Here is a 111,701-nt window from a genome sequence, read left to right on the forward strand (position 1 = left end):
AGCATCTCCGCCAACTCCTCCCAGACATGCTCCCCCCCCCCCCCCCCCAACCCCCCCCCCCCCCCCCCCCCCCCCAACCACCCCCCCCCCCCCCCCCCCCACCCCCCCCCCCCCCCCCGTCGCCGGGTTGTCTCAGTGGCCGAGCGCCTTGGCGAGCTCGTCCTTGTTCATGGTGGACCGGCCCTCGACGCCCTTCTTCTTGGCCTCCTCGTACAGCTGGTCCCGCGTCGGTCCCGAGCCCGAGGACTTTCCGCCGCCGCCGGAGCTCCGGGACTTCTCGCCGCCGCGCTGCGAGGAGGACTTTCCCTTGCTGGAACCGCTGTTGGAGGACTTGGTCTCGCCCGACTGGGCGCGCTGCTTGTTGACCGTCCGGGCCGCCATCTCCTTGGCGCGGCCGGTCGAAGCTCCGCGTTCCTCAGCGCTCTCCTTGATGTGCTCGTACTGCCGCTCCCGCTTGGAGCCGGACCCTGCAGGCATGATCGATCTCCTTTGATTCGCTGTCTTTTCCGGCAGATTGTCACCATTCGGGTTACCTGGGAGCGGGTGGCAAAACGTCCGGACCACGCGGTCGTGTGCGCGATGACGATCACATTGGTAGGGACGAGCACGTTCCGTTTAGGCTGAGCCGGTCTCGCGCCGTCTTCGTCGGCCTGGGGCCCGACGGAGGTGGAGACTGGTGACCCAACAGGCTTCGGTACCGGAGCAGAAGTCCAGGCCCCGTCCGCAGTTGGTGGAGGACACGGCTGCGGAGGCCGACCGCATCGCGGCCGTGCGCCGCTATGACGTGCTCGACACCCCGCCCGACGGGGCGTTCGACCGGGTCGCCTCGCTGGCCGCTCGTCTCTTCGACGTCCCTGTGGCGACGGTCACGATCGTGGACAGCGACCGGATCTGGTTCAAGGCCGCTCACGGTCTCGAGGGTGTGGCCGAGATCGGCCGCGATCCGGGCCTGTGCGGCTCGGCCGTCCTCAGGGACGACGCGCTGGTGATCCCCGACACCCTCCTCGACGAGGTGGCGTGCGGGAACCCGCTGGTCACCGGGCCGATGGGGGTGCGCTTCTACGCGGCCGCGCCCATCACCACCCGGGACGGCCACCGCCTGGGCACGGTCAACATCCTCGACACCAAGCCGCGTTCCATCACCGCGGAGGACACGGCCACGCTGTCCGACCTCGCGGCGATCGTGATGGACGAGCTGGAGCTGCGGCTGTCCGCGCTGCGCGCGCTGCGCGACGAGCAGGAGCGGCGCCACGCGGAGAGCCGCTACGCCCTCATCGAACACGAGCGGGCCGAGCTCGAGCGTGCGGCGCGTGAGCAGGCAGAGAAGGACAAGGCCGCCATCGCGTCCTTCGCCTCGACCCTCCAGCGCACCCTGCTGCCGCCCGCGCTGCCGGTGGTACCGGGCCTGGAGCTGGCCTGCCACTACCGCACCGCCTCCGTGCACGACGTGGGCGGTGACTTCTACGACGTCTTCCCCGTCGACCAGGGCCGGTGGGCGTTCTTCCTGGGCGACGTGTGCGGCAAGGGCGCCGAGGCCGCGACCGTCACCGCACTGACCCGTCACACCCTGCGCGCCGCCGCCCAGATCGACCCCGAACCGGTGACCGTGCTGAGCGCGCTCAACACCGTCCTGCTCAACGACGTCATGGCCGGGAGTCGCTTCTGCACCGCCGTCTTCGGCCTGCTCACCCCCAGCGAGGCGGGCGGCTTCACCGTGACGCTGGCCACCGGCGGACACCCACCGGCCTACCACCTGCACCCCGAGCAGGACACCGACGAGCTGTGGGTGAAGGCGGTACGGCCCAAGGGCGGCATGCTCGTCGGCGCCTTCCCCGAGGCGCACTTCACGAGCACCACCTTCCGTCTGGCCCCCGGCGACGGGCTCCTGCTCTACACCGACGGCCTGACGGAGGCCCGTACCTCCCACGGCGCCATGCTCGGAGACGAAGGCCTGGTCGGCTTCCTCCACGAGCGCACCGCCCCCCTGAGCGCCACCTCACTGGTGGACGAGACGGCCGAACTGCTGTCCTCCATGCCCGACGGCGCGAGCGACGACGTGGCCCTGCTGGCCCTGTCCGTACCGACCTCCGCCTCCGCGGCCGACCCCGTCGTCGCCGCCACGGCCCACACCACCGCCGCATCCGAGTCCCCTGCCCAGGAACGATGAGCGACGTGACCGAGCAACTTCATCTCACCGCCCAGCCCACCGACGGTCCGTTCACCCTTGCCACCGTCAGCGGGCAGCTGGATCTGCACACCGCACCGACCCTGCGCGACAAGAGCCTGGAGCTCATCGAGCAACGACGCCCGCACACCCACCTGATCCTCGACATGGCGGGCGTCACATTCTGCGACTCGGCCGGCCTCAGCGCCCTCATCAGCATCTGGCACGCGGCCAAGGGCGCGGGGGGATCGCTGACCCTGGCCGCCATCCCCGAACGGCTCGCCCGGGTCCTCTCCATGACCGGAGTCGACACTTTCCTGCCCGTCCACCCCACCGCGGCCGCCGCGCTGGCAGCGCATCAGGACGCGGCACCGGCGGGCGAGCGCACGCTGCGGCAGAACTGACGCGAGGCAGACGCCAGGGCCCCCGAGCGGCCTCACTCACCCTTCACTCGCCTCCGGAGCCGGCCGGGGCTCGGCGACCTCCGCCTGGGCCGGGCGCAGAAGACGGCCGCCCACCCGGTAGCCGAGGCGGGGGATCCCGACGCACGTCGGGCGGTCCACCTCGTCGCTGTGGCTGTACGCGACGGCCTCGTGCACGGACGGGTCGAACGGATCACCCGCCTCGCCGAATGTTTCCAGGCCCAGCGCCGCCATACGGCTCTCGAGCAGCTCGGCGACCTGCCGGAATCCGGCGGGCAGTTCCTCGAGTTCCCGGGCCCGGGCCACGGCGTCGAGGACGGGGAGCAGACCGCCGAGCACATTGGCGACGGCGATCTCGCGAACCGCCAGGCGGTCGCGCCGAACGCGCTCGCGATAGGCGTGGTACTCCGACGTCACCCGCCGGAGGTCGGCGGTCCGCTCCCGCAGCTCCGCACGCAGCGCGTCCGCCTCGGGCGACGGCGGCGCGGAGGCCGACGGGTGCGGCTCGACGTCGCCCCGGGGCCGGGGAGCCAGGGCCCCCGCGCCGGGCTCGTCCCGTACGACGGCCAGCCGGCGGTCACCGGAACGGCGGGCGCCGCCGGGGCGGTTCATCCCTCCCCCTGCCGCTTGTCGCCCTGCTGGTTGTCCTCGTCGAGGATCTCCGCGTCGACGACCTCGTCGTCGGAGGCCGTACCCGTAGACGCGTCCGTGCCCGTGCCCGTGCCTCCCGCACCACCGCTGCCGCTCCCTGCTTGGGCGTAGAGAGCGGTGCCGGCCTTCTGGGCCGCCGCCGCGAGGGTGTCGATGGCCCGGCGCAGGGCGGCGGTGTGGCCGTCGTCCGCGGACTCGTTCTTGAGCGCTTCCTTCAGCTCGGCCAGAGCCGTCTCCGTCTCACCCCGCACATCGCCGGGAATCCTGCCGGCGTTGTCGGCCAGCAGCCGTTCGGTCTGGTAGACGAGCTGCTCACCCTGGTTGCGGGTCTCCGCGGCCTCGCGGCGGCGGTGGTCCTCCTCCGCGTACTCCTCCGCGTCGCGGACCATGCGGTCGATGTCCTGTCGGGGCAGTGCCGAGCCGCCGGTGACGGTCATCTTCTGCTCCTTGCCCGTGCCCAGGTCCTTCGCGGTCACGTGCATGATGCCGTTGGCGTCGATGTCGAAGGCGACCTCGATCTGCGGGACCCCGCGCGGGGCCGGCGGCAGACCGGTCAGCTCGAACATCCCGAGCTTCTTGTTGTACGCCGCGATCTCGCGCTCGCCCTGGTAGACCTGGATCTGCACGGACGACTGGTTGTCCTCGGCCGTCGTGAAGACCTCCGAGCGTCTGGTCGGGATCGTGGTGTTGCGCTCGATGAGCTTGGTCATGATGCCGCCCTTGGTCTCGATACCGAGCGACAGCGGGGTCACGTCGAGCAGCAGGACGTCCTTGACCTCACCCTTCATGACGCCCGCCTGGAGGGCGGCGCCGACCGCGACGACCTCGTCGGGGTTCACACCCTTGTGCGGCTCCTTGCCGGTCAGCTCCCTGACCAGGGCGGTCACCGCCGGCATCCGCGTCGAGCCGCCCACCAGGATCACCCGGTCGATGGCGGAGAGCTTGGCTCCGGCGTCCTTGATGGCCTGGTGGAACGGGGCTTTGCAGCGCTCCAGCAGGTCCTTGGTGAGCTCCTCGAACTGGGCGCGGGTGAGCTTCTCGTCCAGGTGCAGCGGGCCCTCGGCGGAGGCCGTGATGTAGGGCAGGTTGATCGTCGTCTCGGTCGCGGACGAGAGCTCGATCTTCGCCTTCTCCGCAGCCTCGCGCAGACGCTGCGTCGCCATCCTGTCCTGGGTCAGGTCGATGCCGTGGGCGTTCTTGAACTGCTTGGCCAGGTGGTCCACGATCCGCTGGTCCCAGTCGTCACCACCGAGGTGCGTGTCACCGTTGGTGGCCTTCACCTCGACCACGCCCTCGCCGATCTCCAGGAGCGACACGTCGAAGGTGCCGCCACCCAGGTCGAACACGAGGACGGTCTGGTCGGTCTCCTTGTCCAGACCGTAGGCCAGGGCGGCGGACGTCGGCTCATTGATGATCCGCAGAACGTTCAGCCCCGCGATCTCACCGGCCTCCTTGGTCGCCGTGCGCTGGCTGTCGTTGAAGTACGCGGGGACGGTGATGACGGCGTCCGAGACGTCCTCGCCCAGATACGCCTCGGCGTCACGCTTGAGCTTCTGCAGCACGCGCGCCGAGATCTCCTGGGCGGTGTAGCGCTTGCCGCCGACGTCGGTGGACTCCGGGAAGCGCCACTGCGCCTCGCCCATGTGCCGTTTGACCGACCGTGCGGTGAAATCCACGTTCGTCACGGCCTGGCGCTTGGCGATCTCGCCGACCAGTACCTCGCCGTTCTTGGCGAAGGCGACGACGGACGGCGTGGTCCTGGCGCCCTCCGTGTTGGTGATGACGGTGGGCTCGCCGCCTTCCAGCACGCAGACCACCGAATTCGTCGTCCCGAGGTCGATACCGACTGCGCGCGGCATGATGCTCTCCTCCTCCCGCGCTTCGGCCCTCGTCGCGCACTGTCACTCTGCGCTCATGTCACTCATATAGCTTAAAGCGGACATCTTGACAACAGCCCCGCCGGGTTCTATCCGGGTACCGAGGAGGTGGCCGCGGCATCCGCGGGTCGGACGCCTCCGGCGGAGGAGGTGAGGTCGATGGCGCGATCACACCAGGGGCGTGACCTCTACGCCGTGCTCGGGGTCGAGCCGTCCGCGTCGGCCGGCCAGATCACCGCCGCCTATCGCGGACTGGTCCGCGCCCTGCACCCCGACACCGCTCCCGCTCCTTCTCCCGCCCCGGATCCCGCTTCCGTCGCGAGAGCCCCGGCGGCGGCCGAAGAGCTGGCCGAGGTCCTGATCGCCTACGCCACGCTGCGTGACCCGCGACGGCGCGCGGCGTACGACGCGGACCGCGACGGCTGCGGGGAGCGGGGCCGCCGGGTCCCGACCGGCGTGCCCGTCCCCGTACGTGTCCGGGGCGGCCGGGACCGCCTCGGCGGGGCGCCGCTCCGGGCAGGACCTGTCCGGGTCGAGCCCCTGATCCGACCGTAAGAAGGCGGAAGGGCAAGGCGGAGGGGAAGGAGGCCCGGCCGTTCCAGGAGACGCGGGCCGAGGCCCCCGGGCCCCCGTCACTCCCGGCCTGCTCGAGCAAAGCGCCGGAGACGGCCTCGACGGCCTTCTCGATCGACGGGGGTCACCCTCGGCCGGCGGAGGAGTCCAGGCCGTCCCAGAAGGCGCACTGGTGATCGGCCGTGAACGAGGTCGAGGTCCGGGTCCCGTGGGGCTTCAGGGTCAGGACGGTGTGCTGCCGGTGGCCGGTGGCCGGCCACTGCGTCTCACCGGCGATGTTCGGGTCGCCGGTGCGGGCGAACGCTCCCCAGCGGCGCTTCATCTCCGTGGCGAGCGCGACCTGGTCGGCGGTCAGGGGCCGCTCGCCCATGGTGAAGTCGTGGAGGTAGGCGAGTTCGGCGCTGTGGGCGTTGGACATGTCCACTCCCGGGACCTGAGCCCCGTACAGCGTGGGAGAGTCCGGGTCGTCGAACTCGTAGGCAAAGGTCGGTACTTGGGTGGCGAAGGACTTCGCGGAGCGGAGGGTGTGGCAGGCGAAGGCCGAGTCCGTGAGGACGGCGGACATCGCGTGGTAGGGGGAGGGGTGGCCGGAGACGGGGTAGTGGTCCAGCACCTGTGAGGCCGCCGGTCCGTACGTCGCGGTGATCTGGTCGGCGTACTGCTCCGCCGTGAGATACGGCTGGGTGAACGCGACGAAGAGCCGGCTCTCCGCCCGTGTGCTGCCGATCAGGACCGGCACCTGGTTCCACGCACCGGAGGCGATGGCCTCGGACGGCTGCACGGGCAGCAGGCGGTCGCCGAAGGCGGGACCTTCCGTCGGATGCCTCCGCGCGGCGGCGATCAGGTCGGCGGCCGGCGCCTTGCGAAGGCAGTCGGCGCTCGTGACGGGGTCCGGGCAGCCGGCCGCGGCGGCGAAGGCGCGGCCCTCGGCGGCGGCCCGCTCGGGGCCGGGGGCGCCGAGCAGAGGCGTGCACGGCCCGCTCTGCACGATGGCGCGCGAGAAGAGGCGGGCCGCCCGCGGCGAGGCGAGCATCGCGCAGACCGAGCCGCCGCCGGCGGACTGGCCCCAGACGGTGACCGCGGCCGGGTCGCCGCCGAAGGAGGCGATGTTGTCGTGCGTCCAGCGCAGCGCGGCGATCTGGTCCATCAGACCGTACGAACCGGACACGAGCGCGTTCTCCCGGGTGAGCTCCGGGACGGCGAGGTACCCGAGCTGCCCGACCCGGTAGTTGATGGACACGACCACGCTGTCGGTCAGATCGGCCATCGTACGGCCGCCGAACTGGGTTCCCGTGCCCTGGCTGTAGGCGCCGCCGTGGACCCAGAAGAGTACGGGCAGGCGGTCACCCGGCCGGGCGCCGCGCGGGCGGTGGACGTCCAGGTAGAGGCAGTCCTCGCTCACGTTCCGGGGGTCCCGGAGGCCGAACGGCGAGAACTGCGTGCAGGCGGGCGCCAGTTGCGTGGCGTCCCGCATCCCGCTCCACCGTGCGGGCTGCCTCGGCGGACGGAAGCGGAGGTCGCCCACCGGCGGCTGAGCGTAGGGGATGCCCAGGAACTCCTCGGCGTTGTCATGGATCTGCCCGGCGAGCAGGCCCTGGTCCGTGGCGGCCACCGGACGTGGGGACCGGGGAGCGGCCGGAGCCGGCGGGGCCACCGACAACTGAGCGACCAGGGCAGCGAGGGCCAGCATCAGGAGCGGAGCCCCCCGGAGGCGGGCCATGCGTGATCTCTCCACTTGTCCTCCAGCATGGTCATAGTCATGACATGTATTGACGGGTGAGTGAGCCGGGGGAGGGCCGCGCCGCCCGCCCGGGCCTCCGAGCCCCTCAGGAGAGGCACGGATCGGCCCGAACGAGCGGGCGGGGCAAGGGACATGCCTCAGGGACGCAGGCCGGCGAGCAGCGTCGCCGCCTTGGCGAAGTCGGCCGGGCCGGTGTTCCAGTCCGGGGTGATGGGCGTGACGGACACCTTGTCCGCACTGACCGCCTCCACGTCTCCGCCCTTCACGGCGGGTTCGGAGACCACGGCGACGTTCACCTTCCAGGTGCCGTCGCCCGCGTCGGTGTAGTCCGCCGCGAGCACCGGCTGCGGATCCTGCGTCGTGACGGCGGCGCCGCGGGCGAGCCCCGTACCGTCCGCACCGACCACGGGGTGGTTGACGTTCAGCCCCACGCCCTGTGGCAACAGCCGTCCGTTGTTCGCCCGCGACCGGAGACGGTCGATGAGCTTGACGGTGAAGTCATTGGTCGGCCGCATGGCGTTGAGTACGGGTTCGAGTACCGGGGCCGTGAGCCCGCCGGTGCTCACGGCGATCGCCGGAACGCCGTGCTCCAGGGCTGCCACGGCGCCGCCGACCGTTCCCGAATGGGTGGCCAGAACGGCCACGTTGGGGCCGAAGTTGGTACCCGAGACGACCAGGTCGGGCGCCTTGTCGGCGAAGACCTCGGAGAGGCCGAAGGAGACCGAGTCGCCGGGGGTGCCGTCGACCGTCCACACGCGTGGTTCGGGGTGGCTGACCTTGACGCTGGTCGCGCTCATCATCTTCGTCCCGGCACCGCTCTGGTTGGTGAGCGGGGCGACGATGGTGACCTCATGACCCGCGGCGGTGAGCCGCTGGTACATCAGCCGGATGCCCGGGGCGTTGTAGCCGTCGTCATTGGTCAGCAGGATCCGGAGCGGACCCGCCGGCGCGTCCTGCGGATCTGCCGCCGCGGTGCTCGTATCAGCAAGGGCGGGCGTGCACAGCAGCAGTGCGGCCACGGGTGTGCCGACCAGCGGCAGAACGTGCTTGCGTCTCACGGAGTACTCCTTGGAAGGGGGGAAGCGGGGTGGTCCGGTCGGCCGGTCGGCCGGGGAGGGATGGTCAGCGGACGCCGCGGATCGGGAGGATCGCCAGCGCTCCCAGCAGCGACAGGGCGCCGCCCACGAGGAACAGCGGGGTGTACCCCCCCAGCGCCGTCACGACGGCGGAGGCGACGAACGGCGCGACGATCTGCGGTCCGGCGTTGGCGATGTTCAGTACGCCCATGTCGCGGGCGGCGTCCTCGGCCCGGGGCAGGACGAGAGTGACCACCGCGGTGTCGACGGCCATGAAGCAGCCGAACGCGAGACCGTTGAGGGCGCTGAAGACGAGCATGCCGGTCCAGGTGGGGCTGATCACGGGGACCGCCATCACCAGTCCGGCGAGCGCGGCCGACATGGCGACGAAGATCTTGCGCCGGTTCCAGCGGTCGGACAGCACGCCGCCGGCCACGGTGGACAGGGCCATGGCGGCCATCGACACCGGCGTGAGGATCGCCATGGCCTCGGTCGGGTCGAGACCGGCGGGCAGCGCAATGTGATCGTCGAGGATGTACAGCTGGTAGCCCACGACGGAGAAGTAGCCGAGCACCATCAGGGCCCGTCCGATGAACGCCCACCGGAAGTCGTGGTCCGCGAGGGCGGACACGAAGGCGGCGAGCCGCGCGCGCCGGGCAGGCGGGGAAGAGGGCGCGGGCGTCGTCGGCGACCCGTCCTCGCCCGAAGCCGCTTTGAGGCCGGACGCGTTGTCTCCGGGCAGGTCGTCGGACACCGCATTGCCGGGCGTGTCGCGGCAGAACACGCTGAGCAGAACGGCCGCTCCGGCCACTATGGCTCCGAACACGAGGTAGCCGGTGGTCAGGTGGGCTGCCGTCTTCGACGCGATCATCACCCCGGCCGTACCGCCGATCGGCAGTCCCAGACCGACCACGGCGGACGCGCGGCCGCGGTGGGCCATCGGGATCCGGTCGGGCACGACGGCGGTGACCGCGGCCTGGTACACGTTCATCGTCGCCTGCACGAGGCACCAGCCGATGCCCACGAGCAGCGCGGTCCGCACGCTGCCCAGGAACGCCAGCCCGGCCAGCGAAGCGAACGCGCCGCCGAGGATCCACGGATTGCGGCGGCCGGTACGGTCCGACAGGGCGCCGGCGATCGGGTTGAACGCGGTGGCGAAGACCGAGCTCACACCGCCCACGATGCCGAGGATGGCGACCTTGTTGACGGGGTCGATCGCGGCGATCTGGGTCGGCAGCAGCACCGCGCCCACGCCCATGTACACGGCGAGCATCGCCGAGTTGGCGATCAGGAGCAGAAGCATCAGTCCGTGGCGGCGCGGGGGATCCGCCGCGTCGGGTGCGCTGGGCTGGATCAGTTCATCGGTGGTCATGGCGACTCCTCGGGGACGGGCGGGAGCGGGGGCGAGGCCGGAAAGGGGGGAGGGGAAGGTGAAGGCGAAGGGGGAGCAGGCGGAACGTCGGGTGAGCCGCGTGGGGAGGGGTGACCGCGGACGTTCGGGACCTGACCATCGAGTCACCCACCGCAGTTACACGTGTCATTCGGCGGCAACAGGCACTGTGTAGCACTCGGAGTCCAGCCTTGGGTAGGGGTAGCCCCTAATTTCTCAGCAATCGTGACACCGTGTGGCGACGCACTTGTTACACGTGTTGCTACCGGCCGGTCACCACTTGTGCCGGGGGTGGTGCATGCGCCACGCTCGCTTGCCTCGCGGCTTTGCGCCAAGACGCGCCGCCGCCGTTCCCTTACCGCGCACCTCTCCCGCCCTGTCCCGCACGGCCGCGCGACAGGCGTTGGCGTGGTGTGCCCGGAGCGGGGCGCGTACGACTCCGTGACCTCACCGGAAAGGACCCGACCCCATGCCCAGTTCGTCTTCCGTCACCGACCGGCAATCGCCGCCCGGTCGCCCTCCCCGTCACCCCGTCCCGGCCGCCCCGCCGCGCGGAGCGCTGATCACCGGATCGGTCCTGCTGGCCGCTTTCCTCGCCATCGGCCTGGCCGCCACCGGCGACGGGCGGCCGTTCTTCCAGGGCATCGACGACCGCTGGATGAGCTGGATGAGCGGAGCGCCCTCAGGCGCGGCGACCGGGTTCGCTCGCGCACTCGACACCCTCGGCGGACCGCTGGGGCTGATCCTTCCCCTCGCCCTGACCGGCTGTCTCGGCGTCTACGGGCGCTGGAGATCGGCGCTGTTCGTGTTCACCGCCACGGTCGTCACGAACATCGTCGTCCTCCCCGTGAAGCGGTTCGTCGACCGCCCCCGCCCTCCTCGGCCGTGGGTTCTGGTGAACGACGGATCCTTTCCGTCGGGGCAGGTCTTCATGGTGACGACGCTCGTCCTGGCGGCCGGGGTGGTGCTCTTCCCTCCCGTCGTACGCCGCTGGTGGTGGCTGTTCGCCCTCGGGCTCCAGGTCGCGATGGCGTGGAGCCGCACCTGGCTCCACGCGCAGTGGTTGAGCGACACCGTGGCCGGCGCCGCCGCCGGCGTGGGTGTCGTACTGGTGCTGTGGTGGGCGTTCTCCCGGCTGCTGGAGGACGAGGCGGTGCGCGCTGCGGCGGGCCGCCTGTGGGAATGAGCCGGCGGCCGCCCCGAGGGGCTCTATCTGGCTTTTTGTTGACGATCAAAAAAAATACGCAATACTCTGCTCGTCGTGCGCCGGTGCGCCCGAGCGCCGACCGTTGATCCAGGAGGGCATTCATGGCTGACGCAGAAGGTCGGACACCACCCGTCGTACGGCTGCCGGCCGGCGGGCTGAGCGGTGCCGTCGAAGGCGGAGTCGCCGTGTTCAAGGGCGTGCCCTATGCCGCGCCGCCGGTGGGCGAGCTGCGATGGCGGCCCGCACGGCCCCCCGCCGACTGGAGCGGCACCCGGGACGCGACCGCGTACGGCCCCAGCTCCCCGCAGATGTTCCTGGAGGGCGGTGACCCCGTCCTGGGCGGCCATGGATCCCCGCCCTTCGACGACGACTGCCTGACGCTCAACGTGTGGACGCCGGCCGCCGACGGGGCCGGGCGGCCCGTGCTGGTCTGGATCCACGGCGGCGGATTCGTCTCGGGCTCCGGATCGCTGCCGATCTACTCGGGCGAAACGTTCGCCCGGGACGGCGACATGGTCGTCGTCACCCTCAACTACCGTACGGGCCCGCTCGGTTACCTGTCCTTCGACAAGGGCGCCGACGCGGCGGGAGCTGTGGGAGGTGCGGGGGAAGAGACCGCCAACCTCTGGCTGACCGACCAACTGGCCGCGCTGCGCTGGGTACGGGAGAACATCGCGTACTTCGGGGGTGACCCGGACGCCATCACGGTCGCCGGTCAGTCGGGAGGCGCCATGTCCACGGCCGCCCTGGCAGGTCACCCCGACGCCCAGGGCCTGTTCCGGCGCGCCATCCTGCAGAGCCCACCGCTCGGCCTGCGCGTCCCGACCCGTGACGAGTACCGGCAGAGGGTGGACGCGTACCTGGAGATCGCCGGAGTGCGGAGCGTCGAGGAGCTGCGCGCTCTGCCCTGGACCCGGCTGATCGAAGCCGCGGGAGGGCTGTTCGCCCGGACCGCGCGATGGGGGTACTGGCCCACCCCCTTCCTGCCCGTGCGGGACGATGTCACCGTGTTCCGTCACCCCGCGGAGGCCCTCCTCCAGGGCGCCGCGGCCGACATCGACGTGCTGATCGGCTGGACGCGCGAGGAGGCCAACTTCGGCTTCGCCCTGGACGAGGGGTCCATGGCGGCGACGAAGGAGCAGGTGATCGACAGGCTCACCGACACCTTCGGTGGCGACGCCGACGACGTGTACGCGGCGTACGAACGCGCCCGCCCGGGAGCCCGGCCCGCGGACGTCCTCATGGATCTGATCACGGATGAGCTGTTCCGGGTGCCCGCCGTGAGGCTGGCCGAGGCCAGGGCCGCGCTGGGCCGGCCGGTCTGGGCGTACCAGTTCGACTTCCCGGCCGCCGCGTACGAGGGCAGGCTGGGCGCGGCCCACTGCCTGGAGCTCCCCTTCGTCTTCGACAACTTCGACCAGTGGTCGCACGCCCCTCTCGCTCAGGGGCTCAGCCCGGTCGCGCGGGACGGGCTGGCGAGGACGATGCACCGGGCATGGATCTCCTTCGTCCGGACCGGGGACCCCAACCACTCCGGCATGCTCAGGTGGGAGCGGTACGGCGCGGACACCCGGACCACCATGCGCTTCGACGCGGTCACCGGGCCCGTCGACGACCTCGCGGGGTACGTGCGGCGCCTGCATGCCGGGGCCGCGGCCGGGAAATAGGCCGGCGACGCCTCTCCTCGGCCGTGTTGGCGACGAGGGGATCTCAAGCCGGAGGGCCCGCCGGGCCAGGCCGCGCTGTTCGGCCTCGATGCAGGCCCGCGGGCTGGGAAGGTTACACGTGTAGTCCGGGAGGCGGGCCGTTGTGCGCCCGGAGCCGTCTCCGGCCCCGGGAAGCCAGGGCCGGAGGCGCGGCTTTCTGACGCGTGTAACCTGGAAAGGGCCGGTCGGACGACCGGTACACACCCGGGGAAGGACACCATGGCCAAGGAGCCGACCACGCCCGCAGCCGTCACCAGCGCGGATGTGGCGCGCCTGGCGGGCGTGTCACGAGCCACCGTCTCCTTCGTCCTCAACAACACCCAGGCGCACCGGGTCAGCGACACCACGCGCGCGCGGGTCCTCGCGGCGGCGGACCAGTTGGGTTACGTACCGCACGCCGCCGCCCGTTCTCTGCGTGCCGGCCGGAGCAACCTCGTGCTGATGCCGGCGTCCGTCTCGGCGGTCGGCAGTCTGGTCAGTACGTGGGTCGACGGACTGCACGGCGAGCTCGAACGGCACGGCTACACCACGGTGTTGCACGCCGGACGCTTCCCCGACGCGGTCAGCGCGGCACGCGCCTGGGCGGAACTGCGCCCCGCCGCGGTCGTCGCCCTGGACGGCGACAGCCTGACGCCCCAGGCCGCCGAGGTCCTGCGCCGGGCCGGTGTGCGGGGCGTGCTGGCCTTCGGCTCCAAGCCGGTGGAGGGCGTCCACACCATGCCCTTCAACCAGACGCGCATCGGTGTTCTGGCCGCCGAACACCTCGTCTCGCGCGGGCGCCACACCCTCGGCGTGATCATGCCGAGGGAGCGTGGTCTGGACACCTTCGCGCGTCCCCGCCTGGCGGGAGCCCAGGGCGTCGCGGCGCGGAGCACCGCGACCGTCGCCCCGCTGGACATGGCGTACACCCAGGAATCGGCCGACGAGGTCGCCCGGCGGGTCCGGGAGCTGGGCCTCGACGGGGTGTTCGCGTACAACGACGAGTACGCGGCGCTGCTGCTGCACGCCCTCCAGAACGGGGGCATGGCCGTACCGGAGGACGTGGCGGTCGTCGGATCCGACGACCTCGTGCTTTCGGCCCTGCAGCGACCACCGCTCACGACCGTACGACTGGAACTGCCGACCCCCGCGTTCGTCGCGGACGCCCTGCACGAGCTGGTCGAGCGCGGCACACCTCCCGATGTACCGCGCATCGAGGCGGTCCTGGTGCGGCGTCAGTCTTCGTGAGGTCCGGCCTCCCGGGCCAGTAGTGGGGCGAAGGCCCACCACAGGACGAGCGCGGCACCGGCGCCGACGGTCGCGCTGGCGAGCGCGTCGCTGAGCCAGTGCGCGTGGAGCCAGGTGCGGCTCCACATCATCGCCGCGGTGAACACCGCACCGGTCCACCACCACGTCCGTCTGCGGGCCGCCGGGACCAGCAGCGCGCCCACGACCACGACGAGGAGCGCGGTCCCGGCCGCGTGGCCGGAGGGGAACGAGCCGTGGTCCACCCGGACCAGAGGGTTGTCGGGGCGCGGCCGGTCCACCAGGTACTTGAGTCCCTGGACGACGAGCATGTTGCCCACGAGGTACGCGGTGAGCAGGTAGAGCAGTGACGGCCAGCGCTTGCGTACGGCGAGGTGGGCCAGAAGCCCCACGGGGACGATGACACCGAGGGGCCCGCCGAACCAGTCGAGTACGGCGGCCAAGGCACCGTAGAGGCCGTCGTGCGGTCCCCCCATCCACCGCAGCCACGCGTCGTCCGGACCCTGGACGACGGGTCGCTCGGGCCGGGCGAGCACGACGGCAGCTGCCGATGCGGTGACCAGGAGGAAGACCGCCCCGAGCGGAAGGACGCCGGTGGGCGGGGGAGCGGGGGAGAAGCGGCGGCGCGGGGGCGCCACAGGGAGGTCGAGATCAGCGGCGGGAATGCCGGTCATGGGGCAACAACTACCTCTCGCTCAGGCGGGTGCGGGTGCGGGTGCGGGTGCGGGTGCGGGTACGGGTGGGAGGGGAGGGGGCCGGACGGGCGGGCGGGACGGTCATGGCGCCGGACGTGGGGGTTGGGCTGGGGGCGCGGGGGCGGTGCCCGAGGTCCCGAACCCGGTCCGCGCTCGGGGCCACGCCGGGGCCCGGCGGCCGGGGCGGGAGCTGGGTCCGGGTGCCGGGCTCGGGGCTGAATCCGGAACCGAGAGCCCGGAACCCGGGCCCCGAGCTCAGGGCTTGAGCCCGCACCCGTCGCCTGGTGGCTAGTGCCGGCTCGGAGCTGAACCCGAAGCCCGGCGGCCGGGGCCGGGCTCCGGGCTGAAGCCGGAAGCCGGAAGCCGGCGGCAGGGGTGCCGGGCGCCGGGCCGGAGCCGGAGACGAGAGCCCGGAACCACGAACCTGGGCCCCCAGCCCGGGACTTGAGCCCGCACCCGGGACCCGGGCTCGAGCTTGAACCGCACCCGGGACCCGGCGGGCCCGGGGCCCGGGGCCCGGGTGCGGGGCCGAGACCGGCCCGGCGCCGGCCCCCGCAGCCGTCTCCCCCGCCCCGGAGCCGGTGCTCAGGCCCCCAGGTGGCGGGCCAGGAACGCGACGCTTTCGGCGACGATGGGCGTCACGTCCGGGGCCCCGAGGAAGATGTGGTCGGCGCCGTCCACCGGGCGCAGGGTGACGTCGCCGCCCGCGCGTTCGAGTGCCTCGGTCAGGGTTTCGCTCTGGCTGTACGGCACCAGACCGTCCGCCGTTCCGTGGATCAGGAGGAACGGCGGGGGAGTCGCCGGACCCGCGTACGTGACGGGGCTGGCGGCGCGAGCCAGTTCGGGCAGCTGCTCGTCCGTGCCGCCGAGGAGCGCGGTGAACGGATTGGGGTACTCGGCGCCCGCCGGGGAGGGCGGCAGAGTCTGGGAGAGCAGCGGGCCGAGGTCGGACACCCCGTACCAGTCGACGACCGCCCGGACGGCGGTGTCCTCGTCGCGTACCCCTTCGGCGCCTTCCAGCGCCGTACCGCCGGAGCCGTCACGGACGAGCCCCGCGAGGGCCGCGAGATGGCCGCCGGCGGACTCGCCCCAGACGCCGATCCGGTCCTTGTCGATGCCGAGGGCGTCGGCGAACCGGCGCACGTACCGAAGGGCGGCCTTCACGTCGTGCAGCTGCGCCGGGAAAGGCGCCTCGAGACTGTGCCGGTAGTCGATGCACACCAGCGCGAGACCGGCGCTCAGGACCGAGCCGTGCAGCAACTCCACGGGGACGGTCGGCGGGGGATAGCGCCGGTCGCCCTCCAGCCATCCGCCGCCGTGGATCCATACGACGGCCGGTACCGGGGCGGTCGAGGCCGGTACGTGCACATCGAGGAGACGCGGCCGGAACCCGGGCGTGTTGGCGTAGGTCAACGCGTCGAAGCGGCGGACGCCGTCCTCGCCGATCACGGGCGGGACGGGGGCGCGGAACGCCGGCGGCGGCCACCCGGCGTCGAGTCCGGCCGCGTCCAGCCCGGCGCCGTTGAGCCCGGTGTCCGGCCCCGCCGCCTGGTCGGCCGCGCCCTTGGGGGGTGATTGCGTCATGTCCGCCTCTTTTCTGATCTCTGATCGGCATGGGTGGGTGGATGGAGCGAGGCCGGGAGGCCGGGGTGCCGGCGAGCACGTCAGACCGTCGCAACTTATGTCCGAAATGCCTTGCGCTCGACGGAAAAGCCTGCCTAGGCTGTTACACGTGTAACTCCGAATCTTGCGACACCCTACACGCCACCGCAAGACTCACAGCTCAGCCGGTCTGTAGTCGGTTACACGAGTGATTCCGGCGTCGTCGCCCTTCTCGTCGGGAGCCCGTCATGCTCACCGCCACTTCTTCCTCGCGTCCCCCCGTGGTCGCGCCCGCTCCGCCTCGTGGCTGTTGCTCGGTCCAGTGGGCGGTGAAGCCGACCGTCGCCACGGTTCCCAAGGTGCGCGCGTCCGCCCGCGCCGCCCTCCAGACCTGGCGTATCGCTCCTGATCGGTCGGAGCTGCTGCTCCTCGCCGTGAGTGAACTCGTCTCCAACGCGGTGCGGCACGCCGGAGCCGTCACCGACCGGCTGCGCGCCACGCTCACGCTCGGCGGCGGGTGGCTCCGGCTCGATGTCGCCGACGGCGATCCGTTTCTGCCGAGCCTGGGCCCGCAGTGCGAGCCGCTGATCGACATGGAGGCGGAAGGGGGTCGGGGTCTCATGATCGTCGGCCTTCTGGTGGCCGAGGTCCAGGGTGAGGTCGCGGCGTTCCGTGACGGCGTCGGCAAGGTCGTCCGGGTCCGCATCCCCGCAGCCTGACGTTCTGCCGGGCCCGCTGCGCACCGCGACGCCCGCCCCCGCGACGCCCGCTCGCGCGACGCCCGCCCTCGCGACGCCCGCTCGCGCGACGCCCGCTCGCGCGACGCCCGCCCCCGCGACGCCCGCTCGCGCGACTTGCCGCACTCCCTCTGCCGTCCCGAGATTGGTGCGCCCCATGGACCTCTCCCCGTCCGCCCATGTGGACACGTTCTGCCGTGACCGGCTCCCGCCCGGCCCCTCTGGCCCGAACTGCACTACGACCTCCCCGAGTTGCGGTACCAGGACCGTCTCAACTGCGCCGCGCGCCTGCTCGACGACGCCGTGGGCCGATGGGGCCCCGGCCGCCCCTGCCTGCTGACGCCGACCGAACGTGGTCCTACGGCGAACTGCTGCACCGCGCCAACCAAGTCACTCGCGTGCTCACCGAAGACCTGGGCCTGCGCCCCGGAAATCGCGTGCTGTTGCGCGGACCCAACAGCCCCTGGCTCGTGGCCTCCTGGTTCGGTGTCCTCAAGGCGGATGGCGTCGCCGTCACCACCATGCCGATGCTGCGCGCCGCGGAACTCGCCCGACTGCACGACATCAGCCGCCCCGCCGTCGCCCTGTGCGACCACCGTTACATCGACGAACTCCACGCCGCCGACACCCCCGGCCTGGTCGTCGTGCCGTATGGCGGCCCCTCCGACCTGTACCTCACGCGGCGCTGCGCACTGGAAAGCTCCGCCGCGGGGAGCCGCGCGGGCGGGCGGCCGGCCCGATCGGCCGACACCCCTCGCCCGCCCGTCGCCCCCAGTGCCGGCCGCGCCGCTCTGGAGGCTCCCGCCGCTTTCTTCCGGCCTCCCGGCGATGGCCTCGGTAGCGGGTCACCTGCTGTCCGGCGCCTACGCCGAAGCGCCGCTGCCGATCTGATCGTCCTGATGGCCGCACTCGACGTCGACGGGCCCGCGGTGCGATTGGCGATCTCCCGCCCTGAAGAAGCGGGGGATCCTGGAGCCGGAGGGGCGCCACCGGCTACCGCCTCAGCCCGGCCCTCCACCCCGCCTTCCACGCGGGCGGTCGGCGCATCCCGCCGCGCGGCAGGTGTTCCAGCAGTTGCGCGCCGTCCTGGCACCGCCGAGCCCGCGGTCCGTACGGGACGTGACCTGCCTGGCCGAGCAGACGGGGGAGGGCTGAGCCGCCGCCGCGCGAAGCGCCCCGCATCGGCGTCTCGGCTAGTGTGGATCGGTAGGTAAAGGGCCCCTCGGGGTGAGGTCGGTGCGTTGGACACACACCAGTCGACGAGCCAGGTCCCGGAGCCGCCGCTGGCGGCCGTCGGATACGCGGGTGTGCTCCGTGAGCTGCTGCCGATCGCGCTGTGGCGCGAGGACGCGGAAGGGCGCATCGAGGAGTGGTCGCTGGCCGCCCAGGACCTGCTCGGGCACCAGGCCGAGGACGTCATCGGCCGCCCCGCCGCGCCCCTGCTCGTCCCCGGCGTCAACCGGGAGCTGGCCGACCAGCTGACGCGGCAGGTCCAGGCGGGGGAGACCGTCGTCGGGACGCTGCCCGTGCGGCACCGCGACGGTCATCAGGTGACGATGGAGATGTGGATCGTCCCCGCCACGGACGCGCGGGGACGGCCGGGAGCCCTGCTGATCGCCGTGGAGACCTCGGAGGTCCTGCGGATGCGCGACTCCCTGGCGGCGCTGGAGAGCCTCTTCACCCAGTCACCCATCGGCCTGGGCACGCTCGGCCCCGACCTGCGGTTCCTGCGGGTCAACGACGCCCTGGCCCGGATGAACGGGGTCTCCGCGGCGGAGCACCTGGGCAAGCGGCTGACCGAGGTGGTGCCCGGTGTCAACGCCACGGCGCTGGAATCGATGATGCGGCAGGTCCTGGAGCGGGGCACGCCCGTCGTCGACGCCCGCCGCACCGGCCGGACCCCGGCCGACCCCGACCGTGAGCGGACCTGGTCCTGCTCCTACGCCCCGCTGATCGACAACGCCGGCCGGCGCCTGGGCCTGATCGCCTCCCTCATCGACATCACCGAGGGCCAGCAGGCCCAGATCGACGCCGAGCGCGCCCGGCACCGCTTCGCCATGCTCGCCGAGGCCGGCACACGGATCGGGACCACCCTGGACCTGCGGCAGACGGGCGAGGAAGTGGTGCAGGTCCTCGTACCGCACCTCGCCGACTCGGCCGATGTGCAACTCCTCGAGGAGGTCATCGACCCGGACGAGGCCGCCGCCTCCACCCGGGGCGTGGTCCGCCGCCTGGCGGCCGCCTTCCCCGATCCGACCGCCCCCACCGCCAGACTGAAGCCCGGCATGACCCTCCAGCTGCCCATCGACTCGGTGTACGAACGGGTCATCGCCGGCGGACGGCCGATGAACCTCTACCAGTCCGACATCCCGGCGCTGATCACCGATCCCCGGGCCGCCAAACTGCGCGACTACCTAGCCACCAGCATCGGCTCCGCGCGGATGATCCCGCTGGTCGCCCGCGGCAAGGTGCTCGGCGCGGTCGTGGTGACCCGGCTCCGCGGCCGTGAACCGTTCGACGAACAGGACTGCGTCCTCGTCGACGAACTGGTCGCCCGCGCGGCGCTCAACATCGACAACGCCCGGATGTACACGACCCAGCGGGAAGCGGCGCTGACTCTCCAGCGCAGTCTGACGAACAGTGCGCTGCCCGCCGCCACCGGTCTGGAACTGACCGGGCGTTACCTGCCCGCGAGCGACCACGACGTGGGCGGTGACTGGTTCGACGTCATCGCGCTGCCCGAGGGCAGAACCGGGCTCGTCATCGGGGACGTGATGGGCCACGGCATCCACGCGGCGGCCGTCATGGGGCAACTGCGTACGGCGGTACGCACCTTGGCCCGCCACGACATCTCCCCCGCGCAGATGCTCAGCTCCCTCGATGCCGTCGTGGCCGACCTGGGCGAGGACGAGATGGCGACCTGCGTCTACGCTGTCCACGACCCGGCGTCGGGCACCTGCGTGATCGTCAGGGCCGGGCACCCTCCGCCGCTGGTGGCCACGCCGGGCGGAGTGATCACGTTCCTCCACGGCCCGCCCGGCACGCCGCTGGGCACAGGAGGGCAGGACTTCCGCACCGAAGAGGTGCCGCTGCCCCCCGGCAGCCTGCTGGTCCTGTACACCGACGGCCTCATCGAAGCCCGCGACAGGGACCTCGACCAGGGGATGGACCAGCTCGCCGGGGCGCTGCTCCGTCTCGACCAGCCGCTGGACGAACTCTGCGACGGCATCCTCGGCCGGCTGCTCCCCGGCGCCGCCCAGGACGATGTGGCGGTGCTCCTCGCCCGTACCGTCGGGACGTGACACCCCGGACGCTCCCTAGAAGCCGGGGGCGCCCGTGACGAAGTAGTCGGAGTCCTTCGGCCGGGCGTCGTGGGACACGCGGGGGCGGGGTGCCGGTTCCAGATGGGGGATGTGCTTGGAGCAGTGGACGTAGGCCTCGTCCACCGTGATGTGGACCCAGAATTCGGGCCGCCGGCCCGGGGCGGGGTCGAAGGGGAGATGCGGATACGCCCGGCGCTGGTCGTCATCGCCGTGGAGGCGGGCGGTGCCGTTGACGTGCAGCCCTATGTGGTGACGGCTGAAGTCCATGAACAGCAGACCGAGATGGGGGTTCTCCAGCATGTTGCCCGCGCTGGCCATGACGCCGTTCCCCCGGTACTCCGGGTAGGTCAGGGTCTGTTCGTCCAGGTCGACGACGAATCCCGGCGGACCGGCGCGGAAGGTGGAGTCGCAGGCGCCACCCGCGTCGGCCGTGGCCAGGAAGACCATGGTCTGCTGACGTATGAACCGCCGCATGTCCGGGGTGAGATGCGGCTGAACCTGGCGGTCGTAGAAGCCCGCGGCCCGCTCGGCCGTGCCGAGGCTGTGCTGCAGCATGCGTTCACCGCTGGTCGTGGGGGCGCCCCCGTCGTGGCGATTCACAGCAGATCGGTCTCTTCCTGTTGGGCGCGTGCCGGGTGCAAAGAGGCGTTCAGGAAGGGAAGGGTACGACGGGCGGACGGCAATCGACCCCGGGGGGTTGTGTCAGGTCTGTGAGTCGATACCGGTGACGGCCGCGGGGCCCATCGGCGCCTCGTCCTCGGAGAGGCCCGCCTCGCCCAGGGCGGCGGCGGCCGCGCGCCGCGCCGCGTCCTCGGCGCTGCCGCTGTCGTCCGCCTCGACCTCCAGGCGGACCGTGAACGTTCCGTCGTCGTTGACGGTCAGAATGTCCAGGTCCTCCATCCGGCCGAGGGTGGTGTGGCGCGGATCGGCCGGCCGGAGACGCCGCACGAACGCCGCCCTGGCGTCGTCGTTCGGCTCCCGCAGGAACGTGCCCGGAATCGTGATGACGTACGTGGTCACGTGGCTCTCCTCGGACGAAGGTGGACCGGTTCAGACACTGTGCTCATTGAACACGCGCAGGCGGCTGCGCGAGGACTCCGCTCCGTCGGTGCCCGCCCGAATGGCCTGAGCCCTGTCCATTTCGGCCCAGCCGGCGCCGGCCTCCGCGTGCACCTCCTCGCGGGCGTCCTCCACGCCGAAGTACGCGAACAGCTGCGTCTCGTCCGCCACGGACAAGCTCTGCCGGGTGGCGGGCGGGGCCGCCGCGATCTTGGCCGATGTGAAGGGGACCAGTAGACGGTCCGGAGCGGCGATCGCGTCCCTCAGGGGGACGAACCGTTCTCCGAAACCGGACGAATCGCCGCGTACCAGCGCCCACTCGGGCCGTCCCGTGGTGTCGTCCAGCAAGAGATGGACGATGGTTCCGACGCTGACGCCCTCCGCGGCGTAGACCGGCTGCCCGGTCAGGGTCGTCAACCGTTCCTGGGAAATCATCGCTGCTCCTCGCTCGCTTCTCACTGCACTGTCGCCGCGCCCTGTCTGGAGCGCCTTACCCGTGGCCCTGACCGTAAACGGGGTGTCGCGAGGCGCGGCGGGGGCGCGCGGGGGGCGTGGCGAGGGGGAGCGAAGGTGTGGCGTACCGTCCGAGCCGCCCTCCTGCCTGTGGTCTTCGTCATGGAAAACGGGGGGTGCAAGGTGCCGCATGTGCGGGTAAGGGGGAGTCGAGCGGGCGAGGGGGGAACCGTGGTGTTGCAGGGCGAGCGCGTGACTTTCACACGAGGAACGACGACATGCCGAGCCCTTGAGCGGAAGGCAGGGCATCAGGTGGCGGTGGGGACAACGCCGGCGGACGAAGCGTGTGAGCGGTCGGAGCGCGCGTCAGCGGCTTTCAGCGACTCGCAGGAGGCGATCGCGGCGGCGCGAGACTTCGTCGGAGTCTTTCTTTCCGTGCGGGCGGCCGCCGGGGCGGCGGTGAAGCCGCGGTCCATCGACGACGCACGGCTGGTGATCAGCGAGCTGGTGACGAATGTCGTCCGGCACGCTCCCGGCCCGTGCCGGGTGGACCTGGGGCTGAAGGGCGGAGTCCTGGAGATCGCCGTCTCCGACACCCGGCCCGAGGCTCCTGTCGCCGAGGCACCCGACCCTGGCAGGATCGGACAGCATGGGCTGGAGATCGTCCTGGCCGTCTGCGAGAGCGTGAAGATCGAACCGCTCCCTTCGGGCAAGCGGGTGCGGGCGCGGCTCGCGGTGCAGTGACGTCCCCGGGCGAGTGTCGAGTCGAGGACCTCGGTGCCGGAGCGCGGCGCCGACGCGGTGTGGAGGAGGAGAAGCGGAATGGAGCTCGCGCGGGTGGAGGTGCAGGGTGAGGTGCATCCATCTGGTATCGGGGTGCTCAGAGTCGCCGGCGAGCTCGATTTCGACGGGGTCGACGCCTTCCTGGAGGCGTTCGGCGCCCTCCGGGCGCAGGGGAGCAGCAGCCTGCTGCTCGACCTGTCGGACCTGAGATTCATGGACTCCTCCGGAGTCAACGCCCTCCTGCGGGCCTATCAGGGCACGCAGGCTTCCGGCGGCTGGATGCGACTGGCGTGCCCCCAGCCGCCGGTGCGCAAGGTGATCGAGCTGGTGTGCCTGGACGACGTCATCCCGCTGTACCCCACCGTCGACGACGCCCTCGCCGCCTGAGCCCCCCGCACTCCGTCCCGGAGGGGGCACCCGCGTCCGTAACGCCCCTGCCCCATACTCCTCTGCCCTCGCCCCGGGCTCTGTCTCCGACTCTGACCAATCATCAGATGATGTACTGCTCGAGGTAGTTGAAGTCGCCCAGGCCGGGCAGACGGCACTCATGAGTGATCTTGACGTCGTCGCAGCCGGGGGTGGCCACCGCATATGACGATGCCCGTTCGCCGGCGCGGACCGGCCTTCAGCCTTCGGCAGACCATCCTGTTCTTCGGGCTTCTCGCACTCGTCCTGTGCGGCGTCGGACTGACACTGAAAGTGATCGCGAGACAGGCCGGGCAACATCCCCTCGTGGGCGTGGCCGCCGCCCTCCTCGTCTTCGGCGCCGCGGCGGGGCTGCGGAAGGCGCGCAGGCGCCGGGCCGTCGGCCGGGCCGCCGGAGCGGTGGTGGAAGCCACGCACCAGCTGGCCGAGACGCTCACCGACGACCCCGCCGCCGTGCTGCCGGCCGGGCCGGCGCAGGACGCCGAGCCGGTTCCGCGGACCTTCGAGGCCGCGGACTACGCCGCCATGGATCCTGCGGCCTTCGAGCAGGCGGTCGCGGCCCTGTGCGAGCGGGACGGGTGCCTGGGCGTCGAGGTCGTCGGCGGCGCCGGCGACCTCGGCGCCGACGTCATGGCCACCGCCCCCGACGGACGCCGCGTCGTCATCCAGTGCAAGCGCTACGGCCCTTTGAACAAGGTCGGCTCCCAGGACGTACAACGCTTCGGAGGGACGTGCTTCGCGGTTCACGAGGCCCATGTCGCGGCGGTCGTGACCACGAGCGAGTTCACCCAGCCCGCCACTGAGTACGCCGAGCAGTGCGGGATCCGCTGCGTCGACCTGGACGGCCTCGTCGCCTGGACCGGCGGCGTGGGCCCCGCGCCCTGGGAGGAGACCGCCTGAACACGGCTTTCCCGAAGGACTTCCGGCCGTGTTTGAGGCCGGGCTCCGACGGTCAGCCGAAGAGGACGGTCCCGCCCGTGAGCCCGGGCGGACCCGACCGTACGCGCACCACCCCCGAACCACACCCGCACACCCTGGAGAGGAAGGATCACCAGCCAATGACGGACTGGCGACAGGACTGGCGACACGACGGCGCCTGCCGGGACGAGGACCCCGACCTCTTCTTCCCCATGGGCAACACGGGCCCCGCGGTGCTGCAGGCGGAAGAGGCCAAGGCGGTGTGCCGGCGCTGCCCCGTGCGGGAGCAGTGCCTGGCGTGGGCGCTGGAGGCGAGTCAGGACATAGGAGTCTGGGGCGGCCTCGACGAGAACGAACGCCGCATACTCAAGCGGCGCACCGCCCGTCGCCGGGCCAGGGCCGTCGGGGAGTGAGGCCGGGGGAGCAGGGGAGGGAGTGAAGAGCGACGGCGTGACTGATCGTCGGCCGGGTAAGCGGGCCACGTCAGCGCACGCCGTCCGCGGCTTCGCCACCACGGGAGCGGATCGGCGCCGTCGGACCCGGAGGACCGGAGGACTCGGATGAGCGTCACCGACTTCGTCAGACACGACGACGCCACGCCCCTCGAAGCGGCGCGGTGCGACACCGAGGACCGCAAACAGCGGCTCAGGCGGCGCCTGGAGCGCCTCATCGGCATCGCGGCCACCGAAGGGAACGAGCTGCTGCCCCTGCGCAACGGCGTGGAGATCTTCCCCGCCATGCTCGAGGCCATCCGCGGGGCCGAACACACCATCGACATGATGACCTTCGTGTACTGGCGCGGCGAGATAGCCCGCGAGTTCGCGTCCGCCCTCGCAGGCCGCGCCCGCGTCGGGGTACGCGTACGGCTGCTGCTCGACGGCTTCGGCGCGCGGCAGATAGAGACCGCCCTGCTCGAGGAGATGGACACCGCGGGCGTGCAAGTGGCCTGGTTCCGCAAGCCGCTCTGGCTCTCCCCCCTGAAGCAGAACCACCGCTGTCACCGCAAGGCCCTGATCGTCGACGAACACACCGCGTTCACCGGCGGCGTCGGCATCGCCGAGGAGTGGTGCGGCAACGCGGGCGGTCCCCGCGAGTGGCGCGACACTCATGTCCGGGTCCGCGGGCCCGCCGTCGACGGCATCGCCGCGGCCTTCGCGCAGAACTGGGCCGAGTGTCACGCCGAACTGTTCGACCACCGCGACCGCTTCTCCACCCACGCCCAGCACGGCGACGCCATCGTCCAGGTGGTGCGCGGGTCGGCCAGCATCGGCTGGCAGGACATGCAGACCCTCATCCGCATCATGCTCACCTCCGCGCAGAACCGCTTCCGCCTGGCGACCGCCTACTTCGCGCCCGACGAGTACTTCATCGGACTGCTCTGCGAGACCGCGCGGCGTGGGGTACGGGTCGAGATCCTGCTGCCGGGCCGCCACACCGACCAGCGCGCCAGCCAGTTGGCCGGCCAGCGCCACTACAGCGACCTGCTCGCGGCCGGCGTCGCCATCCGCCAGTACGAGCCCACCATGATGCACGCCAAGATCATCACCGTGGACGGTGTCGCGTCGCTGATCGGCTCCACCAACTTCAACCGCCGCTCCATGGACCACGACGAGGAGGTCATGCTCGCCGTGCTCGACGAGGAGTTCACCGCCACCCTCGACCGGCATTTCGACGAGGACCTCGCCCGCAGCCGGGCCGTCACCCTCGCCGACTGGGAGGGCCGCCCCCTGGCCGAGCGCGTCAAGGAGGCGGCGGTCACCCCGCTTCGGCGCTTCCTCTGAGGCGCGTCCTCAACTTTTTCGCAACTCGCGGACAAGATGTGCGCATAGGAGGTGGAGCCCGGGGTAGACGCGGCTCACTGGACGACACGGTAATACGACAGAGTGCGTGCTGATTATGGGAGGGAACAGGACGATGGCGACTGTGGTGGCGACGGCGGCGACGACGGCGACGGGGACGGTGACGGAGGGCGGCATCGCGGAGCTGCCGGTGGTCGAGAACCCTCAGCAGGTCGCGCCCAAGGACGCACGCGCCCTGTCGAAGCTGTTCTTCGACCAGCTGGTGACTCTCGAGGAAGGCACGCCCGAGTACCAGTACGCCCGTAACACCCTGGTCGAGATGAACATGTCCCTGGTCCGCTACGCCGCCGGCCGATTCCGCAGCCGTGGCGACCAGATGGAGGACATCGTCCAGGTCGGCATGATCGGCCTCATCAAGGCCATCGACCGGTTCGACCTCTCGCGCGAGGTGGAGTTCGCCACCTTCGCCGTTCCGTACATCGTCGGCGAGATCAAGCGCTTCTTCCGCGACACCTCGTGGGCGGTGCACGTGCCGCGGCGCCTCCAGGAAGCCCGCGTCGAACTGGCCAAGGCCACCGAGGAGCTGAGCACCCGCCTCGGCCGCGCCCCCAAGGTCAGTGAGCTGGCCGCCCTGATGAACCTCTCCGAGGACGAGGTCATCGAGGCCCGGCTGGCGTCCAACGGCTACACCTCCAGCTCTCTCGACGCCGCCATCAACGGAGGCGAGGACGACGACGCTTCCCTGGCCCACTTCATCGGCGCCGAGGACCCCGCGATGGAACTCGTCGAGAACTTCCACGCCCTGGCCCCGCTCATCGAGCAGCTCGACGAGCGCGACCGGCGCATCCTGCACCTGCGCTTCGTCGAGGAGCTCTCCCAGTCGCAGATCGGCGAGCAGCTCGGCGTCTCCCAGATGCACGTCTCGCGACTGCTGACGCGGGTGCTGACACGACTGCGCGAAGGCCTGCTCACCACACGCTGAGCGCCACGTACGACGCGGGGCCGCGGTCCGTTCCCCTCCGGACCGCGGCCCCGCTTCACGCCCGCGCGGCGCGCGGCCGCGTCCGTCTCACATCACCTGCACGCCGATCAGACACGTGTCGTCGTCCGTGTCCGACTTGCTGTGCGTGAGCAGCGCGTCGAGGCGCCGCTCCAGCGTGGTGCTCGGTGTGCGGGCCCCCTCCAGCAGATGCGTCAGCGAGTCCTGCATCGACTGGTCCCGCCGCTCGACCAGACCGTCGGTGTACATGAGGAGGGTGTCGCCCGCCTCCATCCGCAGTTCCTCCTCCTCGTATGTGGCCTCCGCGAGGGCGCCGAGGAGTATCCCGCTGAGCGGCCGCAGGGTGGTGGCCCGCCGGCCCCGGATCAGGACCGGAGGAAGGTGACCCGCCCGCGCCCAGCGCAGGATGTGGGTCTCGGGGTCGTAGAGCCCGCACACCGCCGTGGCGGTGACCTGCTCGGTCAGATAGTGGGCCACGATGTTGAGCCATGACAGGAGCTGGGCGGGGCCGGCTCCCGTCACGGCGAGTCCGCGCATGGCGTTGCGGAGCACCACCATCGTCGTGGCGGCCTCGATACCGTGGCCCGCCACGTCTCCCACGCACAGCATGATCTGCTTCGAGGGCAGGACGACGGCGTCGTACCAGTCGCCTCCCACCATGGACTCGGACTCCGCGGGCCGGTAGCGCACCGCGATCTGCAGTCCGGGGCTGTCCAGCGGGGCCTGGGCCGGGGGCATGATGGCGTGCTGCAGCTGCAGCGTCAGCCGGTTGCGCTCGGCGGCCTGCTGTTCGGTGTGGGCGAGTTGGTCGCGGGTCGCCGCCAGCGCCACCTCGGTCCAGTGCTGGGCGGAGATGTCCTGGTAGGCGCCGCGTACCGCCAGCAGTCGCCGGCCGGCGTCCATCACGGGCTCGGCGATCACGCGCAGGTGCCGGGTGATGCCGTCGGGGCGCTGGAGCCGGAACGCGGCCGAGGCCGGGCGCCGCTGGTTGAGCACCGAACGCAGGAAGCGGCCGATGAGGACGCTGTCGTCGGGATGGACATGGGCGGCCAGCTCGTGCAGGGGTACGGGGTCCGAACCCGGGGGCCGGCCGTAGAGGTCGAAGAGCTGACCGTTCCAGGTGATCTCACCCGTGGCGACGTTCTCCTCGAAGCCGCCGATCCGGCCCAGCCGCTGGGCGTGCTGGAGCAGACTCGCCAGTCGCGCCGTCTCGTCCTCGACACGCCAGATGAGGAGCACGCTGCTCCCGTGGCGGCTGACGCTGATGTCGGCGACGGCGGCGAGCGGCACCTGGTCCACCAGGGCGGTGAGCGTCATCCGCTCGGCGCGGTAGGGCTCTCCGGTGGAGTAGACGCGCTCGATCTTCTCGAAGAGGTCGCTGTCGCCGACCGCCTTCGGATAGGCCTCGAGCAGCAGGGCGCCGTTGACGGCGGTACGGGGCCGGCCGGCCGGGTCGACGAAGCGGCCGTTGACGTGGTGGACGCGGAAGTCGGCGAGTTCGCCCTCGGGCCCGAAGAACGGCGTGAGGACCAGGGCCGGGTCGTACAGACCCTCGGACAGGTCCACCAGCTCGGTGAGGTCGGCCGACGGCCTGACGGTGTCCCACACCGTGGCCGACGCCGGCAGGGCCTCCAGCGTGTGGGCGCACAACTCGGCGAGCGCCTCGATCTGACGCTCGATCTGCGGGGGCTGCGGCTCCAGCGGTCCGGGCCAGCAGATCTCCAGGATGCCGTGGATCCGGCCTCCGGTGCCGGCCGGGACCGCCACCCGGCCACCGCCGGCGCTCTGCGCGGAGCCGATGGACGGCAGGGCCACTGACGAGTGGGACCGCACCCACACGGTTCGACGCTCGCTCAGAGCCTGGCGGGCCAGGGTCGCCACACCGGGGGGTACGTAACGCCAGCGGCCGGCCTCGTCGGTGGAGAAACCCGCGTGACCCGCCAGCGTGAGCGAGGCGTCGGAACCCGCCGTCCACACCGCGACGGCGGTGGCCCCGAGCGGGGTCAGCGCGTGTTCCAGCAGAGACTCCGCGACCGCCTGGGTGTCTCCCGCCGCCAGGGCGGCGCTCTCCGCCTTGCGCAGGCGCACGCCGACGGAGACGCCGCTCTCCTCCCCGTCCGCGGGCAGGCCGGCGGTCCGGTGGACGAAGGCGTCGACGACCTCGGCGACCTGGTCGCGGGCGGCCTGATTGATGATGTCGGCCGCCAGTTCCAGCTGCGAGAGGCCCGCCTCGTCGGCGAGCGTCGCGAGCTGCTGGGCCGCCGACGCCGGCCCGCACCGGAGGCGCTCGATCAGGACGCCCTTGGCGAGTTCGATCAGGGCGCGGCCGTCGGCCGCCGCCTGCGCGGCGCGGATCTCGCCCCGCAGGCGCTGCACGGTCGCGGCCAGCCTGCCGACGTTGGTCGCTCTGCTGACCGAGGGGTCCGTCAGGGCGTCGAGCGATGCGGAGAGGGCGGGGGCCGGGTCGTGCGCGGTATCCGGAGGAGACGGATCGTGCGGGACGGCGGGGGCCGACCGCCCGTTGTCCCGCACGGGCTGCCCCGGCTGTTCGGGAGTGCTCACTGGGCTGCTGACTCCTCGGTCGGCGATGGTGGGGGGAGAGGCGTGCGGGGGAGGGGCGGTGGCCCCTCCCCCTCGGTGTGCCTCAGTTGTTCAGCCAGCGCCGTACGCAGGCGATGAGGTCGTCGGCGTCCACGGGCTTGGCGACGTAGTCGCTCGCCCCGGATGCCAGGCTCTTCTCACGGTCACCCGGCATGGCCTTGGCCGTGACCGCGATGATGGGCAGCTTGGCGTGGGCGGGTTCGGCCCGGATGGCGGCGGTGGCCGCGTAGCCGTCCATCTCCGGCATCATCACGTCCATCAGGATCAGGCCGATCTCGGGGTGCTCGCGCAGGGCCTCGATGCCCTTGCGGCCGTTCTCGGCGTGCAGCACCTCGATGCCGTGGAGCTCCAGGATGCCGCTGATGGCGTAGAGGTTGCGGGCGTCGTCGTCCACGACCAGGACGGTGTGGCCCAGCAGGCTCCCGTCGATGGGCTGTGAGGACGGCCTGCGCGTCTCCTCCGGACGTACGAGGGGCAGGACGTCGCCCGGCTCGTCCGCCGACAGGTGCAGGGCGATGCGTTCGCGCAGCTCGTCCAGGCTCGACAGCAGTTCGAGCGGCCGGCTGCCGGCCCGGGACTGGAGGCTCTCCTCCTGCGCCGGGTCCAGCCGACGGCTGTTGTGCGCGAGGACGGGCACGGTCATGACGGCGGCGTCACCGTCCATGGCCTCCAGGAAGCGCATGGCCTCGCCACTGGGCATGTCCAGTTCCAGGACGACGCAGTGGAACGGCGCCGTGGCCAGGCTGGCGGCGGCCTCCTGAGCGCCGACGGCGGTGATGACCTCGATGTCGTCCCGGCGCTCGCCCAGATCCTGGGGCCCGGAGACATCGGCCACCGCGCTCTCGGCGACCAGGGACAGCAGCCCCCGCGCGCGTTCCTCCACGACCAGGAGCCGGCGCTTCTGCCGCGGCAGGGGAACCGGGCGGGCCGTCTGCTGCTCGCCACCGGCCGTGCCGTGCGCCGCGAGTGCCCCCTGCGAAGAACCGGCGGAGTGCGCCCCCCAGTCCGTGCGCGCCACCGGCAGGAAGAGGGTGAACGTGCTGCCCTTGCCCTGGACGCTCTCGGCGACGACCGCGCCACCGAGCAGATGCGCGATCTCCCTGCTGATGGAGAGCCCCAGGCCCGTACCGCCGTACTTGCGGCTCGTGGTGCCGTCGGCCTGCTGGAAGGCGCCGAAGATCGTCTCCAGCTGCTGCTCGGAGATGCCGATGCCGGTGTCCTTCACACGGAAGGCCACGACACCCTCGCCGCGCTGCACGGAGGCGGGGAGCTCCTCCTGCCGCGCCGGCTCGATGCGCAGCTCGACACTGCCCTGCTCGGTGAACTTGACCGCGTTCGACAGCAGGTTGCGCAGGACCTGCCGCAGCCGCGAGTCGTCGGTCAGGACGTCCGTCGGAACACCGGGCGCCGTGCTGATCGTGAACGCGAGGTTCTTCTGCGTGGTCATCGGACGGAACGTGGCCTCGACGTAGTCGAGCAGCTGACGCAGCTGGACCGGCTCCGGGTTGATGTCCATCTTGCCCGCCTCGACCTTCGACAGGTCCAGGATGTCGTTGATCAGCTGGAGCAGGTCCGAGCCGGCGGAGTGGATGATCCCGGCGTACTCGACCTGCTTCGGGGTGAGATTGCGCGTCGGGTTCTGCGCCAGCAGCTGAGCGAGGATGAGCAGGCTGTTGAGCGGCGTGCGCAGCTCGTGGCTCATGTTCGCGAGGAACTCGGACTTGTACTTGGAGGCCAGCGACAGCTGCTGCGCCCTGGTCTCCAGCTCCTGCCGCGCCTGCTCGATCTCGAGGTTCTTGGTCTCGATGTCGCGGTTCTGCGAGGCGAGCAGCGCCGCCTTCTCCTCCAGCTCCGCGTTGGAGCGCTGCAACTCCTCCTGCTGGTCCTGGAGTTCCTCCGAACGGGCACGCAGCTCGCTCGCCAACCGCTGCGACTCGCCCAGCAGTTCATCGGTACGGGCGTTGGCGACGATCGTGTTGACGTTGACGCCGACGGTCTCCATCAGCTGCTCGAGGAAGCGCCGGTGCACCGGAGTGAAGGGGGTGAAGGACCCCAGCTCGATGACGCCCAGCACCTGGTCCTCGACGACGATCGGGAGCACGATGAGGCTGCCCGGGGCCGTCCGGCCGAGACCGGAGGAGATGGTGACGTAGTCGCCGGGCACGCCGTCGGCGGCGATCGTACGTCTGCTCCGCGCCGCCTGCCCCACCAGCGACTCACCCAGCTTGAAGCGGGTGTGCCCGTCGAAGTCGGCCGGGCGTCCGTACGAGCCGACGAGGGTGAGCTCGGTGCCCCCGGATGCCTCCTCCGCCAGGTAGAAGGCGCCGTACTGGGCGGACACCAGCGGGGTCAGCTCGTCCATCACCAGCTCGGCGACCACGGCGAGGTCGCGGTGGCCCTGCATCAGGCTGGAGATGCGTGCCAGGTTGGACTTCAGCCAGTCCTGTTCTTGGTTCGCCCGGGTCGTCTCGCGCAGGGACCCCACCATCGAGTTGATGTTGTCCTTCAGCTCGGCGACCTCGCCGGAGGCGTCCACGGTGATGGAGCGGGTCAGGTCGCCCTCCGCGACGGCGCTCGTGACCTCGGCGATGGCGCGCACCTGGCGGGTCAGGTTCCCGGCCAGTTCGTTGACGTTCTCCGTCAGCCGCTTCCACGTACCCGAGACGCCCTCGACCTCGGCCTGGCCGCCGAGGCGGCCCTCGCTGCCCACTTCGCGGGCGACGCGGGTGACCTCGGCGGCGAAGGAGGACAGCTGGTCGACCATCGTGTTGATGGTCGTCTTGAGTTCCAGGATCTCGCCGCGCGCGTCGACGTCGATCTTCTTCGACAGGTCGCCGTTGGCGACGGCGGTCGTGACCAGAGCGATGTTGCGCACCTGGCCGGTCAGGTTGTTCGCCATCGAGTTGACGTTGTCGGTGAGGTCCTTCCAGGTGCCCGCGACGTTCGGCACCCGGGCCTGGCCGCCGAGGCGGCCCTCGGTGCCCACCTCGCGGGCCACGCGGGTGACCTCGTCGGCGAAGGCGGAGAGCGTGTCCACCATGGTGTTGATCACGCCGGCGAGGGCGGCGACCTCACCCTTGGCCTCGACGGTGATCTTCTGGGAGAGGTCGCCCTTGGCGACGGCGGTGGCGACCTGCGCGATGGAGCGCACCTGGCCGGTGAGGTTGGACGCCATGACGTTGACGTTGTCGGTGAGGTCCTTCCAGGTGCCCGACACACCGCGCACGGTGGCCTGGCCGCCGAGGTTGCCCTCGGTGCCCACCTCGCGGGCGACGCGGGTGACTTCGTCGGCGAAGGAGGAGAGCTGGTCGACCATCGTGTTGATGGTGTCCTTCAGCTCCAGGATCTCGCCGCGCGCGGTGACGGTGATCTTCTGGGAGAGGTCGCCCTTGGCGACGGCGGTGGCGACCTGGGCGATGGAGCGGACCTGCGCGGTGAGGTTGCCGGCCATGGAGTTGACGGAGTCGGTCAGGTCGCGCCAGGTGCCGGAGACGCCCTTCACATCGGCCTGGCCCCCGAGCTGGCCCTCGGTCCCCACCTCCCGCGCCATGCGCGTGACTTCGTCGGCGAAGGAGGAGAGCTGGTCGACCATCGTGTTGATGGTGTTCTTCAGCTGGAGGATCTCGCCGCGCGCGTCGACGTCGATCTTCTGGGAGAGGTCGCCCTTGGCGACGGCGGTCGTGACCTGGGCGATGTTGCGTACCTGGTCGGTGAGGTTGCCGGCCATGAAGTTCACCGAGTCGGTCAGGTCCCGCCAGACGCCCGCGACACCGGTCACCTCGGCCTGACCGCCCAGCTGGCCCTCGCTGCCCACCTCGCGCGCGACGCGGGTGACTTCGTCGGCGAAGGAGGAGAGCTGGTCGACCATCGTGTTGACGGTCTCCTTCAGCTGGAGGATCTCGCCGCGCGCGTCCACGTCGATCTTCTGGGAGAGATCGCCCTTGGCCACGGCGGTGGCGACCTGGGCGATGTCACGCACCTGGGCGGTCAGATTGCCCGCCATCGCGTTGACCGAGTCGGTGAGGTCCGCCCACGTACCGGAGACGCCCGGTACCTCGGCCTGGCCGCCGAGTGTGCCCTCGGTACCCACCTCGCGCGCCACGCGCGTCACCTCGGAGGTGAACAGCGACAGCTGGTCGACCATGCCGTTGAACACGGTGGCGATCTCGCCGAGCAGCCCGTCCGCCTCGTCCGGCAGCCTCGTGCCGAAATCGCCGTCGCGCACGGCCGTGAGCCCTGCCAGTAGTTGCCGCAGCTCCGGTTCGCCCACCTTGCCGCTCTCCCGGGAAGGACGCGAACGATGCACAGGACGTGAGCCTTCGGCCACCGTCTCTGCCATAACAACCTCGTTCCGCTCGGATGCCACGACGAAAGACCCGGCAGGGGCGCGCCACCGAGGTGGCATGTTCACCGCCAAGTCTTTTCGGGACTTAACCATTGCCGTACGACAAAATACGTCGCAGGCTAACGCACGGGTGATGACCTGGGCAATCGAGCATCAGGCCGCTTTCCGGCCGGGCTGACCGGATCCAGGGGCTTCCCGTGGCGGTCCCCGGCGAGGGCGGACCCCGGCGGCGCCGGCTCCCCGCAGGCCACCGCCCCGCCCTCAGGCCCCCTGGCCGGGCCCAACCGCGCTCCTGATGCCCGCACCGGCCCGCCCGGGCCGGGCGGTGGACGGCTCCGCCGGGAAAGTGCGATCCCTGTCACATGCCGCCGGAATGGGGCGAAGCGGTCCGGGGAAATTGCGATTCAACTCGACAGGTGTGGTCCGCATGTTCGGGGGCACCATCGATTCCGGAGGTTGATAAACATGGTTCCCCTGCTTCTGGTACTCCTGCTCATCCTGATCCTCTTCGGTGCGGGCTTCGCGCTGAAGGCCCTTTGGTGGATCGCGGTCGTGCTTCTCGTCCTGTGGCTGATCGGGTTTGTCGCCCGCCCCCGGGGCGGAAGTGGCCGCTGGTATCGCTGGTAGGGCGAAAAGCGGTCGGACGGCAGAACGAATCCGACAGAATCTCCATTCCGCGAGGAAGGTGCTCATGACTGACAACATCTGGGGTTACCGCCAGGCGTCCGGCCGTCTCGACGGCGTGTCGCTGGAGGGCTACAAGGTCGAGGCCACGGACGGCAGCATCGGCAAGGTCGACAAGCACTCCGACGAGGTCGGCTCCTCCTATCTGGTGGTGGACACCGGCCCCTGGATCTTCGGCAAGCACGTGCTCCTGCCCGCCGGCACGGTGACCCGCATCGACGTCGACGAGAAGGCGATCCACGTGGATCGCACCAAGGAGCAGATCAAGGACGCCCCGGAGTTCCACCCGGACAAGCATCTGGAGGACCCGGAATACCACCGGACGATCGGCGGCTATTACGGCGGCCCTCTCCTCTGACGTGCCTGAATCGCATTCGTCGGGGCGGCACCTTTCGAGGTGCCGCCCCAGCGGTGTTTCTTGTGGCCGGGTAAATCGAGAAGGGGAATCAAGAACGGCAATCAACGGCGGCAATCAACGGCGGGAATCAACGGCGGAAACGGCGGAAACGGCGGAAATCAAGGAGAAGGGGAATCATGGACGGGGTGATCAAGAAACCGTCGCGTCGCGCGAGCCCAGACGGATGGCGATGGCGAGCGTGTCATCGGGGTGCAGAACACGCGTGAGAATGTCCTCGGCAATGGCACCCGGAATATCGGCGGTGGGCTCCCCGCGATGCCGCAGGACCGACTTCAGAAGAAGCTCCTCCCCCAGCCGGGGGTCGCGACGGTTCTCCGTGAGGCCGTCCGTATAGAGGAGGACCAGATCTCCGGCCTCCAGGGTGGTGGTGAGCACACGTTCACTGCCCGGCTGCGGATAGCCGATGCCGCGGCCCCGCACCTCGAGGTACGCGCCCGTCCCGTCCGGGCGGACCAGGAGCGCGGGCGGGTGGCTGCCATTGGCCAGTTTCAGCTCGCCCGTGGCGGGGTCGAGGCGCGCCAGGAGCAGGGTTGCCATGACGTTCTCGTCGAACGGCGTCAGGATCTCGTCCGTGCGCGCCACGATCGTCTCCAGCGGGTGGCCCTCCAGCGCAAGCGTCCGTACGGCGTGGGTCACCGTCAGGGCGGTGCGCGTACTGGTGACACCGTGGCCCAGGGCATCGACGACGGTGACGTGGATGGTGCCGTCCGGCAGGGCGAACCAGTCGTACAGGTCCCCGCCGGTGGGGTCGTCGTCGCCGGCGGGCGCGTAGTGGACGGCGATTTCGGCCCCGTCCACCTTCAGGGGGCGGGGGCGCAGCGCGTCCTCGAGGGCTCGCAGTGTGCGGCCGTGCGCCTTGCGCAGGTGCTCGTCCCGCTCTTCCAGCTGGACATAGAGGGCGAGGAACCCGCTGTTGGTCTCGGCGAGCTCGTTCTCCAGACGGCGGTACGCCTCCGAGAGGGCGTCGGCCCGTGCGAGGGCGGCGCGGAGCTCCTCCTCCATCAGTGCCAGATCGGCGTGGCCGTTGTCCGGTGACGCCGTGACGAGCGCCTGGGCGGGGCGTCCCGCCGGCGGAGGGCTCGGCGACGGCAGCACGATGCGCCCGGACCGGTCGGGGTGCTCGAGGTCCGGGGGAAGCGGCAGATGCCAGACGATTGTGCCGTCGGCCGTCGCGCATCCCGGCAGAGGGAGTCGGTCGGGATCCGGGGTGGCACCCACGCCCTGCCGCGGGAAACCCAGCGCGATAGTGAGCCGGCCCGGGCCGTCACCGGTCGACTCATGAGCGGTGGTGAGGGTGACGTGGCGTCCGTGGCCCAGCGGGACGGCGGACACCTCACTGAGCGTCAGTACGAGCCGGGCTCTCTGCTCGGCGGGGAGCCGGTGCGTGAGGGCGATGCTCCGTGCCGTGCGTCGCAGGGCGCTCAGCGTACGGAAAGTGTCTCGGGACATGTGACCCCTTGGAGGGGGCCGAACGCGAGGACGGTGGCGTCGTCGCGACGGCGGCGGTGGGTGTGGAGCAGCGAGGCGGCCAGGAGCGACGGGGGCAGCCCGGAGGGCGGGGAGGGCGCCGCGTGCGTCCAGCGGTGGTCGATGCCGTCGGTGTGCACCACGATGACGGAGGGGCAGGAGTGGAGCCCCAGCGTGCGCACGCGAGGGTCCGGCATGGTGTATCCCACTATTCCCGGCTGCCCGGTGAGCTGCTGGTCGACACCCTCAGGGGTGAGCGTCACAGCGCGCACATTGCCGATGCCGCAGTACTCGGCCCGGTCCGCGTGGACACGTACGGCCGCCGCCGCCGCGCCCCGGGTGTGACGCAGCGCCTTGTGCAGCGCCGTGAGGATTTCCGGCAGCGGCTGATCCGCGCGGGGGACGAACGTGCGCACCGCGAGCCGGCTGGCGCTCGCGGCCTCGGGGCCGTGGCCCACCCCGTCCAGGACGAGCCCGGTCCAGGCGTCCCCCCGGCGGACGACGGCGTATCCGTCTCCGCATTCCTGCTCACCGGCCGCCGGAAGGCACAACGCCCCTACGTCGGCGGGCCGTCGCGCCCCGCCCGGACCGGCGAGCCAGGCGTGCGCGACGGTTCCGAACCCGGGTTCGGAGCGGAAGGTGAAGTCGGTCGCGATGCGCCGTACCGCTCCGAGGCCGGCCCCGAGGGTGTTGGTGGTGGTGTATCCGTCGGTGAAGCTCAGGGCGATGTCGGCGATGCCGGGTCCCCGGTCCACGCCGATGATGTCCAGGCCGGACCCCCGGGCGGCCGGCTGCAGATACACCGCGCCGGCGCGGGCGTGTTTGTCGATGTTGCTGGCGAGTTCGCTGGCGAGGACCGCCGCCTGCTCGGGCAGCGCCCCGGGCATCGCGCAGGCGCGCGCGAGGTCCTGGGCGCGCTGCGCCGCCATCGACACGGCGCTGTGGTGATCGATGGGGACGAGTGACGTCGGCGTGGAGGACGTGTTCACGGCCGGGTGTTCCAGCGCAGGGCGGTGACGGTGGTGCCTTGTCCAGGAGCCGTGCGGACATGGAACTCGTCCATGAGGCGCCGGGCGCCGCCCAGGCCGTACCCCAGGCCCGCGCCGGAGGTGTAGCCGTCCCTGAAGGCCTTGTCCAGGTCCGCGATGCCGGGGCCCTGGTCCGTCACGCACAGCCGCAGGCCACACCGTCCGGCCCGCTGGACGAGCTCGATCGCGAGCGTCCCGCCGCCGCCGTGCACATAGGCGTTGCGGGCCAGTTCACTCGCGGCCGTGACGATGCGGGTCTGGTCCACCAGACCGAATCCGGCGCGCTGTGTGACGGCGCGGACGGCGTGCCGCGCGGTGAGCAGGTCCTCCTCGGCGCGGAGTTGGTGCGTGACGGGTCCGGTGCGGTCCTGTTCCTCGGCTTCCGCGCCGGGAGCCGGAGCCCGGCCGAGGTCACTGGAGGGAAGCACCCGGGGCTCCCTTCGAAGGGGGGGGGGAGTACGGGACCAGCCCAGAGCGGCCATGGCCCGCTCGGCGTTGAGCGCGGTCTCCACGCCGGGGAGTCGCAGCCCCGCCTCGACCAGGGTGATGGCGACGGCCGGCCGCGTACCGGCCACCACGACCCTGGCGCCCAACAGCCTTGCGGTGGTGGTGAGTTCTATGAGAGTCCGGGCGACGAACGAGTCGATGAGTTCCAGCTGCGAGATGTCGATCAGGACGCCCCGCGCCCGGTCGGAGACGACCCGCTGAGTCAGTTCCTCGGTGAACGCCACGGCCGCTTTGTCGTCGAGTTCGTCGAGCAGACCGGTGACGAGGACGTCGCCCAGACGCAGGATCGGTACGCCTCCGTAGGAGGAGCCGGTCACCGGGCGGCCGTGGAACCGGCCAGGTGCGCGGACCGGCCGGTCAGGGAGATGGCGGCGGCGAGCGCGTCGGCGAGGGTCGCGCGCGTGAGGATGGGCGAGAGGTCGATGCCCAACTGGGCGATGATCTGGGCGATCGGCGGGCGGATGCCGCTGATCAGACAGTCCGCGCCCATCAGCCGCACGGCGTTGACCGTCTGCATCAGATGGTGGGCCACCGCCGTGTCCACCGTCGGGACGCCGCTGATGTCGATGATCGCCACCTGGGCCTCTTCCCGCTGGATGGCCTCCAGGAGGTTCTCCATGACCACCTGCGTACGGCTGGTGTCCAGCGCACCGATCAACGGGACGGCCAACACCTTGTCCCACAGGCGTACGACGGGAGTCGACACGTCGAGCAGCTGCCGGCTCTGCCGCCGGATGATCTCCTCGCGCCCCTCCACGTACGTGGTGAAGGACAGCGCACCCGCGGCGTCCACCAGCCGGTTGACGACCAGGACGGCGGAGTACAGCGTGTCGGCGTCGCGCGTGACCTGCTGGACGGTCTCCAGCAGCGCCTCCTTCAGCGCCAGGATCGCCATCGCCGTCGCGGTCGGCGAGGCGCCGCCCCGCGCGCGGCGCAGGGAGAGTTCGGTGACCGCCTGCCGCAGGGCCGGATGAGCGGCGACGACGCGCTCGGTGCGCTGGTCCGACTCCAGGCCGGAGCGCAGCGCTTCGACCACGGCGTCGGCCTCCTCGCGCAGCTCGATCTCGGTGATGCCGGTCCCCAGCACCGCCTGCTCGAGTTGCAACTGGACCCAGCGGTCGGCCACTTTCTCACTCTGCTCGCGCAGCGCGGCGCTGACATGGAGCCGCGCCTCGGTGTCCTGGACGCTCATGCGATCCCACCTTCGCAATAGTTGTCGCAGGGAAAAAGTTAGCGGAGGCCTGGGGATCATCGGAAGTCGCCCACCTGGGGAGGGGGTCGACGGAGCCACCCTGCGGGGGAGGGGTGGCGGGGGGCCCATATGCCCTCAACAGTTGCAGTTTGACAACTGTATGCCTGAGGAAACACTCTTTCCCCGTGCGGATCGCGTGCGCCCTCCGCACGTTCAGAGGAGAGACGAAGGCTGGTGACGGGTGAAGCGGTCGACGTGCCGACCGCGTGGAGCGGTCAGGCGGACTCCGCCGCACCCGGGTGCACCGTGTCCCTCTTCGGAGTGGAGTCCTCCACGGCGGAACAGAAGCCGTTCAGCCCGTCCACGAGGGAAGCGCGCTCGGCCCCCGTCATGGCGGAGACGACTTCGAGCAGGGCGATTTCCCGACGCGAGCGCAGGTCCTTTAGGTAACTTTCTCCACGGTTCGACAAACGCAGCTCGAGTTCGCGGCGGCTGGCGGAGCTGGCGGACCGTTCGATGAAGCCCAATGCATCGAGACGGTCGCACATGCGACTCACCGAAGACGGCGCCGATCCGAGAATGTCACCCAACGTGCGCAGATTGATCGGCTGCTCGCGATCCAGGATGTACAGCACGCGCAGTTGCGAGGACGAGACCGGGCCCGCCGACGCCATGTCCCGGCCCTTGTTCCAGAGCACTTCCAGCAGCTCGATGATCTCCCCAGTGGCGCGCACGGCAGCCTGCCGACCGTCGCCAGAAGAAGTCTCGGGATGCATGCCCCCAACTGTGACACTTCGCAACGGCCCTGTCAGTCGCTGAGACATAAGAGGCCAACCGCTCCTTTTGCTCTATCTTCATGAATAGGTGGTAATCGAACGGTGGACAGATTCAAGGCTGTGGAACGGGCTTTGCGCGGTTCCGCGCCCCACGCTCTCGTGAACGCAGTGCGGGACGCGCTCATCGCCCACTACACAGCCGCCTCCGTTGACCTGCTCATGGCCGACTACGCGATGACCATACTGCAACCGGTCCACGCGCTCCCCTACACCGCGGACCCGGTTCCTGTCCACAACAGCGGGCCGGGGCGGGCCTTCGGGGCCCAGCAACCCTACGTGGAGAAGCAGGACCGGACCAGCCAGGTGACCGCCCACTTTCCCGTGAGCGTGCGGGGCGACCGCATGGGCGTCCTCACCGTCTGCCTCCCCGCCGACGCGTACACGGCGGAAGTGGAATACGAGCTTCAGGAGATCGCCGAGGTCCTCGGCCACGAGATCGTCGTCGCCGAGCGGGACACGGACCTCTACCTCCAGGCCAGCCGGGCGAGCCGGCTCACCCTCGCCGCGGAGATGCAGTGGCAGCTCCTGCCCGGCCGCTCCTGCGCCCGCCCCGAGTACGAGATCGGCGCCCAGCTGGAACCCGCCTACGCCATCTTCGGAGACAACTTCGACTGGTCCACCTCCGAGAACCACCTCACCCTGACCGTCACCAACGGCATGGGGGAGGGCATCGAGGCCGCCCTCCTCACCAATCTCGCGGTCAACGCGCTGCGCAACGCCCGGCGTGCCGGGCTGTCGCTGGTCGATCAGGCGTTCCTCGCGGACCAGGCCGTCTACGGGCACTACCAGGGGAGAGTCCACCTCTCCGTACTGCTGTTGCGCTTCGACCTGGCCACCGGCGAGGTCGAGATCGTGGACGCCGGATCGCCGAAGATGTGGCGCCTGAGGCAGGGGAAGGCCGAGCCGATCGAGCTCGAGGCGCAGCTGCCCCTGGGCATGTTCGAGGACAGCATCTACACGGCCGAGGCCCTCCGTGTCCTGCCCGGGGACCGGCTGTTCTTCCTCAGCGACGGCGTCTACGACGTGACCTCACCGGCGGGCGAGCGCTACAGCGAGAAGGCGCTGGCCCGGGCCATCGCCGCGACCCGGCTGCTCCCGCCCTCCCAGGTGCCCGGGGCGGTGCTCAAGGAACTCGCGGGACATCGCGGGCCGATCGACGCGGAGGACGACGCCATGGTCGTCTGCCTCGACTGGCACGGGCGGCCGTAACCGCCGTACGCCGCGGACGCGGGGAGGGTTCGCGTACGAGCCGGTTGCCGATGGCAACCGGCGCCGTGCTCCTGGGCCCGTCAGGGACCTGTCACGGGGCGTGCCGGCGCGGCCCGCCCGTCAGGGGGCCTCGTCGCGGTGGCCGCAGACCCAGGCCAGGGCGTCGTGGACGCCGCGGCTGTAGTCCCGCAGCCCCGGGCGCCCGGTGGGATCCTCCATCTGCACCACGGCCGCGTCCACCTCGGCCGTCAGTATTTTCAAGTCCGGCACGCCCTCCGCGACGCCCGCCCCCGTGACCGGCCCGCGCTCCACGCGCCCCAGCGACCACTGGTAGGCCGCCGACGCCCCGCTGGAGAACTGCGGCGCCCGGGCGCCCTCGGTCGCGTGGGCCTCCAGCCGCCGCCTGGCCCGCTCGACGTCGGCGTAGGCGCGCGTGCCCACCCGTGGTTCCTCGCTCCGTGCCCTCCGATGAATGGTCATACCGCTACGCCTACCCGGCCGGGTGCCCGTGATGTGCCTCCGGCGGCCCACCGATGAAGGCCGTTCGCACAGAGCAGACATGACGTCGCCGAGGAGTGGTAGACGAACCCTCAACCGTTGAGGGATGGAGCCATGGAGGAACCACCATCGATCGTGCATGACGTCTCCGTCGCCGCCGCCGTGGGGCGGCGCGCCCTGCCGCAGCGACTCTGTACCGCGTTCACGCAGGCGCTCGGCGCTCGCCGCGCGGCCCTTTCGCTGCTGCCGCGTCTGGAGAACTGGCAACTTCTTCACGCCACCGACGAGTCGGCCCTGCAGGGCGAGGCGGCCCAGTTCGCCCTGGCCGACGGCCCCTCGATCAGTGCCGCACTCGAGATGCGGCCCGTTCTCGTGCCGGACCTGCGCGACTACCACAGCCGCACCGGTCCCCGGCTCGCCGAGGATCTCCCCGATGTCCAGCGCGTACTGGCGCTCCCGCTGCACGCCCAGCACACACCGATCGGCGTGATCTGCCTGTACTACACCGAAGCCACCCGGGTGACGGGCAGCCACATCGCCGACGCGCAGTCCGCCGCCGGGTTCGCCCTGGAGGCGCTGCTGCGCTGGCGGCCCGTGCACGCCGGATCCGACTGCCGGCGGCCGGTGTGGACCACCGACACCCGGGCGGCGCGCTGGGAACGCATTCACCGGGCCGCCGACTATGTCGCGGCCAGAGAAGGGTGCCCCGTCGCGGAGGCCCTGGTGTGGCTGCAGGAGGTCAGCGCGCGGGACGGCGTGTCGCTGCTCGATGTGGCGGACCTCGTCCTCCAGCCGTCGCGGATGCACGCGACGCACTCCGGGTTCCCGGAGCGGGCCGATCCTGACCACGGACCGGACCGACCCGACCGCTCCGACCGACCCTGACCAGATCCCGACAAGGGGGCACGAGATGGCACGGACCGTTCCGCACCGCTGGACCGGGAAGGGATCAGGGCGGCAGCCGAGCGCCGAGAGAACCGGACTCTCTCCCGTGGCGCGCGCCGCGGCCATGCTGGTCGCCTTCGGGGCGACGGTCGGATTCGCGGTGGTGCTGGCCCGTCTGACGCTGGAGCCCTCGGCCGCCTCCGAGGCGCTGACGCACACCAACCTGCGACCGGGCGACTCGATCCGGCAGTACCTCGCGCAGCCCGCGTTCCGCGACACCGTCAAGCAGCTCGGCGGCAACATCGCCTTGGGCATCCCCTTCGGGCTGCTCCTGCCGGTACTGGCGCCGCGGACCAGGGGACGCATCCGCATCACGGTGGTCACGGCGCTGGTCATGACACTCGTCGAACTGATCCAGGGCGCCCTCATCACCGGGCGCGCCTTCGACATCGACGACGTCCTGCTCAACACCGCGGGCGCCCTGCTGGGGTACCTCCTGATGGGTCGCAGGCTGGCGCGGGCCGTTCATCCCCGGCGTGCCCGCTGGTGGCACCGCTTCACCCGGCGGTCCCGGGCCCCCGCCGGATGACCCGGCGGACGCCGGTCACTCCCCCGCGGCCCGCTCACACGGTCAGACGGGCGATGTCCTCGGCGGGGAGGCCCGTGAGCTGAGCGATGCGCGGCGCGGGGACGCCGGCGGCCAGGGCCCGGTGCACCAGCGCCTCCCAGTCCTGGGTCGTGTCCCGGAACTCCAGGAGCTCGGCCTCCATGTCGGTGACGGACTGCGGCGCGCCCTGCTGCCGCACCCGTACCGTCTCCTCCTGCGTCAGCGGGACGGGCAGGCGCTCGGCATCGGCGGGGATGAAGAGCTTCGCCTCCGACGGCAGGATCCTGACCCGCTCCGAAGAGGCGGACACCTGGTGCGCGTCCAGCCAGGCCCGTACGGCCGGGGTCTCGGCGCACTCCAGACCGCCGACGGCGCCCAGCGCGGCGCCGAGCCGGGGGTGACGCTCAGGAATCAGGAACAGGTACGCGTCATCGGACATCGGGGAGCATCGCCTTCTCTCTCGGGCCTTCTCGGGCCTGTGCCGGATTCGGTGCCGGGGCTCGCGCGCCGGGCATCGGGGTGTCGAAGATTCCCCCCATCCGTGCGGCTACACCCGCTTTCCCCAGGTTCCCGGAGATGTTGAAAAGTCCGTTTTCGGGGCAAGCGTTTCTGTCCGACCACAGCTACGAGGAGGGACTTTGTGGACGCCCATACGCGATTGGCCACCGGGCCGCCGGGCCACGCGGTCCTCGAAAGGCGACCGGAAGCGATCGCCCACGCGCGGGATGTCGCCCGCGCCTTCCTGCGCGCGCTCACGCCCGCCGTGGACGCCCAGGTCGGTGCGAGCGTCGAACTCGTGGTGTCCGAACTGGTCACCAACGCCGTGCGGCACGCTCGGGGCGCCACGTGCGGGCTGCGCCTGGAGGCGCGGCGCGACGCCGTCACCGTTGCCGTCACCGACGCGGACCCTCGTCCGCCCCGGGAGCGGACCCCGGACCTCACGGGCGGCACCGGCGGATTCGGCTGGCCGATGGTGCGCAATGTGGCCGAGACGGTCACCGTGGTCCCCGGCCCCCGGGGCAAGACCGTTCGCGCGGTACTGCTCCGCCACGGCCCCGGCGGGGCGTGATCCCGCCGGGCGCGGCGCGCGGCGTCGGCGGCTCCGCTCAGGCCGGCGGTCGCAGGGCCGCGCGCAGAGTCAGCCCGTGGTGGCGGCGCAGCCGGTACAGCTCCCAGCAGGAGAGGGCCGACACCGTCACCGGCGCCCCGAGGATGAAGACGAGGCGGGCGAGCGGCGGGACGTTCGGATAGGCGCCGGTCACCAGGTCCAGGAGCGCCATCTCCCACACCAGAACGGTGGCGAGGGCCGGGGGCACGAGCTCGTGGATGTCCGCGGTACGGAAGACGTGGACGAGCGAGAGACCGATGCCGTACACGGCGAATCCGAGTGACCACAGGCACATCAGCCCGAGGACGATCTTCCCGGGCAGTCCGACCAGGTCCCGCACCGGCTGCAGCTCGGGCGCCATCGCGAGGGGGAAGGTGAACATGGAGCCCATCAGGGCGAACACCGCACCCGCGGGCCGCAGCGACCGGCGCAGATAGACGCGCCGCGTGGGCCCCCGGGTGGCCGCGACGAACGAACCGATCACGACGGGAAACGTACACACCAGGACGAGGACGCTGGACCAGCTCTGGTCGAAGCGGTCCGAGGCGACGGCCTCGGCCTGCTGCGCGTTGCTGACGGCGGTGTACGTGAGCGTCAGCGCGAGCCACGCCGCCGCGCCCAGCGCCGTCCGCCACAACTGGAGCTTGCGGACGGTGGGGTCCTCGATGACACCGGGGCGCGAGGGCCGGAAGACCCGCTGGGCCGCGTACAGCGGATTGAAGACGAAGCGGACGGTCCTCTGGCGCCGGGTCGGTGGGAGAGGCTGCGGTGGTCCGGGTGGCCACGGGCCGCCGTACGGGCCCTGGGGGTAAGGCCCTTGAGGATACGGGCGTGGGGGGTGGGGATGCTGCGGCGGAACGGGTGGCCGCGACGGGCCGTAGGGGCCGAGGGCGTTGGGTGGCACCGGCGGATACGGTCCGCGATGGGGGCCGGGTCCCGGCGGAACCGGAAACCCGCCTCCTCCGTGTCCGCTCACGCCACGTGCCCCCGTAGTCCCGTCGGATCAGCCACCGGATCCTACCCAACACGAGCTCCCCGTTCCCCCGCCCTCGCTTCACCGGTCGGGGAGCACGCGGACCACGAACTTGCCGCGCGCTTCGCCGTTCCTGAGGTGGCGGATCGCGTCGGGAGCGTCGGCGAGCGGGTACGTCCTGTCGACGACAGGGGTCACCGAGCCGGCCTCGATGAGTTCACTGAGGAAAAGGAGGTCCTTGTGGCGTTCCACCGCGGCGAGCCCGCGGAGCCGCTGGCCGACGAACGGCGACAGGAGGAGTCCGCGCAGCGCCCGGTCGAAGCCGCCGACCCAGTCGCCGCCGCCCTCGCCGCCGACGATGACGAGGGTTCCGCGCGGGGTGAGGGCGCGGCGCAGCCGGGAGAGGGGCCGGTTGCCGCCGGCGTCGAGGACGAGGTCGAACCGGCGGGTGCCGTCGGTCGGGTCCTCGCGGGTGTAGTCGAGTACCTCGTCGGCGCCGATGGAGCGGACCAGGTCCACCTTGGCGGTACTGCAGACGCCCGTGACATGGGCGCCGAGGGCCTTGGCCAGCTGCACGGCGAACGTGCCGACGCCTCCCGAGGCGCCGAGGACGAGGACGGTCTGCCCCGCCCGCAGCCGTCCCGCGTCGCGCACCGCCTGCAGGGCGGTGCACCCCGACACCGGTACGGCGGCGGCCTGTTCGAAGTCGAGGCCGGCCGGCTTGGGTGCGAGCCGGTCCTCCTTGGCGCACGCGTACTCCGCGAACGAGCCGTCGCAGCCGCCGAACACCTCGTCGCCCGGCCGGAAACGGGTGACGCCGGGGCCGACCGCCTCGACGCGTCCGGCGACGTCCAGGCCCCGGACGCGGGTCTTCGGCGCCCGCAGGCCGAAGCCCATGCCGCGGATCAGGTAGGGCAGGCCGGCCGTGAGGTGCCAGACCCCCGGGTCGACGCCCGCCGCGTGGACCCGCACGAGCACTTCGCCCTTGCCGGGCACCGGCTTCGCGGTCTCTTCGAGACGCAGCACCGAGGGCGGTCCGTACCTGTCGTGGACGATGGCCTTCATGAGGCGTCTCCCTCGGAATCGGGGTACTGGAACACATCGTCGAGCGGGACGGAGAACACCCGGGCGATCTGGAAGGCCATCTCCAACGAGGGGGAGTAGCGGCCCCGTTCGATGGCGATGACGGTCTGCCGGGTCACGCCGATACGGCGGGCGAGCTCTGCCTGGGTCATCTCGCCGTGGGCGAAGCGGAGGGCCCGGATCGCGTTGGTGACCCTGGTCGGCCTCACCACGGGTGGAAGCCCAGCCGGTAGGCGACGATCTTCGCGACGGCCCCGAGGACCGCCGACAGGACGAAAGCCAGGTAGATCACGTTGGCGATCCAGAACTGGTCGGTGTCGGCCATCGCGAGCGCGAGCCCGGCCACGCCGCCGACCACCACGAGCGACTGCCCGATGTGCTCGCCGAAGCGGTGGATCTCCCGGTCGCGCTGGTCCTTGACGGTGGCGTCCCGGGGCGAGAAGGAGGACACCACGATGTGGAGCACGATCGAGGCGATGATCGCGGAGATCACCGACCACAGCAGCGCGGACACGTAGGGGGCCTCGGCGAGGGGCACATCCCCGGGCCGCCCCAGGACGACGGCCAGATAGACCGCGTACGACGCGACGCTGACCAGGACCAGGATCCAGGCACGTTTCTCTTCGACTGCCACGCCGACTCCCCATGTAAAGAAAACTTGACACTCCGAAGTGTCAAGCAGTTCCGACCTCGTGTCAAGCTTTCTTTACATGGGGGTGGGAGGCGTACCGTCCGACGGCGGCCCGTCAGAACGTGTCGACGTCGCTGTCGAGGTCCACGTCGAGGAAGTTCGGCAGGGCCGCCTCCCCGCCGCCCGACCCGCCGGGCAGTGACTGCTCGGCCCAGATGACCTTGCCCTCCGGGGTGTACCGCGTGCCCCACCGCTGGCAGATCTGGGCCACCAGGAAGAGCCCGCGCCCACCCTCGTCCGTCGTGGCGGCGTAGCGCAGGTGCGGTGCGGTGCTGCTCGCGTCGGACACCTCGCACGTCAGGGTGCGGTCGCGCAGGAGGCGTACCCGGACCGGTGCCGAGCCGTGCCGTATGGCGTTGGTGATCAGCTCACTGAGGACCAGCTCCGTGCCGAATTCGAGCTCCGACAGTCCCCACTCGGTGAGCTTCTCGCCGATGACGGCCCGCATGGCGCTCACGGCGCTCGGCTCGAACGGCACCGCCCACTCGGCGACGTTCTCCGGGCCGAGAGCGCGGGTCCGTGCGATGAGCAGGGCCACGTCGTCGCGCGGACGGGCCGGCAGCAGTACCTCGAGAATCGCCCGGCAGCTCTCCTGCGGATCCCGGTCGGGATGGCTCAAGGCCGTGCGGAGCAGCTCCAGGCCCTCGTCGATGTCGCGGGTGCGGCCCTCGATCAGTCCGTCGGTGTAGAAGACCAGCTGGCTGCCCTCGGGCAGGGTCAGCTCCACCGTCTCGAACGGCATGCCGCCCAGGCCCAGCGGCGGACCGGCCGGCACGTCGGGGACGTCCACCGTGCCGTCGGGCCGGACCACCATCGGCGGCGGGTGGCCCGCACGCGCGATGGCGCAGTTCTGCGACACCGGGTCGTAGACCGCGTAGAGGCAGGTGGCGCCCAGCATGCCGCCCTCGTGGTCGTCCGGTTCGCCGTTGTTGTCGATGCGCCGGACCAGGTCGTCGAGACGGGCGAGCAGCTCGTCGGGAGGAAGGTCGAGGGAGGAGAAGTTGTGGACGGCGGTGCGCAGCCGGCCCATGGTCGCCGCGGCGTGCAGCCCGTGGCCGACGACGTCGCCGACGACGAGCGCGACGCGGCTGCCCGACAGTGGGATCACGTCGAACCAGTCGCCGCCCACGCCGGACTGCGCGGGAAGGTAGTAGTGCGCCACCTCCACGGCGCTCTGCTCGGGCAGCCCGCGCGGCAGCAGACTGCGCTGGAGGGTGACCGCCAGGGCGTGCTCGCGCGTGTAGCGCCGGGCGTTGTCGATGCTGACGGCCGCCCGCGCGACCAGCTCCTCGGCCAGGGAGAGGTCGTCGTCGTCGAAGGGCTCCGGTTTCCGGCAGCGCCAGAAGTTGACCAACCCGAGGATGACGCCGCGCGCCTTGAGGGGCGCGGTGATGAGGGAGTGGATGCCGTAGTCGATGATGCTCTGCGCCCGGGGCGGATCCTGGGCGTACCACCCGGGCGCGTCCGACAGGTCGGGTACGAGTTCCGCCCGCCCGGTGCCGAGCCCCCGGGCCTGCGGAGTGGAGGGCAGGAAGTCGATCAGTTTGCCGCGCGGATAGAGCGGCTGGTCGTCGCTGATGCCGCTGACCGCGGTACGCCGCATGTCGGCACTGTTGCCTGTGGGCTCGTCGCCGTGCAGCACCTCGTCCGCCAGGTCGACGGTCACGAAGTCCGAGAAACGGGGGACGGCGACGTCAGCCAGCTCCTCGGCCGTCCGGACCACGTCGAGCGTGGTGCCGATGCCCACACCCGCGTCGTACAGCAGCTTCAGCCGTCGGCGGGCCGCCTCGGCGCGGGTCGTCAGGACACGCATCTCCGTGGAGTCGCGGATGGTGACCGCGGCGCCCTCGGGCTGGCCGCGTGGCTTCGCCGGCCGCTGGTTCACGACCAGGAGCCGGTCCCCGGCCGCGAGGACCTCGTCCGTGGCGATCCTGCCGGACAGCAGGAGGTCGGCCATGCGCGGGTCGAGGCCGGTCAGCTTCCGGACGTACTGTCCGTCGGCGTCGGCGGGCAGGTCCAGCAGCCGTTTCGCCTCGTCGTTCGCGAGCAGCAGCCGGCCCTCCCCGTCGGTGATCAGCACGCCCTCGCGGACGGCGTGCAGAACCGCGTCGTGGTGTTCGTACATCCGGGTCATCTCGAGCGGCCCGAGCCCGTGGGTCTGCCGCCGCAGCCGTCTGGTGATCAGGGCGGTGCCGACGGTGGCCAGGGCCAGTGCGGCGGCGCTGACCCCGAGGATGACCGGGAGCTGCCGGTTGACCACGCCGGTGACGTTCTTGACCGTGAGGCCGGCCGAGACCAGGGCGACGACCCGGCCGTCGGCCGAGGTGACCGGCACGATGGCCTGGATCTCCTGGCCGAGGGGCCCCTTCACGCTCTCCGTGTGCACCCGGCCCGCCAGGGAGGGCTCGATCGTGCCCACGAACCGTTTGCCGATGCGGTCCGGCTGGGGGTGCGTGTAGCGGATGCCCTGGGTGTCCATCACCACGATGAAGTCGACGCCCGCCTGTTTTCGCGTCTCCTCCGTGAGCGGCTGGAGGATCTTCGACGGGTCGGGAGTCCTCAGCGCCGCCTGGAGCCCGAGCGAGTGGGCGAAGGTCTCCGCCACCGCCACCGAGCGGGTGCGGGCCTCACGGTCCACGTCGTGCCGCGACTGGAGCACCAGGGCGAGCACGGCACCGGCGGCGAGCAGCACCACGACCGCCACCTGGAGGATGAACACCTGCCCGGCGACGCTCCGCGGGCGCTTCCCGCTCAGTGACCGCACCAACGTGCCCGGCACGGGTTGCGACGATCGACCACGTGTCCTTTGTAACACTGAACTGATCCTTCGGACACGCCCGAGTCCGCCCGTGGCCGCCCCGGCTACCGCTGCGGGAAGGGCGCCGCCGGGGCCGGGCCCAGGGTCGTCGTGCCCGGAGCGGCCCGGTGGCCCAGGCCCGTGCGGTAGACGTCCAGAGCGGCCTCGGTGCGGCCGGAACGGCGCAGCAGGTCGCCGAGGAGGCGGCACAGGTCGGCCAGGTCACCGCTGGCGCCGCTGCGCTCCAGCAGAGCCAGGGCCAGGACGTAGTGCTCCTCGGCCGTCTCCGGCTCCTCCCGCTCCTCGGCGATCATCCCGAGGAGCCGGTGCGCTCCGGCCGCGTGCACCGCGCCGTGCCGGTCGCCGAGCTCCAGGAGGGCCGAGAGCAGACCGGCCGCCTCGTCGTGCCGCCCGAGCCGCCGCAGGACATCGGCCAGCTCCACCTCCACCTGGGCGGTGTAGAGCAGCGCGCGCTTGGCGGTCAGCATCTCCCGGGCGGTACGCAGTTCCTCCTCGGCGAGCGCGAGGTCGCCGTTCTGCGCGTGTACGTAACCGCGCATCCAGTGGCAGTGGGCGAGGTCGGTGCGCAATCTGAGCTGCCGGTAGATCGCCTGGGCCTTAGCCAGGGAGGCGTCGGCGTCGGCGGTGCGCCCTTCGGCGAGGAAGGTACGGGCCACCTGCCGGTGCATGGCCGCCACCAGCGCCGGGTCGTCCACCCGCGGCGCCAGGGCGAGGGCGAGCTCGGCGGCGTGGGCGGCGCGGGCGTGCGCGCCCATGTCGATGTAGGGGCCGATGACCGCGGCGTACAGCAGGACCAGCGCCTCGGGGTCCGCCAGACCGCTCGCGCCGAGCTCGTCGATGGTGGACTCGAGGAGGTAGCAGGCGTAGCGCAGCTCCCCGGCGAGGAGGTGGGCGACCGCGCGGCCCCGGACCGCGCGGGCGCGGCGGGGCAGCGGTTCGCCCGCGAGGAGCCGCTCGGCCGCCTCGAAATGCCGTCGGGCGTCGGCGAGTTCACCGGTCTCCAGCGCGCAGTCGCCCAGCCCCAGCAGCGCCTCGGCCTGCTCGGGGGCCATCCCCAGGTGCTCCGCGTCGGTGAGCAGACGGCGGTAGTGCACGGCGGCCTCGTCGGCGGCGCCGGTGGCCAGTTCCCGCTGGGCGTCGGTGAGTGCCAGCCGTAGCTCGGTGGCCAGATGGGCGGGGCGTCCGGTGGCCAGTTCCTCGTACGAGGTCCCGAGCCGCTCGGCGAGGAAGCGCAGCGCGGTCTCGGAGGGGCGGACCTTGCCGGACTCCAGGGTCGACACATAGGCGGCGGTGTACGAGGGTTCTGCCAACTGCCGCTGGGTCAGGCCGCGTTGCCCGCGCAGCCGCTGCACCCGGCGGCCGATCTCGACCGGTTCGTCCATGAGAACCCCCTGGTAGCTCGAACTCCCCAGTATTCAGGGGCAGTAGGCATTGCGCACGTCCTGTGCCGCCGCCTAGTTTAAGCAGCTGGTTCACTCCGTTTACTCATTCACTTAACTTCCTTGTCGGGGAGGGGATTCCATGCGCGCAGCTCTGCGCAGAGCCATGGCGGCGGCCGGTGTGACCGCCGCCGTCGCGGCCGTTCTGACCGCCGTACCCGCCACCGCGGCCGGCGACCCGGCGGCGCCCACCAGGGCCGGTGCCGAGGTCGAGATACCCGGGCCGGAACACGGCACGGTCGCCGGATCCGGCCATCGGCACGTACCGCCCCAGGGCCTGGACCGGCCCCAGTCGCGGCTCTCGGCGTCCGAGGCGGCCGCCGACGGCGCGGTCACCAAGCTGCTGGACAACGGCCCCACGGCCGACCGGCTCGACATCGTCGTCATCGGGGACGGCTACACCGCCGCCGAGCTGGACGCGTTCCACACCGACGCCAAGGAGAAGTGGGCCGAGCTGGCGGCGGTCGAGCCGTACAGCACCTACCAGAAGCTCTTCAACGTGTGGACCGTCGACGCCGTGTCGAACCAGTCCGGCGTCTCGGGCGATCCCGACCCGGGCACGGTCCGCGACACGGCCGTCGGTTCCTACTTCTGGTGCGAGGACATCGAGCGGCTGCTCTGCGTCGACCAGGACAAGGTCGACGGGTATGTGGCGAAGGCCCCCGAGGCCGACCTGGTGATCGTCCTCGCCAACAGCGCCAAGTACGGCGGCGCAGGCTACAACGAGCCCAGCGCGACCCTCGGCTACGACGGCATCTCCACCGCCTCGGCCGGCAACGCCAAGTCCGGCCAGGTCGCCATCCACGAGACCGGCCACTCCCTGGGCAAGCTCGCCGACGAGTACTTCTATCCCGGCTACCCGGGCTACGAGCAGTACACGGGACCCGAGCCCGCCGACTCCAACATCTCCACCCTGACCGCCCGGGACATGGCAGCCGGGCGCGCCAAGTGGTACCGCTGGCTCGGCGAGAAGTCGCCCGACGGCGGCACGGTCGGCGCGTACGAAGGCGGCGGCTACTACGTCGCCGGGCTGAACCGGCCCACCGACAACTCGCTGATGCGCGTTCTCGGCAAGCCGTTCAACCTGCCCGGTGTGGAAGCGATGATCGGCGGCTTCTACCGGCACGCGAAAATCGCCACCGCGCTCACCCCCACCGATCGCACCCTGCGGCCGCGGGACTCGGCGCGCGTCGCCGTCCCCACGTTCACAGGGCCGGAACCCCGGCGTCCGTCCGTTCGCTGGTACCTCGACGGCAAGGAACTGAAGCACCTGCGCGGCCACATCAAGGTGCGGGTGTCCGAGCTGGGCGGGAGGCTGCTCGACCGGCGCGCCCACAAGCTCTCGGTCACCGCCCAGGACCGCACCCCCGCCGTACGGGACCCGCGGACCGCCGCGACGATGAAGTCCACCGTGACCTGGAAGGTGCGCCTCTGACCCTGCTGGGGGAGCGCGGCCGGCACCGGCATGCGCCGGTTCCCGGCCGCGCGCATGATGGGTGCCATGCCCGTGCTCGTGGGAACGTCCGGATGGCAGTACCGGGACTGGGCAGGGATCTTCTACCCTCCCGACCGGCCCCAGCGGCTGTGGCTCGAGGAGTACACCCGGCACTTCACCACGGTGGAGAACAACAACGCCTTCTACCGGCTGCCCAGCCCGGAGACGTTCGCGAACTGGCGTGAGCGCACCCCCGCCGGGTTCGTCATGGCGGTGAAGGCCAGCCGGTATCTGACCCACATCAAGCGGCTCCGGGAACCGCGGGAGCCGGTCCACCGGCTCATGACGCACAGCGCCGGGCTCGGCGACCGCCTGGGCCCGGTCCTCCTGCAACTCCCGCCCACCCTGCGCGCGGACGCCTCCGCCCTCGACGCCTGTCTCGCGTGTTTCCCCCGGGGGACACGGGTGGCGGTCGAGCTCCGGCACGACTCGTGGTGGACGGACGAGGTGCGCGCCGTCCTGACCGAGCGCGGAGCCACGCTGTGCTGGGCCGACCGGGGATCGCGCCCGGTGACACCGCTGTGGCGCACCGCCGACTGGGGCTATGTCCGCTTCCACGAGGGCCGCGCACGCCCCTGGCCCCGCTACGGGAGAACCGCGCTGCGGTCATGGGCGGCGCGGATCGCCGACACCTGGCCGAAGGACGCGGACGTCTACGCCTACTTCAACAACGATCCCGGTGGGGCGGCGGTCCTCGACGCCGTGGTGTTCGAGCGGCTCGTCGCGGGATGAGCCCCGCGGGCGGCCGGGTCGGCGACCGGTCCGGCGCGGCGGGCGGGGGACAGGCCCGCCGGGCCGCCCGCGCGGGGACGGGCTGTGGCGGCGCTCAGGCGGCCGGGGCGAGTTCCGCCTGGCCGAACAGCAGGGCGTAGCCGCGCGGGAGTCCGGCGAGGATCCGGTCGGTGAGGTCGTCCCCCGCACATGCGCCGACCGCCGCGAGGACCGTGCCGGTGGCCCACCGTGCGGCGGGCAGGGTGAACGGTTCCAGCAGGGCGGCGACGGCCTCGACGAAGGCGGGCGCGGCCAGCGGCTCGGTGAAGGGGATCTGCGCGGCGAGGAGCCGGCCGGCCCGCAGGGGCAGGGCCGCGGCGAGTTCACAGCGCTCCTCGCCGGTGACGTGACCGCCCAGTACGGTCAGCACGGCGCGCAGGACGCGCTCCGCCTCCGCGTCGGTGTCGTACCGGCCCGAGGTCCGCACCTGCTGGACGAGTTCGTGCCACTGCACAGTTCGTTTCCTTCCTTCTCTGGCGTTGTCTCGCGCGCCGTCACCCCGGCGGCGCGGGTTCAGGTCGGCCGGGGGCGGCCGAAGAGCAGGTCGTAGCCCACGGGAAGTTGGAGCAGTACGCGTTCCATGAGGTCGTCGCCGGCGGCGTCGGCGACCACGCTCAGGACGGCGCTGGTGTCCCAGGTGGCTGTCTCCTCGGTGGCTCCGTCGATCCAGGCCGCGGTGGCGCGGACGAATCGTTCGGGGGCCAGGGGTTCGGCCGCCTGGAGGGGATTGAGCAGGATCAGGGCGAAGGTCTCCGGCAACCGGGCGGCCAGCTCGGTTCTCACCTCGCCCACCAGATGCGCGCCCAGGAGCGCGAGGACCACCCGGGCCGCGCGCTCGGCTTCCTGCTGTGAGTCGTATTCGCCGCGTTCCCGGACCTGGTCCAGGAACGCGTCCCACCTCATGTGCACCACCGCTGCCCCCTGTCGGGTCCGGCGCGGAGGGCGGGTCCGGGAAGGGGAGTCCGGCTTCCCGCCCTCCGTCGCTTGGTGCGTGCTTCTGTCGTCAGCCGCTGATCTGCCTGGGCGACGACTCCCCGCCGATGGCGATCTTGCGGGGCTTGGCACGCTCGGCGATCGGGATACGCAGGGTCAGGACCCCCGCGTCGTAGTCCGCCTTGATGCTCTCCGTGTCGAGGGTGTCGGCCAGCATGATCTGGCGGGAGAACACGCCCAGCGGACGCTCCGAGAGCTCCATCTGAACATTCTCCGCCTTCGGCGACGGTCGCCGCTCGGCCTTGACGGTCAGCATGTTCCGCTCGACGTCGATGTCGATCGCGTCCGTCGACACACCCGGCAGATCGAAGGCGATGACGTACTCGTCGCCCTCGCGATACGCGTCCATCGCCATCGCGGACGGTCGCGACCAGGTGCCGGACGAGCCCAGGAACTGCTGGGTGAGCCGGTCGAGTTCGCGGAAGGGGTCGGTGCGCATCAACATTGCGAAACACCTCCAGTTGGTTCAGGCAGTACCTGCCAATGCGCTTCACCTGCCTCCCGTTGTAACATGTCATCCAAACGATGACAAGTCTGATGTCGTCGAAAGGATGACAAGCAAACGAAGGAGTCGCACCGTGGCCGAAGCAGCCCCGCCCCCCTCGGACGCGGGCACCACCGCCCTTACGAAAAGCGCAGCTCAGGCGGGCCCCCCGCATCCCGTGAGCCCCGCTTCCTTCGTCGCCGCGGCGGCGGCGCTGGACGCCATCGACGAGGCCGTACGGGAAGCCGGCGCCGCCCCGGCCGACGCGGGACACGACGGTGGACCCACCGGGCCCGAGCAGGCCCTGTCGGCTCTCCTTCTGCTGCGCGAAGTGCGCCACCGGCTCGCCGGATGGGAGTCGGGCCTCATCGAAGCGGCCCGCGACGCCGGCGCCAGCTGGGCCGACCTCGCCCAGCCGCTCGGAGTGACCAGCCGCCAGGCGGCCGAACGCCGCTATCTGCGACTGCGGCCCGGGGCCGCCGGCACCACCGGCGAACAGCGGGTCCAGGCCACCCGCGACCGCCGCGCCGCCGACCGTACCGTCAGCGCCTGGGCCCGGGGGAACGCCGCCGAACTGCGCCAGCTCGCCGGCCAGATCACGGCTCTCACCGACCTTCCGCCCCACGCCGACGCCCCCATAGGGCACCTCGCGCGCGCCCTCGCCGAGGACGACGCCGCCAAGCTCGTCCGGCCCCTGGCCGACACGCGTCGGCACCTGGAGGACGCGCACCCCGACCTCGCGGCCCGCGTGGACGGCATCACCAGCCACACGGACCGCATCCGCCAGGACACCAACGAACAGCGGAGCGCCGGAAACGGCGAGTGAGCCGAAGTGGGGGTGCGCCCGGCCGAAGGCCAGGGGGAACACTCACGGCGCCCCGGAGGCGAACCGGGCCGGAGACCGGCACAGCCGAGCGCCCCGCCGCCCTGGCTTCCAGGGCGGCGGGGCGTGGGTCGGGGGATCGGGGGGTCAGTCGGGCCAGGTGCCCGTCAGGCGCCGCGTGGCCACGGCCCCGCCGCGGTCGACCGCCGCCTTGACGACGGCGAAGATGGCGCCCTGCAGCGCCGACGCCAGCAGGACCTCCTGCCAGGTGCGGTGCTCGTCGGTGGAGTCCGGAGCGTCGTCCTCGTGGCCGAGGATCTTCCACGCCTGCTTGAAGGCCGCTCCGGCGATGAGGCCACTCACCATGCCGAGCGTCATCCCGACGGGCTTGTAGGCGAGTGCGGCCGCTTTCACCGGCTCCTCCTCGTACGGCGGACCTTGATCACGGCCAGGACCGTGACGGCGGCCGCGGCGAGGAAGGGCACCGGACGGCGCCGCACGAAGCCGACGGCCTGCCGGGTCCTGTCCCTGACCGGCTCTGGAGTCCGGTGCGCCACGGCGTCCGCCGCGATCGCGGCCCGGCGCGGGATCTCGGTCCTGGCGACGGCGACCTTCTCCCTCACCGGCTCGGGGGCCCGCTCCTTGACCTGGTGGGCCACGTCGGCCGCCTTGTGCTGCGCCTGTGTGGCGGCCGCCCTGGCCGAGGCCGTGAGCGCGGCTGCCTTCTGTTTGGCCTGTTCCTTCACGTCGGCCTTCTCGGCCAGTGCCTCGACGGTCCGGCCGAGCTCCTTACGGGTGGCCTCCACCTGCTCGCGCAGTTCGTCGGGCGTGGGGTTGTCGCCGTCATAGGGGGATGAGGTGCTCATCGGTGGGCCTTCTCCTTGATCTCGGCGACGTCCGCCTTGACGCTGTCGATCGTCCGCGTCGGTGTCGGGGGCGCCGCCTGATGGACCTTCTTCTTGCCGGTCAGGGCGAGAACACCGGCGACGGCGAGCAGTACGCCGAAGACGATCAGGGCCGACCCCCACACCGGCAGAACGAGCGCGAGCCCGGCGATCGCGGCGGCCACCAGCGCCTGCAGGGCCAGGAAGGCCACCACTCCGGCGCCGCCGAACAGGCCTCCGCCCATGCCGAACCGTTTGCCCTTCTCGGTCATCTCGGCCCGTGCCAGCTGGAGTTCCTCGCGTACGAGCTCCGAGAGCTGCCGCGACGCACGGTTCACCAGCTCGCCCATCGTGGCCTCGGTACTGCTCGGCGGAGGGTGGTGGTCGGTGGAGTGCATGACGTTCACCTGCCTTTCCCTTCGGTTGCGTTTCCCGTCGGTGTCCGCGGCTCAGGGAGCGGGTAACCGCCGGCGACCGTACGAAACGAATTCGCCCCCGGCGAAGGACCGCGAAGGACCGCGAAGGACCGCGAAGGCACGCGAAGGACCGTGAAGCCCGGCGGAGCGCGAGGGAGCCGCACGCGCTCATGAGCCCGGGGAGAACGGCTTGACGCGCGCGATCAGCAGAGCCACGTCGTCGTGGTCGTCCGGGTGCCGCAGGGCCTGCAGCAGCCCGTCGCAGGTCTCCTCCAAGGGGCGGCCGGGGGCGTCGAGGAGGGACAGGAAGAGGGCGAGGCGGGTGTCGATGTCGTCCTCCCGGTTCTCCACCAGGCCGTCGGTGTAGAGGACGAGTTCGTCGCCGGGCCGCAGGCGGAACGTGGTGGTGGTGAAGGGGACGTCACCGACGCCGAGCGGTGTGCCCGTCGGCAGGTCGAGCAGTTCGGGGGGACGGCCCGGGCGTACCCGGGCGGGCGGCAGGTGCCCTGCCAGGGAGATGCGGCACTGCCCCTGGTGCGGGTCGTGGACGGCGTACACGCAGGTGGCGATGGACTGCTCCAGGCCGAAGGTGCTGCGGTCGATGTGCCGCAGTACCTGGTCCGGTTCGAGGTCGAGATCGGCGAGGGCGCGCACGGCGGCGCTCAGCCGGCCCATCGTGGCGGCCGCGTCGACGCCACTGCCCATGACGTCTCCGACGACCAGCGCGGTCTTGTCGCCGCTCAGCGGAATGACGTCGAACCAGTCGCCGCCCACCTCGCCCGCGGCCTGCGCCGGCTCGTAGCGGTACGCGATCTCCAGTCCCGCCCGGACCGGCGGGCGCTGCGGCAGCAGATTGCGCTGGAGCGTGAGCGCCGTGTTGCGCTCCCGCTGGTACCAGCGCGCGTTGTCGATGCAGACGGCGGCCCGGGCGGCCAGCTCACCGGCCAGGACCACGTCGTCGTCGTCGAAGGGCAGCTGGTTGCGGAAGCGTTTGAGGTCCAGGGCGCCGAGCACCTCGCCACGGGCGATCAGCGGCACCGCCAGGTAGGAGTGCAGGCCCGCGCGCGCGAGGACGACGGCGGCCTCGGGGCTGCGGGCGATCTGCGGCAGGTGGGCGCTCTGCACCCGGGGGATCAGCACCGGTTCGGCGCGGGTGACGCACTGGGTGACCAGCCGGTCGGTGTCGTACTTGGCGAGCTCACCGGTGCGGTCGGCGGCGCCGATCGCCTCCGTCTCGAACGCCGCCGCCAGTGCCAGCGCCCGGAACACCGTCGGGCCGCGCATCGGGGCCGCGGCCCCCCGGTGCCCGATCAGCACACTGTCGAGGACGTCGACCGCGGCCAGGTCGGCCAGGTCGGGAACGACGACGTCGGCCAGCTCCTGGGCGGTCCGGTCGAGGTCGAGGGTGGTGCCGATGAGGACGGAGGCGTCGGCGATGACGGCGAGGCGCCGGCGCGCCCGGGCGGCCTCGGTGGCGGCCCGGTGCCGGTCGGTGACATCGACGACCGACGTCGCCAGGCCGATCACCTGCCCGCTCGGGCTCTCCAGCCGGAAGTACGAGACCGACCACGCCTGCTCGTCACCGGCGTGTGCCGGGGTACGGCCGACGGCGTGCTGGTCGATCAGGGGGACGCCCGTCGCCAGAACCTGGCGCATCGAGGCCTCGATCGCGTCGGCGTCGAGGAAGGGCAGGGCCTCACGGACGTGCCGGCCGAGGTGCTCGGCGGCCGGAAGGCCATTGATGCGGGCCAGGGCCGGGTTGACGGTGACGTACCGCAGCTCGGTGTCCAGGACCGCGAGGCCGATCGGGGCCTGGGAGATCAGACGGCTGGACAACGCGACGTCCCGCTCGACGGCGCGCAGGGTCTCCTGGTCGATGGCGAGTCCCAGGGCGAAGAAGGCCTGGCGGTCGTCCTGCAGCCGCATGTTGCGGAACTCGACCAGCCGCGTGCTGCCGTCCTTGTGCCGGACGGGGAAGACCCCCGCCCAGCTGCCGGCGCTCTCCATGACGTGGCCGAAGAGACCGATCACCATGTCCAGTTGCTCCTCGTGGACCAGGAGGCGGCCCGCGAAGCGGCCCAGTGCCTCCTCGGCGGTGTACCCGAAGAGGCTCTCCGCCTGCGGACTCCAGAGCGCGACGCGTCCGTTCGCGTCCAGCACGACGGCGGCCACGTTCAGCTGATCGAGCAGACCGCCGGGGGCGGACGAGAGGCCTCCCGCAGGGATGGGGTCGGGCTGAGAAGCATCGGTCGTGCTCATCCCCAGGCACTCCTTCCGCCTGCCGCCCCGGCGTGCTGCCTGGTCCGGAATCCTGCTCGCACCCTTCGCCTCCGCAGTTCCCGGGTTCCGGGTCCCATCGTCTCCCCGGACCGGGGGGCCCTGCACCTCTTGCGCGGCCGGATCCGCGCGTGGCGCCGCCACCTGGCCGAACGCGGCGCGGGCGCGGGTCCCGGATCGCCGGGCATGGTGAGGTCGGTGCCGGACACGCGGGTCACGCCGGCGGTGGGGCCGGGCGAGGCGCTGCGCAGGCCCGGGACGCGGGGGTCCGTGCCGGGCGTGGGGTCGGGGAGCGGGGGTCCGTGCCGGGCGTGGGGCCGGGGAGCGGGGCCCGCACCGGACGCGGGGCCGGCGGCCGTCGAGGCCGGGGCGCCGCGTCAGGACCGGGGGGCCGCCGTGGTGCCGCTGGTGGGCAGCCCGGCCAGCAGCAGGCGCAGGCCGAGCTCGAACCCCCGGTCGTCCAGTCCGCGCAGACCGTCCCGCTCCGCGTCGGCCGCGCTCAGCGAGGTCGCGAGCGCCGGGTAGTCCGGGCGGTAGCCCTCCGGCGCGCGGGTGAAGCCGGCGGTGAACGTCTCCAGCGCCGACCCGAGGACCAGGTTGTCGATCGCGGCGGCCGCCTCCGCCGCCTCGGCGGGCGGGCAGCCGGCGCCGGTCAGGGCGGCCATCAGCGCGTCGTACCCGCGCAGCGCCTTGTCGGAGGCCACCCGGTGCCGGGCCATCAGTGGGATCATGTGCGGATAGCGCAGATAGACGCGGCGGTACCCGCGGGCGTACTGCGCGATGCCCGGTGTACCGCCCGGGTCGGCGAGAGGGCTGAGGTCGATCTCGTCGTTGATCAGGTCCGCCGCCGCGTCGAGCAGGTCGTCCTTGGAGGCGACGTGGTGGTAGAGCGAAGCCCCTCGCACACCCAGCCGGTCCGCGATGGTCCGCATCTTCAAGGCTTCCGCGCCCTGCTCGTCGAGGAGATCCAGAGCCGCCCGGGCGATCGCCGGTCGGCTGAGAAGGGTCTGGCTCGGGCGGGGCATCGCGCGGCTCCTTCGGTTGTCCGACGTGCAGATTACCCGCCGGAAACGCTTCACAAGCGGCTCGGAGTGGGGCTACATTCACGCCACCCCATTTACCTAACGCGGTTAGGTTTAGCTCCGCGCGCCGCAACGGCCGTGCGTTCTCCGTGAGGTGATCATGAACGAACCGTCTGGCCGGATCCCGGCCGGCGAACCGCCCGCCCCCCAGGCAGGGCCCGACGCCGACGCGGCCCGCCTGAAGGACCTCGGATACGCGCAGGAGCTGCGACGCAGCCTGGGCATCCTCGGCAACATCTCGATGGGCTTCGCGGTGGTCTCACCCGTCGTCGCCCTCTACGCCGTCTCGATGGTCGGCACCGCGGTCGCCGGGCCGCTGTGGGTATGGGCCCTGCCGCTGGTGCTGGCGGGCCAGTGCCTGGTGGTGAACGTCTACTCCGAGCTCACCTCGCAGTGGCCGCTCGCCGGAGGCCCGTACCAGTGGGGAAGGCGGCTGCTGGGACCGGCGTTCGGCTGGCTGGGCGGCTGGGTCTGGCAGTTCGCCGTGATGTTCGGCAACACCACGGTGGCCTATCTCGCGGCGCCCTGGGTGTTCGCGCTCATCGGGGCCGCCCCCACGCCCGGCGGGCTCGTCGCGGTGGCGGTGGGCATCCTGCTGCTGTGCATGCTGGTCAACGCGTACGGCATCACCATCCTGCGCTGGTTCGTGTCCCTCGGTATCGCCGCCGAGGCGATCGCCTCCGTACTCGTCGGGATGATCCTGCTGCTCTTCTTCCGTGAACACGGCTTCCCGCTCTTCACCGAGTCGCTCGGTGCGGAGGCGCTGTCCGGAGGCTCCACCGCCATGGGCTTCCTCGCCGCGGTCGCCGTCGCCGGATGGGCCTTCATCGGCTTCGACGCCTGCGTCTCCACCGCCGAGGAGACCAAGGACGCGTCCCGGCAGGTGCCGCGCGCCATGTGGTGGGCGCTGCTGAGCGTCGGCGCGGTCGTGATCCTCAACGCGATGGCCGTGGCCCTGGCGCACCCCGACCCGGCCGCCGTGGTCTCCGGCCAGGACATCGACCCGGTGACCACCGCCGTGGTGCACTCCTTCGGCTCCTGGTCCGACAAGCCGTTCGTGATCGTGGTCCTGGTCGGCTTCCTCGCCTGCGCGATGGCCTCACAGGGCGGCGCGGCCCGTGGCCTGTTCTCCCTGGCCCGCGACGGCGTCTTCCCCTTCTCCCGTCAGGTCAGGAAGGTCAACCGCCGCAAGGCCCCCATCGGCGGTCTCATCGCCTCCACGCTCATCAGCGGCAGCGCGCTGGCGCTCGGCCTGAACGCCACGGCGATCGGCAGCCTGATCTCCTTCGGCACCGCGGCCACCTATCTGCCCTTCTTCCTGGTCTCGCTCGCCGCGCTCATCGCCCGGCTGCGCGGCACCTGGGTCCCGTCGGGGCGCATCCGGCTCGGGCGCAAGGGCACGGTCCTCAACGTCCTGGCCGTGGCCTGGACCGCGTTCGAAGTGATCAACGTCTGCTGGCCGCGCGCCATCCTGGCGCCGCCGGACGCCCCCTGGTACCAGGTCTGGGCCGCCCTCCTGGGCACTGCCGTGGTCCTCGGCTCCGGCCTGATCTACCTCGCGGTCCGACGACCGCAGGACAAGCTGCGCGACGACCGGCCGGGCGGCGACGACACCCCGCACGCGCCGGCGTCCGCCCGGACGGCGGACGCGCTGCCCACGGCGCCGACCGCCGACCACTCCTGACCCCACCCCCCACTGCAGCAGCCGTCACGACAACAGAAGCGCAACGCGACTCGGAGGGACACCGCCCATGGACCTGCCCCGCAGCACCCGACGCATGTTCTGTACCGCCGCACTGACCGCCGCCGCCACGACGTTCCTCGGCGCGAGGACCGCCGGCGCGGCGACAGCCTCGACCTCGGCCGCGACATCCACCGCCACCGCCACCGGGACCGTCCCCGCCGAGTGGGAGGCCCACTCCGGGTGCGTCATGGCCTGGCCCTGGGACAAGAACGTCGGCTGGGGCTCCCTGCTCAAGAACGTCCAGGGCGAGATCGCGGCCATCGCCCGGAGCATCGCCCGGTTCGAAACCGTCACCATGGTCGCCGAGCCGGGCACCGCCCCCGACGCCCGCCAGCAGTGCGGCAGCACCGTCGACGTCATCGAATACCCCATCAACGACTGCTGGACCCGCGACACCGGCCCCATCTTCAGCCTGAACGCCGAGCGCACCCAGCGCACCGGCCTGGACTTCCGCTTCAACGGCTGGGGCAACAAGTACCCGTACGACAAGGACGACCTGCTGCCCGTCGGCGTCTGCGCCCACTTCTCCGTACCCCGCCGGCCCGTGGACCTCGTCCTGGAGGGCGGGGCCGTCATCACCGACGGTCAGGGGACACTCGTCACCACCGAGGAGTGCCTGCTCAATCCCAACCGCAACCCCGGGATGACGCGCGGCCAGATCGAGGCGGCGCTGCTCGCCGCGTACGGCGCCTCGAAGGTGATCTGGCTTCCGTACGGCCTGAACAACGACATCATCACCGACGGCCATGTCGACCTCGTCGCCTCGTACCTCGGCCCGGCCAGGCTGCTGCTGCACACCCAGCCCGACGTGACCCACCCGAACCACGCCCGTATGAACGCGAACAAGGCGGTTCTGCAAGCCTCCACCGATGCCTGCGGACGACGGTTCGACCTGGTCGAGCTCCAGCAGCAGCCGCAGTTCCGGGTCAACGGCGCGCTCGTGGAGACGTTCAGTTACACCAACTACTACGAGACGCGCGGCAGCGTCGTCGTGCCGACGGCCGGTGTGGCCGAGGACGCCGTCGTGCTCGGCCGGTTCGCGACACTCTTCCCGGGCCGCGAGATCGTCGGCATACCGACCCGCACGCTCGCCTGGGGCGGCGGCGGAATCCACTGCGTCACGCAGCACGTGCCCGCCGTGCGGTGACGTTCGTGCCCGCCCCCGGCGTTCCGGCGCCGGGGGCGGGAGCGGGACGGCGGCAGGGGGGTGGGGACGAGCGGCACAGGGCCGACCGATAAAGTTGTACACGGAAAGCGTCTGGCCCCACCCGGGCCGAGCGCAGGATCAGGGACTCTGTACATCCGCAGGGCACGCTCCGCGCAGCTTCGACCGCCCAGCCCCGCCCCTGCCCAGAGATCTTGTCCATGCGTACTGATTCCACCCTCTGCCTCGAACCGGCCACGGCGCCCACCGTCCCCGTCGAGCCTGCCGTCACCGCCCCGGCGAGCGCCCGCGGCGCGGCCGGCCGCGCTCCCGCCGCGCCCTCCCCGGGCGCCGCCTTCCACAGCGTCAGTGCCGTGACGGCCGTCCTGTTGGCGTTGGTGGCGATCGGCACGATGATTCACGAGCCGGTCCTGATACCGCCCCTGGCGGCCAGCGCCGCCCTCGTCCACAGCGCGCCCACCCTGCCCCTGGCCCAGCCGCGCAGCGTCATCGTCGGCCATCTGCTGGGGGCCGCCGCGGGTTACGGCGTCCTCGCGGCCGCCGGCAGTCACGCCTGGGCCGCGGCCGTGGCGGGCGGCATCACGCTGGCCATGACCATGATCGCCAGGACCCCGCACTCGCCGGCCTGCGCCACCGCCGTCGTCATCGTGCTGCAGACCCCGTCCCCGCAGCGCTTCGTTCCGCTCCTCTTCGGCGCGACCCTGCTCCTCGTCCTCACCGGGTACGCCGGCTCCCGCATCCGCCGCGGCGCGGCGAAGTACCCGGCGTACTGGTAGCCGCGTCCTCGCCGGCGACCCGCGCTAGTCGCCGTCCGGCTCCTCGAACGGCAGGGCGGGACCGGGCCCCTCGTCCGGTACGACCACCAGACGCACGGCCATGTGGCGTGCGCCGGGCGGACGTTCGCCGGGTGCGGACACGTACTTGTTGAGCAGGGCCTGGTATTCCTCGGTGAACGCGGCCACCTGTTCCTTGGTCATCCAGGTGCCCGCGCGGTAGATCTGGTTCCAGCCGGCCGCTCTGTCGTATCCGGCGTACGCGCTCACGATCAGGTTGAGGTCGTGGGACATCTTGAGTGCGCCGATCTTCATCGCCGCCTCGCGTTCGTCGTCCGCCATCGGCAGCCCGGGCGGCGTGAAGATGTCCGTCATCAGCGACTTCCACCAGCGTTCCCGGCCCGTGGACCGCTCCTCGATCTCGGCGATCAGGTTGAGGGAGGCGAGCTTGCGCAGGTGGTAGCTGGTGGTGCCGGTGCTCTCGCCGAGCGCCTTGGCGACGCTGGTGGAGTTCGCCTCTCCGTGCTCTCCGAGGTAGCTCAGGATGTCGCGGCGCACCGGGTTGGACAGCGCCTTGTAGAAGACCTTGAGGTCCGGACCGGTGAGAACTCTCTTCTCTGGGCGCTCGACCATGCCGACCAGCCTACTGCAGAGACTCTCTGCAGTCATCACAGAGATTGTTTGCAGAATATCTCTGCAATAGCTACGGTTGGTGAGGACGGCGGCCGGCCCGGAGAGCGGCCGAAGCTGCGAGGGACGGGGTTCGACATGGCGACGCAAGCGGCTGAATGCCTGGACACCCGGATACGGGACGAGATCGACGACCAGGTGGCGGAGGCGTTCGACGCCTACCTCGCCGACCGGCTGGAGGAGCCAGGACCCCTGCGGTCCGCCCTCGCCCGGCGGCGGAGCGCCGCTCTCGTCCTGGGCACGGTGGCGCTCGGCGCGGTGGCCACGGCGCTGGCGCCGGGGGGTGGTGTGGCCGGTGTCGGCTGGATCTGGGGGGCCATCGCGGCGGTCGACCTGGCGTGGTTGCTGAACCCCCGCCGCCCGTAGGGCACTCTGGCCGGGGAGCGGAGAAGGGGTGGCCATGCGCCCCGCGCGCCGTGGCCACCCCTTCGGTCGTACCCCCTCGGTCGTCGGGTCCGCGGCCGGCCTGCGGGCCGGCGGCCATCCCTATGCGGCCGAACGGCCCCCCGCCGCTCCGCCCTTCGCGTCCTGGGACGCCGGGCCGAGGGGGAAGGTGCGTTCTGCCTGTGCCATGCGGAGCTTCTCGAGTGTCTTGGACTGCTCGACCGCCCGCTCCAGTAGACCGTCGAGGCGGCTCGCCTCCAGACGGTTGTCGTGCTCGGCCAGCGCACGCAGAACGCGCCACAGTGCGGCCTTGCCCTCGATGCCCAGGCGCAGCGTCTCCATCTCCACCAGCGCACTCAGCGGCGAACGCCGCACCACGCGCCGGTTCGGCTTCAGCCGGCCCACCCTCTCGCCGAGCAGGCCGAGCACGATGCGGTGCCGGCGAACACGTACGTCGAGCGCGCGCATGAAGTCCAGCAGCGCGTCCCGGTCCCGCTCGATGTCCGCCGCGAGGGGACCGAAGTCATGGCCGAGGGCGTTCTCCGCACCTGCCATCCGGCGCGCCAGTTCCGTACCGGCCGTGGCGCCCGCCAGATGGTCGTTGAGGTAGACCCCCAGCAGCTCCCAGCGGTCTTCCGGCGGCGACTGCGTGTCGTTCATCGGCGTGTCGTTCATGGCGACGAGACCTCCTTGAACGCGTCCCTCGCCCGGTCCAGCAGCGAGACGAAGGGGCCGGTCGCCCACTGGGCCGCGGGGGAGCCGGCCGCCGTCGGGTGCGGGCGTGTCGGGGCCAGCTTCTCGGCCGCCACCAGCCGGTTGCCCATCCGGTTGAGCTGCTCCTGGTCGCAGCCCGAGCGCAGGGCCGGGAACTCCTCGCGCTCCTCGTGCTCCGCGTGGTCGATCACGGACTTCTCGAACCGCGCGAGCAGCCGGTCGAACTCGGGGCTGCCGACGTCCATCCGCTCCAGCTCGGCGAGGACCTGGTTGGCTTCCTCTTCCTCGTCGTTGCGTGCCTCGGCCTCCGCCTTTCCGGCCGTCTTCCTGGCCGCGGGCCGCACGACCATCTCCTCAGCGGTCTCGTGCACCGCCAGCACGGCTCGCAGTTCGTGGAACTTCTCCTCCTTGCGGCTGCCCGTCGCCTCCTTGACCTCGCCGAACAGGTCTCGGATGCGGGCGTGCTGCTGCAGAAGGATCCCCACCACATCACCGTTGGGGAGCCGGGCCGCTTGGTCCCGTTCCGTCTTCGCGGTGCTCACGACTGACCTCCGTCCTCGATCCTGGGATCTGTCCATGGGCGGGTTACCGACCTCGGCGGGGCGAAACTCCGCCCGGGCGACGGATCGCCGTGGTCCGGTCGCCCGGCCGGTCAGTTGAGGGGCAGCGTGCTCGGGTTGGCGCCGGCCGCCGGGACGGCGGACACCATGCGGTTGCCGACGCTCCGATACACCACCGGAAGACTGCTCATCCGCGGCGGGAGCAGGCAGTTCTTGCCGTCGACGATCACCTTCGGCGGCAGCATGCGGTCGGCCAGGAGCGCCCAGTCCGCCTCCGTGACATGCGGCCACTCGGTGAGCACCACCGCGGCGTGGGCGCCGTCGACGGCGGCGGCGAGATCCTCGACCGGCACGGCGCCGGGAAAGAGCCCCGTCTTGGCGGCCGGCGTGAGACCCGGGTCCCAGACCCGCACGCTCGCCCCGCCGGCCAGAAGCGCGGGAACGATCGCGCGACTCGGCGCGGCCCGCAGATCGTCGCTCCAGGGCTCGTAGCGCACACCGAGAACGGCGATCTCGCAGCCCCGGAGATCGCGCCCCATGGCCTGGCGCAGCAGCTCGACGACTCGCGGAGGCTGCTCCAGGTTCACCCGGATCGTCGCGTCGAGGAGGGGGGTGGCGACGCCGTGGCTCCGGGCCCAGTGGGACAGTGCGGCCGTGTCCTTGGGCAGGCACGAATCACCGAAGCCGAGCCCCGGCTGCAGGAACGCGTGGCCGATGCGCGGGTCCAGACCGACCCCCTGGATCACCTGGTCGACGTCGAGATCGGGCAGTACGCAGAGCCGGGCCAGCTCGTTGGCGAAGCTGATCTTGGTGGCGAGGAAGGCATTGCTCGCGTACTTGATCATCTCGGCGCTCGTCGGGGTGGTCACCGTCCACTGGCACGCCGTCCCCGCGTACAGCTCGCGCAGCACCGGCAGGCAGGAGTGCGACAGGACCCCGGCGACGACCCGGGCCGGCGCCTGCCAGTCCTGGAGCGCGCTGCCCTGGTTCAGGAACTCCGGGTTGTAGGCGAAGCCGGGCCGCAGCCCGGGGAAGCGGGCGAGGATCGCCTCGCTGCTGCCCGGAGGGATCGTCGACTTCAGGATCGTCCAGGGCATCGGGTCCAGCCGCGCCACCATCTCCATGGCGGTCTCCACCTGGGAGAGGTCGGCCGTCCCGTCGGCGGCCGGCGGGGTGCCGACGGTGACCAGGACGACGTCGAACGGCGCCTCGTGGTGCCGCGTCGGCAGGTCCGCCGCGAAGCGCAGCCGCCCGGTCGCCATCGCACCGGCGAGCTCGTGCGGAAGGCCCGGTTCGAAGACCGGGGCCTGTCCGGCCTGGAGCATCCCGAGCCGTCGCGAATCCCGCTCGAAACCGGTGACGTGATGTCCCTGCTGCACCAGCGCGACCGCGCCTGTCAGCCCGACGTAGCCCTGCCCGACGATGGCGATACGCATGCGCTCTCCAGGTGATCCGAACGCACCACGGAGTCGCCGACGACTCCACGGGCCAGAGAGCCACGGGTGCTCGAGGAGAGTTCCCGAAGGTGGGTGCCGCCTGACACCCGGCGAGGAATCTTCACCCCCGCGGGCCCCTCGGGACCGCATACACCGCCGGACACCCGGGCACTCGCGCCCACAGACACCGCCGGAGGCGGTGCGAGGGGGCAGGGGAGCCGGTCCGCAGGGCCCGGCCCCGCCCCTCCCGTCCCCAAGGAGCGCCATGAGCGAGCAGACACCGTCCCAGGCCGAGGGCGAACGGGACGACAGGAAGCAGCAGCGGAGCCGCGGCGCGAAGCCCACCCCGCCACCCCGGACGACCCCGTCCCAGGCGGAGGGCGAGCGCGGCAGCGAGCACAGCGGCAAGGGCGAGCACGGAGGCGAGGAGGTACCACCCGCGGCCACCTGACAGCCCGCTCCGACGCACGCGCGTCTCTCCTTCGACGCCCGCGTGCCCCTTCGGCGGCGACGCTCAGCCGACGCCGGAGGCGGCCGTGCGCGCGTACCCGGGCAGGGAACGGGCCAGCGTGCGCAACGCGTAATGGGAACGGGACTTGACCGTGCCCGGCGGAATGCCGAGGGCGCGGGCGGTCTCGTTCACACTCTGCCCTCCGAAGTGGATCCTGGTCAGGACGTCGCGGTGCTCGGGGGTCAACGACCGTACGGCGGCCCGGACATCGAGCGCGGCGATCGCCCGTTCCGTGTCGTCGCCCGGCTGCGGGATGACGGCCAGAACGGCGTCGTCGACCTCGGCCGGCCGGGCCTTGCGGGAGCGGTACGCGTCGATGGCGAGCCGCCGGGCGACGGTGAAGAGCCAGGGCCGCATCGACTCGTACGGCGAGTCGAAGGCCTCGGGGTGCTGCCATGCGCGCAGGAGCGTCTCCTGGAGGAGGTCCTCGGCGCTCTGCCGGTCGCCGTACGTCAGGCCCAGCAGGTACGTCATCAGCGCGGATCCGTGAGCGAGCTGAAGCTCCGCCAGGGACCGCTCGTCGGTCGTCGCCATCGTCAGCACCCTTTCCCGGCTCGGTGGCTGGTCACCTGGCGTATCCGAACGTATCCGCGCACGGGGCGAAAGCGGCCGGGCCGCGCCCCTCGGCGAGCGGTCGCCTGGCGCGCCGAGTGGTGCGGTGAGCGGTCGACCGGGCCGGGAAGGAGGCATTGCCTCGTACGGCACGGAGGGAATGCCGGGGACGGGCGGGCGTGGTGTGCTGGCGAGGGTGAGAGGCCGTCGGCCCGACGGCGGGGAGGGACCACAGCTGTCACACGGAGGAGAACCAATGGCCGTTTTCATCCAGGCCGAGCTGGACGGCGTGACCACCGACCAGTACGACGCGCTGAACGCCAAGCTGCAGGCGCTGCCCGGAAACATCTTCGAGGGGTGTCTGTCGCATGCAGCGGTGCCGACCGAGACGGGCCTGAAGATCTTCGATCTCTGGGAGTCGGAGGAGGCCATGCGCAGGTTCGGCGACGCCATGATGCCGGTGGCGCTCGAGGAGGGGTTCCCGGAGGGCCGGATGCCGCAGATCTCGCCCGTGCACAACTGGTGGGTGCCGGGAGCCTAGGGCGCGCTCCGTTCGGAGCGGGCGGCGGGCAGGGTGACCTCGAACCGGCAGCCGCCGTCGACGTTGCGCACGCCGGCGTGGCCGGCGTGCGCCTCGACGATGCCCCGCACGATCGCGAGGCCCAGCCCTGCCCCCGCCGGGGGCGTCCGGGCCACCGTGCCCCGCCAGCCCGTGTCGAACACGCGCGGCAGATCCCCCTCGGGGATGCCCCCGCACCCGTCGGTGACGGACAGCAGGACGGTGTCGGCGCGGCGCTCCGCGGCGACCGCGACCGTGCCGTCCGCGGGTGTGTGGCGGATGGCGTTGACCAGCAGGTTGGCCAGGACCCGCGTCATCTCCTTGCTGTCCACCTCGACGGGTACGCGGTCCAGCCGGCCGCCGACCAGACGTACGCCGCGCTCGCGGGCGAGGGGTCCCGCGCCCGCGAGGGCGTCGCCGACCAGGTCGTAGACGGAGATGCGGGCCGGTGTCAGGGCGAGCGCTCCGGCGTGGATGCGGGACAGCTCGAAGAGGTCGCCGACCATGCCGTTGAGCCGGTCGACCTCCGTGCGGATCTGGCGGTGGTAGCGGGCGGGGTCGTCGGCGACCCCGTCCTCCAGTGCCTCGGACATGGCGCGTAGACCGGCCAGCGGCGTTCGCAGATCGTGAGAGATCCAGGCGACGAGCTCACGGCGGGACGACTCCAGTGCGCGTTCCCGCTCGCGCGATTCGGCCAGGCGCAGACTCGTGGCCGTCAACTCCTCACTGAGCGCCTCCAGTTCGGCGGGCGCCGCAGTGGAGGGGGGCGTGAAGGTTCCGCCGTCGCCGAAGTTCCGGGCGGCGAGGGCGAGTTCCCGGCAGTTGACGACGACACGGCGGCCCAGGAGCAGGGCCGTGACCAGGGACACCACCGCCGCCATGGCGACGACCGTGGTGACCACGGTGAGGTCGTGCGAGGACAGGAACATCGCCCAGGCGACCGCCAGGGTCCCGGCGAGCATCGCCGAGACGGCGACGCCGGCGACGATCGCCAGGGACACGGCGACAGAGCGACGCCGCAGCAGCCGCAGGACGACGGCGCCCAGAACCCCGGCCGCGGCAGCGCCGAGGAAGGCGTAGAGGGCGATCAGCACAATGTCGCGCACGGCGATCACATCTCCTTCGCGTCCGGATCGAAGCGGTAGCCCGCGCCCCAGACCGTCTGGATCAGCCGCGGCTTGGCCGGGTCGTCCTCGATCTTCCCGCGCAGCCGCCGCACATGGACCGTGACGGTCGACAGGTCGCCGAATTCCCACCCCCACACGTCCCGCATCAACCGGTCGCGCTCGCAGACCTGGCCCGGGTGGCGCAGCAGATAGGCGAGCAGATCGAACTCCCGCAGCGTCAGCGCCAGCGGCCTGCCGTCCTTGGACGCCTGGCGGGCCGCCGCGTCCAGCTCCAGACCGGCCGCCCTCAGAACGGGCCCCGGCGGCGCCGGAAGCGTACTGCGGCGCAGCACCGACTCGACCCGCAGCACCAGCTCACGCGGGCTGAACGGCTTGGTGACGTAGTCGTCCGCGCCGATCTCGAGACCGAGGATGCGGTCCTCCTCGTCGCTGCGCGCGGTCAGCATGATCACTGGTACCGGCCCCTGTTCGCGCAGGCTGCGGCACACCTCGAAGCCGTCGACGCCGGGAAGCATCAGATCGAGGACGACCAGCCCGGGCCACCGCGCCTCGGCCGCCGCGAGCGCGGCGGGCCCGTCGGCCGCCCGGTCCACGCTGAACCCCGCCCGCTCCAGGTATCCCGCGACCACCTCGGAGACGGTCGGGTCGTCGTCCACGACGAGGATGTGCTGCGCTTTCTCCATGAGGCCAGCGTCGCACCGGGCGGGGGAGACGAGGCGCCCCAGGGTGGCCCAAGCGGGCGATGTCCGCGTTTCGTAAGGTTCCCAGCCGGCGTGTGCCGGTCCGGACACGCGCCGCGCGTGCCCGTCGCCCGGCGGGGTAGCCGCCCAGAAGTGCCGTGCGAACGGCTGCCGGAGCGTGGCCACCGCCCGCCCGCCGCCGTCGCACGGCCGGGCACGGCTCCGCACGACGGGCCGAGGCCGGACGCGGCCCCGCACGAGGGGCGAGCCGGACAAAGCCCCGCACGGCCCCGCACGCACACGGAGGCGATCACCATGAAGGCATCGGTCAAGGACATGCTGAAGACCCGTCCCGCCGATCCCAGCATCACCCGCGCGATCCTCTCCCCGTGTGCCGTCGCCCGCAGGGCCCGCGCGGCCGAGTGCGCGGGCCACACCGACATGGAACACTGCCGGATCTGCGCGGAAGCCTGCCGGCGCGGCGAGCAGGGGTGCGACGAACTGCTCGCCTCCCTCGGCTGACCCGCCCGGTCCACGCCGACCTGCCCCGAGAAGCAACGGCCCCGGTCGACCCCCGGGGCCGTACGACGGAGGACACATGCGCAAGGCCAACCGCCCGGTCGACGCGTCACCGACCGCCGACGAGATCGACGCGCTCCACGCCCACTGGCGGGCCGCCAACTACCTGGCCGTCGGGCAGATCTACCTGATGGACAATCCGCTGCTGAGGACGCCGCTGGAACCGGCGCACATCAAGCCGAGGCTGCTGGGGCACTGGGGAACGTCCCCCGGCCTCAACCTCGTGCACACCCACCTGAACCGGGTCGTCAGGCGGCACGGCATCGCCGCGCTGTGCGTCTGGGGACCCGGCCACGGCGGTCCCGCCGTGCTCGCCAACTCCTGGCTCGACGGCAGCTACAGCGAGATCTACCCGGACGTGAGCCGCGACGGGGACGGGATGCGACGGCTCTTCCGCCAGTTCTCCTTCCCCGGCGGCGTACCGAGCCACGTGGCTCCCGAGACGCCCGGCTCGATCCACGAGGGCGGCGAACTCGGCTATGCCCTGTCGCACGCGTACGGAGCCGCCTTCGACAACCCGGAGCTCCTGGTCGCCTGCGTCATCGGGGACGGCGAGGCGGAGACCGGGCCGCTCGCCACCTCCTGGCACTCCAACAAGTTCCTCGATCCGGTCCACGACGGCGCGGTCCTCCCCGTCCTCCACCTCAACGGCTACAAGATCGCCAACCCCACCGTGCTCGCGCGGCTGCCGGAGGCGGAGCTCGACGAGCTGCTGCGCGGCTACGGGCACGACCCGCTGTACGTCACCGGCGACGACCCGCGCGAGGTGCACCGCCTCATGGCGGAGGCGTTCGACACGGCCCTCGACCGCATCAGGCGGATCCAGCGGACGGCCCGTGACGGCGGCTCCGCCATGCGGCCGCGCTGGCCCATGATCGTGCTGCGCACACCGAAGGGCTGGACCGGTCCCGCCGAGGTCGACGGCCTCCCCGTCGAGGGCACCTGGCGCTCCCACCAGGTCCCCCTCCCGGGAGTGCGCGACAACCCGGCCCACCTCGCCCAGCTGGAGACGTGGCTGCGCTCGTACCGGCCCGAAGAGCTCTTCGACGAGGACGGCCGCCCGCGGCCGCAGGTCCTCGCCTGCGTACCGGACGGCCCCCGCAGGCTCGGCGCGACCCCGCACGCCAACGGCGGCCTGCTTCTCCGGGACCTTCCCCTCGCACCGCTCGAACGCTTCGCCGTCCCCGTGGACAAGCCCGGCGCGAGCCGCCACGAACCCACCGCCGTCCTCGGCGCGCTCGTCGAGAGCGTCATGGAAGCCACCGCCGAGCGCCGCGACTTCCGGCTCGTCGGACCTGACGAGACGGCCTCGAACCGCCTCCAGGCGGTGTACGAGGCGAGCGGCAAGGCCTGGCAGGAACGGATCCTCGGCACCGACGAGTACCTCGACCGGCACGGCCGGGTGATGGAGATCCTCTCCGAGCACACCTGTCAGGGCTGGCTGGAGGGCTATCTGCTCACCGGCCGCCACGGACTCTTCTCCTGCTACGAAGCCTTCGTCCACATCGTCGACTCGATGGTCAACCAGCACATCAAGTGGCTGCGGACGTCCCGCGCCCTGTCCTGGCGCGCCCCCATCGCCTCCCTCAACTACCTGCTGACCTCGCACGTCTGGCGCCAGGACCACAACGGCTTCTCCCACCAGGACCCCGGCTTCGTCGACCACGTCCTGAACAAGAGCCCGGAAGCCGTCCGCGTCTATCTGCCGCCGGACGCCAACACCCTGCTGTCCGTCGCCGACCATGTGCTGCGCAGCCGCGACTACGTCAATGTCATCGTCGCGGGCAAACAGCCCTGCTTCGACTGGCTCACCCTCGACGAGGCCAGGGCCCACTGCGCCAGGGGCGCCGGCGTCTGGGAATGGGCGGGCACCGAGGACGGGACCCGCGAGCCGGACGTGGTGCTCGCCTGCGCCGGAGACGTACCCACCCAGGAGACCCTGGCGGCCGCCTCACTGCTGCGCCGGCACCTCCCCGATCTCGCCGTGCGTGTCGTCAACGTCCTCGACATGACCCGGCTCATGCCCCACGGCGAACACCCGCACGGCATGACCGACCCGGAGTACGACGCTCTGTTCACCTCCGACAAGCCGGTGATCTTCGCGTACCACGGCTACCCCTGGCTCGTGCACCGCCTCGCCTACCGCCGCACGGGCCACGCCCACCTCCATGTGCGCGGCTACAAGGAGAGGGGGACCACCACGACACCCTTCGACATGGTGGTGAACAACGACCTCGACCGCTACCGGCTCGTGATGGACGTGATCGACCGCGTCCCCGGCCTCGCGGTGCGCGCCGTCGGCGTACGGCAGGCCATGGAGGACGTACGCACCCGGCACCACGCCTGGATCCGCGCCCACGGCACCGACCTGCCCGAGGTCGCCGACTGGACCTGGACCGGCTGAACCAGCGGCAGGTCACGGCCAGGAAGGCTCCTTGCGGGGCACCACCACCAGCTCGGAGACCGCACTGCCCGCCGGGACCGACAACGCGTACAGCACCGTGTCCGCCACGACGTCCGGGCTCTGCAGCATCGACACATCGGCGTCCGGGAACCGCTCCATGATGAACGGGGTCTCCATGCCGCCGGCGATGATGCCGGTGACGCCGATGCCCGGGCAGTCCCGCTGTGCCTCCTTGAACAAGGTGTGCGTGAACGCCCGCAGACCCGACTTGCTCGCCGAGTAGGGGCCGGCCTCCGTCCAGGTGCGGTTGGCCGCGGTGGAGAGGATGTTGACGATGTGGCCGCCGCCCCGGGCGACCATGCGCCGGTAGGTCTCCAGACACAGGTACATCGGCCCCAGCAGATTGGTGGTGACCACCCGCGTCACTTCGTCGGCCGTCAGTTGCTCGACCGCCTTGGACACGTCCACGGCGGCGTTGTTCACCAGGATGTCCACCGCCTGGCCGTCCTGCTCCAGCTCCTGGAAGACGGCCGCCACCGCTCCGGAGTCGCGGACGTCGAGCTCCACGAAGCGCGCGTCGCCGCCCGCCACCACCAGATCCGCGCACAGCTCCTGCGCCACTTCCTTGCGTACGTCCGCCACCAGGACGGACGCCCCCGCGCCGGCCAGCCGCCGGGAGATCGCGGCCCCCAGCCCCCGGGCGCCGCCGGTGACCAGAGCCCGCCTGCCGTGTAGGTCGACCTGCACTCCGCTGCCCATGCTGCGCTGCCTTCCGCTGGTGCGTCCCGGCGCCCGGCGCGCCGCGCGCCGAGTGACCACTTCCTCTCTCACTGTGACCAGTGGGGGCCGGTACGGCACGCCGGGTTACGCCGCCGAGCCCGCTCCGCGCGTGTGGCCGCGGTCACGCCGAAGGGGCGCCCGGGGGCCCGCGTTCCCCGCCCCGTACTTCCTGTGAGGAAGCACACCAGAAGAGAACCGGCCCAAACGGCGCAAGGGAAACCGCCGCCCGCGCCGCCCCGGAGAAGCGCTTCCCCCTTTCCACCGGCCCTTCTTCTGCCACGATGGACCGCCGGGACCGTCCCACCCCGCTCCAGAGCACCCGTGAAAGCCGGTGCGTTGGCTGCGCAGAGCGACTGTGGTCCCCACCACACCGCCTCAACCAGCCGAGCTCCGCGCTCATTCGGGTACCTCACTGTGTCTTCCACCTCCTCCCGTCCTGCCCCCGCCGCCGTCGACCGCTCGCCGTGGCGCTCCCTGCGCTACCGCAGCATGCGCTGGTGGTCCGTCGCCAACTTCGTCTCCAACGCCGGTACATGGATGCAGCTCACCGTCCAGAACCTGCTGGTGCTCCAGATCACCGGATCGGCCGCGGCGACCGGACTGTCCATGTCCGTCCAGGCGGCGCCCGGACTGCTGATGGGCCTCGCGGGCGGCGCCGCGGTCGACCGCTGGCCCCGCAAGCTGACCGCCGCGGTCAGCCAGGCGCTCCTGGGCGCCGTCGCCTTCCTCACCGCGGTCCTCGTGGCGCTCGGCCAGCTCAACCTCGGAGTCCTGATGGGACTGGCGGCGGTCACCGGACTCATCGCCACCGTCGACGGGCCCGCCTGTTCGCTGCTGGGCAACGACCTCGTCCGCAAGGAGGACGTCCCGTCCGCCATCGGCGTGGGCTCCCTGGTGCACAACGCCGGCCGGCTCGCCGGCGCCGGCCTCGCCGGCGTGACCGTCGCCTTCCTCGGCACGGCCGCCGCCTACGCGGCCAACGGGCTGTCCTTCCTCTTCGTCGCCGCCGTCATCCCGTTCCTGAAGGCGGTCCGGCCGAGCGAGCCCGTCAAGATCCCCGCGCCCCGCAAGGCCGACGCCGCCGCCGACACCGAGGCCGACACCGGCCCCGACGCGGAGGCCGGCGACCTGAGCATGCGTCAGGGCCTGCTCTTCTTCATGCGGCGGCCCCGGCTCGTCGCCCTCGCGGGCATCAGCGCGATCAGTGCCCTCTTCGGCCGGAACTACGGGCTGACCCTCGTGGTCCTCGTCACCGGACCGCTCGCCGGCGACGCCGCGGCCTTCGGCACGGTCTCCACCGTCCTGGCCGCCGGGGGCATCGTGGGCGCGGTCCTCGGGGCCCGGCTGCGCAAGCCCACCGTGCGCGTGGTCGGCATCCTCGCCGCCGGGGGCGCCCTGCTGCAGGTACTGGCCGGGCTGTCCCCCTCGCTCGCCGTCCTGCTGGTCCTCGTCCTGCCCATGGCCGTGGCCGAGTCGGTCTCCGAGACCGCCGGAACGACGGTCCTGCAGACCGACCCGCCGGCCCGTATGCGTGGCCGCGTCCTGGGCGTCTGGGGCAGCGTCCGCACCCTCTGGGGCCTCGCGGCCCCGCCGGCGCTCGGCCTCTTCATGGAACTGGCCGGCGTGCGCGGCGCGCTGGTGGGCGGCGGCCTGATCGTCGCCGGCGCGATCGGAGCGGGCTTCCTCCTCCGCGGCCGCCGCGCCGCCACGAAGGTGGTCCTGATCTCGGAGAAGAGCCTCACGGCACCGCGGCCGGGGCTGGGCACGGCGGCGTGACGCGGGGCGGGTGCGGGTGCGGGGCCGCGGGCGGGGGCTGAGGACGGCGGCCTGCCGCGGGGCACCGGGGTGGTGCCCGGACGCGGTCCGGTTAGGTGCTGCCGGGCGTGGCGGGCCCGTGCCCCCGGGCCGGTGGCTGTCGTCGGCCCGGCCCCCCTCCGGCAGTCCGGAGGCCAGCCGCCGTGGCGGGGGCCGTTTACGTGCCGCCGTGCGTGCCGGGGCCGGCGCCCGAGGTGGGCTGCCGCGAGTCCGGACGCCGTCCGGTGCAGCTGCGGGCGGTTCGCCGGGGGCGACTGCCGGCGTCGGTCCGGACCCTTCCGGCCCGCCGGAGGCCAGGTGGTGGGGCCCAGCCCGGTCATGTGCCGCCGCGCGGGGCGGGCCAGTACGCCCCGCGCCGTTGGCCGTCGGCGGACCGGCCCCCCTCCGGGAGGCCGTGGACCGCCTCGATCACCTCGTCGACGGTGATCCGCAGCAGCCGGGGGTCGGGCGTGTCCCCGTGGGCGTTCCCCGGGCGCAGTGGGTCGTCGTCGGGACCGGGATGCCAGAGCACCCGGTGCAGGGGGGAGGGCGGGGGGCCCCAGAGAAGCGGGGCGACCGGGCCGAACAGGACGACAGACGGGGTCGCGAGCGCGGATGCCATATGGGCGAGGCCCGTGTCGCCGACGACCACGCAGCGCGCGTGCGCGACCAGCGCGGAGAGCCGGCCGAAGGGCACATCGGCCGTTCCGCCCACCACCGCTTGCGGCGGCAGCCCCGCCTCCTCCGCCACGGCCCGGGCCAGCGGCCCCTCGCCGGCGCCCGCCGTCACCACCACCCGGTGCCCCGAGCGGCTCAACGCCCTCGCCACGGCGGCGAAGCGCCCGGCGGGCCAGCGGCGGGCCCCCGCGTCCGCGCCGGGATGGACGATCACCGCCCCCGGGGCCGGTGAGGGCTCCACAGGAGGGGCGATCCGGAGGTCGTCCGGATCCGCCGCGATTCCGTGCCAGCCCAGGAGCCGGCACCAGCGGGCCCGCTCGTGCTCGTCCGGACGCCATACGGGTCCGGGGATGTCCGGAGTCCCGGGGTGCCGGTACGCCATCAGCACCCGAGGCCGCAGGCGCTGAAGCAGCAGATGACTCGGCGGACCGTTGCCGTGCAGATCAACGGCGATGTCGGGCCCCGGCCCCTCCCACTCCAGCTCCCCGGGCACGGCCCGCCCGGCCGCCTCGGCGGGCAGCACCCGGTCCACCAGCCCGGCGCCGACCGCCACCGGCCTCAGCCGCTCGGGCGCTGCGAGCGCGATCTCGTACTCCGGCAGATCCCTGCGCAGCGCCCGAAGACACGGGACGACGGTGAGCAGATCCCCCAGCCCAAGGGCCCGCAACACCAACACGACGGGCCGTCCGGCGGCCGAACTCCGGCCAGGCGGACGGGGGAGAAGGGTGTGGGCCGTCATGGGCGGCTGTTCCTTTCCGGGGCGGCCGAATCAGGCACGGGACGACGGGACGCGAGAAGTGCGGCGCCACGCGGGTGGACCCGCGCAGCGCCTCTTGTGGGCGGCGTCCTGGCGCCGGCCCCGGCACGGGCCAACCAGCGCGGGACGGTCCACGCCCCGACGCCCGCGCGGCGTCTGCCCGGTGCACGTGCCGCTCGGCGCACGAGCGGCGCCCCGCGTGCAGCCGCGCGGGGCCCCCTGGTCCGGGTTCGCCGGTATCCCCACCCCGCCCGGCTCAGGCGCCAGCAAAGCCGCACGAGCGGGCGGCACGCGGGACCGCCGCACAGCACGAGGCCGTTCGGGCCGGACCGCGCCGCCCCGCACGACTTCCCCGCCCCCCTCACGGCCCTGTCGGTGGCACCGGCGCCGCCGCCATTGCCGCGCGGTGCGTCAGGGAAGTCGTGGAGCGGCCGTCGAGGTAGGGGAGCACCACCGCCTGGCCGCCCCATTCGCGCAGGGCCTCCGCCTCCGGGAGGTCCTCGGTCGAGTAGTCGCCGCCCTTTACCCAGACGTCCGGGCGCAGTCTGCTCAGGAGCGCCGTCGGGGTGTCCTCCTCGAAGGCGATCACCGCGTCGACGCTGCCCAGGGCGTCGAGCACCCGGATCCGGTCCGCCAGAGGGTTGAGCGGGCGGCCGGGGCCCTTGCGGCGGGAGAGGGACTCGTCGGAGTTGACGCAGACGATCAGGCAGTCGCCGATGCGCCGCGCGCTCTCCAGGAGGCCGACGTGGCCCGCGTGGAGCAGATCGAAGCAGCCGCCGGTCGCGACGACCGTGCCGCCGCGTGCCTGGACGCTCCGGGCGAGGGCGAAGGCGTCGGACCGGGGGCCCCGCCGGCCGCCCGCGACGGGCACAGGGCCCCACAGCGCCGGGTTCGCCGCCCCGCCGGCCGCCACGAACGCCGCGGCTTCGGCGACGCCCCGTTCCACGGCTTCCTCCGGCAGCGCTCCGTCCGCCAGCGCGGCGGCCACCGCGGCGGCGAAGCAGTCGCCCGCCCCGCACGGGTCGCCGTCGGCCCGGTAGGGCGCGGGGACGAGCATGGGGGTACCCGCGCCGGGTCGCGTCAGCAGCACGCCGCGCTCGCCGAGCGTCACGGCGACCGACGCGGCCTTCCAGCGCTCCGCGAGCTCCGAGCCGCGCTGCGCGTAGGCACGCAGCGACACACCCTCCGCGGCGCTGAGCGCGCATGCCTCGGCCGCGTTGGGAGTCACCAGCCGCGCCCCCGGGACCGGCGGATCGCCCTTGGGATGGGGGTCCCACACCAGCGGCACCCGGGAGGCGACCGCCGCGAGCAGGTCGCGGGCGGCGCGCGCGGTGTGCCGGCCGTAGTCGGCCACGAGGACGGTCCGCGCCGAGGCCAGCGCCTCGCGGACCTCGTCGTCCGGCTCCCCGGGGCTTCCGCCGCCGCGGTCGATCCGTACCAGCGAGCGTCCGCTCGCCAGCACCCGCGTCTTCACCGGCAGCGCTCCGTCCAGCGGGATCTCCACCAGGCGGACGCGGCCGCGCAGGGCCTGGCGTACGGAGTCGCTGGCCGGGTCGTCGCCCAGCGCGGTGACGAGTACGACCTCCCGTCCGCCGCCGGTCGCGAGGGCCGCCGCCAGGCCCGCCCCACCGGGGCGGGACCGCTCACCGGTGACATCCACGACCGGGGCCGGGGCGTCGGGGGAGAGCCGCGTGGTGACGCCCTCGATGTCCTCGTCGAGGAGCACGTCCCCCACGACGACGAGCGGCTCGGACGCGGTCACCGCAGGCTCCGGAAGGCGGCGACGGTGGGTGCGCCCTCGACCAGGATCGACGGTGCCGGAGCGGAGGCGCGGCCTCCCTCGATGGCGGTGATGCCCGCCGCCGCTCCGGCGGCCGCCCTGTCGAAGGACTCGCACAGCAGGTGGACGGCGACCAGATGGGTCTCCTGGACCGTCGCCGAGGAGGGCGCTTCGACGTACACGGCCTCGTCGGCGGCCTCGGCCAGTGGGTTGGGCCCGGGGCCGGTCATCGCCCACACCTCCATCCCGGCGGCGCGCGCGGTGACCGCCGCCGAGATCAGGTTGGCGCTGCGCCCGGAGGTGGACAGGAGCACGAGGACGTCTCCCGGCCGCCCGTGGGCGGACACCTGCCGGGCGTAGACGTGCTCGAATCCGTAGTCGTTGCCGATGGCGGTCACGCTGGAGGTCTCCGCGTGCAGGGAGATGGCCGAATAGGCGGGCCGTTCCCGCTGGTACCGGCCGACCAGTTCCGCCGTCAGATGCTGGGCCTGCGCGGCGCTGCCGCCGTTGCCCGCGGCCAGCAGCCGTCCGCCGGCGGGCAGGACGGCGGCGAGCCGCCCGCCCCAGTGCGTGACCCGTCCGAGGCCGTGCCGGCGGAACTGTTCCAGCGCGTCCTGCAGGGACTGGCAGTGCTGGTGGGCGCCTTCGAGTGCGTGGGAATCGGTCATGGCGGTTGGGCGGGCCGCGTCCCGGGGGACCGGCCTGGCCCGTGCCTCCTTCGGACATCGGTACTGCGCGAGGTGGGGTCGGGGGCCTGGGGTCAGATCGCTCCTGTCACCGCGTAGCGGTCGCTGAGCACCGAGCGGTACACCGCCTCGGTGGCCGCCGCGACACTCGCCCAGCTGTAGCGGGCGAGGACGCGGCGGCGGCCCGCCTCTCCGCACGTCTCCCGCAGCACGGGGTCGGCCAGCAGCGAGGCGACGGCCGCGGCCAGGGCTTCCGGGTCGCCGGGCGGCACCAGCCGGCCGGTTCCGGGATCGGCGACCGTGTCCAGCTGGCCGCCCACGGCGCTGGCGACGACGGGTTTGCCGCAGGCCATCGCCTCCAGCGGCACGATTCCGAACGGTTCGTAGTCCGCCGGGCACAGCACCACATCGGCGCTTCGCAGCAACGGCGGCACGGCGGCACTGGGCACTCCGCCCGTGAAGAGGACACGGTCGGCGACGCCCGCCACCCGGGCGGTCTCGCGCAGCCTGCGTATCTCCGGGTCCCGGTCGATCCGGTCCGCCGTCGGCCCGCCGACCACCACGAGCTCCGCTCCCGGCAGCCGGGTCAGGGCGGCTATGGAGACGGCGGCGCCCTTGCGGGGAACCAGCCGGCCCAGTTGGAGCAGCCGGTACGGATGGGCGCCGCGGGCGGCGACCGGTCCGTGCGGGGCGAACTGGTCGGGGTCCACCCCGCAGGGCACGACGTCGACCTTGTCGGCCGGTATGCCCATGCGGACGAGTTCGGTGACCTCGTCACGGCAGGTCGCGACCACCCGGTCGCAACCGAGACCCACTTCACGCTCGCAGCCCACCCGCGCCGCCGGACTGGTGTCGGCGTGCTTCTGATGGCGCCGCTTGACCGTGCCGAGCGCGTGATAGGTGTGCAGCAGCGGCAGCCGCAGCTCGCGCGCGGCCTGGAGCGCCGCCAGTCCCGACATCCAGAAGTGCGAGTGCACGACATCGGGCGCCCGCGCCTGCCACTCGCGGGTCAGATAGCGGCCGAACGCGAGCATGTGGGGCAGCAGGTCGTCCTTCGGGATGCGTTCGGGAGGGCCGGCGGGCACATGGCGCACCTCCACGCCCGGGCGCAGCCGCCGCCGCTCCGGCAGCTCCCGCGCGTCCCGCCGGGTGTAGACGACGACCCGGTGGCCGCGGTCGGCGAGGGCGGCCGCGAGGCACGCGACATGGACGTTCTGTCCGCCGGCGTCGACGCCGCCGAGCGTGGCGAGGGGGCTCGCGTGCTCCGACACGAGGGCGATCGACAGGGACCTGGTGTCGAGTGGGCTGAGGGATGTCATGAGCGCACCTCCGTCATCACGCGCTCCCAGTCGGTCAGGAAGCGTTTGAGGCCGTACCGTTCGAGGGCCGCCTGCCGGGCCCGCGCGCCGTCCTCGGCCGCGGCCTGCGGGTCTTCGAGGTAGCGCCGGGCGGCGCGGGCCAGCACCTCGGGGCGGGTGGACAGCGTTCCGGTACCGGCCGGGACCGCCTCCACCGCCTCGGTCGTGGCGAGCGCCACGACCGGCATGCCCAGGTGCATGGCCTCCAGAAGTGAGAGACCCAGGGACGTCCAGCGCACCGGATGCAGATACAGCCGGCGCTGGGCCATGGCCGCGTGCAGCTCCCGCTGTGGCAGGTCGGCGGTACGGCACCGGTCCGCGGGCACCCCGAGATGTTCGGCCAGCCCCTCGGTGCGCATCCCGAAGACATCCAGCGGCGCTGCCTCGCACAGCGCGGGCAGCAGGTCCGTTCCGGTGTAACGGCCGCGCCGGGCGGGCTCGTTGACGACCACGGCCGCACGGGCCAGATGTCCCGTGTACTGGTGCCCGGGGTCGACGATGCCGTGCTCGATCACCTCGGTCCGGGTGGAGCCGTTGTCCCAGAACAGCCGGTTGAAGTGGGTGACGTGCACGAGCGTCAGGTCGTCACGGTCGGCGAAGGGGTGCCGGGTGTCGGGCACGTTGCCGTCCGGGGCGTTGTGCTCCAGATAGACGGCGGGCACGTCCCGGCCGGGGCGGCGCCCGCCCAGCCAGCGCTCGGCGAGTTCCTCTTCGTGGGGCCGCTGGAGGACGACCATGTCCACCGGCGCGTCGCGGAGTTCCTCGGGCGTCAGCTCGCGTACGGACTCGGGCCAGGAGAAGGTACGGGCCCGGCCCAGGCCGTCCGGATCCCGGCCGGGCGTCACGGGCACGAGATAGGTGTGGGGGCCCTGGACGAAGGCCGTCGTCCAGGATCCGTGCACGTGCCACAGCAGGATGTTCATAGGGTCGCTCCTCGGTCCGTCGCGGTTGGGGCGTCAGGCCCGGCCGGGGAAGCGCCGAGCGCCGGCCGTTCACCGAGCGCGGCCACCGCCGCCAGTACCTCGGCGTCGCCGACCCCGTCGAGGCAGGGATGGCCCGGCACGGGACAGCGCCGCGCCCGGGTCCCCGCGCAGAGCGCCTCCTGGTCGCCGAGCAGGACATGCGGAACGCCGTACGGGTGCCAGCGCTCGGCCGGCACCACCGGGGCGAACGGGCAGGCGACCGGTGTGCCCACGGCGGCGGCCAGGTGCGCGGGACCCGTGTTGCCGACGACCGCGACGCTCGCCGCCGCCAGAACCCCGGCCAGTTCGCGCAGATCGCCCGTCACCCCGCCGAGGTCGAGCGCGTGCCGGCCGGCCACCTCCGCCGTGAGGTCCTTCTCGGCGCGGCTGCCGGTGACCACGACCCGGTAGCCGGCCGCGCTGAGAGCGGCGGCGGCCCGCGCGGCCCGCTCGGGGCTCCAGGCACGGGCAGGCACCGCAGCGCCCGGATGCAGGACGACATACGGCTCGGGACCGGTCAGATGCGTCGTGTCGGGCGGCTCGCAGACCCGCAGTTCACCGCTGTCGCCGGGCGGCAGCACGAAACCGGCCGCGTTCGCCAGGTCCAGGGCCGCCCGTGCCTCATGGCGGTGCGGCGCCCGCTGGTGGCGCAGATCGAGCAGCGAACCGGGGTAGTCCTCGCTGTCCGCCGCCGTCCAGCCGACACCCGCGAGCTTCAGCAACAGCGCCGCCGGCAGCGGGCTCTGGTGGTACGAGACGAGAACCAGCGCCTGGTCGAAACGTCCGCGCGCCACCGCCTCCAGGAACGTGCGGCACTCCGGGCGCGACACCGGGGCGGGCTCGAGCCCCACCCAGGGGGCGTCGTACACCAGCACCTCGTCCACGCCGGGCAGGAGCTCCGCCGCCGGGGCACCCAGCGGCCCGCAGAGCAGGGCGGTGTGCGACGACCCTGCGGCCACCGCCCGCACGGCGGGCCCGGCCAGCAGGACGTCGCCGGCGCTGTCCAGGCGTACGACGAGGGTGCGCGGCGCGGTCATCGCACACCCTCCGCGGGACATCCGGCGCCCAGCACCAGCCGGACGGCCTCCAGAAGGTCGGCGGCCACCTCGTCGGCCGCTTCGATCTCCTCGGGCAGGGTGACCGGGGTCGGCACGAGCATCCCCCGCGCCCCGGCGGCCCGGGCGGCGGTCATGTCGGAGCCGATGTCGCCGACGAGGACCGTACGGTCCGGCCGCACGCCGAGCCGCGCGCAGGCGGCGAGCACCAGCCCCGGGGCGGGCTTGCGGCAGTCGCAGCCGTCCTCCGGCCCGTGCGGGCACACCGCCCAGAGCGCGAACGGGCCGAGAAGGGCGTCCACCCGCTCCCGTACGGCCTCGACCTGGCGGCGCGTCAGCAGTCCGCGCGCCACGCCCGACTGATTGCTCACCACGGCCACCGGGATCCCCAGCGCCCGTACGGCGGCGAGGGCCTCCTCCGCCGAGGGCATCGGGACGACCCTGCCGGGATCGCCGTTGTAGGGCACGTCCACGACGAGGGTGCCGTCGCGGTCGAAGAGAACCGCCTCGGGGAGCCCGGCGGGCGACGTCCCGCGCGGGCCGATGCCCTGCGGCCCGTCGAACAACCAGGGGCCGTCGGCCGGCGCGGGTTCCACCGGCGGGGGAGGGGGCCTCATGACGGCACCTGTTCCCTGACCGGCTCCCGTGCCGCGCCGGGGTCCGCGGGCTCCACCGGCGGGTTCCAGGGCTCCGCGTGGCGGTGGACGACCATGCCGCGCAGCCAGTGCCAGGCGGCCGCCGGGGGGATGAGCGCACTGGTCACGGCCATCGCCACGACCTCGTCCCGGGTCCGGGGCCCCGGGGCGATCCGGGCGCCCGCGAACTCCGCGGTGCCCGCCAGCCACGCGGCCGCGCACACGCCCGCCGCACGGCGCCTTCCGAGCAGGGCACAGACGAGGCCCGCCGCGCCCGCCGCGCAGACCAGGAGATGACCGGGCAGGCGCCCCCGTGGCGCGTCCGCCCGGTGCCACCAGTCATGGCCGTGCAGACGGTTCATCAGCACGTCGTCGGCGTTGCCCGCCTGCTGCCGTACGGAGATCCAGCGGTCGGCGGGCCGCACCGGGTGCGTGGTCCGGCGGCTGCCCGCCGCGAGCGTCCAGCCGTAGGCCAGCACCCGCAGGGCGAGATCGGCGTCCTCCCGGAAGGCGCGCCGGAACCGCTCGTCGAAACCGGCGACCTCTTCCAGCGCCTCGCGCCGGTAGGCCATGTCGGCCGTGATCCACCGGGCGGTGGCCAGCCCCGCCGTGTTGCGTTCCCAGTCCGTGGGCCGGCGGTCCGCGGGAAGGGGCACCGCGATCCGCGCGGTGACGCCGGCCGTCCGGTGCGACGCGGTCGCGAGGTCACGGGCCAGCTCCTCACCCCAGGCCGGCCCGGGCACCACGTCGTCGTCGAGGAAGACGATCCAGGGCGTGGAACCGGCCGCCCGGCGACCCGAGTTGCGCGCCGCCGCGGGGCCTCGCCCGCCGCCCCGCACCACCGTGGTGACGGGCCGCAGGATCTCCGGTATCTCCACCGGCAGCGGAGAGCCGCCGCTCGCGGGCCGGTCGTCGACCAGCACCACCTTGACGGGCTTCGGCCCCGTGGCGGCGGACAGCGCACCGAGACAGGCGCTCAGACTCGGCCTGCCGAGCGTCGGAATCACCACGGCGTACTCGGGCGGGTCCAGCGAGCGGCGCCCGCTCATCGCGACCACCCGTCCTCGACGGAGCGGAAGACGCCGCCGCGCCGGACGGCGAACGGCCCGATGGCGAGCAGGTCGACGGGGGAGGAGCCGAAGCATTCGAGCACGTCGCGCGGATCGTCGACCATCGGCCGACCCGCGGTGTTCAGGCTGGTGTTGACGACCACCGGCAGACCGGTGAGCCGCTCGAACTCACCGAGCATCCGGGCGACCAGTGGCTCGTACGACGGGTCCACGGTCTGGATGCGGGCGGTGCCGTCGACATGCACGACGGCCGGGATCCGCTCCCGCCAGGACGGCGCCACATCGTGCACGAAGAGCATGTACGGGCTGGGCATCGGTCCGTCGAAGATCTCGGGCGCGCGGTCGGCCAGCACCATCGGCGCCACCGGCCGGAACTGCTCGCGCCCCTTGACGTCGTTGAGCCGCTCCAGATTCCCGGCGTGCCCGGGGTGCGCCAGCAGCGAGCGGTGCCCCAGAGCGCGGGGCCCGTACTCCGAACGCCCCTGGAACCAGGCCACGATGGCGTTGTCCGCCAGCGCGCGGGCCACGGTCGCGGCGATGTCCGGGGGGCGTTCGAACGGGACGGCCGCCGTCTTCAGCCAGGCGCCGAGTTCCGCGTCGGACCAGTCACGGCCCAGGTCGGCGCCCGCCATCGGCTCCGGTGACTCCCCGGCACCCGCGGCGAGCATCAGCGCGCCACCGAGGGCGGTCCCCGCGTCACCGGCGGCGGGCTGCACCCATACCCGGGAGAAGGGGCCCTCGCGGGCGATCCGCGAGTTGGCGACGCAGTTGAGCGCGACGCCTCCGGCGAGGGTGAGCACACTGTCGTGAGTACGTCCGTGCAGCCAGCGCGCCAGGTCGAGCAGGGTCTCCTCCAGCACGGCCTGGGCGCTCGCCGCCAGGTCTGCGTGGTCCTGCGTCCACGGCTCGTCCGGCGCCCGGGACGGACACAGCTCGTGCCAGGGCACCGCGGTGGCGTGGAACCCGCCGTCGCCGGTGGGATGTACATGGTGGCGCAGCTCCTGCAGCATCCGGGGTGTGCCGTGCGAGGCGAGAGCCATCACCTTGAACTCGTCGGAGGAGCGCAGGAATCCGAGATGCTCGGTGAGCTCCTCGTAGACCAGTCCGAGGGAGTGGGGCAGCTCCTGCGCGTGCAGGGGCTCCAGACGGTTGCCGATCCGCCGTGCGGCGAGGTGCGAGGCCCGTTCGCCGCGGCCGTCCATGACCAGTACGGAGGAGTTTTCGGCGCGGTCGGCGGCGAAGGCGCTCGACGCGGCGTGTGCCATGTGGTGCGGTACGAACCGGACGCGGTCCGCGTCCAGACCCGGCAGGGCGGTCGCGATGAACCCCGGCGCCTCCCGCGCGTAGGCCAGCCTGAGGTGGTCCCACGGGTCGTCCAGGCCCATGGCGTCGGCGGGCCGTGCCAGGGACGGGTCGAACGAGTAGGCGACGGCGTCGAGGTCCTGGGGGTGCAGGCCCGCGCGCTCGAGGCACCAGGCGGCTGCCTGTTCGGGCAGTTCCCACGCGGAGAACGGCAGCGGACGCTTGCCGTGCTTGCGCCGGGAGAACCGCTCCTCCTCGGCGGCGGCGACGGTCCGGCCGTCGATCACCAGCGCGGCGGCGGGGTCGTGGAACAGGGCGTTGATTCCGAGAATGCGCATGCTGTGCCAGGCCTTTCGGCGATCGAAGACAGGGCCAGGCCGGACGGACGGGGCGCCTGCGGGTGGGCTCGGCCGAGTCGGCTGAGGTGGTCAGCTGTCCTGCTGGGCGCGGAACCAGGCGATGGTGCGCCGCAGTCCCTCTTCGGCGGTCACGACCGGCTCCCACTGGAGCTTGTCGCGGGCCAGCGTGATGTCCGGGCAGCGCACGGCCGGGTCGTCCGTGGGCCGTTCGATGAAGCGGATCTCCGAGGCGGAGCCGGCGAGGTCGATGATGTACTCGGCCAGGGCCAGCATCGTGATCTCGGTCGGATTGCCGATGTTGACCGGGCCCCGCATCCCGTGCGCCGCGGCCGCGAGGATCCCCCGCACGGTGTCGTCGACGTAACAGAGCGACCGGGTCTGCAGCCCGTCACCGGTGACGGTGAGGGGCTCGTTCGCCAGCGCCTGCCGGACGAAGGTGGGCACGGCCCGGCCGTCGTAGCCGCGCATCCTCGGGCCGTAGGTGTTGAAGAGCCGCACGATGCCGGTGTCGGTGCCGTGGGAGCCGGCCTCCGCGGTGGTCAGTGCCTCGCCGAAACGCTTGGCCTCGTCGTAGACGCTGCGTGGCCCCACCGGGTTCACGTTGCCCCAGTACCGCTCGTTCTGCGGATGCTCCTGCGGGTCGCCGTACACCTCCGAGGTGGAGGCGAGCATGAAGCGGGCACCGGCCCGGTGGGCGAGTTCCAGGGCGTTCCTCGTACCGAGGCTGCCGGCCTCCATCGTGTGCAGGGGAAGCCGCAGATAGTCGGCGGGGGAGGCGGGCGAGGCGAAGTGCAGGACGAGGTCGGGCGTCCCGTCGACGGTGAACGGCCGTGACACGTTGGCCCGTTTGAACATGAAGCCCGGGCGGTCCATCAGCTCGGCCATGTTCTCCGGCCGACCGGTACTGAAGTCGTCCACACAGGTGACCGCCGTACCTGCGTCGAGCAGCGCCGCGCACAGGTGCGAGCCGACGAAACCCGCACCGCCGGTCACGACGGCGTGCTCCCAGCGACGTGGGGAAGCGGTGTCCATTGCATCTCCTCTGGCCTCTGACAGGGCGGGGTGTCGGAGTCCCGCGCGATGCGTCGGTGAGACCCGTTCAGCGTCCTTCGGGCGCGCCCGAAGGGCACCGGGAGCTACTGCATTGCGGTGAACCACCGAGCGTGAGGAACGGGGTCCCAACGCCCCACCGGTCGGCCGTTCCACCGCCTTGACCTGCGCCGACGTGCCGTCCCCGAGGCCTGCGCCGCGTGCCGTCCCGGCCGCCGGGGCCATGCTCATGAGCCGGGGTGTCCCGGGCATACGGGAGGGGACGAAGGATCGATCCGAGCATGAGGTGCGTTCATGAACAGCCCCCTCGACTTCCGCCCGAAGGCCGCCGTGGTGACCGGGTCGGACTCCGGCATCGGACGCGCGGTCGCCGTTCGGCTGGCCTCCGCCGGCATGGACGTCGGCATCACCTGGCACCACGACGAGCAGGGAGCCGAGGCGACCGCCGAGGAGGTCCGCGCCCAGGGGCGGCGCGCCGTGGTCGCCCGGCTCGACCTGGACGCGGGCGGCGACCCCGGCGAAGTGGTCGACCGCCTCGCCGACGACCTCGGCCGCATCGACGTCCTGGTCAACAACGCCGGTACGGGCACCGCCACCCCGTTCCTCGAACTCGACGCCGACACCGTGCGTCACGTCCTGGAGGTGGACCTCGTCGGGCCGCTGCTGTGCGGCCGCCGGGCCGCGCGCCGCATGATCGCCCAGGGCGGCGGCGGACGCATCGTCAACGTCACCTCCGTCCACGAGCACGAACCGAGGGTCGGCGCCGCGCCGTACTGCGCCGCCAAGGGAGGGCTCGGACAGCTGACACAGGTGATGGCCCTGGAGCTCGCGGAGTACGGCATCACCGTCAACGCGGTCGCGCCGGGCGAGATCGCCACCCCGATGACCGGTCAGGAGGACGAGGACGTGCGCACCGAGTCCCGCCCCGGGGTGCCGCTGGGCAGGCCGGGTGACGCGCGGGAGGTCGCCGCGGTGATCGGCTTCCTCGCGGGGCCGGAGTCCTCGTACGTCACCGGAGCGTCGTGGGTCGTCGACGGCGGCATGCTGCGGATGGGTCCCATGGCGGGCTCCCACATGGACCACGACCGCTGGCGGCGGCCGTGACCGCGAGGCGCCCCTCGGAGGGCGAGGCCGACCCCGAACCCGGCCCGGGCGTGACCCGCACGGCGGACCCGGCCCCCGGCGTCACCCGTGCCGCGGCCCCGAGCCCGGACCCAGCACTGTCCGGCACCCGCGGATCACCCAGGAGGCCCATATGCGTCCCATCCCTGCCCAACCCGGCGATGTCGTCCGGTCGGCGCGGGAAGGGGGGTATGTGGGGTGCTTGTTGGCGAGTGCAAGGTCACAGCCGTAGCCACTGCAGCTCATCCGTACCTCTGGCCTAGCATCCGAGCATGACGGTTCTGCCTGATGACGGGCTTTCCCTCGCTGCCGAATTCCCCGATGCCACCCATGAGCAGTGGCAGCGCCTCGTTGAGGGCGTACTGCGCAAATCGGGCAAAGACGTGTCGGGGAAGGCTGCCGAGGACGCGCTCGCGACGGCGCTCGACGACGGGCTCGTCGCCCACCCCCTCTACACCGCGAGCGACACCGCGGCGGACCCGGGATATCCGGGCTTCGCTCCGTACACCCGTGGCGGCCGCCCGGTGGGCGGCTGGGACGTCCGGCAGAAGCACGGACGCCCCGAGCCCGCACGCGCCAACGAGGCGGTGCTCGCCGACCTCGAGAACGGTGTCACCTCGCTGTGGCTGACCGTGGGCGAGGCCGGGCTGCCCGTGTCCGGGCTGGCCAAGGCGCTGGACGGGGTGTATCTGGACCTGGCGCCGGTGGTCCTCGACGCCGGATTCGAAACAGCCGCGGCGGCAAGGGAGTTGATGCGCCTCTACGAGGAGCGCGGCATCGCCCCCGACACGGTGAGCGGCAACCTCGGCGCCGACCCGCTGGGAACCGCCGCCCGCAACGGTGGCGAGGCCTGGGATCTCGCCGGCGCGGTGCTCCTCGCACGCCGCTGTCACGACGACTACCCGGGGCTGCGCGCCCTGACGGTGGACGCGCTGCCGTACCACGAGGCGGGAGCCTCCGCCGCGCAGGAGCTCGGCGCCTCGCTGGCGACCGGTGTGGCGTATCTGCGCGCGCTGACCCGGGCATGTCTGCCGGTCGAAGCCGCCTGCCGGCAGCTGGAGTTCCGCTACGCCGCCACCGCCGACCAGTTCCTGACCGTCGCCAAGCTGCGGGCCGCGCGCCGGCTGTGGGCCAGGGTCGCGGAAGCGTGCGGAGCCGGCGCGGGGAACGCGGGCGCACAGCGGCAGCACGCGGTGACCTCGGCGGTCATGATGACCCGTCGCGACCCGTACGTGAACATGCTCCGCACCACCATCGCCTGCCTGGGCGCGGGCGTGGGCGGCGCCGACGCGGTGACCGTCCTGCCCTTCGACCACGAGCTCGGCCTGCCCGACGCCTTCGCCCTCAGGATCGCTCGCAACACCTCGTCGATCCTGCTGGAGGAGTCGCACCTGGGCCGGGTCACCGACCCCGCCGGAGGCTCCTGGTACGTCGAGCGGCTCACCGACGAACTGGCCCACGCCGCCTGGGAGTTCTTCCAGGAGTTGGAGCGCGCCGGCGGTCAGGAGGCGGCTCTGGCCTCAGGCCTGATCGGCGACCGCCTCGCCGCCACCTGGCAGGAGCGCAAGCGGAAACTGGCGCGCCGCCGCGAACCCGTCACCGGCGTCAGCGAGTTCCCCAACCTGACCGAGAAGCCCGTCGTCCGGGAGCCCGCCCCCGCCGCTCCGCGGCAGGACGGCGGCCTGCCGCAGGTCCGGCGCGACGAGGACTACGAAGCGCTGCGCGCCCGCTCCGACGCCCACCTCGCCGGCACGGGTGACCGGCCCCGCGTCTTCCTCGCCGCGCTCGGCCCGGCCTCCGCGCACACCGCGCGCGTCTCCTTCGCCACGAACCTCTTCCAGGCCGGCGGCGTCGAAGCGGTCCACGACCCGGTCACCGTGGACGCCGCCACCGCCGCCGAGGCGTTCGCCCGCAGCGGGGCGAGCGTCGCCTGCCTCTGCTCCAGCGACCCGCTCTACGAGGAGCAGGCCGAAGAGGTGGCCAAGGCCCTCCTGTCGGCGGGAGCCCGACGGGTGTTCCTCGCGGGCAGGCCGGGCGAGTACGCCGGAGTCGACGAGTACATCTTCGCGGGCTGCGACGCCGTCAGCGTCCTGTCCACCGTCCTGGACCGCATGGGAGTGGCGGCGTGATGCAGATTCCTGATTTCTCGGAAGTCCCCCTGGACTCCGGCGCGCCCTCCGAGGCCACCGAGGAGCAGTGGCGCGCGGCCGTCAAGGAGTCGACCGGCAGCAGTGCCGACGACCTCGTGTGGGACACGCCCGAGGGCATCGCCGTCAAGCCGCTGTACACCGGCCGCGATGTGGAGGGCCTGGACTTCCTCGCGACGTACCCGGGCGTCGCGCCGTACCTGCGCGGGCCCTACCCGACGATGTACGTCAACCAGCCGTGGACGATCCGCCAGTACGCCGGCTTCTCCACCGCCGAGGAGTCCAACGCCTTCTACCGGCGCAACCTCGCCGCCGGGCAGAAGGGCCTGTCGGTCGCCTTCGACCTGCCCACGCACCGTGGCTACGACAGCGACCACCCGCGTGTCACGGGTGACGTCGGCATGGCGGGCGTCGCCATCGACTCCATCTACGACATGCGTCAGCTCTTCGACGGCATCCCGCTGGACCGGATGACCGTGTCGATGACGATGAACGGCGCGGTGCTGCCCGTCCTCGCCCTCTACATCGTGGCGGCCGAGGAGCAGGGCGTACCGCCCGAGAAGCTCGCCGGGACCATCCAGAACGACATTCTCAAAGAGTTCATGGTCCGCAACACCTACATCTATCCGCCGACGCCCTCCATGCGGATCATCTCCGACATCTTCGCCTACACCTCGCAGAAGATGCCGCGCTACAACTCCATCTCCATCTCCGGCTACCACATCCAGGAGGCCGGTGCGACGGCCGATCTGGAACTGGCGTACACCCTCGCCGACGGCGTGGAGTATCTGCGCGCCGGACAGGAAGCGGGCCTGGACGTGGACGCGTTCGCGCCCCGGCTCTCGTTCTTCTGGGCGATCGGCATGAACTTCTTCATGGAGATCGCCAAACTGCGCGCGGCCCGTCTGCTGTGGGCCAGGCTGGTCAAGCAGTTCGACCCGAAGAACGCCAAGTCCCTCTCCCTGCGCACCCATTCGCAGACCTCCGGCTGGTCCCTCACCGCACAGGACGTGTTCAACAACGTCACCCGCACCTGTGTCGAGGCCATGGCCGCGACCCAGGGCCACACCCAGTCGCTGCACACGAACGCCCTCGACGAGGCGCTCGCGCTGCCCACCGACTTCTCGGCCCGTATCGCCCGCAACACCCAGCTCCTGCTCCAGCAGGAGTCCGGCACCTGCCGGGTCATCGACCCCTGGGGCGGCAGTGCCTATGTGGAGAAGCTGACGTACGACCTGGCCCGGCGCGCCTGGCAGCACATCCAGGAGGTCGAGGCGGCGGGAGGCATGGCGAAGGCCATCGACGCGGGCATCCCGAAGCTCCGCGTCGAGGAGGCCGCCGCTCGCACCCAGGCCCGTATCGACTCCGGCCGCCAGCCGGTCATCGGCGTCAACAAGTACCGCGTCGAGAACGACGAGAGCATCGACGTCCTCAAGGTCGACAACTCCTCCGTACGCGCCCAGCAGATCGCCAAGCTGCGGCGGCTGCGCGAGGAGCGCGACGAGGCGGCCTGCCAGGACGCGCTGCGGGCGCTGACCCACGCGGCCGAGCGCGGCTCGGGGACCGGTATGGAGGGCAACCTGCTCGCGCTCGCCGTGAACGCCGCCCGCGCGAAGGCCACCGTCGGCGAGATCTCCGACGCCCTGGAGAAGGTGTACGGACGGCACGCCGGCCAGATCCGTACGATCTCCGGCGTCTACCGCACCGAGGCAGGGGAGTCACCGTCCGTGGAACGCACCCGGTCGCTGGTCGAACGGTTCGAGGAGGCGGAAGGCCGCCGGCCGCGCATCCTCGTCGCGAAGATGGGCCAGGACGGCCATGACCGAGGTCAGAAGGTGATCGCCACCGCCTTCGCCGACCTCGGCTTCGACGTGGACGTCGGCCCGCTGTTCCAGACCCCGGCCGAGGTGGCCCGGCAGGCCGTCGAGGCGGACGTCCACATCGTGGGTGTCTCCTCCCTGGCGGCAGGCCACCTGACCCTCGTCCCCGCGCTGCGCGAGCAGCTCGCGGAGGAGGGCCGCGACGACATCATGATCGTCGTCGGCGGGGTGATCCCCCCGCAGGATGTGCCGACCCTGCTGGAGATGGGCGCGGCGGCCGTGTTCCCGCCGGGAACCGTCATCCCCGACGCGGCCCACGACCTGGTGACGCGGCTCGCCGCGACGCTGGGCCACGACGAGCTGTAGCGGCGCATGGCCATCGACCTCGACACATATGTGAAGGGGGTGCTCGACGGGAAGCGGGCCTACGTCGCCCGGGCCATCACCCTCGTCGAGTCCACCCGCCCCGACCACCGCGCGCTGGCCCAGCGGCTGCTCACCGAGCTGCTGCCGCACACGGGCAACGCGCGACGGATCGGCATCAGCGGGGTGCCGGGCGTCGGCAAGTCGACCTTCATCGACGCCTTCGGCACCATGCTGACCGGCCTCGGCCACCGGGTGGCGGTCCTGGCCGTCGACCCGTCCTCGACCCGCACCGGCGGCTCCATCCTCGGCGACAAGACCCGGATGGAGCGCCTCGCCGTCGACCCGGCGGCCTTCGTCCGGCCCTCGCCCAGCGCGGGAACGCTGGGCGGGGTCGCCAAGGCGACCCGCGAGTCGATGGTCGTCATGGAGGCGGCGGGCTACGACGTCGTCCTGGTGGAGACCGTCGGCGTCGGCCAGTCCGAGACCACCGTCGCGGGCATGGTCGACTCCTTCCTGCTGCTCACCCTCGCCCGCACCGGCGACCAGCTCCAGGGCATCAAGAAGGGCGTCCTGGAACTGGCCGACGTCATCGCCGTCAACAAGGCCGACGGTCCGCACGAGCGGGACGCCCGCGCCGCCGCTCGCGAACTCGCCGGCGCGCTGCGCCTCATGCATCCCGCCGACGCGGCCTGGACCCCGCCCGTGCTGAGCTGCAGCGCGCGCGAGTCCCTCGGGCTGGACACCGTGTGGGAGCGGCTGGAGGCGCACCGCACCGTCCTGGACTCGGGCGGCCGGCTCGCCGCGAAGCGCCGCGACCAGCAGGTCGACTGGGCGTGGGCCATGGTCCACGACGAACTCCTGCGGCGTCTGCGCTCCCATCCGGCGGTCCGTACCCTCGCCCCCGGGCTGGAGCAGCGGGTCCGCGACGGGGAGCTCACCGCGACACTCGCCGCCGAGTCCCTCCTGGAGGCCTTCGGCGAACCGAGGGACTGACCGGCGGCGGTCCGGGCCCGCCCCGCCCGGGAACCGCTGTCGGCCCGCCGGGCAATGGAGGAAACTGTTCGCGTGACCGCCATCGACCCCGTGCCCGCCGACCCCGCACCCGCGAAGAGCGCCGGTCTCTCCCGGCCGCCGACGATCGCCGATGTGGCCAAGGCCGCGTCCGTGTCGCGGACGACCGTCTCGCACGCCCTGAACGGCCTGGGCAAGGTCGACCCGCGCACCCGCGAACGCGTCAAGAAGATCGCGGCCGACATGGGCTACCGGCCCAACCTCCGGGCCCAGCGGCTGCGCCGAGGGCAGGCCAAGGCGATCGCCCTGGCCTCCTCGATGCCCTTCGCGGTGGCCGGCGGGCCGTCCCGTCTCGGCTTCTACATGGAGGTGGCCGCGGCGGCCGCCGAGCGGGCCCTCGTCCACGAGTTCGCCCTCGTACTGGTCCCGCCGGTGAAGTCCGGCGCCGATCTGTACTCGGTCGACATCGACGGCGCGATCGTCGTCGAACCGGACGTGGACGACGCGGCGGTCGCCCAACTGCGCGAGCGCGGCCTGCCGTTCGTCACCCTCGGCCGGCAGGTGCGTCCGGATGCCGGCGCCCCCTACGTCGATCTGCGCAGCGGCCTGGTCGCCGAGCTGCTGCTCGAGCATCTGCGCGAACAGGGGGCCCGCCACCCCGCCCTGATCGTCGGCCGGGGCAGCCGCCACTCCGCAGTCGACGCCCTGGCGGCGTACGAGAACCTCGCCGCGCGACACGGCTGGGAGGTACGGGCCCGGACGGCGCCGGAGGAGGGCGGCGAGGAGGCCGGGTACGAGGTCTGCGCCGAACTGCTCGCCCAGCACCCGGACACCGACGCCGTGTGCGCGCTGGTGGACGCCTTCGCGGTGGGCGCCGTCCGCGCGATCACCGACAGCGGCCGTACGGTCCCCGACGACGTCATGGTGGCCACCCGCTACGACGGCCTGCGCGCCAAGACGTGCCGCCCACCCCTGACCGCGGTCGACCTGGGCCTCGACCGCGCGGCCGCCGACGCGGTGGAACTCCTCCTGGCCCGCCTCACGGGCGCCGAATCCGCCGACATGGTGGTGGCCCCGGAACCACGCGTGGTACCGAGGGCCTCGTCGCAGCGGCGGTGACGGCGGGTCGGCGGGCGAGGTGACGGCAGGTCGGCGGGTGACCGTGACGTGACGGGGGGTCGGTGCGGACGCCCCGCGGCACGACGGACGGCCCGGTGATCCTCCCGGGCCGTACCGCCGGCCGCGTACGCCTCACGCGCCCGCGATGAGCACCACCCCCGACACGATCGCGAACGACAGGACGAACATCCGCATCCGGCGGCCGTCGATCCGGTCGTGGACATGGCGGCTGAGCCAGCCGCCCACCGCCAGGGCCGGGACCATCAGGGCCGCCCAGCCCAGTTGGGTCACGTCCGCCCTGCCCGCCGCGAAGAGGAGTCCCAGGGAGGCGACTTCGCCGACGAGGAAGCACAGGGCGATGGTCGAGCGCATCTCGGCGGCCGGGCGGTGCTGGTAGACCAGGGCCAGGGGCGGCCCGCCGACGCCGGTCGCCGTCTCGGAGAGACCGGTGACGACGCCCGCCGCCAGATAGGCGCCCCGGCCGGGGGTGAACGCGGGGGCGGCCAGGCTGACCAGGGCCGCCAGGAGCGTGGCCAGGCCCACGTACAGACCGAGGCTGGTCTCGGGAATCACCCACAGCAGGGCCAGCCCGCCCGGCGTCGCCGCCAGGCGGGCCACCGTGATCCAGCCGGCTCCGCGCAGATCCAGTGAGCCCCTTTCCCGCCAGGTGATGTGGAGGTTGAGCGGAATCATGACGGCGAGCAGGAACACCGGAAGCAGGGCCGGCGCGAGCAGACCCGCCACGGGCGCGACGATGAGGGCGAAACCGAGGCCGCTCGCGCCCTGGACGAACGCGGCGACGACGACGACGAGGGACAGCACGGTGACGACGGTGACACTCACAGCGCGCCGTCCGCCGTACAGGACCTGCTCCGGCCGGCCGACCAGTGCTCGACGGAGGTGGGATGGACGCGGGTGATGGGGGAGCGGGCCACCACCTGCCGGCCCACCTCCGCGGCCCGCGCGACCAGGGCCGGTCCGTCCCAGCCGACAGGCCGGCCCTGCCACATCCGCAGATGTCCGGCGACGAACACCGCGCTGATCTGGTCGCGGTTGCCGAGGCGGACGAGTTCCCAGGGCAGGTCCCAGGACGGGGCCATCTCCGGTCCCCTCAGGTCGACGAGGAGGAAGTCCGCGGCGGCCCCCTCGACGATCCGGCCGGTGAGCCCGCCGAGGCCGACGGCGTCGGCGCCGCCCGAGGTCGCGTGCTGCAGCCAGGTCCGGCCCGCGCCGCACGACGAGTCGCCGACGGCCAGACCGTAGGCGATCCGCTGGGCGAACTCCGCCGCCTCCACCAGCCGGAACCCGTCGCCGCGGGTGCCGTCGGTGCCGAGGCCGAAGCGGATGCCGCGTTCGGCCATGGTGGTCGCGGGGGCGACGGCGTTGCCCTTCCAGGCGCTGGCGACCGGGTTGTAGCTGATCGCCGTACCCGTGTCCGCGAGCAGCGTCAGCTCGGAGGGGGTGAGCAAGGTGGCGTGCGCGGCGAGGAGCTGGGGACCCAGCGCGCCGAGCCGGTGCAGATGTTCCAGCGGCCGCAGACCGTGGCGCAGCAGGGACCTCTCGACCGAGGCGAGGTGCTCGTTGACATGGATCTGCACGACCGCCCCCGCCTCGGCGGCCAGCCGGGCGGTGTCGCGCAGGGTCCGCTCGGTGGCCGCCTCGGGGAGGGAGACGGCCAGCGAGGGGTGGATGAGCGGGTCACCGGCGTAACGCGAGAGATGCTTCTCGGCGGCCGCCAGGGTCTCTTCGGTACCGGCCGGCGTACCCTCCGCGGCGTCGTTGCAGACGAGGCCGAGGACGCAGCGGACGCCGGCGTCCCGCGCGGCGGCCGCCACGGCCTCCACGTCGACGGGGGCGCGGGTGCCCGCGTCCGTGACCGTGGTGAAACCGCCCCGCAGCGACTCCAGGACCGCCAGCTTCGCCGAGACATAGGCGGTTTCCTCGTCCAGCGCGCCCTCGAGCGGGAGCCAGACCCGGCGGAAGATCTCCGAGGGCTCACCGAAGGCCAGGCTGGAGCCGAAGCTCTGCGTGAGGTGGTGATGGGCGTCGACGAAACCGGGCATCAGCACATGCCCGGGCGCGTGTACCGGTGTGAGGTGCGGGTGCTGCCGGCTCAGCTGCTCGGCGGGGCCGACGGCGACGAAGGCTCCGCCGGCGACCACCACCGCGTGGTCGCCCACCGGGCCGTCCGGCGTCAGGACGACGTCCGGGACGAGTAGCAGAGTGTCGTCGCCGAGGATGTCGGCGGTGAGGCTGTTCATGGAACTTCTCTCGTGAGGGTGCGGGCGGGTCATCGCACGGGCGTCGGGCGCACCGCGTCGCCGCTCGGCGCGGCCGCGCGGAGGGGGTCTCGTCGCAGCCGGGGCCGTACGTGGTGGAACAGGGCGTGCAGGACGGCCGCGGTGACGGCTCCCACCGCCACACCGCTCTCCAGGAGGATGCGGAGGTTGGGCGGGAAGGCCGCGTAGACGCCGGGAACGAGGATCGGAAGCAGTCCGACGGCCAGGGCGGTGGCGCACACGAAGGTGTTGGCGTGGTTCTGGAGGTCGGCGCGGCCGAGCATCTGCACGCCGAGGACGGTGATGACGGCGAAGACCAGCATCGCCGTGCCGCCGACCACCGCGGCCGGGATGACGCTGATCAGCCGGGTGACGGGCGCCAGGAAGCCCATGAGGATCAGAACGACGCCCGCGGCCGCGGTGACGTACCGGCTGCGCACCCCGGTCACCCGGACGATGCCGATGTTCTCGCCGCTGGTGACCATCAGCGGCAGGCCGAGGAAGCCACCGAAGAATGAGGTGAGCGCGTCGCCTCGGATTGTCTTGGAGACGTCCCGACGGGTGTCGATCTCCTTGCCCACGGCCTCGGCGTTGATGACGGTCTGGCCGGTGGCCTCCGCCATCGAGGCGAGGCTGTAGAGCATCAACGGCAGCGCGGCCAGCAGATTGAACTGCGGGGATCCGAACGGCAGCAGTTCCGGGACGGTCAGCAGGCCGCCCTCCGAGGCGCCGCTGAAGTCCGTACGGCCGAGGGTGGCCGCGAGGACCGTGCCGGCGATCAGGCCCAGCATGACGGCCAGCTGCCGCAGCAGTCCGCTGAAGAGCCGGAAGAACGCGACGGTGAAGCCGATGGTGGCCAGACCCAGCAGCAGGTTCGTCGGATCCCCGAAGCCGGGCGTGCCGGGCCGGCCCGCGACGAGGACGGCGCCGACCTTCACCAGGTTCACGCCGACGATGACGATCATGGTGCCGATGACGAGGGCCGGGAAGAACCTCAGCAGCCGCGAGAACACCGGGAGCACCACGAAGTAGAAGGCGGCGGTGATGACGACCGCGCCGCTCGCGGTCCGTACGCCGTGCTGCTCGGCGATGGCCATGAAGAGGATCAGCGGAGCGCCGCCGGGGAGCATGACGAAGGGCAGCTTCGGCCCGAACTTCCAGGGTCCCAGCGACTGGATCAGCGAGCCGACTCCGGAGAGCAGAAAGGCCGCGGAGAGCAGATTGACGGTGAGCGCGGGACCGAGATCCAGCGTGGCGCTCATGAGGAAGATGGCAGAGATGGGCGTCGCGGCCATGACCAGCACGTGCTGGAGGCCGAAGAGCAGAATGCGGCCCAGGGGCCGGCGCTCGTCCACCGGGTGCGTCTCGGGACGGGGTCGGTCGGCGGGTGGCTGCGCCCGGGCCTCGGCTGCGGCCCCGGTTCCGGTTCCGGTTTCGGTTCCGTTCTCGTTCTCGTTCTCGGTCTCGGTCTCGGTCTCGGTCCGGGCTTCGGTTGGTTCGGGTTGCGGCGTGGTGCGGGGAGTGGACACATCGAGCTCCGTTCGCTCGCTCCGGCATCGGGACGGCGGCCGGTGACGGATGGGGAAGGTGCTGCTGAGCGGAGGTGCACCGACATCGGATGCGCGGGGGTGGTGCATCACCCGGGATGTCGGCCAAATCGATTTGGCCGCCAGTATTGAGACCCACGGGGAAGTCGTCAAGGGATCGGGCGACGACAGGTCGCCACCAGAGCGGCGCAGTGTTAGAACTGGGGCATGACTGGACGCCCCCGATGGCGCCGGCCGGGGGTCGTGACGCACACCAGCGCCCGGACACGTGAGCAGGGCGGGCGCCGCGGGCCCGCGCACACAGGGTGGCCGCGGTCTGCACTGAGCGTGAAAAGCCTCGCGGCGCAGGTCTTCCTGCTGCAGGTCGTCGTCGTGCTCCTGCTCCTGATCGGCGCCACGGCCGCCCTCGTCCTGCAGGGACGGTACGACAGCAGCCAGGACGCCGCGCACCGCTCACTGGCGGCCGCGGAGGGCTTCGCACACGCCCCCGGGACGGCCCTCGCCCTGCGCTCGCCCGACCCCGGCGCCCTCCTGCAGTCCGCCGCCGACGAGGCGCAGAAAGGCGCGGGTGTCGACTTCATCACCGTGCTGAGCACGGAAGGGATCCGCTACACGGACCCCGAACGGGCCCTCATCGGCCGGCGCGTCGAGGGCGACATCACCCGCGCGGCCGCCGGTGAGTCGTTCACCGAGACCTTCAAGGGCGAGCCCCACGACGCGGTGCGCGCCCTCGTCCCCGTCACGGACGCCGACGGAAAGGTGGTCGGCCTGGTCAGCGCCGGCATTCAGATCGCCAACGTCGGAGACCTGCTGAACCGTCAGCTGCCCGTCGTCCTCGGATCCGCGGCCGGCGCGCTCGTCCTGGCCACCGGCGGAGTCGCCCTGGTCAGCCGGCGGCTCCAGCGCCAGACCCACGGCCTCGGCCCGGCCGAGATGACCCGGATGTACGAACACCACGACTCGGTGCTCCACGCCGTGCGCGAGGGCGTCGTCATCGTCGGCGACGGGCGGCTGGTGCTCGCCAACGACGAGGCGCGCAGGCTGCTCGACCTCCCCCCGGACGCGGACGGCAGGCCGGTGCCCGAACTGAACCTGAGCCCCGGCATCGCGCACCTCCTGGACTCGGGCGAGACCGTCTCCGACAAGGTCTTCCTCTCCGGGGACCGGCTGCTCGCCGTCAACACCCGTCCCACGGCCCCTCACGGCGGTTTCCGCGGCATGGTCGCGAGCCTCCGTGACACCACCGAGCTGCGCGCCCTGTCGGGGCGGGCGGAGGTGGCACGGGAGCGGCTGACGCTGCTCTACGAAGCGGGCGTGCGCATCGGCACCACGCTGGACGTCCGGCAGACGGCGAGGGAACTGGCCGCCGTGGCCGTGCCCCGGTTCGCCGACTTCGTCACGGTGGAGCTGCTCGATCCCGTCCTGCGCGGTGACGAGCCCACGGGGGCGCTCGGGGAGATGCGGCGCACCGCGCTCAGCGGGATCCGTGACGACCATCCGCTCCAGCCGGTCGGGGACGTGATCCGTTTCGTCATCCCCACCACCCCGATGGCCAGGGCCCTGGAACGCGGCCACGCCGTGCTCGAAGCGGACCTCGCCTCCGCGCACGGCTGGGAGGCCCAGGACCCGGCGGGCGCCCGGGAGGCGCTCGAGTACGGGGTCCGGTCGCTGATCAGCGTGCCCCTGCAGGCCCGGGGCGTGGTCCTCGGCATGGTGAACTACTGGCGGTCCGTGGACGCTCCGCGCTTCGACGACGACGACGCCTCATTCGCCGAGGAGCTGGCGACCAGAGCGGCCGTGGCCATCGACAACGCCCGGCGCTTCACCCGCGAGCACGCCATGGCGGTGACCCTTCAGCGCAGCCTGCTCCCGCGCGACCTGCCCGAACAGGACGCGCTCGAAGTCGCCTGGCGCTATCTGCCCGCGCAGGCGGGCGTGGGCGGCGACTGGTTCGACGTGATCCCCCTGCCCGGCTTCCGCGTCGCCCTCGTCGTCGGCGACGTCGTGGGCCACGGAATGCACGCCGCGGCCACCATGGGCCGGCTGCGGACGGCGGTACTGAACTTCTCCTCGCTCGACCTGCCGCCCGCCGATCTCCTCGCCCATCTCGACGACCTGGTGTCCCGCATCGACGCCGAGCAGACCGTCGAGGGCGACCGGGTGCCGGTCAGCGGCGCCACCTGCCTCTACGCCATCTACGACCTGGTCAGCGGGCGCTGCACGGTGGCCCACGCCGGACATCCCGCCCCGGCACTGGTCGCTCCCGGCCGGGACGTGACCTATCTGGAGCTGCCGGTCTCCCCGCCGCTGGGGATCGGCGCGCCCCCGTTCGAGGAGATCGAACTGGATCTGCCGGAGGGGAGCCGGCTCGTGCTGTTCACCGACGGACTCGTCGAGGAACGCCACCGGGACATCGACGAGGGCCTCGAAGCGCTGCGCGCCGCGATCACCTCGCGCGACCTGACGCCCGAGGAGACCTGCCGGGCCGTGACCGACGCGATGCTGAACCGGCAGCCCAGCGACGACATCGCGCTTCTCGTCGCCCGCACCCGGCTGATCAAACCGGAGAACGTCGCCGTCTGGGACGTGCCGTTCGATGTGTCGGCCGTCTCCCGGGTCCGCGCGGAGGCCCGGGAGAAGCTCGCCGCCTGGGGCCTCGAGGACCTGGCCTTCGCGGTGGAGCTCATCCTCAGCGAACTGCTCACCAACGCCATCCGCTACGGGTCCGCACCCGTCCAGGTGCGCCTGCTGCGCGGGCGCACCCTGGTCTGCGAGGTCTCGGACGGCAGCAACACCTCGCCGCACATGCGCCGCGCGGCCACGACGGACGAGGGCGGCCGGGGCATCTTCCTCGTCTCGCAGTTCTCCCAGCGCTGGGGCACACGGTATGTCGCGCAGGGAAAGATCATCTGGGCGGAACTGTCGCTGAGCGCGGAGATGCCGGACTCACCGATGATGATGTTCGACGCCCTCGACGGTCTCGACGACCTCGACGGGGAAATGGCCTGGTGACGGGCGGACGCCGCGTCGCCCCGCACGTCGACGGCTAATGGGGAACGCGGGCCTGCACCCGGGATGCGGGCTGCTGATGGCCCCCGCTGGCGATCATCCGGACCTCGCCCCGATCGCTGATCTCGGCCTGCACGATGCCCGTGTCATCGGCGTAGATCGGATGCCCGCCCGGGCCCGTGCGGTCGGTGCGATGAACGAGGACGGCGTCCTCGCTGCCCGGCGCCGCATCCGCGGGGCCGGCGAAGACCAGTTCGTATGCGGTGTCCCGGCCCATGACGCCCTCCTCTTCCATGACGCCCACCAGCGCCTGCGGCGCCGAACCACCATTATCGGATGCGGGCGCCCGAAATGGGGAGTCGTGCGACATAGCGCCCTACGCCGGATGGCCCGCCGTCAGACCTTCGACATCGCTCAGGCGCAGCAGAGGCACGGGGCCCCGGCCCTTGGCCGTACCGCCCTCCTCGACGGGCACCAGCAGGAAACCGACATGGTCACCACCGGGCGTACGGCTCTCCACACGGCCGATGAACCAACCGGGTGACTCCGGCAGGACCGGGGCGCCCCCGTGCCCGGCGTGCCACCGGACATGAGCGAACTTGTCGATCCGGTCGCCGGTCCGGCCACCGAACAGCTCCGCCAGCTCCCGCTGCTCGCGCCGCAACACATGGACTGCGAGAAACGAGGCGCGACAGGCCACCTCGTACGTGTGGTTCGCCGTCGACAACCACACCATGAACCGCGGCGGGTCGAGCGAGCACTGCGAGGCGAACCCGACCAGGCACCCCGACTGCTCGCCGTCAGCCGACGCGGTGACGACGTACAGCGGATAGTCGAGCAGATCGGTGAACCCGCTCAGTTCCTCCGCCACTCCCGCTCCTCCCGGTTCCGTGGGGCCCGCTGCCGCGGCCCTCAGCCCGCACCGACCTTGGAGAACTCCTTCACGAAGGCCGAGCAGAACGCCCGCAGATCGTCGGGCTTCCGGCTCGTGATCAGCGTGCTCGGCTGCGCGTGGCAGACGACGACCTCCTCGTCGACCCACGTCGCGCCCGCGTTCCGCAGGTCGGTCCGCAGGCTGGGCCAGGAGGTGACGGTCCGCCCGCGCACCACATCGGCCTCCACCAGCGTCCACGGGGCGTGGCAGATGGCCGCCACGGGCTTGGACGTCTCGAAGAACTGCCGTACGAACGCGAGGGCGAGCTCGTTGGTGCGCAGGGCGTCCGGATTGGCGACGCCGCCGGGCAGCACCAGAGCGTCGAAGTCGTCCGCCGCGGTGGTCTCCACCGTGCCGTCCACCGGGAAGGTGTCCGCCTTGTCCAAGTGGTTGAAGGCCTGGACGTGACCGGGATCGGTCGAGAGCAGTTTCGGTTCACCGCCGGCATCGATGACGGCCTGCCAGGGGGTGGTCAGCTCGACCTGCTCGACCCCTTCGGGGGCCATCAGGAACGCCACTCGCATGCAACTCACGTCCTTTCGCCTTGCCACTTCCGCGACGGTGTCCGCCGCGTCCGGTGAAGATCCAGGCCGGACGGGCGCACGCGTCTGCGGGTTCCCGGGGGGCGAGGACTTACGCATGGCCCGCGCATCCGGCCGCAGGCGCGAATTCGATTTCGCGGGACCGGTTTGACGCGCCGATCCGCGGTTAGGCGCTACATGCCGGGTGGATGCGGCTTTGAGCGGTCCTGCAGCCCCCGGGTTGAGTGGCCGGACGTGGGTTCTCTCCCCCCGAACCGCGTCCGGCCACCCATCAGGATCCATGGCAGCTCGCCGGCAGACCTTCCGAAGGCACCGAGACGCGCCCTTTCCTCCCCGTGGACGGCGGCGGCTCGCAAGCCCCCGGCAGCCGTTCCCACGAGGGTCGGCCCCCGGGCACACGGAAGGCGAGGCGCCGGCGGGCTGCCCCTTCCCGTATCGGCTCCGACCGGCCGGCGCCTGCTCCAGCCAGGTGGGCGGCCAGGAGCGCGGGCGTGCCCCCGAGGCGAGCGGGTAGCGGTGTCGTCATGAAAGCACTGGTGATCAACTGCACGCTCAAGACGTCCCCGGAGCCCTCCAACACCCACGCCCTGGCCGGGGTCGTGGCCGATCAGCTCACCTCGTACGGCGTCGACGTCGACTTCGTACGAGCCGTGGACCTGGACATCAAGCCGGGAGTGACCAGCGACGCGGGGGCGGGCGACCAGTGGCCGGGTGTGCGCCGCAAGCTGCTGGAGTCCGAGATCCTGATCATCGCCTCGCCCACCTGGCTCGGCCGCCCCTCCTCCGTCGCCCAGCGCGTACTGGAGCGCATGGACGCCATGATCTCGGAGACCGACGACGAGGGCCGCCCCGTCGCCTACAACCGAGTCGCCGGCGTCGTGGTGACCGGCAACGAGGACGGCGCCCATCATGTGATCAGCGAGATCAACGGCGCCCTCGGCGACGTCGGCTACACCGTTCCCGGCCAGGCGTGGACGTACTGGCACCTCGGCCCCGGGGCCGGACCGGACTACCTCGACGACGAACGCGGTCACGAATGGGCCCACAAGACCGGGCGCGCCATGGCCGCGAATCTCCACGGCACGGCGCAGGCCCTCGCGGCCAAGCCGCTCGGCGCGCCTCCCGAGTAGCGGGTACGTACACGGGACGTGCGGGACCGGGCGCGAGGGCCGCGCCGGGCGTATGAAGGAACCAGGACGGCGAAGGGAGAGCTCCGGTGGAACACGGTGTCCCTTCGATCGTCTACGCCAACTTCATGTCGGACCTGGCTGTCGACCTGCGCGCGCACGAGGTGCTGCGGCAGTGGTCGTCCCAGGCCCCGCGGAAGCTCTGGCTGACCCGTCCGGGCGACGTGCTGGTCACTCCCGTCCCGCTGAGCCCCGCGTTCCGGCAGTACGCGGCTGAGCTCCTGGACATCTCCGCCGCCTCCGTCACCGTGCTCACCGTGCCCTGGACGCAGGGTGTGCCGATGGCGGAGGCGCTGCGTCGCGCCGGGTTGTTCGAGCCACTGCGGACGCTGGTGGGAGAGCGGGCGGGCGCCCGCCTGGTGCCCACCGCGCTGGACCGTTCCACGGCCGACCTCGCGGCGGCGCTCGGCGTGCCGGTGGACCCCTACGGCGTCGGCGGACCGAGCGCCGCCGCACTCGACGTGGCGTCGCGGCTGAACACCAAGACGGGTTTCCGTGCCGTGGCCGAGCGCCTCGGTATGCGGCTGCCCCCCGGGCGGCGCTGTCCCCGGAGCCGGCTGGCCGAGACCGTCGCCTGCCTGCTCGACCGGTACGACCGTGTCGTGCTGAAGCCCGACCGGTCCGCCGGCGGCCACGGGTTGCGTTTTCTCTCCCGCTCCGAGGAGATCCCGGACGGCGGGACGACCGGGGACGTGGAGAGGGCCGGGGGCGCGTCGGTGGACGGGTGCGAGGAGGGCGAGTGGGTCGTGGAGCAATGCCTCGACGTGGCCCGTTCCGTGAGCATCCAGATGGAGGCCCGGCCCGAGGGCCCGGTCGTGAGGTTCACGGGCGAGATGCGCACGCAGGGCGGCTCCTTCACCGGCTACGCGTCGCCCCTCGGCGGCCTGTCGCAGGACGCCGCACGCGAGCTGGAGGAGTGGGGGACCGCGCTCGGCCGTGAGCTCACGCGCCACGGCTATGCCGGGCCGTACGGGGTCGACGCCATCGTGACTCCGGAGGGCCGCCTGTACGCGACGGAGGCCAATGTGCGCCGCACCGCCACCACGACACCGCAGGCGATGGTCCGCCGGCTCGCGGGCGCCGCCGGGCTGGAAGACCCCGCCTGGCTCCTCGGCAAGGGCGTCGGGCCCCTTCCGCTCGGGTTCGCCGACGCGCTGGAGCGGATCCGCAAGGCCGGCCTCGGCTGGGATCCGGCCCGCCGGGAGGGTGTGGTGCTGTACGCCGACGCCTCGGAGGACGGGACGGCCTGGCGCTACGCGGTGATCGCCCGCGACGCGGCGCGGGCGGCGGAGATCGAGACGGGGCTCGCCACAGCCATGGATTTCCGCCCAGCGGGTACCTGACCGGCGCACCCCACCCTTGATCTGGCGAGGTAGGACATGACGGGCGAACAGCGAGCACTCCTGCGGCAGGGACCGGGCCCGGCCGGATCCGGAAAGGACGGCCCGGCGCCGGACGCGCCCGCCCCGCGCGGCCCCGAGCTGCCCCAGGAACGCGGAGAGCTCTCCTCCGCCGTCATCAGCCGCCTCCGCGGCGGTACGGCGACCCCGCAGGAGCGTGCCGTCCGCACGGCCGACCCCTACGGCGAGGACCTGCAGCTCGCGCTCTACACCTGCTACGAACTGCACTACCGGGGCTTCGCCGGCGTGGACGACGCCCTGGAATGGGATCCCGAGCTGTTGCGGGTGCGCTCCACCCTGGAGAACCGGTACCTCACCGCACTGCGCGCCGACGCCACCCGCCACCGGACCGTGGACGACGCGCTGGCCGAACTGCTAGTGGAGCCCGTGCACGGGACGGGCGTGTCCCACTTCCTCCAGGACGAGGGGCAGCTGTGGCAGCTGCGCGAGTACGCGGCCCAGCGCTCGCTCTACCACCTGAAGGAGGCGGATCCCCACGCCTGGGTGCTGCCGAGGCTCTGGGGACGCGCCAAGGCCGGCATGGCCGCCGTGGAGTTCGACGAGTACGGCGGGGGACGGGCGGAGCGGGTCCACGCCCGGCTCTTCGCCGACCTCATGACCGATCTGGGTCTCAACACCACGTACGGCCGCTATCTGGACGTCGCGTCCGCGCAGATGCTGGCCACGGTGAACCTCATGTCGCTGTTCGGGCTCCACCGCTCCCTGCGCGGGGCGCTCGTCGGTCATTTCGCCGCCGTCGAGGTGACCTCCTCACCCGGATCCCGGCGGCTCGCCAAGGCCATGGCGCGGACCGGCGCGGGACCGGCGGCGGAGTTCTTCTACAGCGAGCACGTGGAGGCGGACGCCGTGCACGAGCAGATCGTGCGGCGCGAGGTCATCGGCGGTCTGCTGGAGACCGAGCCCCACCTGGAGGCCGACATCGCCTTCGGTATCGACGCCACCGGTCATGTCGAGGACCTGTTCGGTGAGCACCTCCTCCGCCACTGGCGACAGGACACATCGGCCCTGCGTGGAGACGCTGAGCTATTTCAACCGGTTCATGCCGAAACATCATGATTCTTTCCCGATATCCGGGTACACGGGACACGTGGCTCTCATATCTCCCCCGGGCGTTTACGCCCCTCAAGACGACACGGCCCTGCTGACCGGTGCGCTGAGCGGTGAGACACTGCCGCCCGGTGCCCAGGTCCTCGATCTGGGCACCGGTACCGGAGCGCTGGCCATCGCCGCCGCGCGACGAGGAGCGCAGGTCACGGCGGTGGACATCTCCCGCCGCGCTGTCTGGACGGCCAGATGCAACGCGCTGCTCGCGCGGATGTCGGTCCATGTACTGCGGGGCAATCTGACCCGTCCCGTGGCCGGACGCACCTTCGATCTGATCCTGAGCAATCCGCCCTACGTTCCGAGCCCGTCCGAGGGCCCGCCCACCCGGGGCCCGGCCCTCGCTTGGGACGCCGGGCACGACGGCCGCCTGATCCTCGACCGCATCTGCGAAGAGGCGCCGCCCCTGCTGCGGCCCGGCGGGACGCTGCTCCTGGTCCACTCGGCGCTGAGCGGCGAGGAGACCACCCTGGAGGCGCTGCGCGCGGCGGGGCTGGACGCGGAGGTCACCGAGCGGCGCCATGTGCCGCTGGGGCCGGTCCTGCGGTCCCGGCAGGGCTGGCTGCGCAGCCGCGGCCTGCTGGGTGAGGGCGACGAGAAGGAAGAGCTGGTGGTCATCCGTGCCCGACGCCGGCGCTGACACCCCGAGGCGCATCCGCGTCCAGGACGAGGGCCCGATGCTCGTGGAGGGCCCTGTCGAAATCGTGCTGCCGGACGGCACCACCGTCACGTCGGACCGTTTCTGCGTGGCGGTGTGCACATGCCGCCGCAGCCGCGCCTACCCCTGGTGCGACACCAGCCACCGGCGCCGCACCCGCGACTGAGGTCACGGTCAGGGCCCCCACCCGCTCAGGTCGCGGGTGGGGGCCCTCCCCGTGCGGAGCGGCGCGCCGCGCACCCACCCAGGCGGAGCCGCGGCCGCGCAACGGGAAACGGCGGCCGGACGGCGAGAAGGTCTCCTCAGCCGTCCGACCGCCGTTCCACTGCCCGCTGCCAAGGGCGCTCAGCGGCGCTCAGCGATCGTGGTGGGCGTGGTCACCGGGTCACCCAGGGGTGATCCGACCGCGCCAGGACCCGGACTCGCCGCCGCGGTGCTCGATGTACTCCTTGAAGCGCCGCATGTCGCCCTTGACCCGCCGGTCGATCATGCCGGTCATGTCGGCGGCCTTCTCCGCAGCTCCGCCGGCCTCGACGTCCATCACGAGCTCCACCCGGGTGTGGGTGGCGTCCACGGGATGGAAGCTGACCATGCCCTTCTGCTTGGTGTCGCCGCTGGTCGTACGCCAGGTGATCCGCTCGTCGGGGAGCTGGTCGACGATCTCGGTGTCGAACTCCCGCCGTACGCCCGCGATCTTCGTGGTCCAGTGGTTGTGGCGGTCGTCGACCTGGGTAACCTCTTCGACGCCTTCCATGAAGTTCGGGAATTCCTCGAACTGTGTCCACTGGTTGTAGGCGGTACGGACGGGGACCTCGACCTCTACCGACTCCTTCACCGTGCTCATTACCGAGCCTCCTTCCGGGTGACGTCCGCAGAGCAGTGGATCTGCCGCGCGGATCTCGGCACGTAGCTGCGGGTACCCGATCACCCCGCACCTATGACAGCCGAATTGCCTTATTCGAATGAGGCCCGTCTACCGGCGGTTTCGGAGCTGTTGGGCTGTCGGGCTGTCGGGCTGTCGGAGCTGTCGGCGTCATCCGGCCGGAGGCATCGGCGCCTCGACCGCGTCGATCGTGAAGAGCGCTCCGTCCGGGTCGCGCAGCGTGACCGCCTGCCCGGAGGTACGGGTCGGGGGAGAGGAGACGACGGCGCCACCCAGCTTGGTGGCGGCCTCGGCCGCGGCCGCGGGATCCGGCACGCGGAAGTGCACGTGCCAGCGGGGGCGGACCTGGGGGTCGGGCGCCGCGTCGACGGCGCCGCCTCCCAGGCGCGCGATCGGCTCGCCGCCGTGGCGCAGCACGACATGGTCGTCCTCGTAGGAGACGCTGCAGCAGTCCGGGCGGTCGCAGGCCCAGTCGAGGACCCCTCCGTAGAAGATCGCGGCGGCGAAGGCGTCGCGGGTGCGCAGCTCGATCCACGGGGGAGCCATGTCAGGGCCCTCGGCCCAGTTCGGGATGGCCCTCCCCTCCCAGATCCCGAAGACCGCGCCGTCGGGGTCCGCCGCGATGGCCGCCCGCCCGGTCCCGAAGGAGAGGGGGCCGACCGCCACCGTCCCGGTGCGTTCGCGGATCCGTGCGGCGGTCGCGTCCGCGTCGTCGACGGCGAAATAGGGCGTCCACGCGACGGGCACGGACATGCCCCGGTCCAGAGCTCCGATTCCGGCGACCGGGACGCCCTGCTGAAAGGCCACGGAGAATTCGTCACCCAGCCGGGAGCGATGGAATTCCCATCCGAGAACCTCGCTGTAGAACCGCTGCGCCGGTTCCAGGGCGCGGGCCATGAGGCTGACCCAGCACGGTGCACCAAACGCTTCGTGACTTGACGTCGACACTGCCGTCAACCCCATCTACCGTTCACGCGTGACTGGAACCGTTTCACGCTAACCCTTTCGGCACGTCACGGCGCGCGCGCCATTCCGCGCGAGGGCGGGCAACCGTATTCCGGCCCTCGAATCGGGGCCCAGCGGCGCGGCCGAGCCGGCCGCCCACCGAGCCGGCATGCGGGTCCCTCGCCTCTCTCGCGGGCACCCGCTCCGGACCCGGCCCATGTCACCCCGAACCGTCCAGCACGAGGCGCGGGCTGCCGTGGGCAGGGCTGCAACGGACGGGTGACGGCGCCGCCCCCGCCTGTCCACGAGGGGCCGCCCCGGAGAACGGTCGGATGGATGTCCTGCCCGAATACGCGGTGGCCTTCGCCGACTGCCTCCTCCTCAGCGACTTCGGCGCCTCCCGGCAGCCGGTCAGGCTCGCGGCGGGCGACGAGTGCGTCCGGCGTGCCTCCTGCGCGCCGTGCTGAGAGAGGTACGGCATCGACATCACCGGAGTCGACCCGAAAAGGCGTCGGCACCACCCAGGCCAAGCAGGCCGTTCAGAACGGCCAGGCCCAGATGGTGCCGACGACAGGCGACCTCGGACGCGACACTCGACGGCTTCGGACTGGTCCTCCTCGCCGACGACAGACGTCTGCAGAACGCGGACTGCATCGTGCCGGTGGTCAACCGCTCCCGGGCGGGGAGCGCGGGGGTGACCAGGGCACTGGGCTCGCTCACACCGTGCTGACGACGGCCGGTCCGGCGGCGATGAACGAGCGGGTGGACGGTTGGCGGCGTCTCCCCGAGGACGTCGCCGGAGCTGTCTGAAATCCCGGCACCTGCTGGGACGACGAGATCCGCCTACCAGCGGTACCAGCGGCCCCGGCCACCGCCGGCGCTCGCGCCGCGGAAGAGGAACCCCAGCAGCCACAGGACGAGCACCGCGAGCGCGATCCACCAGAGAACCTTCACCGCGAAGCCTGCCCCGAAGAGGATCAGGATCAGCAGGAGCACCAACAGAAG

At 72.2% G+C, this 111,701-nt stretch carries 105 protein-coding genes and 2 pseudogenes (1 of these 107 running past the window's edge); 45 read left to right on the forward strand and 62 right to left on the reverse strand.

Going from position 1 to position 111,701, the window contains the following annotated elements; all coding sequences use genetic code 11:
- Positions 1-132 precede the first annotated feature (132 nt).
- Positions 133-477, reverse strand: coding sequence for a plasmid stabilization protein (locus ACZ5VC_RS23515; RefSeq protein WP_469121995.1), 345 nt, complete (start codon positions 475-477; stop codon positions 133-135).
- 199 nt (positions 478-676) lie between these two features.
- Between ACZ5VC_RS23515 and ACZ5VC_RS23520 the strand changes: the two genes are divergently transcribed.
- Positions 677-2,167, forward strand: a complete 1,491-nt coding sequence (locus ACZ5VC_RS23520) for a PP2C family protein-serine/threonine phosphatase (RefSeq protein WP_469121996.1) — start codon at positions 677-679, stop codon at positions 2,165-2,167.
- 5 nt (positions 2,168-2,172) lie between these two features.
- Positions 2,173-2,568 carry an STAS domain-containing protein gene (locus ACZ5VC_RS23525; RefSeq protein WP_469121997.1) on the forward strand — a complete coding sequence of 132 codons (396 nt, stop codon included), beginning with the start codon at positions 2,173-2,175 and terminating at the stop codon, positions 2,566-2,568.
- A gap of 36 nt (positions 2,569-2,604) precedes the next feature.
- Here the strand turns inward: ACZ5VC_RS23525 and grpE are convergent, their stop codons facing one another.
- Together grpE and dnaK are read right to left on the reverse strand one after the other, a co-directional pair.
- Positions 2,605-3,198 (reverse strand): nucleotide exchange factor GrpE, encoded by a 594-nt coding sequence (grpE, locus tag ACZ5VC_RS23530; protein WP_469121998.1) that lies wholly within the window; start codon positions 3,196-3,198, stop codon positions 2,605-2,607.
- On the reverse strand, positions 3,195-5,096 hold the full coding sequence (gene dnaK, locus ACZ5VC_RS23535; protein ID WP_469121999.1) for a molecular chaperone DnaK: 1,902 nt from the start codon (positions 5,094-5,096) through the stop codon (positions 3,195-3,197). Before dnaK ends, grpE begins: the two co-directional genes overlap by 4 nt.
- 177 nt (positions 5,097-5,273) lie before the next feature.
- Between dnaK and ACZ5VC_RS23540 the strand changes: the two genes are divergently transcribed.
- Positions 5,274-5,669: a DnaJ domain-containing protein gene (locus tag ACZ5VC_RS23540; protein WP_469122000.1), complete on the forward strand. Its 396-nt coding sequence runs from the start codon at positions 5,274-5,276 to the stop codon at positions 5,667-5,669.
- A 142-nt stretch (positions 5,670-5,811) separates the two neighbouring features.
- Here the strand turns inward: ACZ5VC_RS23540 and ACZ5VC_RS23545 are convergent, their stop codons facing one another.
- From ACZ5VC_RS23545 to ACZ5VC_RS23555, 3 genes are all read right to left on the reverse strand, one after another.
- On the reverse strand, positions 5,812-7,407 hold the full coding sequence (locus ACZ5VC_RS23545) for a carboxylesterase/lipase family protein (RefSeq protein WP_469122001.1): 1,596 nt from the start codon (positions 7,405-7,407) through the stop codon (positions 5,812-5,814).
- Between the two features lie 158 nt (positions 7,408-7,565).
- Entirely contained in the window at positions 7,566-8,486 is a 921-nt protein-coding gene (gene surE / locus ACZ5VC_RS23550; protein ID WP_469122002.1) for a 5'/3'-nucleotidase SurE, read from the reverse strand.
- 64 nt (positions 8,487-8,550) lie between these two features.
- Positions 8,551-9,876 carry an MFS transporter gene (locus ACZ5VC_RS23555; protein WP_469122003.1) on the reverse strand — a complete coding sequence of 442 codons (1,326 nt, stop codon included), beginning with the start codon at positions 9,874-9,876 and terminating at the stop codon, positions 8,551-8,553.
- A 487-nt stretch (positions 9,877-10,363) separates the two neighbouring features.
- Between ACZ5VC_RS23555 and ACZ5VC_RS23560 the strand changes: the two genes are divergently transcribed.
- The 3 genes from ACZ5VC_RS23560 to ACZ5VC_RS23570 all read left to right on the forward strand — a co-directional run bounded on the left by ACZ5VC_RS23560 (position 10,364) and on the right by ACZ5VC_RS23570 (position 14,034).
- Positions 10,364-11,080, forward strand: a complete 717-nt coding sequence (locus ACZ5VC_RS23560; protein ID WP_469122004.1) for a phosphatase PAP2 family protein — start codon at positions 10,364-10,366, stop codon at positions 11,078-11,080.
- Positions 11,081-11,202: 122 nt separating this feature from the next.
- Entirely contained in the window at positions 11,203-12,768 is a 1,566-nt protein-coding gene (locus ACZ5VC_RS23565) for a carboxylesterase/lipase family protein (RefSeq protein WP_469122005.1), read from the forward strand.
- Positions 12,769-13,026: 258 nt separating this feature from the next.
- Entirely contained in the window at positions 13,027-14,034 is a 1,008-nt protein-coding gene (locus ACZ5VC_RS23570) for a LacI family DNA-binding transcriptional regulator (protein ID WP_469122006.1), read from the forward strand.
- Here the strand turns inward: ACZ5VC_RS23570 and ACZ5VC_RS23575 are convergent.
- Entirely contained in the window at positions 14,022-14,726 is a 705-nt protein-coding gene (locus tag ACZ5VC_RS23575) for a phosphatase PAP2 family protein (protein ID WP_469122007.1), read from the reverse strand. The two genes, ACZ5VC_RS23570 and ACZ5VC_RS23575, sit on opposite strands and share 13 nt — an antisense overlap.
- Positions 14,727-15,332: 606 nt before the next feature.
- Positions 15,333-16,331: an alpha/beta hydrolase fold domain-containing protein gene (locus tag ACZ5VC_RS23580; protein WP_469122008.1), complete on the reverse strand. Its 999-nt coding sequence runs from the start codon at positions 16,329-16,331 to the stop codon at positions 15,333-15,335.
- Positions 16,332-16,597: 266 nt separating this feature from the next.
- Between ACZ5VC_RS23580 and ACZ5VC_RS23585 the strand changes: the two genes are divergently transcribed.
- The 3 genes from ACZ5VC_RS23585 (at position 16,598) to ACZ5VC_RS23595 (ending at position 20,388) form a co-directional block, all read left to right on the forward strand.
- On the forward strand, positions 16,598-17,068 hold the full coding sequence (locus ACZ5VC_RS23585; RefSeq protein ID WP_469122009.1) for an ATP-binding protein: 471 nt from the start codon (positions 16,598-16,600) through the stop codon (positions 17,066-17,068).
- Positions 17,069-17,397: 329 nt separating this feature from the next.
- Positions 17,398-18,300 carry an AMP-binding protein gene (locus ACZ5VC_RS23590; RefSeq protein ID WP_469122010.1) on the forward strand — a complete coding sequence of 301 codons (903 nt, stop codon included), beginning with the start codon at positions 17,398-17,400 and terminating at the stop codon, positions 18,298-18,300.
- 27 nt (positions 18,301-18,327) lie between these two features.
- Positions 18,328-20,388 (forward strand): SpoIIE family protein phosphatase, encoded by a 2,061-nt coding sequence (locus ACZ5VC_RS23595; RefSeq protein ID WP_469122011.1) that lies wholly within the window; start codon positions 18,328-18,330, stop codon positions 20,386-20,388.
- 15 nt (positions 20,389-20,403) lie between these two features.
- Here ACZ5VC_RS23595 and ACZ5VC_RS23600 read toward each other — a convergent pair whose 3' ends face one another.
- From ACZ5VC_RS23600 to ACZ5VC_RS23610, 3 genes are all read right to left on the reverse strand, one after another.
- A complete protein-coding gene (locus ACZ5VC_RS23600; protein ID WP_469122012.1) occupies positions 20,404-20,964 on the reverse strand; it encodes a pyridoxamine 5'-phosphate oxidase family protein in 561 nt (186 codons plus the stop codon).
- Between the two features lie 147 nt (positions 20,965-21,111).
- Positions 21,112-21,429 (reverse strand): hypothetical protein, encoded by a 318-nt coding sequence (locus ACZ5VC_RS23605; RefSeq protein WP_469122013.1) that lies wholly within the window; start codon positions 21,427-21,429, stop codon positions 21,112-21,114.
- Positions 21,430-21,459: 30 nt separating this feature from the next.
- Positions 21,460-21,903, reverse strand: coding sequence for a PRC-barrel domain-containing protein (locus ACZ5VC_RS23610; protein ID WP_469122014.1), 444 nt, complete (start codon positions 21,901-21,903; stop codon positions 21,460-21,462).
- A gap of 336 nt (positions 21,904-22,239) precedes the next feature.
- Here ACZ5VC_RS23610 and ACZ5VC_RS23615 point away from each other — a divergent pair, with 336 nt between their 5' ends.
- From ACZ5VC_RS23615 to ACZ5VC_RS23640, 6 genes are all read left to right on the forward strand, one after another.
- Entirely contained in the window at positions 22,240-22,665 is a 426-nt protein-coding gene (locus tag ACZ5VC_RS23615) for an ATP-binding protein (RefSeq protein ID WP_469122015.1), read from the forward strand.
- 78 nt (positions 22,666-22,743) lie between these two features.
- Positions 22,744-23,091 carry an STAS domain-containing protein gene (locus ACZ5VC_RS23620; RefSeq protein ID WP_469122016.1) on the forward strand — a complete coding sequence of 116 codons (348 nt, stop codon included), beginning with the start codon at positions 22,744-22,746 and terminating at the stop codon, positions 23,089-23,091.
- Between the two features lie 204 nt (positions 23,092-23,295).
- Positions 23,296-24,030: a restriction endonuclease gene (locus ACZ5VC_RS23625; protein ID WP_469122017.1), complete on the forward strand. Its 735-nt coding sequence runs from the start codon at positions 23,296-23,298 to the stop codon at positions 24,028-24,030.
- A gap of 158 nt (positions 24,031-24,188) precedes the next feature.
- A complete protein-coding gene (locus tag ACZ5VC_RS23630) occupies positions 24,189-24,461 on the forward strand; it encodes a WhiB family transcriptional regulator (RefSeq protein ID WP_469122018.1) in 273 nt (90 codons plus the stop codon).
- Between the two features lie 147 nt (positions 24,462-24,608).
- On the forward strand, positions 24,609-25,829 hold the full coding sequence (locus ACZ5VC_RS23635; protein ID WP_469122019.1) for a phospholipase D-like domain-containing protein: 1,221 nt from the start codon (positions 24,609-24,611) through the stop codon (positions 25,827-25,829).
- 133 nt (positions 25,830-25,962) lie between these two features.
- Positions 25,963-26,829 carry an RNA polymerase sigma factor SigF gene (locus tag ACZ5VC_RS23640; protein WP_469122020.1) on the forward strand — a complete coding sequence of 289 codons (867 nt, stop codon included), beginning with the start codon at positions 25,963-25,965 and terminating at the stop codon, positions 26,827-26,829.
- 87 nt (positions 26,830-26,916) lie between these two features.
- On the opposite strand, the gene ACZ5VC_RS23645 is transcribed toward ACZ5VC_RS23640, so the two are convergent.
- Both ACZ5VC_RS23645 and ACZ5VC_RS23650 read right to left on the reverse strand, forming a co-directional pair.
- Positions 26,917-29,409, reverse strand: a complete 2,493-nt coding sequence (locus tag ACZ5VC_RS23645; RefSeq protein ID WP_469122021.1) for a SpoIIE family protein phosphatase — start codon at positions 29,407-29,409, stop codon at positions 26,917-26,919.
- 82 nt (positions 29,410-29,491) lie between these two features.
- Complete coding sequence (locus ACZ5VC_RS23650) at positions 29,492-33,787, reverse strand: HAMP domain-containing protein (protein ID WP_469122022.1); 4,296 nt, start codon at positions 33,785-33,787, stop codon at positions 29,492-29,494.
- Between the two features lie 471 nt (positions 33,788-34,258).
- Here ACZ5VC_RS23650 and ACZ5VC_RS23655 point away from each other — a divergent pair, with 471 nt between their 5' ends.
- Positions 34,259-34,420: a DUF5670 family protein gene (locus tag ACZ5VC_RS23655; protein ID WP_468709922.1), complete on the forward strand. Its 162-nt coding sequence runs from the start codon at positions 34,259-34,261 to the stop codon at positions 34,418-34,420.
- Between the two features lie 64 nt (positions 34,421-34,484).
- Positions 34,485-34,835, forward strand: a complete 351-nt coding sequence (locus ACZ5VC_RS23660; RefSeq protein ID WP_468709920.1) for a PRC-barrel domain-containing protein — start codon at positions 34,485-34,487, stop codon at positions 34,833-34,835.
- Positions 34,836-35,024: 189 nt separating this feature from the next.
- Here ACZ5VC_RS23660 and ACZ5VC_RS23665 read toward each other — a convergent pair whose 3' ends face one another.
- From ACZ5VC_RS23665 to ACZ5VC_RS23690, 6 genes and pseudogenes are all read right to left on the reverse strand, one after another.
- Positions 35,025-36,344 (reverse strand): PP2C family protein-serine/threonine phosphatase, encoded by a 1,320-nt coding sequence (locus tag ACZ5VC_RS23665; protein ID WP_469122023.1) that lies wholly within the window; start codon positions 36,342-36,344, stop codon positions 35,025-35,027.
- Positions 36,317-37,351, reverse strand: coding sequence for a SpoIIE family protein phosphatase (locus tag ACZ5VC_RS23670; protein WP_469122024.1), 1,035 nt, complete (start codon positions 37,349-37,351; stop codon positions 36,317-36,319). The genes ACZ5VC_RS23665 and ACZ5VC_RS23670 overlap by 28 nt, the downstream gene beginning before the upstream one ends.
- On the reverse strand, positions 37,348-37,818 hold the full coding sequence (locus ACZ5VC_RS23675) for an anti-sigma regulatory factor (protein ID WP_469122137.1): 471 nt from the start codon (positions 37,816-37,818) through the stop codon (positions 37,348-37,350). Before ACZ5VC_RS23675 ends, ACZ5VC_RS23670 begins: the two co-directional genes overlap by 4 nt.
- A gap of 18 nt (positions 37,819-37,836) precedes the next feature.
- A pseudogene (locus tag ACZ5VC_RS23680) lies at positions 37,837-38,214 on the reverse strand (STAS domain-containing protein); the annotation flags it as partial.
- Complete coding sequence (locus ACZ5VC_RS23685) at positions 38,211-39,089, reverse strand: STAS domain-containing protein (RefSeq protein WP_469122025.1); 879 nt, start codon at positions 39,087-39,089, stop codon at positions 38,211-38,213. The pseudogene ACZ5VC_RS23680 and the gene ACZ5VC_RS23685, both read right to left, overlap by 4 nt.
- Before the next feature lie 275 nt (positions 39,090-39,364).
- Positions 39,365-39,865 (reverse strand): MarR family winged helix-turn-helix transcriptional regulator, encoded by a 501-nt coding sequence (locus ACZ5VC_RS23690; protein WP_468709909.1) that lies wholly within the window; start codon positions 39,863-39,865, stop codon positions 39,365-39,367.
- Between the two features lie 102 nt (positions 39,866-39,967).
- Between ACZ5VC_RS23690 and ACZ5VC_RS23695 the strand changes: the two genes are divergently transcribed.
- A complete protein-coding gene (locus ACZ5VC_RS23695; RefSeq protein WP_469122026.1) occupies positions 39,968-41,134 on the forward strand; it encodes a PP2C family protein-serine/threonine phosphatase in 1,167 nt (388 codons plus the stop codon).
- A 120-nt stretch (positions 41,135-41,254) separates the two neighbouring features.
- Here ACZ5VC_RS23695 and ACZ5VC_RS23700 read toward each other — a convergent pair whose 3' ends face one another.
- Entirely contained in the window at positions 41,255-41,575 is a 321-nt protein-coding gene (locus ACZ5VC_RS23700; RefSeq protein WP_469122027.1) for a hypothetical protein, read from the reverse strand.
- Positions 41,576-41,746: 171 nt separating this feature from the next.
- Between ACZ5VC_RS23700 and ACZ5VC_RS23705 the strand changes: the two genes are divergently transcribed.
- Positions 41,747-42,517 (forward strand): GAF domain-containing protein, encoded by a 771-nt coding sequence (locus ACZ5VC_RS23705; protein ID WP_469122028.1) that lies wholly within the window; start codon positions 41,747-41,749, stop codon positions 42,515-42,517.
- A gap of 25 nt (positions 42,518-42,542) precedes the next feature.
- The gene (locus ACZ5VC_RS23710) at positions 42,543-43,106 is read left to right on the forward strand and encodes a VanZ family protein (RefSeq protein ID WP_469122029.1); all 564 of its coding nucleotides are present in this window, start codon (positions 42,543-42,545) and stop codon (positions 43,104-43,106) included.
- A gap of 34 nt (positions 43,107-43,140) precedes the next feature.
- Here ACZ5VC_RS23710 and ACZ5VC_RS23715 read toward each other — a convergent pair whose 3' ends face one another.
- On the reverse strand, positions 43,141-43,563 hold the full coding sequence (locus tag ACZ5VC_RS23715; protein WP_469122030.1) for a DUF6003 family protein: 423 nt from the start codon (positions 43,561-43,563) through the stop codon (positions 43,141-43,143).
- 201 nt (positions 43,564-43,764) lie between these two features.
- On the opposite strand from ACZ5VC_RS23715, the gene ACZ5VC_RS23720 reads away from it, so the two are divergent.
- Positions 43,765-44,193 (forward strand): ATP-binding protein, encoded by a 429-nt coding sequence (locus ACZ5VC_RS23720; protein WP_469122031.1) that lies wholly within the window; start codon positions 43,765-43,767, stop codon positions 44,191-44,193.
- A 37-nt stretch (positions 44,194-44,230) separates the two neighbouring features.
- On the opposite strand, the gene ACZ5VC_RS23725 is transcribed toward ACZ5VC_RS23720, so the two are convergent.
- The 6 genes from ACZ5VC_RS23725 to ACZ5VC_RS23750 form a co-directional block, all read right to left on the reverse strand.
- A complete protein-coding gene (locus ACZ5VC_RS23725) occupies positions 44,231-45,136 on the reverse strand; it encodes a hypothetical protein (RefSeq protein ID WP_469122032.1) in 906 nt (301 codons plus the stop codon).
- A 150-nt stretch (positions 45,137-45,286) separates the two neighbouring features.
- Positions 45,287-46,270: an NAD(P)-dependent alcohol dehydrogenase gene (locus tag ACZ5VC_RS23730; protein WP_469122033.1), complete on the reverse strand. Its 984-nt coding sequence runs from the start codon at positions 46,268-46,270 to the stop codon at positions 45,287-45,289.
- A complete protein-coding gene (locus ACZ5VC_RS23735) occupies positions 46,267-46,500 on the reverse strand; it encodes a helix-turn-helix transcriptional regulator (RefSeq protein WP_469122034.1) in 234 nt (77 codons plus the stop codon). Before ACZ5VC_RS23735 ends, ACZ5VC_RS23730 begins: the two co-directional genes overlap by 4 nt.
- Positions 46,494-46,922 (reverse strand): hypothetical protein, encoded by a 429-nt coding sequence (locus ACZ5VC_RS23740; RefSeq protein ID WP_469122035.1) that lies wholly within the window; start codon positions 46,920-46,922, stop codon positions 46,494-46,496. The genes ACZ5VC_RS23735 and ACZ5VC_RS23740 overlap by 7 nt, the downstream gene beginning before the upstream one ends.
- 112 nt (positions 46,923-47,034) lie before the next feature.
- Positions 47,035-49,758, reverse strand: coding sequence for a SpoIIE family protein phosphatase (locus tag ACZ5VC_RS23745; RefSeq protein ID WP_469122036.1), 2,724 nt, complete (start codon positions 49,756-49,758; stop codon positions 47,035-47,037).
- 83 nt (positions 49,759-49,841) lie between these two features.
- Positions 49,842-51,179: a helix-turn-helix domain-containing protein gene (locus ACZ5VC_RS23750; protein ID WP_469122037.1), complete on the reverse strand. Its 1,338-nt coding sequence runs from the start codon at positions 51,177-51,179 to the stop codon at positions 49,842-49,844.
- 139 nt (positions 51,180-51,318) lie between these two features.
- Between ACZ5VC_RS23750 and ACZ5VC_RS23755 the strand changes: the two genes are divergently transcribed.
- Together ACZ5VC_RS23755 and ACZ5VC_RS23760 are read left to right on the forward strand one after the other, a co-directional pair.
- Positions 51,319-52,671, forward strand: a complete 1,353-nt coding sequence (locus ACZ5VC_RS23755; protein WP_469122038.1) for a M64 family metallopeptidase — start codon at positions 51,319-51,321, stop codon at positions 52,669-52,671.
- Positions 52,672-52,737: 66 nt separating this feature from the next.
- A complete protein-coding gene (locus ACZ5VC_RS23760; protein WP_469122039.1) occupies positions 52,738-53,463 on the forward strand; it encodes a DUF72 domain-containing protein in 726 nt (241 codons plus the stop codon).
- 94 nt (positions 53,464-53,557) lie between these two features.
- Here the strand turns inward: ACZ5VC_RS23760 and ACZ5VC_RS23765 are convergent, their stop codons facing one another.
- The 3 genes from ACZ5VC_RS23765 to ACZ5VC_RS23775 all read right to left on the reverse strand — a co-directional run bounded on the left by ACZ5VC_RS23765 (position 53,558) and on the right by ACZ5VC_RS23775 (position 54,940).
- A complete protein-coding gene (locus ACZ5VC_RS23765) occupies positions 53,558-53,956 on the reverse strand; it encodes a DUF2267 domain-containing protein (protein WP_468709887.1) in 399 nt (132 codons plus the stop codon).
- Positions 53,957-54,015: 59 nt separating this feature from the next.
- Entirely contained in the window at positions 54,016-54,405 is a 390-nt protein-coding gene (locus tag ACZ5VC_RS23770) for a DUF2267 domain-containing protein (protein WP_469122138.1), read from the reverse strand.
- A gap of 100 nt (positions 54,406-54,505) precedes the next feature.
- Positions 54,506-54,940 carry an Hsp20/alpha crystallin family protein gene (locus ACZ5VC_RS23775; RefSeq protein ID WP_469122040.1) on the reverse strand — a complete coding sequence of 145 codons (435 nt, stop codon included), beginning with the start codon at positions 54,938-54,940 and terminating at the stop codon, positions 54,506-54,508.
- Positions 54,941-55,157: 217 nt separating this feature from the next.
- Here ACZ5VC_RS23775 and ACZ5VC_RS23780 point away from each other — a divergent pair, with 217 nt between their 5' ends.
- Positions 55,158-55,805, forward strand: a complete 648-nt coding sequence (locus ACZ5VC_RS23780; RefSeq protein ID WP_469122139.1) for a type III effector protein — start codon at positions 55,158-55,160, stop codon at positions 55,803-55,805.
- A 144-nt stretch (positions 55,806-55,949) separates the two neighbouring features.
- On the opposite strand, the gene ACZ5VC_RS23785 is transcribed toward ACZ5VC_RS23780, so the two are convergent.
- The 5 genes from ACZ5VC_RS23785 to ACZ5VC_RS23805 form a co-directional block, all read right to left on the reverse strand.
- Positions 55,950-56,216, reverse strand: a complete 267-nt coding sequence (locus ACZ5VC_RS23785) for a DUF4235 domain-containing protein (RefSeq protein WP_469122041.1) — start codon at positions 56,214-56,216, stop codon at positions 55,950-55,952.
- Positions 56,213-56,668 carry a DUF3618 domain-containing protein gene (locus ACZ5VC_RS23790; protein WP_469122042.1) on the reverse strand — a complete coding sequence of 152 codons (456 nt, stop codon included), beginning with the start codon at positions 56,666-56,668 and terminating at the stop codon, positions 56,213-56,215. Before ACZ5VC_RS23790 ends, ACZ5VC_RS23785 begins: the two co-directional genes overlap by 4 nt.
- A complete protein-coding gene (locus tag ACZ5VC_RS23795; protein WP_469122043.1) occupies positions 56,665-57,084 on the reverse strand; it encodes a phage holin family protein in 420 nt (139 codons plus the stop codon). The genes ACZ5VC_RS23790 and ACZ5VC_RS23795 overlap by 4 nt, the downstream gene beginning before the upstream one ends.
- Before the next feature lie 186 nt (positions 57,085-57,270).
- Positions 57,271-59,361, reverse strand: coding sequence for a SpoIIE family protein phosphatase (locus ACZ5VC_RS23800; RefSeq protein ID WP_469122044.1), 2,091 nt, complete (start codon positions 59,359-59,361; stop codon positions 57,271-57,273).
- Positions 59,362-59,756: 395 nt separating this feature from the next.
- A complete protein-coding gene (locus tag ACZ5VC_RS23805) occupies positions 59,757-60,404 on the reverse strand; it encodes a TetR/AcrR family transcriptional regulator (protein WP_469122045.1) in 648 nt (215 codons plus the stop codon).
- A 157-nt stretch (positions 60,405-60,561) separates the two neighbouring features.
- Here ACZ5VC_RS23805 and ACZ5VC_RS23810 point away from each other — a divergent pair, with 157 nt between their 5' ends.
- The 3 genes from ACZ5VC_RS23810 (at position 60,562) to ACZ5VC_RS23820 (ending at position 64,146) form a co-directional block, all read left to right on the forward strand.
- On the forward strand, positions 60,562-62,145 hold the full coding sequence (locus ACZ5VC_RS23810) for an APC family permease (protein ID WP_469122046.1): 1,584 nt from the start codon (positions 60,562-60,564) through the stop codon (positions 62,143-62,145).
- A gap of 67 nt (positions 62,146-62,212) precedes the next feature.
- A complete protein-coding gene (locus ACZ5VC_RS23815; RefSeq protein WP_469122047.1) occupies positions 62,213-63,352 on the forward strand; it encodes an agmatine deiminase family protein in 1,140 nt (379 codons plus the stop codon).
- A gap of 218 nt (positions 63,353-63,570) precedes the next feature.
- Entirely contained in the window at positions 63,571-64,146 is a 576-nt protein-coding gene (locus tag ACZ5VC_RS23820) for an HPP family protein (protein ID WP_469122048.1), read from the forward strand.
- 24 nt (positions 64,147-64,170) lie between these two features.
- On the opposite strand, the gene ACZ5VC_RS23825 is transcribed toward ACZ5VC_RS23820, so the two are convergent.
- Positions 64,171-64,776: an ArsR/SmtB family transcription factor gene (locus ACZ5VC_RS23825; RefSeq protein WP_469122049.1), complete on the reverse strand. Its 606-nt coding sequence runs from the start codon at positions 64,774-64,776 to the stop codon at positions 64,171-64,173.
- Between the two features lie 135 nt (positions 64,777-64,911).
- Between ACZ5VC_RS23825 and ACZ5VC_RS23830 the strand changes: the two genes are divergently transcribed.
- The gene (locus ACZ5VC_RS23830) at positions 64,912-65,199 is read left to right on the forward strand and encodes a hypothetical protein (protein WP_469122050.1); all 288 of its coding nucleotides are present in this window, start codon (positions 64,912-64,914) and stop codon (positions 65,197-65,199) included.
- Positions 65,200-65,319: 120 nt separating this feature from the next.
- Here ACZ5VC_RS23830 and ACZ5VC_RS23835 read toward each other — a convergent pair whose 3' ends face one another.
- The 3 genes from ACZ5VC_RS23835 to ACZ5VC_RS23845 all read right to left on the reverse strand — a co-directional run bounded on the left by ACZ5VC_RS23835 (position 65,320) and on the right by ACZ5VC_RS23845 (position 67,927).
- The gene (locus ACZ5VC_RS23835; RefSeq protein WP_469122051.1) at positions 65,320-65,892 is read right to left on the reverse strand and encodes a hypothetical protein; all 573 of its coding nucleotides are present in this window, start codon (positions 65,890-65,892) and stop codon (positions 65,320-65,322) included.
- Positions 65,889-66,473: a hemerythrin domain-containing protein gene (locus ACZ5VC_RS23840; RefSeq protein WP_469122052.1), complete on the reverse strand. Its 585-nt coding sequence runs from the start codon at positions 66,471-66,473 to the stop codon at positions 65,889-65,891. The genes ACZ5VC_RS23835 and ACZ5VC_RS23840 overlap by 4 nt, the downstream gene beginning before the upstream one ends.
- Positions 66,474-66,583: 110 nt before the next feature.
- On the reverse strand, positions 66,584-67,927 hold the full coding sequence (locus ACZ5VC_RS23845) for a UDP-glucose dehydrogenase family protein (RefSeq protein ID WP_469122053.1): 1,344 nt from the start codon (positions 67,925-67,927) through the stop codon (positions 66,584-66,586).
- 265 nt (positions 67,928-68,192) lie between these two features.
- Here ACZ5VC_RS23845 and ACZ5VC_RS23850 point away from each other — a divergent pair, with 265 nt between their 5' ends.
- Positions 68,193-68,378 carry a hypothetical protein gene (locus ACZ5VC_RS23850; RefSeq protein WP_469122054.1) on the forward strand — a complete coding sequence of 62 codons (186 nt, stop codon included), beginning with the start codon at positions 68,193-68,195 and terminating at the stop codon, positions 68,376-68,378.
- Between the two features lie 63 nt (positions 68,379-68,441).
- Here ACZ5VC_RS23850 and ACZ5VC_RS23855 read toward each other — a convergent pair whose 3' ends face one another.
- A complete protein-coding gene (locus tag ACZ5VC_RS23855; protein WP_468710204.1) occupies positions 68,442-68,978 on the reverse strand; it encodes a sigma-70 family RNA polymerase sigma factor in 537 nt (178 codons plus the stop codon).
- Between the two features lie 268 nt (positions 68,979-69,246).
- Between ACZ5VC_RS23855 and ACZ5VC_RS23860 the strand changes: the two genes are divergently transcribed.
- Positions 69,247-69,531: a hypothetical protein gene (locus ACZ5VC_RS23860; RefSeq protein ID WP_469122055.1), complete on the forward strand. Its 285-nt coding sequence runs from the start codon at positions 69,247-69,249 to the stop codon at positions 69,529-69,531.
- Here the strand turns inward: ACZ5VC_RS23860 and ACZ5VC_RS23865 are convergent.
- Both ACZ5VC_RS23865 and ACZ5VC_RS23870 read right to left on the reverse strand, forming a co-directional pair.
- Positions 69,528-70,655 carry a sensor histidine kinase gene (locus tag ACZ5VC_RS23865; protein ID WP_469122056.1) on the reverse strand — a complete coding sequence of 376 codons (1,128 nt, stop codon included), beginning with the start codon at positions 70,653-70,655 and terminating at the stop codon, positions 69,528-69,530. The two genes, ACZ5VC_RS23860 and ACZ5VC_RS23865, sit on opposite strands and share 4 nt — an antisense overlap.
- A 5-nt stretch (positions 70,656-70,660) precedes the next feature.
- Complete coding sequence (locus ACZ5VC_RS23870) at positions 70,661-71,359, reverse strand: response regulator (RefSeq protein WP_469122057.1); 699 nt, start codon at positions 71,357-71,359, stop codon at positions 70,661-70,663.
- Between the two features lie 312 nt (positions 71,360-71,671).
- Here ACZ5VC_RS23870 and ACZ5VC_RS23875 point away from each other — a divergent pair, with 312 nt between their 5' ends.
- The gene (locus ACZ5VC_RS23875) at positions 71,672-71,878 is read left to right on the forward strand and encodes a four-helix bundle copper-binding protein (protein WP_469122058.1); all 207 of its coding nucleotides are present in this window, start codon (positions 71,672-71,674) and stop codon (positions 71,876-71,878) included.
- Between the two features lie 76 nt (positions 71,879-71,954).
- On the forward strand, positions 71,955-74,339 hold the full coding sequence (locus ACZ5VC_RS23880) for a phosphoketolase family protein (RefSeq protein ID WP_469122059.1): 2,385 nt from the start codon (positions 71,955-71,957) through the stop codon (positions 74,337-74,339).
- A 12-nt stretch (positions 74,340-74,351) separates the two neighbouring features.
- On the opposite strand, the gene ACZ5VC_RS23885 is transcribed toward ACZ5VC_RS23880, so the two are convergent.
- Entirely contained in the window at positions 74,352-75,098 is a 747-nt protein-coding gene (locus ACZ5VC_RS23885; protein WP_469122060.1) for an SDR family oxidoreductase, read from the reverse strand.
- A gap of 510 nt (positions 75,099-75,608) precedes the next feature.
- On the opposite strand from ACZ5VC_RS23885, the gene ACZ5VC_RS23890 reads away from it, so the two are divergent.
- Positions 75,609-76,895 (forward strand): MFS transporter, encoded by a 1,287-nt coding sequence (locus ACZ5VC_RS23890; protein WP_469122140.1) that lies wholly within the window; start codon positions 75,609-75,611, stop codon positions 76,893-76,895.
- Positions 76,896-77,250: 355 nt separating this feature from the next.
- Here ACZ5VC_RS23890 and ACZ5VC_RS23895 read toward each other — a convergent pair whose 3' ends face one another.
- From ACZ5VC_RS23895 to ACZ5VC_RS23940, 10 genes are all read right to left on the reverse strand, one after another.
- The gene (locus ACZ5VC_RS23895) at positions 77,251-78,330 is read right to left on the reverse strand and encodes a glycosyltransferase family 9 protein (protein WP_469122061.1); all 1,080 of its coding nucleotides are present in this window, start codon (positions 78,328-78,330) and stop codon (positions 77,251-77,253) included.
- 379 nt (positions 78,331-78,709) lie between these two features.
- The gene (rfaE2, locus tag ACZ5VC_RS23900; protein WP_469122062.1) at positions 78,710-80,110 is read right to left on the reverse strand and encodes a D-glycero-beta-D-manno-heptose 1-phosphate adenylyltransferase; all 1,401 of its coding nucleotides are present in this window, start codon (positions 80,108-80,110) and stop codon (positions 78,710-78,712) included.
- Positions 80,107-80,796 carry a D-sedoheptulose-7-phosphate isomerase gene (locus ACZ5VC_RS23905; RefSeq protein WP_469122063.1) on the reverse strand — a complete coding sequence of 230 codons (690 nt, stop codon included), beginning with the start codon at positions 80,794-80,796 and terminating at the stop codon, positions 80,107-80,109. Before ACZ5VC_RS23905 ends, rfaE2 begins: the two co-directional genes overlap by 4 nt.
- A 92-nt stretch (positions 80,797-80,888) precedes the next feature.
- Positions 80,889-82,133, reverse strand: a complete 1,245-nt coding sequence (locus ACZ5VC_RS23910) for a glycosyltransferase (protein ID WP_469122064.1) — start codon at positions 82,131-82,133, stop codon at positions 80,889-80,891.
- Positions 82,130-83,095 carry a glycosyltransferase gene (locus tag ACZ5VC_RS23915; RefSeq protein ID WP_469122065.1) on the reverse strand — a complete coding sequence of 322 codons (966 nt, stop codon included), beginning with the start codon at positions 83,093-83,095 and terminating at the stop codon, positions 82,130-82,132. The genes ACZ5VC_RS23910 and ACZ5VC_RS23915 overlap by 4 nt, the downstream gene beginning before the upstream one ends.
- Positions 83,092-84,171: a glycosyltransferase family 9 protein gene (locus ACZ5VC_RS23920; RefSeq protein ID WP_469122066.1), complete on the reverse strand. Its 1,080-nt coding sequence runs from the start codon at positions 84,169-84,171 to the stop codon at positions 83,092-83,094. Before ACZ5VC_RS23920 ends, ACZ5VC_RS23915 begins: the two co-directional genes overlap by 4 nt.
- Positions 84,168-84,806 (reverse strand): D-glycero-alpha-D-manno-heptose-1,7-bisphosphate 7-phosphatase, encoded by a 639-nt coding sequence (locus tag ACZ5VC_RS23925; RefSeq protein WP_469122067.1) that lies wholly within the window; start codon positions 84,804-84,806, stop codon positions 84,168-84,170. The genes ACZ5VC_RS23920 and ACZ5VC_RS23925 overlap by 4 nt, the downstream gene beginning before the upstream one ends.
- Entirely contained in the window at positions 84,803-85,873 is a 1,071-nt protein-coding gene (locus ACZ5VC_RS23930) for a glycosyltransferase family 2 protein (protein ID WP_469122068.1), read from the reverse strand. The genes ACZ5VC_RS23925 and ACZ5VC_RS23930 overlap by 4 nt, the downstream gene beginning before the upstream one ends.
- Positions 85,870-87,534, reverse strand: coding sequence for a carbamoyltransferase family protein (locus ACZ5VC_RS23935; protein WP_469122069.1), 1,665 nt, complete (start codon positions 87,532-87,534; stop codon positions 85,870-85,872). The genes ACZ5VC_RS23930 and ACZ5VC_RS23935 overlap by 4 nt, the downstream gene beginning before the upstream one ends.
- A gap of 90 nt (positions 87,535-87,624) precedes the next feature.
- Positions 87,625-88,587: an NAD-dependent epimerase/dehydratase family protein gene (locus tag ACZ5VC_RS23940; RefSeq protein ID WP_469122070.1), complete on the reverse strand. Its 963-nt coding sequence runs from the start codon at positions 88,585-88,587 to the stop codon at positions 87,625-87,627.
- Positions 88,588-88,899: 312 nt separating this feature from the next.
- Here ACZ5VC_RS23940 and ACZ5VC_RS23945 point away from each other — a divergent pair, with 312 nt between their 5' ends.
- From ACZ5VC_RS23945 to ACZ5VC_RS23965, 5 genes are all read left to right on the forward strand, one after another.
- The gene (locus ACZ5VC_RS23945) at positions 88,900-89,709 is read left to right on the forward strand and encodes an SDR family oxidoreductase (RefSeq protein ID WP_468709837.1); all 810 of its coding nucleotides are present in this window, start codon (positions 88,900-88,902) and stop codon (positions 89,707-89,709) included.
- 290 nt (positions 89,710-89,999) lie between these two features.
- Positions 90,000-91,856, forward strand: a complete 1,857-nt coding sequence (gene mutA / locus ACZ5VC_RS23950; RefSeq protein WP_469122071.1) for a methylmalonyl-CoA mutase small subunit — start codon at positions 90,000-90,002, stop codon at positions 91,854-91,856.
- Complete coding sequence (scpA, locus tag ACZ5VC_RS23955) at positions 91,856-94,060, forward strand: methylmalonyl-CoA mutase (protein WP_469122072.1); 2,205 nt, start codon at positions 91,856-91,858, stop codon at positions 94,058-94,060. Before mutA ends, scpA begins: the two co-directional genes overlap by 1 nt.
- 6 nt (positions 94,061-94,066) lie before the next feature.
- Complete coding sequence (meaB, locus tag ACZ5VC_RS23960) at positions 94,067-95,053, forward strand: methylmalonyl Co-A mutase-associated GTPase MeaB (RefSeq protein ID WP_469122073.1); 987 nt, start codon at positions 94,067-94,069, stop codon at positions 95,051-95,053.
- Positions 95,054-95,125: 72 nt separating this feature from the next.
- Positions 95,126-96,190, forward strand: coding sequence for a LacI family DNA-binding transcriptional regulator (locus tag ACZ5VC_RS23965; RefSeq protein ID WP_469122074.1), 1,065 nt, complete (start codon positions 95,126-95,128; stop codon positions 96,188-96,190).
- Positions 96,191-96,322: 132 nt separating this feature from the next.
- Here the strand turns inward: ACZ5VC_RS23965 and ACZ5VC_RS23970 are convergent, their stop codons facing one another.
- From ACZ5VC_RS23970 to ACZ5VC_RS23980, 3 genes are read right to left on the reverse strand one after another with little or no spacing between them, the layout of a single operon-like run.
- Entirely contained in the window at positions 96,323-97,033 is a 711-nt protein-coding gene (locus tag ACZ5VC_RS23970; RefSeq protein WP_469122075.1) for a sulfite exporter TauE/SafE family protein, read from the reverse strand.
- Complete coding sequence (locus ACZ5VC_RS23975) at positions 97,030-98,451, reverse strand: amidohydrolase family protein (protein WP_469122076.1); 1,422 nt, start codon at positions 98,449-98,451, stop codon at positions 97,030-97,032. The genes ACZ5VC_RS23970 and ACZ5VC_RS23975 overlap by 4 nt, the downstream gene beginning before the upstream one ends.
- A gap of 29 nt (positions 98,452-98,480) precedes the next feature.
- Positions 98,481-99,824, reverse strand: coding sequence for a uracil-xanthine permease family protein (locus ACZ5VC_RS23980; protein WP_469122141.1), 1,344 nt, complete (start codon positions 99,822-99,824; stop codon positions 98,481-98,483).
- A 399-nt stretch (positions 99,825-100,223) separates the two neighbouring features.
- Between ACZ5VC_RS23980 and ACZ5VC_RS23985 the strand changes: the two genes are divergently transcribed.
- Positions 100,224-103,028, forward strand: coding sequence for a SpoIIE family protein phosphatase (locus tag ACZ5VC_RS23985; RefSeq protein ID WP_469122077.1), 2,805 nt, complete (start codon positions 100,224-100,226; stop codon positions 103,026-103,028).
- Positions 103,029-103,062: 34 nt separating this feature from the next.
- Here ACZ5VC_RS23985 and ACZ5VC_RS23990 read toward each other — a convergent pair whose 3' ends face one another.
- From ACZ5VC_RS23990 to ACZ5VC_RS24000, 3 genes are all read right to left on the reverse strand, one after another.
- Positions 103,063-103,302, reverse strand: coding sequence for a DUF6296 family protein (locus tag ACZ5VC_RS23990; RefSeq protein WP_468710196.1), 240 nt, complete (start codon positions 103,300-103,302; stop codon positions 103,063-103,065).
- A 99-nt stretch (positions 103,303-103,401) separates the two neighbouring features.
- Positions 103,402-103,896 (reverse strand): flavin reductase family protein, encoded by a 495-nt coding sequence (locus ACZ5VC_RS23995; protein ID WP_469122078.1) that lies wholly within the window; start codon positions 103,894-103,896, stop codon positions 103,402-103,404.
- A gap of 41 nt (positions 103,897-103,937) precedes the next feature.
- Positions 103,938-104,483 (reverse strand): type 1 glutamine amidotransferase domain-containing protein, encoded by a 546-nt coding sequence (locus tag ACZ5VC_RS24000; RefSeq protein WP_469122079.1) that lies wholly within the window; start codon positions 104,481-104,483, stop codon positions 103,938-103,940.
- A gap of 542 nt (positions 104,484-105,025) precedes the next feature.
- Here ACZ5VC_RS24000 and ACZ5VC_RS24005 point away from each other — a divergent pair.
- The 5 genes from ACZ5VC_RS24005 to ACZ5VC_RS24025 all read left to right on the forward strand — a co-directional run bounded on the left by ACZ5VC_RS24005 (position 105,026) and on the right by ACZ5VC_RS24025 (position 109,034).
- On the forward strand, positions 105,026-105,631 hold the full coding sequence (locus ACZ5VC_RS24005; RefSeq protein WP_469122080.1) for a flavodoxin family protein: 606 nt from the start codon (positions 105,026-105,028) through the stop codon (positions 105,629-105,631).
- Positions 105,632-105,717: 86 nt separating this feature from the next.
- Positions 105,718-107,031 carry a preATP grasp domain-containing protein gene (locus ACZ5VC_RS24010; RefSeq protein WP_469122081.1) on the forward strand — a complete coding sequence of 438 codons (1,314 nt, stop codon included), beginning with the start codon at positions 105,718-105,720 and terminating at the stop codon, positions 107,029-107,031.
- 36 nt (positions 107,032-107,067) lie between these two features.
- Entirely contained in the window at positions 107,068-108,165 is a 1,098-nt protein-coding gene (locus ACZ5VC_RS24015) for an iron-containing redox enzyme family protein (protein WP_469122082.1), read from the forward strand.
- A 31-nt stretch (positions 108,166-108,196) separates the two neighbouring features.
- Positions 108,197-108,850, forward strand: coding sequence for a HemK2/MTQ2 family protein methyltransferase (locus ACZ5VC_RS24020; RefSeq protein WP_469122083.1), 654 nt, complete (start codon positions 108,197-108,199; stop codon positions 108,848-108,850).
- 37 nt (positions 108,851-108,887) lie between these two features.
- Complete coding sequence (locus ACZ5VC_RS24025; protein ID WP_468710194.1) at positions 108,888-109,034, forward strand: CDGSH iron-sulfur domain-containing protein; 147 nt, start codon at positions 108,888-108,890, stop codon at positions 109,032-109,034.
- Positions 109,035-109,253: 219 nt separating this feature from the next.
- On the opposite strand, the gene ACZ5VC_RS24030 is transcribed toward ACZ5VC_RS24025, so the two are convergent.
- Together ACZ5VC_RS24030 and ACZ5VC_RS24035 are read right to left on the reverse strand one after the other, a co-directional pair.
- The gene (locus tag ACZ5VC_RS24030; protein WP_469122084.1) at positions 109,254-109,712 is read right to left on the reverse strand and encodes an SRPBCC family protein; all 459 of its coding nucleotides are present in this window, start codon (positions 109,710-109,712) and stop codon (positions 109,254-109,256) included.
- Positions 109,713-109,901: 189 nt separating this feature from the next.
- Positions 109,902-110,648 carry a VOC family protein gene (locus tag ACZ5VC_RS24035; protein ID WP_469122085.1) on the reverse strand — a complete coding sequence of 249 codons (747 nt, stop codon included), beginning with the start codon at positions 110,646-110,648 and terminating at the stop codon, positions 109,902-109,904.
- A 428-nt stretch (positions 110,649-111,076) separates the two neighbouring features.
- On the opposite strand from ACZ5VC_RS24035, the pseudogene ACZ5VC_RS24040 reads away from it, so the two are divergent.
- Positions 111,077-111,506: pseudogene (locus tag ACZ5VC_RS24040) on the forward strand (glycine betaine ABC transporter substrate-binding protein); the annotation flags it as partial.
- A gap of 33 nt (positions 111,507-111,539) precedes the next feature.
- Here the strand turns inward: ACZ5VC_RS24040 and ACZ5VC_RS24045 are convergent.
- On the reverse strand, positions 111,540-111,701 hold the 3' portion of the coding sequence (locus ACZ5VC_RS24045; RefSeq protein ID WP_469122086.1) for a hydrophobic protein. It continues 9 nt past the right edge of the window; only the last 162 of its 171 coding nucleotides appear in the window; the start codon falls outside the window, past its right edge; its stop codon occupies positions 111,540-111,542.

It is taken from the genome of Streptomyces sp. NPDC033174 (assembly GCF_055577795.1).

Coding starts and splice junctions, on each gene's coding strand:
- ACZ5VC_RS23775 (WP_469122040.1), bottom strand. CDS start 54,940: ATGTTGATGCGCACCGACCCCTTCCGCGAACTCGACCGGCTCACCCAG.
- ACZ5VC_RS23690 (WP_468709909.1), bottom strand. CDS start 39,865: ATGCATCCCGAGACTTCTTCTGGCGACGGTCGGCAGGCTGCCGTGCGC.
- ACZ5VC_RS23540 (WP_469122000.1), top strand. CDS start 5,274: ATGGCGCGATCACACCAGGGGCGTGACCTCTACGCCGTGCTCGGGGTC.
- ACZ5VC_RS23820 (WP_469122048.1), top strand. CDS start 63,571: ATGCGTACTGATTCCACCCTCTGCCTCGAACCGGCCACGGCGCCCACC.
- ACZ5VC_RS23945 (WP_468709837.1), top strand. CDS start 88,900: ATGAACAGCCCCCTCGACTTCCGCCCGAAGGCCGCCGTGGTGACCGGG.
- ACZ5VC_RS23940 (WP_469122070.1), bottom strand. CDS start 88,587: ATGGACACCGCTTCCCCACGTCGCTGGGAGCACGCCGTCGTGACCGGC.
- ACZ5VC_RS23705 (WP_469122028.1), top strand. CDS start 41,747: ATGGAGGAACCACCATCGATCGTGCATGACGTCTCCGTCGCCGCCGCC.
- ACZ5VC_RS23790 (WP_469122042.1), bottom strand. CDS start 56,668: ATGAGCACCTCATCCCCCTATGACGGCGACAACCCCACGCCCGACGAA.
- scpA (WP_469122072.1), top strand. CDS start 91,856: ATGCAGATTCCTGATTTCTCGGAAGTCCCCCTGGACTCCGGCGCGCCC.
- ACZ5VC_RS23920 (WP_469122066.1), bottom strand. CDS start 84,171: ATGACCGCGCCGCGCACCCTCGTCGTACGCCTGGACAGCGCCGGCGAC.
- ACZ5VC_RS23915 (WP_469122065.1), bottom strand. CDS start 83,095: ATGAACATCCTGCTGTGGCACGTGCACGGATCCTGGACGACGGCCTTC.
- ACZ5VC_RS23875 (WP_469122058.1), top strand. CDS start 71,672: ATGAAGGCATCGGTCAAGGACATGCTGAAGACCCGTCCCGCCGATCCC.
- ACZ5VC_RS23760 (WP_469122039.1), top strand. CDS start 52,738: ATGCCCGTGCTCGTGGGAACGTCCGGATGGCAGTACCGGGACTGGGCA.
- ACZ5VC_RS24030 (WP_469122084.1), bottom strand. CDS start 109,712: ATGAGCACGGTGAAGGAGTCGGTAGAGGTCGAGGTCCCCGTCCGTACC.
- ACZ5VC_RS23640 (WP_469122020.1), top strand. CDS start 25,963: ATGGCGACTGTGGTGGCGACGGCGGCGACGACGGCGACGGGGACGGTG.
- ACZ5VC_RS23830 (WP_469122050.1), top strand. CDS start 64,912: ATGGCGACGCAAGCGGCTGAATGCCTGGACACCCGGATACGGGACGAG.
- ACZ5VC_RS23990 (WP_468710196.1), bottom strand. CDS start 103,302: ATGGGCCGGGACACCGCATACGAACTGGTCTTCGCCGGCCCCGCGGAT.
- ACZ5VC_RS23770 (WP_469122138.1), bottom strand. CDS start 54,405: ATGAGGTGGGACGCGTTCCTGGACCAGGTCCGGGAACGCGGCGAATAC.
- ACZ5VC_RS23710 (WP_469122029.1), top strand. CDS start 42,543: ATGGCACGGACCGTTCCGCACCGCTGGACCGGGAAGGGATCAGGGCGG.
- ACZ5VC_RS23610 (WP_469122014.1), bottom strand. CDS start 21,903: ATGATTTCCCAGGAACGGTTGACGACCCTGACCGGGCAGCCGGTCTAC.
- ACZ5VC_RS23910 (WP_469122064.1), bottom strand. CDS start 82,133: ATGACATCCCTCAGCCCACTCGACACCAGGTCCCTGTCGATCGCCCTC.
- ACZ5VC_RS24035 (WP_469122085.1), bottom strand. CDS start 110,648: ATGGCCCGCGCCCTGGAACCGGCGCAGCGGTTCTACAGCGAGGTTCTC.
- ACZ5VC_RS23895 (WP_469122061.1), bottom strand. CDS start 78,330: ATGACGGCCCACACCCTTCTCCCCCGTCCGCCTGGCCGGAGTTCGGCC.
- ACZ5VC_RS23715 (WP_469122030.1), bottom strand. CDS start 43,563: ATGTCCGATGACGCGTACCTGTTCCTGATTCCTGAGCGTCACCCCCGG.
- ACZ5VC_RS23575 (WP_469122007.1), bottom strand. CDS start 14,726: ATGACCGGCATTCCCGCCGCTGATCTCGACCTCCCTGTGGCGCCCCCG.
- meaB (WP_469122073.1), top strand. CDS start 94,067: ATGGCCATCGACCTCGACACATATGTGAAGGGGGTGCTCGACGGGAAG.
- ACZ5VC_RS23825 (WP_469122049.1), bottom strand. CDS start 64,776: ATGGTCGAGCGCCCAGAGAAGAGAGTTCTCACCGGTCCGGACCTCAAG.
- ACZ5VC_RS23685 (WP_469122025.1), bottom strand. CDS start 39,089: ATGAGCGTCCAGGACACCGAGGCGCGGCTCCATGTCAGCGCCGCGCTG.
- ACZ5VC_RS23870 (WP_469122057.1), bottom strand. CDS start 71,359: ATGGAGAAAGCGCAGCACATCCTCGTCGTGGACGACGACCCGACCGTC.
- ACZ5VC_RS23850 (WP_469122054.1), top strand. CDS start 68,193: ATGAGCGAGCAGACACCGTCCCAGGCCGAGGGCGAACGGGACGACAGG.
- ACZ5VC_RS23560 (WP_469122004.1), top strand. CDS start 10,364: ATGCCCAGTTCGTCTTCCGTCACCGACCGGCAATCGCCGCCCGGTCGC.
- ACZ5VC_RS23630 (WP_469122018.1), top strand. CDS start 24,189: ATGACGGACTGGCGACAGGACTGGCGACACGACGGCGCCTGCCGGGAC.
- ACZ5VC_RS23935 (WP_469122069.1), bottom strand. CDS start 87,534: ATGCGCATTCTCGGAATCAACGCCCTGTTCCACGACCCCGCCGCCGCG.
- ACZ5VC_RS23805 (WP_469122045.1), bottom strand. CDS start 60,404: ATGCCCCGCCCGAGCCAGACCCTTCTCAGCCGACCGGCGATCGCCCGG.
- ACZ5VC_RS23860 (WP_469122055.1), top strand. CDS start 69,247: ATGGCCGTTTTCATCCAGGCCGAGCTGGACGGCGTGACCACCGACCAG.
- ACZ5VC_RS23655 (WP_468709922.1), top strand. CDS start 34,259: ATGGTTCCCCTGCTTCTGGTACTCCTGCTCATCCTGATCCTCTTCGGT.
- ACZ5VC_RS23845 (WP_469122053.1), bottom strand. CDS start 67,927: ATGCGTATCGCCATCGTCGGGCAGGGCTACGTCGGGCTGACAGGCGCG.
- ACZ5VC_RS23565 (WP_469122005.1), top strand. CDS start 11,203: ATGGCTGACGCAGAAGGTCGGACACCACCCGTCGTACGGCTGCCGGCC.
- ACZ5VC_RS23600 (WP_469122012.1), bottom strand. CDS start 20,964: ATGCTGCAGCACAGCCTCGGCACGGCCGAGCGGGCCGCGGGCTTCTAC.
- ACZ5VC_RS23885 (WP_469122060.1), bottom strand. CDS start 75,098: ATGGGCAGCGGAGTGCAGGTCGACCTACACGGCAGGCGGGCTCTGGTC.
- ACZ5VC_RS23580 (WP_469122008.1), bottom strand. CDS start 16,331: ATGACGCAATCACCCCCCAAGGGCGCGGCCGACCAGGCGGCGGGGCCG.
- ACZ5VC_RS23590 (WP_469122010.1), top strand. CDS start 17,398: ATGGGGCCCCGGCCGCCCCTGCCTGCTGACGCCGACCGAACGTGGTCC.
- ACZ5VC_RS23625 (WP_469122017.1), top strand. CDS start 23,296: ATGACGATGCCCGTTCGCCGGCGCGGACCGGCCTTCAGCCTTCGGCAG.
- ACZ5VC_RS23905 (WP_469122063.1), bottom strand. CDS start 80,796: ATGACCGATTCCCACGCACTCGAAGGCGCCCACCAGCACTGCCAGTCC.
- ACZ5VC_RS23635 (WP_469122019.1), top strand. CDS start 24,609: ATGAGCGTCACCGACTTCGTCAGACACGACGACGCCACGCCCCTCGAA.
- ACZ5VC_RS23585 (WP_469122009.1), top strand. CDS start 16,598: ATGCTCACCGCCACTTCTTCCTCGCGTCCCCCCGTGGTCGCGCCCGCT.
- ACZ5VC_RS24015 (WP_469122082.1), top strand. CDS start 107,068: ATGACGGGCGAACAGCGAGCACTCCTGCGGCAGGGACCGGGCCCGGCC.
- ACZ5VC_RS23810 (WP_469122046.1), top strand. CDS start 60,562: ATGAACGAACCGTCTGGCCGGATCCCGGCCGGCGAACCGCCCGCCCCC.
- ACZ5VC_RS23985 (WP_469122077.1), top strand. CDS start 100,224: ATGACTGGACGCCCCCGATGGCGCCGGCCGGGGGTCGTGACGCACACC.
- ACZ5VC_RS23925 (WP_469122067.1), bottom strand. CDS start 84,806: ATGAGGCCCCCTCCCCCGCCGGTGGAACCCGCGCCGGCCGACGGCCCC.
- ACZ5VC_RS23730 (WP_469122033.1), bottom strand. CDS start 46,270: ATGAAGGCCATCGTCCACGACAGGTACGGACCGCCCTCGGTGCTGCGT.
- dnaK (WP_469121999.1), bottom strand. CDS start 5,096: ATGCCGCGCGCAGTCGGTATCGACCTCGGGACGACGAATTCGGTGGTC.
- ACZ5VC_RS23650 (WP_469122022.1), bottom strand. CDS start 33,787: ATGGCAGAGACGGTGGCCGAAGGCTCACGTCCTGTGCATCGTTCGCGT.
- ACZ5VC_RS24005 (WP_469122080.1), top strand. CDS start 105,026: ATGAAAGCACTGGTGATCAACTGCACGCTCAAGACGTCCCCGGAGCCC.
- ACZ5VC_RS23755 (WP_469122038.1), top strand. CDS start 51,319: ATGCGCGCAGCTCTGCGCAGAGCCATGGCGGCGGCCGGTGTGACCGCC.
- ACZ5VC_RS23750 (WP_469122037.1), bottom strand. CDS start 51,179: ATGGACGAACCGGTCGAGATCGGCCGCCGGGTGCAGCGGCTGCGCGGG.
- ACZ5VC_RS23795 (WP_469122043.1), bottom strand. CDS start 57,084: ATGCACTCCACCGACCACCACCCTCCGCCGAGCAGTACCGAGGCCACG.
- ACZ5VC_RS23570 (WP_469122006.1), top strand. CDS start 13,027: ATGGCCAAGGAGCCGACCACGCCCGCAGCCGTCACCAGCGCGGATGTG.
- ACZ5VC_RS23800 (WP_469122044.1), bottom strand. CDS start 59,361: ATGAGCACGACCGATGCTTCTCAGCCCGACCCCATCCCTGCGGGAGGC.
- ACZ5VC_RS23555 (WP_469122003.1), bottom strand. CDS start 9,876: ATGACCACCGATGAACTGATCCAGCCCAGCGCACCCGACGCGGCGGAT.
- ACZ5VC_RS23665 (WP_469122023.1), bottom strand. CDS start 36,344: ATGTCCCGAGACACTTTCCGTACGCTGAGCGCCCTGCGACGCACGGCA.
- ACZ5VC_RS23880 (WP_469122059.1), top strand. CDS start 71,955: ATGCGCAAGGCCAACCGCCCGGTCGACGCGTCACCGACCGCCGACGAG.
- grpE (WP_469121998.1), bottom strand. CDS start 3,198: ATGAACCGCCCCGGCGGCGCCCGCCGTTCCGGTGACCGCCGGCTGGCC.
- ACZ5VC_RS23660 (WP_468709920.1), top strand. CDS start 34,485: ATGACTGACAACATCTGGGGTTACCGCCAGGCGTCCGGCCGTCTCGAC.
- ACZ5VC_RS23835 (WP_469122051.1), bottom strand. CDS start 65,892: ATGAACGACACGCCGATGAACGACACGCAGTCGCCGCCGGAAGACCGC.
- ACZ5VC_RS23975 (WP_469122076.1), bottom strand. CDS start 98,451: ATGAACAGCCTCACCGCCGACATCCTCGGCGACGACACTCTGCTACTC.
- ACZ5VC_RS23545 (WP_469122001.1), bottom strand. CDS start 7,407: ATGGCCCGCCTCCGGGGGGCTCCGCTCCTGATGCTGGCCCTCGCTGCC.
- ACZ5VC_RS23815 (WP_469122047.1), top strand. CDS start 62,213: ATGGACCTGCCCCGCAGCACCCGACGCATGTTCTGTACCGCCGCACTG.
- ACZ5VC_RS23515 (WP_469121995.1), bottom strand. CDS start 477: ATGCCTGCAGGGTCCGGCTCCAAGCGGGAGCGGCAGTACGAGCACATC.
- mutA (WP_469122071.1), top strand. CDS start 90,000: ATGACGGTTCTGCCTGATGACGGGCTTTCCCTCGCTGCCGAATTCCCC.
- ACZ5VC_RS24025 (WP_468710194.1), top strand. CDS start 108,888: ATGCTCGTGGAGGGCCCTGTCGAAATCGTGCTGCCGGACGGCACCACC.
- ACZ5VC_RS23890 (WP_469122140.1), top strand. CDS start 75,609: ATGCGCTGGTGGTCCGTCGCCAACTTCGTCTCCAACGCCGGTACATGG.
- ACZ5VC_RS24000 (WP_469122079.1), bottom strand. CDS start 104,483: ATGCGAGTGGCGTTCCTGATGGCCCCCGAAGGGGTCGAGCAGGTCGAG.
- ACZ5VC_RS23930 (WP_469122068.1), bottom strand. CDS start 85,873: ATGAGCGGGCGCCGCTCGCTGGACCCGCCCGAGTACGCCGTGGTGATT.
- ACZ5VC_RS23620 (WP_469122016.1), top strand. CDS start 22,744: ATGGAGCTCGCGCGGGTGGAGGTGCAGGGTGAGGTGCATCCATCTGGT.